Source organism: Streptomyces sp. NPDC019443 (assembly GCF_044389785.1).
Classification (GTDB): Bacteria; Actinomycetota; Actinomycetes; order Streptomycetales; family Streptomycetaceae; genus Streptomyces.
Window position 1 is genome coordinate 400862 of record NZ_JBIRYJ010000004.1, and the last position, 111576, is coordinate 512437.

The 111576-nt window shown below is 70.7% G+C and carries 106 protein-coding genes and 2 pseudogenes (2 of these 108 only partly in view); 55 read left to right on the forward strand and 53 right to left on the reverse strand.

The features are described 5' to 3' along the window. The 3 genes from ACH492_RS15970 to ACH492_RS15980 all read right to left on the reverse strand — a co-directional run. Nucleotides 1-276: the 5' end (the start) of a PQQ-binding-like beta-propeller repeat protein gene (locus tag ACH492_RS15970; protein ID WP_398986847.1), read on the reverse strand. The gene continues 2169 nt to the left of window position 1, outside the view; 276 of the gene's 2445 nt are visible here — the first part of the coding sequence; the start codon lies at nucleotides 274-276; the stop codon falls past the left edge of the window. A gap of 192 nt (nucleotides 277-468) precedes the next feature. After that, nucleotides 469-783, reverse strand: a complete 315-nt coding sequence (locus ACH492_RS15975) for a hypothetical protein (RefSeq protein ID WP_398986849.1) — start codon at nucleotides 781-783, stop codon at nucleotides 469-471. 120 nt (nucleotides 784-903) lie between these two features. Further along, nucleotides 904-1677, reverse strand: a complete 774-nt coding sequence (locus ACH492_RS15980; protein ID WP_398986851.1) for a VOC family protein — start codon at nucleotides 1675-1677, stop codon at nucleotides 904-906. 299 nt (nucleotides 1678-1976) lie between these two features. Between ACH492_RS15980 and ACH492_RS15985 the strand changes: the two genes are divergently transcribed. Continuing rightward, entirely contained in the window at nucleotides 1977-2624 is a 648-nt protein-coding gene (locus tag ACH492_RS15985) for a TetR family transcriptional regulator (RefSeq protein ID WP_398986852.1), read from the forward strand. A gap of 130 nt (nucleotides 2625-2754) precedes the next feature. On the opposite strand, the pseudogene ACH492_RS15990 reads toward ACH492_RS15985, so the two are convergent. Then, nucleotides 2755-2844 (reverse strand): annotated as a pseudogene (locus ACH492_RS15990) (nitroreductase family deazaflavin-dependent oxidoreductase); the annotation flags it as partial. Beyond that, entirely contained in the window at nucleotides 2844-4028 is a 1185-nt protein-coding gene (locus tag ACH492_RS15995; protein WP_398986854.1) for an acyl-CoA dehydrogenase family protein, read from the reverse strand. The gene ACH492_RS15995 and the pseudogene ACH492_RS15990, both read right to left, overlap by 1 nt. Before the next feature lie 142 nt (nucleotides 4029-4170). Between ACH492_RS15995 and ACH492_RS16000 the strand changes: the two genes are divergently transcribed. Further along, nucleotides 4171-5340 carry a thiolase C-terminal domain-containing protein gene (locus tag ACH492_RS16000; RefSeq protein ID WP_398986856.1) on the forward strand — a complete coding sequence of 390 codons (1170 nt, stop codon included), beginning with the start codon at nucleotides 4171-4173 and terminating at the stop codon, nucleotides 5338-5340. Nucleotides 5341-5492: 152 nt separating this feature from the next. Next, on the forward strand, nucleotides 5493-6752 hold the full coding sequence (locus ACH492_RS16005; RefSeq protein WP_398986858.1) for an FAD-dependent monooxygenase: 1260 nt from the start codon (nucleotides 5493-5495) through the stop codon (nucleotides 6750-6752). Nucleotides 6753-6864: 112 nt separating this feature from the next. Here the strand turns inward: ACH492_RS16005 and ACH492_RS16010 are convergent, their stop codons facing one another. Beyond that, complete coding sequence (locus ACH492_RS16010) at nucleotides 6865-7437, reverse strand: TetR/AcrR family transcriptional regulator (RefSeq protein WP_398986860.1); 573 nt, start codon at nucleotides 7435-7437, stop codon at nucleotides 6865-6867. 51 nt (nucleotides 7438-7488) lie between these two features. Between ACH492_RS16010 and ACH492_RS16015 the strand changes: the two genes are divergently transcribed. Further along, nucleotides 7489-8157, forward strand: coding sequence for a pyridoxal 5'-phosphate synthase (locus ACH492_RS16015; RefSeq protein ID WP_398986862.1), 669 nt, complete (start codon nucleotides 7489-7491; stop codon nucleotides 8155-8157). On the opposite strand, the gene ACH492_RS16020 is transcribed toward ACH492_RS16015, so the two are convergent. Together ACH492_RS16020 and ACH492_RS16025 are read right to left on the reverse strand one after the other, a co-directional pair. Further along, complete coding sequence (locus ACH492_RS16020; protein WP_398986864.1) at nucleotides 8158-8568, reverse strand: Zn-ribbon domain-containing OB-fold protein; 411 nt, start codon at nucleotides 8566-8568, stop codon at nucleotides 8158-8160. Beyond that, nucleotides 8568-9017 carry a DoxX family protein gene (locus ACH492_RS16025; RefSeq protein ID WP_398986866.1) on the reverse strand — a complete coding sequence of 150 codons (450 nt, stop codon included), beginning with the start codon at nucleotides 9015-9017 and terminating at the stop codon, nucleotides 8568-8570. Before ACH492_RS16025 ends, ACH492_RS16020 begins: the two co-directional genes overlap by 1 nt. 172 nt (nucleotides 9018-9189) lie before the next feature. On the opposite strand from ACH492_RS16025, the gene ACH492_RS16030 reads away from it, so the two are divergent. The 4 genes from ACH492_RS16030 (at nucleotide 9190) to ACH492_RS16045 (ending at nucleotide 14059) form a co-directional block, all read left to right on the forward strand. Then, complete coding sequence (locus tag ACH492_RS16030) at nucleotides 9190-10338, forward strand: flavin-containing monooxygenase (RefSeq protein WP_398986868.1); 1149 nt, start codon at nucleotides 9190-9192, stop codon at nucleotides 10336-10338. Between the two features lie 274 nt (nucleotides 10339-10612). Further along, a complete protein-coding gene (locus tag ACH492_RS16035) occupies nucleotides 10613-12832 on the forward strand; it encodes an acetate--CoA ligase family protein (protein ID WP_398986870.1) in 2220 nt (739 codons plus the stop codon). A 37-nt stretch (nucleotides 12833-12869) separates the two neighbouring features. Further along, nucleotides 12870-13694 carry an enoyl-CoA hydratase/isomerase family protein gene (locus ACH492_RS16040; protein ID WP_398986872.1) on the forward strand — a complete coding sequence of 275 codons (825 nt, stop codon included), beginning with the start codon at nucleotides 12870-12872 and terminating at the stop codon, nucleotides 13692-13694. Nucleotides 13695-13756: 62 nt separating this feature from the next. Then, nucleotides 13757-14059, forward strand: coding sequence for a DUF3103 family protein (locus ACH492_RS16045; RefSeq protein WP_398986875.1), 303 nt, complete (start codon nucleotides 13757-13759; stop codon nucleotides 14057-14059). A 179-nt stretch (nucleotides 14060-14238) separates the two neighbouring features. Here ACH492_RS16045 and ACH492_RS16050 read toward each other — a convergent pair whose 3' ends face one another. Next, a complete protein-coding gene (locus ACH492_RS16050) occupies nucleotides 14239-15129 on the reverse strand; it encodes a sigma-70 family RNA polymerase sigma factor (RefSeq protein WP_398986877.1) in 891 nt (296 codons plus the stop codon). Between the two features lie 163 nt (nucleotides 15130-15292). Between ACH492_RS16050 and ACH492_RS16055 the strand changes: the two genes are divergently transcribed. Beyond that, nucleotides 15293-15907, forward strand: coding sequence for a flavin reductase family protein (locus tag ACH492_RS16055; RefSeq protein ID WP_398987349.1), 615 nt, complete (start codon nucleotides 15293-15295; stop codon nucleotides 15905-15907). On the opposite strand, the gene ACH492_RS16060 is transcribed toward ACH492_RS16055, so the two are convergent. After that, entirely contained in the window at nucleotides 15897-17249 is a 1353-nt protein-coding gene (locus tag ACH492_RS16060; RefSeq protein WP_398986879.1) for an MFS transporter, read from the reverse strand. The genes ACH492_RS16055 and ACH492_RS16060 overlap by 11 nt on opposite strands. A gap of 59 nt (nucleotides 17250-17308) precedes the next feature. Here ACH492_RS16060 and ACH492_RS16065 point away from each other — a divergent pair, with 59 nt between their 5' ends. Further along, the gene (locus ACH492_RS16065) at nucleotides 17309-18301 is read left to right on the forward strand and encodes a GlxA family transcriptional regulator (protein ID WP_398986881.1); all 993 of its coding nucleotides are present in this window, start codon (nucleotides 17309-17311) and stop codon (nucleotides 18299-18301) included. 47 nt (nucleotides 18302-18348) lie between these two features. Here ACH492_RS16065 and ACH492_RS16070 read toward each other — a convergent pair whose 3' ends face one another. The 3 genes from ACH492_RS16070 to ACH492_RS16080 all read right to left on the reverse strand — a co-directional run bounded on the left by ACH492_RS16070 (nucleotide 18349) and on the right by ACH492_RS16080 (nucleotide 21835). Next, nucleotides 18349-19398: a Zn-dependent alcohol dehydrogenase gene (locus ACH492_RS16070; RefSeq protein ID WP_398986883.1), complete on the reverse strand. Its 1050-nt coding sequence runs from the start codon at nucleotides 19396-19398 to the stop codon at nucleotides 18349-18351. Next, nucleotides 19395-20603 carry an acyl-CoA dehydrogenase family protein gene (locus ACH492_RS16075; RefSeq protein WP_398986885.1) on the reverse strand — a complete coding sequence of 403 codons (1209 nt, stop codon included), beginning with the start codon at nucleotides 20601-20603 and terminating at the stop codon, nucleotides 19395-19397. Before ACH492_RS16075 ends, ACH492_RS16070 begins: the two co-directional genes overlap by 4 nt. 320 nt (nucleotides 20604-20923) lie before the next feature. Then, a complete protein-coding gene (locus ACH492_RS16080; RefSeq protein ID WP_398986887.1) occupies nucleotides 20924-21835 on the reverse strand; it encodes an SDR family NAD(P)-dependent oxidoreductase in 912 nt (303 codons plus the stop codon). An 83-nt stretch (nucleotides 21836-21918) separates the two neighbouring features. Between ACH492_RS16080 and ACH492_RS16085 the strand changes: the two genes are divergently transcribed. Beyond that, complete coding sequence (locus ACH492_RS16085) at nucleotides 21919-22845, forward strand: cyclase family protein (RefSeq protein ID WP_398986888.1); 927 nt, start codon at nucleotides 21919-21921, stop codon at nucleotides 22843-22845. A gap of 8 nt (nucleotides 22846-22853) precedes the next feature. On the opposite strand, the gene ACH492_RS16090 is transcribed toward ACH492_RS16085, so the two are convergent. The 4 genes from ACH492_RS16090 to ACH492_RS16105 all read right to left on the reverse strand — a co-directional run bounded on the left by ACH492_RS16090 (nucleotide 22854) and on the right by ACH492_RS16105 (nucleotide 26978). After that, complete coding sequence (locus ACH492_RS16090) at nucleotides 22854-23306, reverse strand: ATP-binding protein (RefSeq protein ID WP_398986889.1); 453 nt, start codon at nucleotides 23304-23306, stop codon at nucleotides 22854-22856. Between the two features lie 413 nt (nucleotides 23307-23719). Next, entirely contained in the window at nucleotides 23720-24646 is a 927-nt protein-coding gene (locus ACH492_RS16095) for an acyl-CoA dehydrogenase family protein (RefSeq protein ID WP_398986891.1), read from the reverse strand. Then, nucleotides 24646-25779, reverse strand: a complete 1134-nt coding sequence (locus ACH492_RS16100) for an acyl-CoA dehydrogenase family protein (RefSeq protein WP_398986893.1) — start codon at nucleotides 25777-25779, stop codon at nucleotides 24646-24648. Before ACH492_RS16100 ends, ACH492_RS16095 begins: the two co-directional genes overlap by 1 nt. Further along, complete coding sequence (locus ACH492_RS16105; RefSeq protein ID WP_398986895.1) at nucleotides 25779-26978, reverse strand: amidohydrolase family protein; 1200 nt, start codon at nucleotides 26976-26978, stop codon at nucleotides 25779-25781. The genes ACH492_RS16100 and ACH492_RS16105 overlap by 1 nt, the downstream gene beginning before the upstream one ends. 142 nt (nucleotides 26979-27120) lie before the next feature. On the opposite strand from ACH492_RS16105, the gene ACH492_RS16110 reads away from it, so the two are divergent. Then, nucleotides 27121-28635 carry a class I adenylate-forming enzyme family protein gene (locus tag ACH492_RS16110; protein WP_398986897.1) on the forward strand — a complete coding sequence of 505 codons (1515 nt, stop codon included), beginning with the start codon at nucleotides 27121-27123 and terminating at the stop codon, nucleotides 28633-28635. 147 nt (nucleotides 28636-28782) lie between these two features. Here the strand turns inward: ACH492_RS16110 and ACH492_RS16115 are convergent, their stop codons facing one another. Next, entirely contained in the window at nucleotides 28783-29295 is a 513-nt protein-coding gene (locus ACH492_RS16115; RefSeq protein WP_398986899.1) for an EF-hand domain-containing protein, read from the reverse strand. 113 nt (nucleotides 29296-29408) lie between these two features. Continuing rightward, complete coding sequence (locus ACH492_RS16120; protein ID WP_398986901.1) at nucleotides 29409-29783, reverse strand: STAS domain-containing protein; 375 nt, start codon at nucleotides 29781-29783, stop codon at nucleotides 29409-29411. A 199-nt stretch (nucleotides 29784-29982) separates the two neighbouring features. Between ACH492_RS16120 and ACH492_RS16125 the strand changes: the two genes are divergently transcribed. The 3 genes from ACH492_RS16125 (at nucleotide 29983) to ACH492_RS16135 (ending at nucleotide 32903) form a co-directional block, all read left to right on the forward strand. After that, entirely contained in the window at nucleotides 29983-30564 is a 582-nt protein-coding gene (locus tag ACH492_RS16125; RefSeq protein WP_398986903.1) for a sigma-70 family RNA polymerase sigma factor, read from the forward strand. Continuing rightward, nucleotides 30561-31886 (forward strand): maleylpyruvate isomerase N-terminal domain-containing protein, encoded by a 1326-nt coding sequence (locus ACH492_RS16130; protein WP_398986905.1) that lies wholly within the window; start codon nucleotides 30561-30563, stop codon nucleotides 31884-31886. Before ACH492_RS16125 ends, ACH492_RS16130 begins: the two co-directional genes overlap by 4 nt. A gap of 543 nt (nucleotides 31887-32429) precedes the next feature. Continuing rightward, complete coding sequence (locus ACH492_RS16135; RefSeq protein ID WP_398986907.1) at nucleotides 32430-32903, forward strand: carboxymuconolactone decarboxylase family protein; 474 nt, start codon at nucleotides 32430-32432, stop codon at nucleotides 32901-32903. Nucleotides 32904-33164: 261 nt separating this feature from the next. On the opposite strand, the gene ACH492_RS16140 is transcribed toward ACH492_RS16135, so the two are convergent. Further along, entirely contained in the window at nucleotides 33165-33470 is a 306-nt protein-coding gene (locus ACH492_RS16140; RefSeq protein ID WP_398986909.1) for a trypco2 family protein, read from the reverse strand. Nucleotides 33471-33506: 36 nt separating this feature from the next. Here ACH492_RS16140 and ACH492_RS16145 point away from each other — a divergent pair, with 36 nt between their 5' ends. The 3 genes from ACH492_RS16145 to ACH492_RS16155 all read left to right on the forward strand — a co-directional run bounded on the left by ACH492_RS16145 (nucleotide 33507) and on the right by ACH492_RS16155 (nucleotide 39830). Beyond that, a complete protein-coding gene (locus ACH492_RS16145; protein ID WP_398986911.1) occupies nucleotides 33507-37274 on the forward strand; it encodes a tetratricopeptide repeat protein in 3768 nt (1255 codons plus the stop codon). A 61-nt stretch (nucleotides 37275-37335) separates the two neighbouring features. Further along, complete coding sequence (locus tag ACH492_RS16150; RefSeq protein WP_398986913.1) at nucleotides 37336-38499, forward strand: hypothetical protein; 1164 nt, start codon at nucleotides 37336-37338, stop codon at nucleotides 38497-38499. Continuing rightward, nucleotides 38496-39830: an extracellular solute-binding protein gene (locus ACH492_RS16155; RefSeq protein ID WP_398986915.1), complete on the forward strand. Its 1335-nt coding sequence runs from the start codon at nucleotides 38496-38498 to the stop codon at nucleotides 39828-39830. Before ACH492_RS16150 ends, ACH492_RS16155 begins: the two co-directional genes overlap by 4 nt. Nucleotides 39831-39843: 13 nt before the next feature. Here the strand turns inward: ACH492_RS16155 and purU are convergent, their stop codons facing one another. Further along, on the reverse strand, nucleotides 39844-40695 hold the full coding sequence (gene purU, locus ACH492_RS16160; protein ID WP_398986917.1) for a formyltetrahydrofolate deformylase: 852 nt from the start codon (nucleotides 40693-40695) through the stop codon (nucleotides 39844-39846). A gap of 71 nt (nucleotides 40696-40766) precedes the next feature. Beyond that, nucleotides 40767-41213 (reverse strand): hypothetical protein, encoded by a 447-nt coding sequence (locus ACH492_RS16165; RefSeq protein WP_398987351.1) that lies wholly within the window; start codon nucleotides 41211-41213, stop codon nucleotides 40767-40769. 173 nt (nucleotides 41214-41386) lie between these two features. On the opposite strand from ACH492_RS16165, the gene ACH492_RS16170 reads away from it, so the two are divergent. Beyond that, the gene (locus tag ACH492_RS16170; RefSeq protein ID WP_398986919.1) at nucleotides 41387-42775 is read left to right on the forward strand and encodes an ABC transporter substrate-binding protein; all 1389 of its coding nucleotides are present in this window, start codon (nucleotides 41387-41389) and stop codon (nucleotides 42773-42775) included. A gap of 27 nt (nucleotides 42776-42802) precedes the next feature. On the opposite strand, the gene ACH492_RS16175 is transcribed toward ACH492_RS16170, so the two are convergent. Next, nucleotides 42803-44440 (reverse strand): hypothetical protein, encoded by a 1638-nt coding sequence (locus ACH492_RS16175; protein WP_398986921.1) that lies wholly within the window; start codon nucleotides 44438-44440, stop codon nucleotides 42803-42805. Nucleotides 44441-44807: 367 nt separating this feature from the next. After that, a complete protein-coding gene (locus ACH492_RS16180) occupies nucleotides 44808-46190 on the reverse strand; it encodes a transcriptional regulator (protein WP_398986923.1) in 1383 nt (460 codons plus the stop codon). Nucleotides 46191-46468: 278 nt separating this feature from the next. Here ACH492_RS16180 and ACH492_RS16185 point away from each other — a divergent pair, with 278 nt between their 5' ends. The 6 genes from ACH492_RS16185 to ACH492_RS16210 all read left to right on the forward strand — a co-directional run bounded on the left by ACH492_RS16185 (nucleotide 46469) and on the right by ACH492_RS16210 (nucleotide 51470). Beyond that, on the forward strand, nucleotides 46469-47125 hold the full coding sequence (locus ACH492_RS16185; protein ID WP_398987353.1) for a bifunctional DNA primase/polymerase: 657 nt from the start codon (nucleotides 46469-46471) through the stop codon (nucleotides 47123-47125). Between the two features lie 58 nt (nucleotides 47126-47183). After that, a complete protein-coding gene (locus ACH492_RS16190; protein WP_398986925.1) occupies nucleotides 47184-48005 on the forward strand; it encodes an ABC transporter ATP-binding protein in 822 nt (273 codons plus the stop codon). After that, entirely contained in the window at nucleotides 48002-49597 is a 1596-nt protein-coding gene (locus ACH492_RS16195; protein WP_398986927.1) for a transporter, read from the forward strand. Before ACH492_RS16190 ends, ACH492_RS16195 begins: the two co-directional genes overlap by 4 nt. 69 nt (nucleotides 49598-49666) lie before the next feature. After that, nucleotides 49667-50482: a hypothetical protein gene (locus ACH492_RS16200; RefSeq protein ID WP_398986929.1), complete on the forward strand. Its 816-nt coding sequence runs from the start codon at nucleotides 49667-49669 to the stop codon at nucleotides 50480-50482. 44 nt (nucleotides 50483-50526) lie between these two features. Further along, entirely contained in the window at nucleotides 50527-50679 is a 153-nt protein-coding gene (locus ACH492_RS16205) for a hypothetical protein (protein WP_398986931.1), read from the forward strand. A gap of 326 nt (nucleotides 50680-51005) precedes the next feature. Beyond that, complete coding sequence (locus ACH492_RS16210; RefSeq protein ID WP_398986933.1) at nucleotides 51006-51470, forward strand: subtilase-type protease inhibitor; 465 nt, start codon at nucleotides 51006-51008, stop codon at nucleotides 51468-51470. Between the two features lie 326 nt (nucleotides 51471-51796). Here ACH492_RS16210 and ACH492_RS16215 read toward each other — a convergent pair whose 3' ends face one another. Next, entirely contained in the window at nucleotides 51797-52666 is an 870-nt protein-coding gene (locus tag ACH492_RS16215; RefSeq protein ID WP_398986935.1) for an alpha/beta fold hydrolase, read from the reverse strand. Nucleotides 52667-53266: 600 nt separating this feature from the next. Continuing rightward, complete coding sequence (locus ACH492_RS16220; protein WP_398986937.1) at nucleotides 53267-53959, reverse strand: metal-dependent transcriptional regulator; 693 nt, start codon at nucleotides 53957-53959, stop codon at nucleotides 53267-53269. A gap of 246 nt (nucleotides 53960-54205) precedes the next feature. Here ACH492_RS16220 and ACH492_RS16225 point away from each other — a divergent pair, with 246 nt between their 5' ends. Beyond that, the gene (locus ACH492_RS16225; RefSeq protein WP_398986939.1) at nucleotides 54206-54961 is read left to right on the forward strand and encodes an SIS domain-containing protein; all 756 of its coding nucleotides are present in this window, start codon (nucleotides 54206-54208) and stop codon (nucleotides 54959-54961) included. 310 nt (nucleotides 54962-55271) lie between these two features. On the opposite strand, the gene ACH492_RS16230 is transcribed toward ACH492_RS16225, so the two are convergent. After that, nucleotides 55272-56654: a PAS domain-containing protein gene (locus tag ACH492_RS16230; RefSeq protein WP_398986941.1), complete on the reverse strand. Its 1383-nt coding sequence runs from the start codon at nucleotides 56652-56654 to the stop codon at nucleotides 55272-55274. Nucleotides 56655-57137: 483 nt separating this feature from the next. Here ACH492_RS16230 and ACH492_RS16235 point away from each other — a divergent pair, with 483 nt between their 5' ends. Beyond that, nucleotides 57138-58016, forward strand: coding sequence for a winged helix-turn-helix transcriptional regulator (locus ACH492_RS16235; RefSeq protein WP_398986943.1), 879 nt, complete (start codon nucleotides 57138-57140; stop codon nucleotides 58014-58016). Here ACH492_RS16235 and pdxH read toward each other — a convergent pair. Next, on the reverse strand, nucleotides 58008-58631 hold the full coding sequence (pdxH, locus tag ACH492_RS16240) for a pyridoxamine 5'-phosphate oxidase (RefSeq protein ID WP_398987356.1): 624 nt from the start codon (nucleotides 58629-58631) through the stop codon (nucleotides 58008-58010). The two genes, ACH492_RS16235 and pdxH, sit on opposite strands and share 9 nt — an antisense overlap. Before the next feature lie 447 nt (nucleotides 58632-59078). Here pdxH and ACH492_RS16245 point away from each other — a divergent pair, with 447 nt between their 5' ends. Beyond that, on the forward strand, nucleotides 59079-60179 hold the full coding sequence (locus ACH492_RS16245; protein ID WP_398986945.1) for a citrate synthase 2: 1101 nt from the start codon (nucleotides 59079-59081) through the stop codon (nucleotides 60177-60179). Between the two features lie 61 nt (nucleotides 60180-60240). Here ACH492_RS16245 and ACH492_RS16250 read toward each other — a convergent pair. The 10 genes and pseudogenes from ACH492_RS16250 to ACH492_RS16295 form a co-directional block, all read right to left on the reverse strand. Continuing rightward, nucleotides 60241-60497, reverse strand: a pseudogene (locus ACH492_RS16250) (isopenicillin N synthase family oxygenase); the annotation flags it as partial. Between the two features lie 24 nt (nucleotides 60498-60521). Beyond that, complete coding sequence (locus ACH492_RS16255) at nucleotides 60522-61109, reverse strand: TetR/AcrR family transcriptional regulator (RefSeq protein ID WP_398986947.1); 588 nt, start codon at nucleotides 61107-61109, stop codon at nucleotides 60522-60524. Beyond that, on the reverse strand, nucleotides 61097-61828 hold the full coding sequence (locus ACH492_RS16260; protein WP_398987358.1) for an enoyl-CoA hydratase family protein: 732 nt from the start codon (nucleotides 61826-61828) through the stop codon (nucleotides 61097-61099). The genes ACH492_RS16255 and ACH492_RS16260 overlap by 13 nt, the downstream gene beginning before the upstream one ends. Before the next feature lie 11 nt (nucleotides 61829-61839). Then, nucleotides 61840-63435 carry a 4-coumarate--CoA ligase family protein gene (locus ACH492_RS16265; RefSeq protein WP_398986949.1) on the reverse strand — a complete coding sequence of 532 codons (1596 nt, stop codon included), beginning with the start codon at nucleotides 63433-63435 and terminating at the stop codon, nucleotides 61840-61842. A gap of 40 nt (nucleotides 63436-63475) precedes the next feature. Continuing rightward, nucleotides 63476-64606 carry an acyl-CoA dehydrogenase family protein gene (locus tag ACH492_RS16270; RefSeq protein ID WP_398986951.1) on the reverse strand — a complete coding sequence of 377 codons (1131 nt, stop codon included), beginning with the start codon at nucleotides 64604-64606 and terminating at the stop codon, nucleotides 63476-63478. Beyond that, nucleotides 64603-66909 carry an acetyl/propionyl/methylcrotonyl-CoA carboxylase subunit alpha gene (locus ACH492_RS16275; RefSeq protein ID WP_398986953.1) on the reverse strand — a complete coding sequence of 769 codons (2307 nt, stop codon included), beginning with the start codon at nucleotides 66907-66909 and terminating at the stop codon, nucleotides 64603-64605. Before ACH492_RS16275 ends, ACH492_RS16270 begins: the two co-directional genes overlap by 4 nt. Nucleotides 66910-66919: 10 nt before the next feature. Then, nucleotides 66920-68518: an acyl-CoA carboxylase subunit beta gene (locus ACH492_RS16280; RefSeq protein ID WP_398986955.1), complete on the reverse strand. Its 1599-nt coding sequence runs from the start codon at nucleotides 68516-68518 to the stop codon at nucleotides 66920-66922. Further along, nucleotides 68515-70236 (reverse strand): acyclic terpene utilization AtuA family protein, encoded by a 1722-nt coding sequence (locus ACH492_RS16285; protein ID WP_398986957.1) that lies wholly within the window; start codon nucleotides 70234-70236, stop codon nucleotides 68515-68517. Before ACH492_RS16285 ends, ACH492_RS16280 begins: the two co-directional genes overlap by 4 nt. Further along, nucleotides 70233-71051: a TIGR03084 family metal-binding protein gene (locus tag ACH492_RS16290; RefSeq protein ID WP_398986959.1), complete on the reverse strand. Its 819-nt coding sequence runs from the start codon at nucleotides 71049-71051 to the stop codon at nucleotides 70233-70235. Before ACH492_RS16290 ends, ACH492_RS16285 begins: the two co-directional genes overlap by 4 nt. A 77-nt stretch (nucleotides 71052-71128) precedes the next feature. After that, nucleotides 71129-72091: an EamA family transporter gene (locus ACH492_RS16295; protein ID WP_398986961.1), complete on the reverse strand. Its 963-nt coding sequence runs from the start codon at nucleotides 72089-72091 to the stop codon at nucleotides 71129-71131. A 110-nt stretch (nucleotides 72092-72201) separates the two neighbouring features. Between ACH492_RS16295 and ACH492_RS16300 the strand changes: the two genes are divergently transcribed. From ACH492_RS16300 to ACH492_RS16335, 8 genes are all read left to right on the forward strand, one after another. After that, on the forward strand, nucleotides 72202-73062 hold the full coding sequence (locus ACH492_RS16300; protein WP_398986963.1) for a LysR family transcriptional regulator: 861 nt from the start codon (nucleotides 72202-72204) through the stop codon (nucleotides 73060-73062). A 114-nt stretch (nucleotides 73063-73176) separates the two neighbouring features. Then, nucleotides 73177-73392: a hypothetical protein gene (locus ACH492_RS16305; RefSeq protein ID WP_398986965.1), complete on the forward strand. Its 216-nt coding sequence runs from the start codon at nucleotides 73177-73179 to the stop codon at nucleotides 73390-73392. Further along, on the forward strand, nucleotides 73373-73906 hold the full coding sequence (locus ACH492_RS16310; RefSeq protein ID WP_398986967.1) for a DUF6879 family protein: 534 nt from the start codon (nucleotides 73373-73375) through the stop codon (nucleotides 73904-73906). Before ACH492_RS16305 ends, ACH492_RS16310 begins: the two co-directional genes overlap by 20 nt. Next, on the forward strand, nucleotides 73890-74747 hold the full coding sequence (locus ACH492_RS16315) for a helix-turn-helix domain-containing protein (protein ID WP_398986969.1): 858 nt from the start codon (nucleotides 73890-73892) through the stop codon (nucleotides 74745-74747). The genes ACH492_RS16310 and ACH492_RS16315 overlap by 17 nt, the downstream gene beginning before the upstream one ends. Nucleotides 74748-74785: 38 nt before the next feature. Further along, nucleotides 74786-75097, forward strand: a complete 312-nt coding sequence (locus ACH492_RS16320; RefSeq protein WP_398986971.1) for a hypothetical protein — start codon at nucleotides 74786-74788, stop codon at nucleotides 75095-75097. 81 nt (nucleotides 75098-75178) lie between these two features. Continuing rightward, nucleotides 75179-75412, forward strand: coding sequence for a DUF397 domain-containing protein (locus ACH492_RS16325; protein WP_398986973.1), 234 nt, complete (start codon nucleotides 75179-75181; stop codon nucleotides 75410-75412). 74 nt (nucleotides 75413-75486) lie between these two features. Then, nucleotides 75487-75981 (forward strand): hypothetical protein, encoded by a 495-nt coding sequence (locus tag ACH492_RS16330; RefSeq protein ID WP_398986975.1) that lies wholly within the window; start codon nucleotides 75487-75489, stop codon nucleotides 75979-75981. Then, nucleotides 75978-76397, forward strand: coding sequence for a pyridoxamine 5'-phosphate oxidase family protein (locus ACH492_RS16335; RefSeq protein ID WP_398986977.1), 420 nt, complete (start codon nucleotides 75978-75980; stop codon nucleotides 76395-76397). Before ACH492_RS16330 ends, ACH492_RS16335 begins: the two co-directional genes overlap by 4 nt. A gap of 5 nt (nucleotides 76398-76402) precedes the next feature. Here ACH492_RS16335 and ACH492_RS16340 read toward each other — a convergent pair whose 3' ends face one another. After that, nucleotides 76403-79246, reverse strand: coding sequence for an FAD-binding and (Fe-S)-binding domain-containing protein (locus tag ACH492_RS16340; RefSeq protein WP_398986979.1), 2844 nt, complete (start codon nucleotides 79244-79246; stop codon nucleotides 76403-76405). A gap of 218 nt (nucleotides 79247-79464) precedes the next feature. On the opposite strand from ACH492_RS16340, the gene ACH492_RS16345 reads away from it, so the two are divergent. Together ACH492_RS16345 and serC are read left to right on the forward strand one after the other, a co-directional pair. Then, nucleotides 79465-80136: a GTP-binding protein gene (locus ACH492_RS16345; protein ID WP_398986981.1), complete on the forward strand. Its 672-nt coding sequence runs from the start codon at nucleotides 79465-79467 to the stop codon at nucleotides 80134-80136. Between the two features lie 82 nt (nucleotides 80137-80218). After that, nucleotides 80219-81337, forward strand: coding sequence for a phosphoserine transaminase (gene serC / locus ACH492_RS16350; RefSeq protein ID WP_398986983.1), 1119 nt, complete (start codon nucleotides 80219-80221; stop codon nucleotides 81335-81337). Between the two features lie 431 nt (nucleotides 81338-81768). Here the strand turns inward: serC and ACH492_RS16355 are convergent, their stop codons facing one another. After that, entirely contained in the window at nucleotides 81769-82746 is a 978-nt protein-coding gene (locus ACH492_RS16355) for a WD40 repeat domain-containing protein (RefSeq protein ID WP_398986985.1), read from the reverse strand. Between the two features lie 124 nt (nucleotides 82747-82870). Between ACH492_RS16355 and ACH492_RS16360 the strand changes: the two genes are divergently transcribed. Next, complete coding sequence (locus ACH492_RS16360; RefSeq protein ID WP_398986987.1) at nucleotides 82871-83554, forward strand: GDSL-type esterase/lipase family protein; 684 nt, start codon at nucleotides 82871-82873, stop codon at nucleotides 83552-83554. 169 nt (nucleotides 83555-83723) lie between these two features. On the opposite strand, the gene ACH492_RS16365 is transcribed toward ACH492_RS16360, so the two are convergent. Beyond that, nucleotides 83724-84191, reverse strand: a complete 468-nt coding sequence (locus ACH492_RS16365) for a hypothetical protein (RefSeq protein ID WP_398986989.1) — start codon at nucleotides 84189-84191, stop codon at nucleotides 83724-83726. 230 nt (nucleotides 84192-84421) lie between these two features. Continuing rightward, nucleotides 84422-84934, reverse strand: a complete 513-nt coding sequence (locus ACH492_RS16370) for a carboxymuconolactone decarboxylase family protein (protein WP_398986991.1) — start codon at nucleotides 84932-84934, stop codon at nucleotides 84422-84424. Nucleotides 84935-84958: 24 nt separating this feature from the next. Between ACH492_RS16370 and ACH492_RS16375 the strand changes: the two genes are divergently transcribed. The 3 genes from ACH492_RS16375 to ACH492_RS16385 all read left to right on the forward strand — a co-directional run bounded on the left by ACH492_RS16375 (nucleotide 84959) and on the right by ACH492_RS16385 (nucleotide 87197). Beyond that, nucleotides 84959-85474 carry a MarR family winged helix-turn-helix transcriptional regulator gene (locus ACH492_RS16375; RefSeq protein WP_398986993.1) on the forward strand — a complete coding sequence of 172 codons (516 nt, stop codon included), beginning with the start codon at nucleotides 84959-84961 and terminating at the stop codon, nucleotides 85472-85474. Between the two features lie 91 nt (nucleotides 85475-85565). Next, nucleotides 85566-86156, forward strand: a complete 591-nt coding sequence (locus ACH492_RS16380; RefSeq protein WP_398986995.1) for a Uma2 family endonuclease — start codon at nucleotides 85566-85568, stop codon at nucleotides 86154-86156. Nucleotides 86157-86207: 51 nt separating this feature from the next. Next, nucleotides 86208-87197, forward strand: coding sequence for an aldo/keto reductase (locus ACH492_RS16385; protein ID WP_398986997.1), 990 nt, complete (start codon nucleotides 86208-86210; stop codon nucleotides 87195-87197). A gap of 139 nt (nucleotides 87198-87336) precedes the next feature. Here ACH492_RS16385 and thpR read toward each other — a convergent pair whose 3' ends face one another. The 3 genes from thpR to ACH492_RS16400 all read right to left on the reverse strand — a co-directional run bounded on the left by thpR (nucleotide 87337) and on the right by ACH492_RS16400 (nucleotide 89840). After that, nucleotides 87337-87906: an RNA 2',3'-cyclic phosphodiesterase gene (gene thpR, locus ACH492_RS16390; RefSeq protein WP_398986999.1), complete on the reverse strand. Its 570-nt coding sequence runs from the start codon at nucleotides 87904-87906 to the stop codon at nucleotides 87337-87339. 139 nt (nucleotides 87907-88045) lie between these two features. Then, nucleotides 88046-89368, reverse strand: a complete 1323-nt coding sequence (locus tag ACH492_RS16395; protein ID WP_398987001.1) for an MFS transporter — start codon at nucleotides 89366-89368, stop codon at nucleotides 88046-88048. Nucleotides 89369-89396: 28 nt separating this feature from the next. Beyond that, nucleotides 89397-89840 (reverse strand): MarR family winged helix-turn-helix transcriptional regulator, encoded by a 444-nt coding sequence (locus ACH492_RS16400; protein WP_398987003.1) that lies wholly within the window; start codon nucleotides 89838-89840, stop codon nucleotides 89397-89399. 140 nt (nucleotides 89841-89980) lie between these two features. Between ACH492_RS16400 and ACH492_RS16405 the strand changes: the two genes are divergently transcribed. Further along, on the forward strand, nucleotides 89981-90163 hold the full coding sequence (locus tag ACH492_RS16405) for a ribbon-helix-helix protein, CopG family (RefSeq protein ID WP_307662705.1): 183 nt from the start codon (nucleotides 89981-89983) through the stop codon (nucleotides 90161-90163). Nucleotides 90164-90187: 24 nt separating this feature from the next. On the opposite strand, the gene ACH492_RS16410 is transcribed toward ACH492_RS16405, so the two are convergent. Next, nucleotides 90188-91645: an NCS2 family permease gene (locus tag ACH492_RS16410; RefSeq protein WP_398987006.1), complete on the reverse strand. Its 1458-nt coding sequence runs from the start codon at nucleotides 91643-91645 to the stop codon at nucleotides 90188-90190. Between the two features lie 174 nt (nucleotides 91646-91819). Between ACH492_RS16410 and ACH492_RS16415 the strand changes: the two genes are divergently transcribed. Both ACH492_RS16415 and ACH492_RS16420 read left to right on the forward strand, forming a co-directional pair. After that, nucleotides 91820-92167, forward strand: coding sequence for a DUF2530 domain-containing protein (locus ACH492_RS16415; RefSeq protein WP_398987008.1), 348 nt, complete (start codon nucleotides 91820-91822; stop codon nucleotides 92165-92167). Nucleotides 92168-92284: 117 nt separating this feature from the next. Then, on the forward strand, nucleotides 92285-94744 hold the full coding sequence (locus ACH492_RS16420) for an HAD-IC family P-type ATPase (RefSeq protein WP_398987010.1): 2460 nt from the start codon (nucleotides 92285-92287) through the stop codon (nucleotides 94742-94744). A gap of 9 nt (nucleotides 94745-94753) precedes the next feature. Here ACH492_RS16420 and ACH492_RS16425 read toward each other — a convergent pair whose 3' ends face one another. After that, a complete protein-coding gene (locus tag ACH492_RS16425; protein ID WP_398987012.1) occupies nucleotides 94754-95677 on the reverse strand; it encodes a LysR substrate-binding domain-containing protein in 924 nt (307 codons plus the stop codon). 81 nt (nucleotides 95678-95758) lie between these two features. Between ACH492_RS16425 and ACH492_RS16430 the strand changes: the two genes are divergently transcribed. Next, nucleotides 95759-96760, forward strand: a complete 1002-nt coding sequence (locus ACH492_RS16430) for a DMT family transporter (protein ID WP_398987014.1) — start codon at nucleotides 95759-95761, stop codon at nucleotides 96758-96760. 97 nt (nucleotides 96761-96857) lie between these two features. Here ACH492_RS16430 and ACH492_RS16435 read toward each other — a convergent pair whose 3' ends face one another. The 3 genes from ACH492_RS16435 to ACH492_RS16445 form a co-directional block, all read right to left on the reverse strand. Continuing rightward, entirely contained in the window at nucleotides 96858-97532 is a 675-nt protein-coding gene (locus tag ACH492_RS16435; RefSeq protein ID WP_398987016.1) for a formylglycine-generating enzyme family protein, read from the reverse strand. Between the two features lie 74 nt (nucleotides 97533-97606). After that, complete coding sequence (locus ACH492_RS16440) at nucleotides 97607-100765, reverse strand: sacsin N-terminal ATP-binding-like domain-containing protein (protein ID WP_398987018.1); 3159 nt, start codon at nucleotides 100763-100765, stop codon at nucleotides 97607-97609. Nucleotides 100766-100978: 213 nt separating this feature from the next. Beyond that, nucleotides 100979-101914: a DUF3027 domain-containing protein gene (locus tag ACH492_RS16445; RefSeq protein ID WP_398987020.1), complete on the reverse strand. Its 936-nt coding sequence runs from the start codon at nucleotides 101912-101914 to the stop codon at nucleotides 100979-100981. Between the two features lie 302 nt (nucleotides 101915-102216). Between ACH492_RS16445 and ACH492_RS16450 the strand changes: the two genes are divergently transcribed. From ACH492_RS16450 to ACH492_RS16465, 4 genes are all read left to right on the forward strand, one after another. Next, nucleotides 102217-103566, forward strand: coding sequence for an MFS transporter (locus tag ACH492_RS16450; RefSeq protein ID WP_398987022.1), 1350 nt, complete (start codon nucleotides 102217-102219; stop codon nucleotides 103564-103566). Nucleotides 103567-103733: 167 nt separating this feature from the next. Then, nucleotides 103734-104213, forward strand: a complete 480-nt coding sequence (locus ACH492_RS16455) for a DUF2771 domain-containing protein (protein WP_398987024.1) — start codon at nucleotides 103734-103736, stop codon at nucleotides 104211-104213. 16 nt (nucleotides 104214-104229) lie between these two features. After that, nucleotides 104230-104922 (forward strand): futalosine hydrolase, encoded by a 693-nt coding sequence (locus ACH492_RS16460; protein ID WP_398987026.1) that lies wholly within the window; start codon nucleotides 104230-104232, stop codon nucleotides 104920-104922. Beyond that, entirely contained in the window at nucleotides 104915-105760 is an 846-nt protein-coding gene (locus tag ACH492_RS16465) for a 1,4-dihydroxy-6-naphthoate synthase (RefSeq protein ID WP_398987028.1), read from the forward strand. Before ACH492_RS16460 ends, ACH492_RS16465 begins: the two co-directional genes overlap by 8 nt. A 3-nt stretch (nucleotides 105761-105763) precedes the next feature. On the opposite strand, the gene ACH492_RS16470 is transcribed toward ACH492_RS16465, so the two are convergent. Then, nucleotides 105764-106147, reverse strand: coding sequence for a cold-shock protein (locus ACH492_RS16470; protein ID WP_307662694.1), 384 nt, complete (start codon nucleotides 106145-106147; stop codon nucleotides 105764-105766). A 180-nt stretch (nucleotides 106148-106327) separates the two neighbouring features. Here ACH492_RS16470 and ACH492_RS16475 point away from each other — a divergent pair, with 180 nt between their 5' ends. Beyond that, nucleotides 106328-106564, forward strand: coding sequence for a hypothetical protein (locus ACH492_RS16475; RefSeq protein WP_307662693.1), 237 nt, complete (start codon nucleotides 106328-106330; stop codon nucleotides 106562-106564). Here the strand turns inward: ACH492_RS16475 and ACH492_RS16480 are convergent. Continuing rightward, nucleotides 106543-107175, reverse strand: coding sequence for an HAD family hydrolase (locus tag ACH492_RS16480; RefSeq protein WP_398987030.1), 633 nt, complete (start codon nucleotides 107173-107175; stop codon nucleotides 106543-106545). The two genes, ACH492_RS16475 and ACH492_RS16480, sit on opposite strands and share 22 nt — an antisense overlap. A gap of 106 nt (nucleotides 107176-107281) precedes the next feature. Between ACH492_RS16480 and ACH492_RS16485 the strand changes: the two genes are divergently transcribed. The 4 genes from ACH492_RS16485 to ACH492_RS16500 all read left to right on the forward strand — a co-directional run bounded on the left by ACH492_RS16485 (nucleotide 107282) and on the right by ACH492_RS16500 (nucleotide 111459). After that, complete coding sequence (locus ACH492_RS16485) at nucleotides 107282-108289, forward strand: FecCD family ABC transporter permease (RefSeq protein ID WP_398987032.1); 1008 nt, start codon at nucleotides 107282-107284, stop codon at nucleotides 108287-108289. Between the two features lie 273 nt (nucleotides 108290-108562). After that, the gene (locus ACH492_RS16490) at nucleotides 108563-109624 is read left to right on the forward strand and encodes a FecCD family ABC transporter permease (RefSeq protein WP_398987034.1); all 1062 of its coding nucleotides are present in this window, start codon (nucleotides 108563-108565) and stop codon (nucleotides 109622-109624) included. Continuing rightward, entirely contained in the window at nucleotides 109621-110463 is an 843-nt protein-coding gene (locus tag ACH492_RS16495; protein ID WP_398987036.1) for an ABC transporter ATP-binding protein, read from the forward strand. The genes ACH492_RS16490 and ACH492_RS16495 overlap by 4 nt, the downstream gene beginning before the upstream one ends. 15 nt (nucleotides 110464-110478) lie before the next feature. Continuing rightward, the gene (locus ACH492_RS16500) at nucleotides 110479-111459 is read left to right on the forward strand and encodes an ABC transporter substrate-binding protein (RefSeq protein WP_398987038.1); all 981 of its coding nucleotides are present in this window, start codon (nucleotides 110479-110481) and stop codon (nucleotides 111457-111459) included. A gap of 7 nt (nucleotides 111460-111466) precedes the next feature. On the opposite strand, the gene ACH492_RS16505 is transcribed toward ACH492_RS16500, so the two are convergent. Beyond that, nucleotides 111467-111576 carry the end of a hypothetical protein gene (locus ACH492_RS16505; protein ID WP_398987360.1) on the reverse strand. The gene runs 904 nt beyond the window's last position, so 110 of the gene's 1014 nt are visible here — the last part of the coding sequence; the start codon falls outside the window, past its right edge; its stop codon occupies nucleotides 111467-111469.

The following is a 111576-nucleotide window of genomic DNA, read 5'->3' on the forward strand; positions in this document are numbered from 1 at the left end:
GGTGGCAAGCCACGGCACGGCCGCCCGCGGATCGGCGTCGACCACGGCCGCCGTGTAGAAACCGCTGACTGCCCGGGCGGCTTCCACCTCACGGGTGAAGCGGACGCGGAAGAGCTGGTCCTCGGCGAGCTCGGTACGCACCGTCTTGATCGCCACCCGGCGGCCGGACGCCGACCGGGCGAGATAGACCAGCCCCATGCCGCCGGCACCGAGCCGGCCCAGTACCTCGAACGGACCGATCCGTCTCGGGTCATGCTGCGTCAGCTGCTCGATCACTTGCCTGCCACCTCCCCGTACGGGCCCCAGAAAATATGGAGCCCGTCAATTCCAGCCCCGTGCAGCGTCCCACCACCGAGACCCTCAGCGGTGCGCACCCTGATTCTTCCTGTCGGAGGCGGCGGTTGCGAACCCGGGGGCGGATCGGGGTGTCTCACCCGGTTTCGGACACGGATCGGGAGGCCTGATGGTTCAGCCGCGCGCCTCCAGGCGTCCGGTGGCGCGCAAGGGCCCACCACAGGAGATCGAGTCGCTGCCGTCCCCGGTGTGCCAGGCCCCGTAAACGGTCTTGACGCGGACCGGCCACTTCGGGTTGCTCACGTCGTCGCAGTCGACGACGAGCCGCCAGGTGTAGGAGGAGCCGCTGTAGCAATTGGCGGACGCGGTGTCACCGCTGCCGGCGAGGTTGCACGGGAGGCGGGCGGCGGAGGCGGGGGTCGCGGTGAGGAGTCCGGCGGCGACGGCGGCGCAGGCCGCGAGTCCCAGGGCGGTACGGGCACGGAGCACGGGAGGTCCTTTCGTGGAGGGGAAGGCCCCCACTATGGATCAGAAACCCGTCCTAGGTCTAGACCATTCCTCCCTTCAACTCCCTTTGATCTCAGGTTCGTTGAGGCCGCCAGGCTCCCCTCAGGCCGCCTTCGGTTCGGCGAGCACGGCGAACGAAGCGCCCTGATTGTCGGCGAGCACGGCGATGCGCCCGTACGGAATATCGAAGGGCAACGCCTGGATGCGTCCGCCGAGACGGGTCGCGGCCGCGGCCGTCTCGTCGCAGTCGTCGACGCAGAAGTAGATGAGGAAGTGGCCGGGCATCTCGGCCGGGAAGGCGTCGGTGATTACGCTGCGGCCGCCGATGGCGGTGTCCTCCCCCGGTTCCGTACCGGCCGGGGACCACATCCGGAAGTCGATGGAGTCGTCGGGCAGATCCGTGCCCTGGAAGCCGAAAACCAGTTCGTAGAAGGCGTCCGCCCGCTCCTTGTCCCGTGTGTACACCTCGGTCCAGCAGAAGGAGCCCGGCTCACCCTGCTTCTCGAAGCCGACCCTGTCGCCCGCCTGCCAGAGCCCGAAGACCGCGCCGCCGGGATCTGTGGCGAGCGCCATCGCCCCGGCCGCGCCGACTTGCACCGGGGCCGTGATCACCTGACCGCCGGCGTCCCTGATCTCCCTGCTCAGCGCGGCGGCGTCGGCGGTGGCGAAGTAGACGCCCCAGACGGTGGGCATCCGGCCGTCGCGCTTGTGCACGAGGGCGGCGACCAGCTTTCCGTCACTGAAGGCGTCGACGTACGACCCTTCGCCCTCGCCGAATGTCCAGCCGAACAGCTCACCGTAGAAGCGCTTGCCCGCCTCGACATCGGGGAGCGCCGCGTCCACCCAGCACGGCGCGCCCTGTGGGAATACGGCCATGGACCTGGTTCCTTCCCTGATGCGGGATGTGGCGGGTGTGGTGCCCGTCACACTCAAGCTAGCGGCGTGGCCCGCGTGACGCAGGGGATCAAATCGAACATTTGGTCAATTATCAGGACATAGAAGTCCGGGCGAGGCCGAGGATTGTTGAGTTGTCCACGGAAGTTGTCCACAGGCTGTTGATAACACTAATGGCGTATAGGGACCGCACCCCTGCCGCGCCCCGCCCGCCAGGGTCGCCGCACCCCATTTGCACTCGGCCGAATCGCGCGCCGATCACCCCTCGGTAAGCTGACGGCATGACAGGACAAGTACGCACCGTCGACGGCCGAGTGGCCGGACGACGCGGACAGGCGACGCGGCAGAAGCTGCTCGACTGCCTCAGCGAGATGCTCAGCTCCTCGCCGTACCGGGACGTCAAAGTCATCGACGTGGCCCGGAAGGCGGGCACTTCACCCGCGACCTTCTACCAGTACTTCCCGGACGTCGAGGGCGCGGTCCTCGAGATCGCGGAGGAAATGGCCAAGGAGGGCGCGGGGTTGACCGAACTGGTCTCCGGCCGCTCCTGGGTCGGCAAGGCCGGCTGGCAGACGTCGGAGGCACTGGTCGAGGGCTTCCTCGATTTCTGGCGGCGCCACGACGCGATTCTGCGAGTGGTGGATCTTGGGGCCGCGGAGGGGGACAAACGGTTCTACAAGATCCGCATGAAGATCCTGAACTCGGTCACCAACTCCCTTACGGACTCGGTGAAGGACTTGCAGTCCAAGGGGAAGGTCGACAAGGACGTCAGCCCGGCGGCGATGGCAGGCTCGCTGGTGGCGATGCTGGCGGCGGTGGCATCGCATCAGAAGGGGTTCACCACCTGGGGTGTGAAACAGGCGGAACTGAAGCCGAATCTGGCGCTGTTGGTGCACTTGGGCATCACGGGCAAGAAGCCGACGAAGTAGGCGGCTGCGGCTCACCTTTTTCAAGTCCTGTCAGGCCGACGGCGGTCCCTTTCCGGGTGACCGCCGTCGGCTTTGGTCATCCTGGTCCGTGGTGAACGTGGGCCAGGGGGCGTTGGTGGTTGCTGTCCGTGCGGTCCATCGCCGGGATGAAGTGGGGCGCGATCTTTGCGAAGGCGCGGGTCGACGAGACCTTCTGGATCAGTCGCACTCCGGGAGGCATCAGACCGCCACCGCCGACCGCGCGGCGAAGAGTCCCGCCCGTTCGGCCGCATGCGCGCGCAGCCGGTGGACCGGGCCGAACAGCAGCTCGTCCGCCGTCGCCCGTTTGAAGTAAAGGTGCGCCTCGTGTTCCCAGGTGAAGCCGATCCCGCCGTGCAGCTGGACGGCCTCCCCGGTGGCCACCCGCAGGGCCTCCAGGCACTGGGCCAGGGCCAGACCGCCCTCCGCCGGGTCCCACGCCGCGTAGTACGCCGCCGAGCGGGCCGCCTGGACCCGTACGTACAGATCCGCCAGCCTGTGCTTCACCGCTTGGAAGGAGCCGATCGCCCGGCCGAACTGCTCGCGGGCGCGGACGTACTCCACCGTCCGGTCCAGCGCGCTCGCCGCCGCGCCGACCGCCTCCGCCGCCAGCAGGGCCGCCGCCCGCGCCCCCGCCCCCGCCAGCGCCCCCGGCACATCCGCGGCGTCGTCCGCGCCCAGCAACTCCGCCGCGCAGTCACGTAGTTCGATACGGGCCTGCGGCCGCGTCTCGTCCAGTGACGTCTGCCGGACCCGGGTAAGACCCGCCGCATCCGCCCGTACCAGGTACAGGAGCGTACGGCTGCGGGCGAAGCCGCCCGTGTGCGCCGCGACCAGCAGCAGTCCCGCGCTGTGTCCGTCGAGGACCTGCCCGGCCTCTCCGTAGAGCAGCCACTCCCCGCCGTCGCCGGGCCGTGCCTGTACGCCGCCGGCCCGGCCGCCGCCGGCCCACTCCCCCGACGCGTTGTCAGCGGTCAGCCCGAGAGCCGACGCCAGAGCGCCGCCCGGCACGGCGAGTGCGCAGGTCAGCGAGCCGATCGCGATACGCGGCAGCAGTTCGTCGCGCTGCCCGGGCGTCCCGAGCGCGGTGATCAGCGGCGCCGCGAGTCCCGCGGTGGCCAGCAGCGGCGAGGGCAGCAGAGCCCGCCCGGTCTCCTCGCAGGCGAGCGCGAGCTCCGCGAGGCCGCACCCCACGCCGCCGTACGACTGGGGCAGCGCGAGACCCGGCAGGCCCAGCTGCTCGGACAGCTGCGCCCACAGCTGCGGGTCGTACCCGGCGGCGGTGCGGACGGCGGCCCTGACCTCTTCCGGGCCGGACCGTTTGGTCAGCAGTTCGCGCAGGGTGCGGCGGATCTCGTCCTGCTCCGCGGTGAAGGCGGTGTCCATGGGATCCCTCCGTAACTGACGGGCCGTCATGCTAGAGGCGGCGGACCCAGATTCACAGAGGCGTGCGTGCGAGATGGGCATCGCTGTCTCCGGCATTGCTTCCAGCCGTACGCCCCAAGCTATCTGATGTACCGTCAGATTCATGGCCACCCCACAGCGCAGAGTCGCCATCGTCGGCATATCCCTCTCGGACTGCGGCCGCGTCGACGGTCCCACGCCCTACGCCCTCCACGCCCAGGCCGCCCGCCGCGCACTCGCGGACAGCGGCCTCGACAGGTCCGTCATCGACGGATTCGGCTCGGCCGGTCTCGGCACGCTCGCCCCGGCCGAGGTCGCCGAGTATCTGGGCCTGAGGCCGCGCTGGGTGGACTCGACCGCCGTCGGCGGCGCCACCTGGGAGGTCATGGCGGCGCATGCGGCAGACGCGATCGCCGCCGGTCACGCCAATGCCGTACTACTCGTCTACGGATCGACCGCCCGCGCCGACATCAAGGCGCGGCGGCGCACCTCCAACCTCTCCTTCGGCGGCCGCGGGCCGCTCCAGTTCGAGGTCCCGTACGGCCACACCCTCGTCGCCAAGTACGCGATGGCCGCCCGCCGCCATATGCACGAGTACGGCACGACGCTGGAGCAGCTCGCCTCGGTGGCGGTCCAGGCGCGGGCGAACGCCGCCGCCAACCCGGACGCGATGTTCCGTGATCCGATCACCGTCGACGAGGTGCTGGACGGGCCGGTGATCGCGGACCCGTTCACCAAGCTGCACTGCTGTATCCGCAGCGACGGCGGCTGCGCGGTGCTGATCGCCGCGGAGGAGTACGTACGCGACTGCGCGAAGGACCCGGTGTGGATTCTGGGCACCGGCGAGTACGTCTCCCACACCACGATGTCCGAGTGGGAGGACTTCACCGTCTCCCCGGCGGCGGTGAGCGGCCGGCTCGCCTTCGAGCGCGCGGGCGTCACCCCCGCCGACATCGACATCGCCGAGATCTATGACGCCTTCACCTATATGACGCTGGTGACGCTGGAGGACCTGGGCTTCTGCGCCAAGGGCGAGGGCGGGCCCTTCGTCGAGAAGGGGCGACTGAGGCTCGACGGCGAGCTGCCGGTGAACACCGACGGCGGCGGCCTTTCCGCCTGTCATCCCGGGATGCGCGGGCTGTTTCTGCTGGTCGAGGCGGTACGGCAGCTGCGCGGCGAGGCGGACGGCCACCAGGTGCGCAGGGCGGACGGCGGGCCGCCGCGGCTGGCGGTGGCATCCGGTACGGGCGGCTGGTTCTGCTCGTCCGGGACGGTGGTGCTGGGCCGGGACTGAGAAGCCGGGAAGGAATCTCCACGGGAAGGAATCTCCACCGGAAAGGAATCTATACGACCGTCATAGACAAGCGTATGGGACATCCGTATAGTTCGGGTCATCGGCTGGCGCGCAGGCGCAGGCGCCGCACATCACTCGACCCGGGAGTCCCGATGACGAAGCACGCCGGCACCAGCCACAAGCTCGCCAACAAGACCGTTCTGATCTCCGGTGCCTCGATCGCGGGCCCTGCCCTCGCTCTCTGGCTGCACCGCTACGGCTTCACCCCGACCGTCGTCGAGCGCGCCCCTCAGCTGCGGCCCGGCGGCTACAAGGTCGACCTGCGCGGCGTCTCCATCGACGTCTGCGAGCGGATGGGGATCCTGGACGACGTGCGCCGCGCCTCCACGGACATGCAGGGCGGTTCATACGTCGACGACGCCGGCGGCACCATCGCCGAGATGCCCGCCGACTTCTTCGGCGGACGGGTGGACGGCGACGACGAGATCATGCGCGGCGAGCTGGCCCGCATCATGTACGAGCACACGCGCGACGACGTCGAGTACATCTTCGGCGACTCGATCGCGGCCCTGAACGAGGATGCGGACGGCGTCACCGTCACCTTCGAGAACGGTGAGCCACGCCGCTTCGACCTGGTCGTGGGCGCGGACGGGCTGCACTCCAACACGCGTCGGCTGGTGTTCGGCGACGAGAGGCAGTTCAAGCGGCACCTGGGCGCGTACATCTCCATCTTCACCGCGCCCAACCACCTGCGCCTGGACCGCTGGGAGACGTACCACGCGCTGCCCAACAAGCTGGTGTGCGCCTACAGTTCGGGCGGCGAGAGCACCGCCAAGAACCTGTTCATCTTCGGCTCGCCCGAGCTGTCGTACGACTACCGGGACATGGACCGGCAGAAGAAGATCCTCGCCGACGCCTTCGCGGGCGACGGCTGGGAGATCCCGACGATGCTGGAGAACGCCGCGGCCGCCAGCGACTTCTACTTCGACTCCATCACCCTGATCGAGATGGACCGCTGGTCTAAGGGGCGGGTCGTGCTGCTGGGCGACGCGGCCCACTGTGCATCCCCGGCCTCCGGCCAGGGCACCGGCCTCGCGCTGATCGGCGCGTACATCCTGGCGGGCGAGCTTGCGGCGGCGAACGGCGATCACACGGTGGCGTACGAGCGATACGAGAGCGGGATGCGGCCGGGCGTGGAGCTCAACCAGAAGTTCGCCGAGCGCTTCGCGAAGGAGATGACGGTCCCCTCAAAGGGAAAGATCCGTCTGCGGATGGCGATGTTGCGGATGCTGCCGTACATGCCCTGGAAGAACCTGATCGCAAGGAAGATCACCGAGAGTGTGCAGGAGGCGGCGCATGCCATCGGGATCAAGGACTACGCGAGCCGCGAGGCACTGGCCGCGACGCGGTGAGGCCCGGCGCGGTGAGGCCCCCCGGGGCAGTGAGGCACGACGCGGTGAGGCCCGGGGCAGTGAGGCACGGCTCGGTGACGGCGCAGGGAGGCACGGCTCGGCACGGACGGGGCTACTCCGGGAGCAGCCGCTCGACCAGCGCCGCGATGAGGTCGCCGGCCTCCTCCCTGGGGAAGACGTCGGGAAGCGTGAGGCGCTCCACCACGAGCCAATTGGCGGCGAGGTAAATCATCCTGACCGCGTCGGCGTCGCCGGGCAGACCGGCGGCCAGGTGACTGGTGACATTGTTCTCGACGTCTGCCCTGACGCGCTCGGTGAGCACCGCACGCAGGGCGGGGCGGCGGGTGGCCTCCAGACGCAGTTCCAGAAGCGCGAGATAGCCGGTGCGGAACGCGGTGACGCGCTCCACCACTTCGCGCACCAGCTCGGCGGTCCGCGCGCGAGTGGCCGGCCCTTGAAGCATGGCCTCCATGGTCGGCTCGTCCGGTTGCATCCGCTCGTAGATCCGGCCGCCGGCCTGGGTGAGCAGATCGTCGCGGCTGGCGAAGTAGTTGGACGCGGTGCCCTTGGGCACCACCGCCTCGGCGTCGACGGCCCGGAATGTCAGGCCGCGCGCACCCTCGCGGGCGAGCACCTTGATGGCCGCGTCGATCAGCGCGGCGCGCCGGGCCAGGTTCTGCCTCATGTGTGTTCCTCTCACTGCCCCCTGACACCACTGCGAGTGTAGTAATAACGCATGGACAACGATCAGCAGGAAACGTTCCGCAGACTCCTGCGCGCACAGCGGGTCTGGGACACCACGCTCCCCGGCTTCGACCCTGCCGCGGCGCCCGGCGCGCCACTGCCCCTGTTCCACCGGTGGTTCGCGGAGGCCGTGGCGGCCGGTCAGCGAGAGCCGCACACCATGACCCTGGCCACCGTGGACGAGCAGGGGCGTCCTGACGTACGAACGCTGATGCTGCACGACGCGGACGAGCGGGGCTGGCACTTCGCCTCGCACGCCACCAGCGCGAAGGGCCGCCAGCTGGCCGCCCACCCCGATGCCGCGCTGGGCTTCTACTGGGCCGCGCAGGGCCGCCAGATCCGGATCCGGGGCAAGGTGAGCGCGGGAGGCTCCACCGAGAGCCAGGCCGATCTGCACGCGCGCTCGACGGGCGCGCTGGCCGCGGCGCTCACCGGCCGCCAGAGTGAAATCCTGGGCTCCCAGAGTGAGTTGGCTGACGCCTCGCACGCGGCGTGGGAGCGGGCGCAGGCCGAGCCCGACGCGCCCGTGCCGACCTGGACGCGCTACGTGCTCGATCCGTACGAGGTGGAGTTCTTCCAGGGCGACGAGCAGCGGCGGCACGTGCGGCTGCGCTACCGCCGCGAGGACGGCGGCTGGATGACGGAGCTGCTCTGGCCGTGATCACGCCGGCCGGAAGACGGGGACTGCTTGCTCGCCGTCCTCCTGGCGGAAGGTGACCTCCAGCGCCATGCCGATGCTCGGCCCGCCCTCCGGGCACTGGACGATCTCGGTCATCATGCGCGGGCCCTCGACGAGATCGACGACCCCGGCGGTGTACGGAACGCGGGCGCCGAAGGGCGGCAGGTCGTTGCGGTGCACGACGGACCAGGTGTAGAGCGTCGCGCGGCCGCTCGCCCGCTCCCAGTCGACGTCCTCGCTCCAGCAGTACGGGCAGAACTCGCGCGGATAGTGGTGAGCTCGCGCGCACGCGCGGCAACGGCGGATCAGCAGCCGCCCGTCGGTGGCGGCGTCCCAGAAGGGGCGGGTGAAGTCGTCGATCTCGGGCAGATCGAACCGCGGCGCCGTCGCCATCAGAAGAGTCCGATCGCACTGTCGAGGGACCAGGTCTGCCAGGACATGGCGAAGAGCGCGACGAAGGATATGAGCGCCATCATGGCGTTCTGCCCCTGTTCCGCCCAGTCGTGGATCATCAGGACGAGATAGAGCAGATTGAGGAGCAGGCCGCCGACGAGGGCGATCGGGGTCAGGAAGCCGACGACCAGACCGAGCCCGAGGGCGAGTTCGGCGTAGACGACGATGTACGCCATCGCCTTGGGGCGGGGCTGGACCACCGTCTCGAAGCCGGTCTTCACCAAGGGCCACTTGTGCTTGCCCGCGACGTCGGCGGCCCAGGCGATGCCGGTGCCGCGCTCGAACCAGCCCTTCTTGTCCTTGTGGCGCCAGCTCTCCAGCCACCAGAGGCCGAGACCGATACGAAGGACGGCGAGCCATTCGGCACCGGTGAGCCAGACGGTCTCCATCCGGACCCCCTTTCCACATTTCTGACGGTACGTCAGTTCAGCGGATGGGGCGGCTCGCGGGCAAGGGATGCGGAGGCTTGTGAACAAGTGGTGTGCGCGCGTGACCGATTCGCAACCGATTCCCGTCTTGACTGAGACCCATCGAGTAATCGTGCGGTTACGCTCACGATTCATGCCCGACGAAAAGGACATCGACCTCACGAACGACCGGCCCGTCTACGTCATCGGCGGCGGCCCGGGCGGTCTCGCGGTTGCCGCCGCGCTGCGGGAGCAGGGCGTACGGGCCGTGGTGCTGGAGAAGTCCGAATCCGTGGGCGCGTCCTGGCGCCGCCACTACGACCGGCTGCATCTGCACACCACCCGGCGGCTGTCCGGCCTGCCCGGCCTCGCGATGCCCCGGTCCTTCGGACGCTGGGTCTCCCGCGACAACGTGATCCGCTACCTGGAGAAGTACGCGGAGTTCCACGAGCTGGAGATCGTGACGGGGGTCGAGGTCTCCCGGATCGAGCCGTCGGGCCCCGACTGGCTGCTGCACGCGACGGGCGGCCGTGAGCTGACGGGGCGGGCGGTCGTGGTGGCCACCGGCTACAACCACACCCCGCGCCTGCCCGACTGGCCGGGCCGCGATTCGTACACCGGAGAACTGCTGCACGCGGGCGAGTACCGCAACGCCACCCGGTACGCGGGCAAGGACGTACTGGTCGTCGGCGTCGGCAACACCGGCGCCGAGATAGCCGTCGACCTGGTGGAGGGCGGCGCCGCCCGGGTCCGCCTCGCCGTGCGGACGACCCCGCACATAGTCCGCCGCTCGACGGCGGGCTGGCCGGCCCAGCGCACCGGCATCCTGGTCCGCCGCCTCCCGGTCCGCCTCGTGGACCGGGCGGGCGGGATCATGGGCAAGATCTCCGTCCCCGACCTCGCCGAACAGGGCCTGCCCCGCCCGGACACGGGCTTGTACTCCCGGGTGCGCGAGGGCGCGATCCCGGTCCAGGACGTCGGTCTGATCGCCGCGGTCCGCTCCGGCAGGGTCGAACCGGTCGCGGCTCTGGACTCCTTCGAGGACAGCAAGGCGGTCCTGGCGGACGGCACCCGCATCACACCGGACACGGTGATCGCGGCGACGGGCTACGAGCGGGCACTGGAGAACCTGGTGGGCCACCTCGGCGTACTGGACGAGCGGGGTCGCCCGGTGGCGCACGGCGGCCACGCCGCCGCGCAGGCGCCGGGGCTGTACTTCACCGGGTTCACCAACCCGATCAGCGGGATGTTCCGCGAGATGGCGATCGACGCACACAAGATCGCGAAGGCGCTGGTGCGCTAGCGGGCCGCCCGACCACCCCGCCGGAGAACAGGGTCGCGCCCCCACTCCCGCCCGGCGTGGGGGGTGCGGGCTCACACACATGGGTACGTGTGGGACAGCGGCCGTCCACGGGCGGGCGGCGCACCCGCGAGAACCGAGCGTGGCCTTCCACGGAACCCGCAGATCGGTGTCCGCCGCCAGCATTTGCCCGCAGGACTGTTCCTGACAGGCCGTCAGGTCTGTAATCTGACTATGCGTCAGTTAACTGTCCAACGAGCAGGAGCGGGGCTCGGCGATGCTTGGATCGACTCACGGCACCCTCACCACCGACCTCCGCGCCCGCGTTGTGGCCTGCGGCGAATCACCGCACACCGTTGTGCACGGCACCGCCACCGACGGTGATCTGGATGTCAGCGGGCGACCGCTGTACGCGCCCGTGCCCGATCTGGACCGGTTCTTCCGGCCCTCGTCCGTCGCCGTCGTCGGGGCGTCCGACGGCGACGGACGGCCCAATACCGGGATCACCCGGCAGCTCGTCGACTGGGCCGAGCGCGTGCGGGCGCGGCTGTATCCCGTGCATCCGACCCGGGAGAGCGTCTTCGGGCTGCGCTGCGCGCCGTCCGTCGGTGAGCTGCCCGAACAGATCGACCTCGCCGTGCTGCTGGTCGGCGACCCGCTGCCGGTGATCGAGGAACTCGCCGAGGCCAAGGTGAAGTTCGCCGTGGCCTTCGCCTCCGGGTACGCCGAGACCGGCGAGCAGGGCGCGGCCGCCCAGACGCGACTGGGCGCCGCGGTGGAGCGCTCGGGACTGCGGCTTCTTGGCCCCAACACCAATCTGAACGCCTTCGAGAAGTTCCGGGACGACCTGGACGGGCCGGCGATCGCGCTGATCACCCAGTCCGGACACCAGGGACGGCCCGTCTTCACCATGCAGGAACTCGGCGTACGGCTCTCCCACTGGGCGCCCACGGGGAACGAGGCCGACCTGGAGACCGCCGACTTCATCTCGTACTTCGCCGAGCGGCCCGAGGTCGGGGCCATCGCCTGTTACGTCGAGGGACTCAAGGACGGACGCTCCTTCCTGCTCGCCGCCGACCGGGCCGCGCGGCGCGGGGTACCGGTGGTCGCGGTCAAGGTCGGGCGGACCGAGACCGGGGCGCGGACGGCCGCCTCGCACACCGGCAAACTGACCGGCGCGGACCATGTGGTGGACGCGGCGATGCGGCAGTTCGGCGTGATCCGGGTGGACGGGCTCGACGAACTCCAGGACACCTCAGCGCTGTTGGCACGGGCGCGCAGGCCCGTGGCCGACGGCGTCGTCGTCTATTCGATCTCGGGCGGCACGGGCGCGCATTTCTCGGACCTGGCGACCGCGGCGGGGCTGCGGCTGCCGCGGCTCTCCGAGGCCAAGCAGGCCGAGCTGCACGCGTGGATACCGCCGTATCTGAGCGTCGCGAACCCCGTCGACAACGGCGGGCATCCCGTGGGCGACTGGCGCGGGCGCAAGATCATCGACGCGATCCTGGCCGACCCGGGTGTCGGGGTGCTGATCTGCCCGATCACCGGCCCCTTCCCGCCGATGAGCGACAAGCTGGCGCAGGACCTGGTGGACGCGGCGGAGGCCACGGACAAGCTGGTGTGCGTGGTGTGGGGATCGCCGGTGGGCACAGAGGCGGCGTACCGCGAGACGCTGCTCGGGTCCTCGCGGGTCGCCACCTTCCGCACCTTTGCCAACTGCATCACCGCCGTCCGCGCCTACCTGGACCACCACCGCTTCAGGGCCGGCTACCGCTCCCCCTTCGACGAGGCGCCGCGCACCCCGTCCCCCTCCTTCCGCAAGGCGCAGGCACTGATGCGCCCGGGCAAGCAGCTGAGCGAGCACGCGGCGAAGCAGCTCCTTCGGGCGTACGGCATCCGAGTGCCGCGCGAGCAGCTGGTGACCAGCGCGGCGGCGGCGGTCCGGGCCGCGGGACTGGTCGGCTACCCGGTCGTCATGAAGGCCTCCGGGACGCAGCTCGCCCACAAGACCGAACTGGGCCTGGTCAAGGTCGGACTGACCTCGGCCAGCCAGGTCCGCGACGCCTATCGCGAACTGACCGACATCGCCCGCTACGAGGGCGTCGACCTCGACGGCATCCTGGTCTGCCAGATGGTCGAGCGGGGCGTCGAGATGGTCGTCGGAGTCACCCAGGACGCGCTGTTCGGTCCGACGGTGACGGTCGGCCTCGGCGGGGTGCTGGTGGAGGTGCTGCACGACGCGGCCGTATGCGTACCGCCCTTCGGCGAGGACCAGGCGCGCGCGATGCTCGGCGAACTGCGCGGCCGCGCGCTGCTGGACGGTGTCAGGGGCGGCCCGCCGGTGGATGTGGACGCGCTGGTGGAGGTGGTGCTGCGGGTCGAGCGGATGGCGCTGGAGCTGGGCGACGAGCTGTCGGAGCTGGACATCAACCCGCTGATGGTGCTGCCGCGGGGGCAGGGCGCGGTGGCGCTGGACGCGTTGGCTGTGTGCCGGTAAGTCAACCGCCCGCCTCACGGATCGGAGCCGTACCCCCATGACTTCCTCCCCCGAAGAACCCGTTGATCACGTTGAGTCATTGGTACAGCACGCCACTGACAACGGCGTCTCGTGGATCACGCTCAACCGCCCCGAGGCCATGAACGCGGTCACCTGGGACCAGCGGGAGAGGATCATCGCGCTGCTCGCCGCCGCCTCCGCCGACTCAGCGATCCGCGCCGTCGTCATCACCGCCACCGGCAAGGGCTTCTGCGCCGGCGCGGACCTGCGCGGGACACCGCCGGCCGGCCGGGAGCGGATCGCCGGGGACGTGGCGCGGACGATCCGGCTCGGCGCGCAGCGCCTCGTAGGGGCCGTGCTGGACTGCGAGAAGCCCGTGATCGCGGCCGTGAACGGCACCGCCGCAGGCATCGGCGCGCATCTCGCCTTCGCCTGTGATCTCGTACTGGCCGCGGAAGAGGCCAAGTTCATCGAGGTGTTCGTACGGCGCGGGCTCGTCCCGGACGGGGGCGGGGCGTATCTGCTGCCGCGGCTGGTCGGGCCGCAAAGGGCCAAGGAGCTCATGTTCTTCGGCGACTCGCTGCCCGCAGCGGAGGCCGAGAGGATCGGGCTGGTCAACCGCGTCGTGGCGGCGCACGAGTTGGAGAAGACCGCGCGCGAGTGGGCGGAGCGGCTGGCGGCCGGGCCGACGAGGGCGATCGCGCTCACCAAGCAGCTGGTGAACGCCTCGCTCGACGCCGACCGGGCCGCAGCCTTCGCCGCGGAGGCTGCCGCGCAGGAGGTCAATATGACGACGCGGGACGCGAACGAGGGCGTGGCGAGCTTCGTGGAGCGCCGCACGCCTCAGTACCGCGGGCTCTAGCCACAGCGAGTTCCCCGAACGTCACTCACAACGCGCCGCAGCCGGGCCGGAGTTGGATCCTGGTGAACTGGTCCAACTACAAGTACAACCTCGCCGACGCCGTGATGATGGAGCAGGACGGCAGCACCAACTACCGCGACCTCGCCAAGGCCATCGCCGGCATCCTGCTCACCATCGCCGACCAGGGCGCCTACGTCCCGTTGGTCAACGCGGTCCTGGACGCCATTCCCGACGACTGGTGGACCGACGACCCGGACTACGTCGACTCCTGGTACACCCTGGCCAAGAACGACACCGGCCGCCGCGACGGCGCCCGCGCGAACGGCTGGGTGACGGTCGAGCCGTACTACGTCCAGGGGTTCTGACACCTCGTCCGACCCACCACTCGCAGCCCTTCTTCTGAAGCGCTCACGGAGCCGTTGAAGCACACACTGAGCCGCTTGAGGCGCCAGCTGAGCCGCTGAGGCGCTTGCTGCGACGGCCCCTGCGGCCGGGCTGAATGCCTGGCCACAGGGGCCCCGGTGGCTCCGGCTCACCAGACCCCTCAGCTCCAGTCGTCGACTACCGCCAGGTCGAGCTCGCCGATGAGCTCGGGGTCGGCGAGGATGTCGATCCCGACGATCTTCCCGTCCCTGATCGTGAAGTCGAAGACGATCCGCGGCTCTCCGCCCGGAGCCCACAGAGCACCCGCCGCCCCGTCCACCAGCGCCGGCCGTGCCATCCGGGCCCGCCCCGAGAAGGTGTCGGCCACCGCCTGCGCACCACGGACCTGCTCCGCCGCGCCCGCGGAAACGGCGGCGCGGTCGGCCCGGAGCACGACGTCCGGATCGAGCACGGCGAGCAGCGCGTCGAAGTCACCGCCGCGCGAGGCGGCGAGGAAGGCGTCGACGACCTCGCGCTTGCGACCGACGTCGACCTCGGGAACCGGGGTCGACCCCTGCACCCGGCGGCGTGCGCGGCTGGCGAGCTGCCGTGCCGCGGCCGGAGAGCGCTCCACGATGTTGGCGATCTCGTCGAAGGGCACGGCGAACATGTCATGCAGTACGAAGGCGAGCCGCTCCGCCGGTGCCAGCGTGTCGAGTACGACGAGCAGCGCGAGCCCTACCGAGTCGGCCAGCACCGCCTCCTGCTCGGGGTCGATCCCCTCGGCCCCTTCCGCACGGCTCACGACCGGCTCGGGCGCATGCGTGTCCAGCGGGTCCTCACGCCGTGAGGTGCGCGAACGCAGCATGTTCAGCGACACCCGGCCGACCACTGTCGTCAGCCAGCCGCCCAGGTTCTCGACCCCGCCGGTGTCGGATCGGCTGATGCGCAGCCAGGCTTCCTGAAGGGCGTCGTCCGCCTCACTCGCCGAGCCGAGCATGCGGTAGGCCACGGCCCGCAGATGGCTCCGGTGCGCCTCGAACCGCTCAGCCAGCCGCTCGTGCTCGTCCATCGGTCACATACCTCCGTCACGTCGTGTCACAGCAATGACCGACGAAACCCATCCGATGTGACAGGGGGACGCAATGCAAGCACCGATGCGTACGGGCTGCACGGGCACTCTTCCAATCTGACACACCGTCAGGTTCAATGGAGATGTGATGGGACACGCAGGGATGGCGGCCACCGCCGTCCGATACCTCAGGTCCGTGGGGGCTCCCACGGCCACGGACCCGGCCAACGACCCGGTCGGCGAGCCGTTCGACGTACTCCCGCGCCCCGATCTGCGGGCCGTCGGCGATGACGAGCGGCTGCCCGTCGAACCGGCCGAATTCCGGCGCGTGCTGGGGCACTTCGCGACCGGCGTCACCGTCGTCACGGCGCACGACGAGGACGGTCCCGCCGGGTTCGCCTGTCAGTCCTTCGCGTCCCTGTCGCTCGATCCGCCGCTGATCGCCTTCATGATCGCCCGTACGTCGACGACCTGGCCGCGCATCGCCCGCGCCGGGGCCTTCTGCGTCAACGTCCTTGGCGCGCACCAGGACGAGCTGTGCCGGGGGTTCGCCGTCAGCGGCGCGGACAAGTTCGCCGGGGTCGTCCACACCGCATCACCCGCGACCGGGGCGCCGCTCCTCGACTCCGTACCGGCCTGGATCGACTGCACTATCCAGGCCGTGCACACCGGGGGCGACCATCTGATCGTCGTCGGCCGCGTGGCGGCGCTCGGTGCGCAGGACGAGGCAGCACCGCTGCTCTTCCACCGGGGGAAGTTCGGGCGATTCAGCCCCTGACCGGATCTTCTGACCCCTTCTGCAACGACACCGGCGGCAGCGCGGCCAGTGGCCTGCGCCGGATCACCAGCGCCATCAGCGCCGCCGCCGCGCACAGCGCGCCCGAGGCGTACCAGACCACGTCGTACGAGCCGAAGACGTCCCGCGCCGCACCGCCCGCGAAGGCGATGACCGCCGCGCCCACCTGGTGCGATGCCAGCACCCAGCCGAAGACGATCGCACTGTCCTCGCCGTAGTACTCGCGGCACAGGGCGATCGTCGGCGGCACGGTCGCCACCCAGTCCAGGCCGTAGAAGACGATGAAGAAGATCATCGGCGGGTGGACGGACGGGGCGAGCAGCATCGGCAGGAAGAGCAGTGAGATCCCGCGCAGCGCGTAATACACCGCCAGCAGCCGCCGCGCCTCGAAGCGGTCCGTGAACCACCCCGACGCGATCGTGCCGACGACATCGAAGACACCTATCACCGCGAGCAGCGACGCGGCCGCCGTGATCGGCATGCCGTGGTCGTGGGCGGCGGGTACGAAGTAGGTTTTGACCAGGCCGTTCGTCGACGCTCCGCATATCGCGAAGGTGCCCGCCAGCAGCCAGAACGGCCCGGTGCGGGCCGCCTTGAACAGCACCGTGACCGCGCGGCGGGCCGCGCCCGGCACCGGGTCCGGCTTCGGGGTGAAGCCCTCCGCGCCGTACGCGGCGATCCCCACGTCCGCCGGGTGGTCCCGCAGCAGCAGCCAGACGAAGGGGACGACGGCCAGCGCCGAGAGAGCGACCGTGATCGAGGCCGGGCGCCAGCCGTGGTTCTCGACCAGCCAGGAGAGGAATGGGAGAAAGATGAGCTGGCCGGAGGCGCCGGCCGCGGTGAGGATGCCGGTGACCAGGCCGCGCCGCTGCACGAACCAGCGGTTGGTGACCGTCGCGGCGAACGCCAGCGCCATCGAGCCGCTGCCCAGGCCGACGAGGACGCCCCAGTAGAGGACGAGCTGCCAGGACGTCGTCATGAAGACGGTGAGCCCGGAGCCGAGCGCGATGACCGTGAGGGCTACGGCGACCACCCAGCGGATACCGAAGCGGTCCATCAGCGCCGCGGCGAACGGTGCGGTGAGCCCGTACAGCGCGAGATTGACCGAGACCGCGAAGCCGATCGTGCCGCGCGACCAGTCGAACTTCTCGTGCAGCGGCTCGATCAGCAGACCGGGCAGCGAGGCGAAGGCGGCGGCGCCGATGATCGTCACAAAGGTGACGACAGCGACGAACCACGCACGGTGGACACGGATACGCGGAGGGCGGCGAAGACGCGGTATGCCGTGCTGCGGCTCGGTTGTCTGGGTCACGTCACCCAGCATCCGGGGAGCGATCAACCGCAACGAGTGGCCCGGAGGACAGCGTTCGATAGGATCGGGCCATGGGTGATGTAAAGGGCATCAAGAGGCATCGGGTCGTCGTGCTGGCCCTGACCGGGCTGCTCCCCTTCGAGCTGGGCATTCCGCACCGGATCTTCGGCCGTGCCAAGGACGCGGACGGCCACCCCCTGTACGAGGTGGTCACCTGCTCGGTCCGGCCCGGCCCCGTCCGCACGGACGCCGACTTCGACATTCACGTCGAGCACGGCCCCGAAGCGCTGGCCACCGCCGACACCGTCGTCGTCCCCGCCTCGTACGAACTGGGGCCGGTCTACGAGGAGGGCCGGCTCACCGAAGAGCTGGCGGCCGCCCTCGCGCACATCCGGCCCGGCACCCGCATGGTCTCGATCTGCACCGGCGGTTATGTCCTCGCCGCAGCCGGGTTCCTCGACGGCCGGCCCGCCACCACCCACTGGTCCTCGGCCGAGCACTTCCAGCGGCTCTTCCCGTCCGTCAGGGTCGACGCGGACGTCCTCTTCATCGACGACGGTGACGTGCTCACCTCGGCGGGAGTCGCGGCCGGAATCGACCTGTGCCTGCACATCGTGCGGCGTGACCACGGCACGGCCGTCGCCAATGAGGTCGCGCGCCGTACGGTCGTTCCGCCGCACCGGGACGGCGGTCAGGCCCAGTACATCCACCGGCCCGTCCCCGAACCGCAGTTGGCGACCACCACCAGCGCGCGGGCCTGGGCGCTGAGCCGCCTCCACGAGCCGATCCAGCTGCGCGACATGGCTGACCAGGAGTCCATGTCGGTACGGACGTTCACGCGCCGCTTCCGCGAGGAGGCAGGCATCAGCCCCGGCCAGTGGCTGACGCGGCAGCGCGTGGAGCGGGCCCGGCATCTGCTCGAATCCACGGATCTCTCCGTCGATCAGGTGGCACGGGACGCGGGCTTCGGCACGGCGCAGTCGATGCGCCAGCACCTGCAGGCGGCGCTGGGCGTCCCGCCGACCGCGTACCGGCGCGCTTTCCGCGCCTCTGCTGGAGGGTGAGGCACTGGGGGTGCGGCACTGGGGGGTGCGGCACTGGGGCCCAGGGCTCAGAACGTCAGCACGCCGCGCGCCACCCGCCCGTGATGCGCGTCGTCCGCCGCCTTCGCGAAGTGCTCGATCGGGTAGATCTCGGTGACCAGTTCGTCCAGCAGTAGCCTGCCCTGCCGGTACAACTCGGCGTACAGGGCGATGTCGTGCTGCGGGCGCGAGGAGCCGTAACGGCAGCCCAGGATGGACTTGTCCAGGAACATCGCCGCCGGCACGAAGCTCGCTTCCGCCGTCGCCGCCGGCATGCCGAGGAGGATCGCCTGGCCGTGCCGGTCGAGCAGCTCGATCGCCTGCCGGATGAGCCCCACATGCCCGACGCACTCGAAGACATGGTCGGCGCCGGCCGGCAGGATCTCCCGTACGCCCTGTGCCGACGCGAGGAAGTCCGTCGCCCCGAACTGCCGGGCCACTGCCTCCTTCGCCGGGTTCGAGTCGACGGCGACGATCGCGGACGCGCCCGCGATCCGGGCGCCCTGTATGACGTTCAGGCCGATGCCGCCGGTGCCGATGACGACGACGGTGTCACCGCGGTCGACCATCGCGCGATTCAGTACGGCGCCCACCCCCGTCAACACCCCGCAGCCGATCAGCGCGGCCGAGGTGAGGGGCAGGTCGGCGGGGATCTTCACGGCCTGGACGGCCTTGACGATCGTGCGTTCCGCGAAGGCGGAGTTGGAGGCGAACTGGAAGAGCGGCTCACCGCCGCGGGAGAAGGGCCGACTGGGACGGCCGATCGCCTTGCGGCACATCGTGGGGCGGCCGCGGTCGCAGTCCGCGCACGCGCCGCAGTTGGCGAGGGTCGACAGCGAGACATGGTCGCCGGGCGCGACATGGCCGACGCCCGCGCCGACCGCCTCGACGACGCCCGCGCCCTCGTGCCCGAGCACGACCGGCACGGGGAAGGGAATCGTGCCGTCGATCACGGACAGGTCGCTGTGGCACAGCCCGGCGGCGGCGACGGCGACCAGCACCTCGCCGGGGCCCGGCTCCCGTATCTCCAGATCGTCGACGACCTGGGGCTGCGTGCCGTCGAAGACGACGCCTCTCATCGGGGCTCCCTCGGTAGGCCGAGCACCCGCTCGGCGATGATGTTGCGCTGGATTTCGTCCGAGCCGCCGTAGATGGTGTCGGCGCGGGTGAAGAGGAACAGGCTCTGGATGGCGTCGAGTTCGTACGGCCTCTCGCTGCTCCAGTCGTACGGGCCTGCGGCCGCGCTGGTGCCCTGTACGGCCATGGCGAGCTCGCCGAGCCGCTGGTGCCAGCCGCCCCAGAGCAGTTTGGCGACGCTGGGGGCGCCGGGGTCACTGGGGGCGCCTCGGTCGCCCGAACTGCCCAGGGTCCGCAGGGCGTTCCACCGCATGGTGCGCAGCTCGGCCCACTGCCGTACGAGCCGGTCGCGCAGCACAGGATCGCTGACCGCACCGCTGTCGACAGCCAGCCGCACGACCCGCGTCAACTCCTCGGCAAAGCCGATCTGTTGGACGAGAGTGGAGACCCCACGCTCGAATTCGAGCAGGCCCATGGCGACGCGCCAGCCGTTGCCCTCGCCGCCGACGACATGCTCGGCGCGGCCCTCGGCGCCGTCGAAGAAAACCTCGTTGAACTCGCTGGTTCCGGTCATCTGCCGGATCGGCCGTACGTCGATACGGCCCGGCTGGTCCATCGGGACGAGCAGGAACGACAGCCCGTGATGCCGCTGGGATCCCTCTTCGGTCCGTGCCAGTACGAAGCACCAGTCGGCGTCCTGCGCGAGGGAGGTCCAGATCTTCTGCCCGCTGATCCGGTAGACGTCCCCGTCGCGTACGGCCGCCGTCCGCACTCCGGCGAGGTCGGACCCTGCGTTCGGCTCGCTGTACCCCTGGCACCAGAGCTCGTCGCCGCGCGCGACGGCCGGCAGGAAGCGGTCCTGCTGCGCCTGGCTGCCGTACGCGATCACGGTGGGCGCGAGGAGGTTCTCCCCGATGTGCCCGAGGCGGCCGGGGGCGCCGGCGCGGGCGTACTCCTCGGCCCAGACGACCTGCTGGGTGAGGGTGGCCTGGCGGTTCCCGTACGCCCCGGTGTCCCAGCCGAGCCCGATCCATCCGTCGCGGCCGAGCTCCCGCTCCCAGGCGCGGCGCGCGTGGACTCGCTCGTGCTCGCTCCCGGGGCCTGCGAGGGGGGTGGCGGCGGCGAACTGACCGGTCATGTGGTCTCCGAGCCACGCGCGTGAGGCTTTGCGGAAGGCGTCGTCTGCGGGCCCGAACGCGAAGTCCACGTCTCCTCCAAGGAATTGAAGTTTCGCTACCCTCCCCCTACGCCCTGGCGGGCGTGGGGGGGGACCCCACTTCCCGAACTGGGGGCAAGCCCCCAGACCCGCCCCCTACGCCCTGCGGGCGTGGGGGGACCCCCAGTACGCCCTTCGGGCGTTGTCCTCAATCTCCCCCAGACTTCGTCCGGGGGGACCCCCAATGGGCTTGAACTTCCGCCGGGGCGAAATTCAAGCCCCGCCGGCGATTGAGGCGCGGGGCGCCGGCGCGGAGCCCCGAATCCAGCCCCGCCGGCGATTGAAGCGCGGGGTCCGGGGCCGGGCCCCGGCTAGCCGTTCGGGCGGTCCCTCCTCGCCGCCGCTCGCGCCATCTCCTCCAGGTGCGCCAGCATCGGCATCGGGTCCACCCCCACCGTTCCCGGCAGGAAGTCCGCGATCTTCTCCGGGGTCCATGCGCCCTCCGTGTAGCCCGCCCGGAGTTCCCTCGGCTGGGCCCACACCGCGATCTTCGGGCCGGCGATCGTGTAGACCTGGCCCGTGATCCGCTCCTCCCGGGCCCGTTCGGAGAGCAGGTACACCACCAGCGCCGCCACATCCTCCGGCTCGCCGATCTCCTTCAGCTCCATCGGGACGTTCGCGGACATGCGCGTACGGGCCACAGGGGCGATCGCGTTCGCCGTCACCCCGTACTTGTTCAGGCCCAGCGCCGCGCTCCGGACCAGGGAGATGATTCCGCCCTTCGCGGCGGAGTAGTTCGCCTGCGCCACACTGCCCTGGTGGTTGCCGCTGGTGAAGCCGATCAGCGTGCCCGTGCCCTGTTTGCGCATCACCGCGGACGCCGCGCGGAAGACCGTGAAGGTGCCCTTCAGGTGGGTGGCCACGACCGGGTCCCACTCCTCCTCCGACATGTTGAAGAGCATCCGCTCCCGCAGGATCCCGGCCACGCATACGACCCCGTCGATACGGCCGTACTCCGCGAGCGCGACGTCGATCAGTCGCTGCCCCCCGGTCATCGTCGCGATGTCGTCGGCCACCGCGACCGCCTCGCCGCCGGCCGCGACGATCTCCTTGACGACCGCCGACGCGACCTCCGACGTCGGCTCGCCGCCCTCGATCGAGACGCCGTAGTCGTTGACGACGACCCGCGCCCCCGCCGCCGCAGCGGCCAATGCCACCGCCCGGCCGATGCCGCGCCCGGCACCCGTCACGGCGACGACCTTGCCTGCCAAGAAGTTCCCCACGTCCGGCCCCTTCCCGCGGTTTCTGACGGACCGTTAGATTCTACGGTCAGTCAGATACCCGAGCACAAGCCCCAGGAGGCCCGATGTCACTCCCGGCCGAGTTCCACGAGATCGCCAAGCGCGTGAACAACTGGGGGCGTTGGGGCGCCGACGACGAGATGGGAACCCTGAACCTGATCACCGACGAGGTGGTGCGGGAAGCAGCCACGGCCGTCCGCGGCGGACGGAGAATCCCCCTCGCGCTGCCGCTCCACCAGGACGGTATCCAGACCGGCATGATTCCGGGGCGAGTCAACCCCCTCCACACCATGGTCCAGATCAACCAGGAGCTCTTCGGCCCCGGGACGGTCGCCACCAGCGACGACGCCGTGACCATGGGACTCCAGGCCGCCACCCACTGGGACGCCCTGACCCATGTCTCCCACTCGGGGAAGATCTACAACGGCCGCCCCGCCGACACCATCACGCCCCACACCCGGGCCCAGTACAGCGGCATCGACAAGGCCCCGCACATCGTCTCGCGTGGCGTGCTCCTCGACGTCGCGCGCGCCAAGGGTCTCGACCGGCTGCCCGGCAATCACGCCGTCACGCCCGAGGACCTGGACGAGGCCGCCGAGTTCGCCGGCCTGACAGTCGAACCCGGTGACATCGTTCTCGTACGGACCGGACAGCTGCAGGTCGCTCTCGTCGGCGACAAGCACGGCTACGGATATCCGTCCCCGGGCCTGTCCGTACGCACCCCCGAGTGGTTCCACGCCCACGACGTCGCCGCCGTCGCGAACGACACCCTCACCTTCGAGATCTTCCCGCCGGAGATCGAAAGCCTCTGGCTGCCCGTGCACGCCCTCGACCTCGTCGAGATGGGCATGCTCCAGGGACAGAACTGGAATCTGGAGGACCTGTCCACAGCCTGTGCGGAGGAGAGGCGGTACACGTTCCTGCTCTCCGCAATGCCCGAGCCCTTCGTCGGCGGTACCGGAACCCCCGTCGCCCCGGTCGCGATCCTGTGAGGCCCGCCCTACGGCGCGGTGACGAAGCCCCGCACCACCGGCTCGTACGCGATCTCCGGCGCACCCCTGTCCACCTCGCACCAGATGGACTTGCCCGCGCCCTCCGGCTGCCAGCCCCACCGGTCGGCAAGGCCGTCGACCAGCTCGAGCCCGCGGCCGTTGGTGTCATCACCCTCGGCGTGGCGCGGCTTCGGCGGGCAGGCGCTGATGTCGGCGACCTCCACCCGTACGGTCCCGGCCTCCGCCGCACCCGCGCCGAAGAGCATCCGCAGCACCGCTGGACAGCCGGTGTGCACGACCGCGTTGGTGACCAGCTCCGAGATCAGCAGGATCAGCGTGTCGGCCAGTGGCTCGTCGTCCCCTATGCCTGACCCGGCGAGCCGCGAACGGGCCCACCTCCGGGCGCGTCCCACCTCCGCGGGGTCGGGCCCGACTTCCAACTGAACCAGAAGCACCTGCACCGCTCACACCATCCGAACCGGCGGACACATCGCCTCGCGCCTCGACAAGGTCCTCAACCAGGTCACCGAACGTGACTCCCTTGCAAGACAGCATGGTTGACGTACAGTCACCGCAACAAGCGCTTCGGGCATATTCCAGCGCGAAGGAGTACCCGTGGTGCATACTGTGCGACGCACGTTGCGGGGAGTCGAACAGAGGCTCGCAGCACGCGCGCGCACCGGGTGAACGGCGCGCATTCCCGGGCCCGGAGTCGCCGCACCGGCAACACCGTGACAACCCTGCCTCGGAACCACTCGCATCCCACGGAGGGTACCGGAGCAGGTCCCCGACTCCGGGCCGTGACGAGTCGCTCGAAGGACACAACCCGGTATCGACGCCCGTACCCGACAAACGGTCAACGCTCGGTGACGCTTCAGAGTGCTGAGGCCAATGCATCCGCCTGGATCGCCTCCGCCTCCGCCCCCGTGAGCCACATCTGCGCGCGCAGCCAGGCCCGCTTGAGGTGCAGATGCACGTCCGCCTCCCAGGTGAAGCCCATTCCGCCGTACACCTGGAGGCAGTCTCGTGCGCCCTGGACCGCGGCCTCGTCGGCGAGCAGTTTGGCGCCGGCGATCTCGGTGAAGTCCTCGGTGACGGCCGCCGCGTAGACGGCGGCACGGGCCACCTCCGTGCGTACGAGCATCTGGGCACACAGGTGCTTGACTGCCTGGAAGCCACCGATGGGCTGCCCGAACTGTTCGCGGTCCTTGGCGTATTGCACGGCCGTCTCGGTGGTGCGGGCCGCGCTGCCGAGCTGCTCCGCCGCGGTGAGGAGCACGGCGTCCGGACGCGGCGGGGCCTTCGGGGTCCCGCCCGGGATCCGGTGCAGCGGAGTGAGCGGGTCCATGGACCGTACGGGCCGGGCCGACGGCAGGTCCTTCGGGTACCCGGCCCGCATCGAGGTGCCATGGATGACGACGACGGCGTCCGCGTCGGCGAAGTGCGGGACCAGGGCGCGCAGTTGGGTGGCACAGGTGATCACACGCGTGCCGTCCGCGGCGCCCGGCAGGCCGCCGCACGCGGCCAGATGGGTCGCCACGAGCGGCCCGTTCAGCAGCGCCCGGCCCGCCTCCTCGAAGATCAGGACCGCCTCGGGCAGGCCGAGCCCCACCCCGCCCTCCTGCTCCGGCAGCCGCAGCGAGAAGAACCCGGCCGCGCCGAGCTCCCGCCACAGCTTCCGGTCGACCGTGCCCTCGTGGTCCACGGCGGCCCTGAGGGCATCACGCCCGAAGCGGCCGGCCAGCAGCTCCCGTACACCTCTTCGCAGCGCGCGCTGGTCGTCCGTCAACTGGAAGTCCATCAGCGCCCCTTCGGGAGGCCGAGGATCCGCTCGGCGACGATGTTCCGCTGGATCTGAGAGGTGCCCGCCGCGATGGTGTACGAGAGGGAGGAGAGCCGGTCCGCGGTCCACTCCCGGTCGAGGTCGAAGGCGTCGGGTCCGAGTACCTCGGCGGCCGTGTCGTACAGCTCCTGGCGTGCGTGCGAGTAGCGGAGCTTGAAGACCGAGCCGCCGATGCCGGGTACGCCGCCCGTCCTCTGGGACTCGCTGACGTTCCACTGGGTGAGCCGCCACAAGGCGCGGAACTCGGCATTCAGGCGGCCAAGCCTGCGGCGCAGCACCAGGTCGTCCCAGGTGCCGTTCGCGCGGGCGGCGGCGGCCAGTTCGCCCAGTGTGCGGCGGCAGGCGACGACCTCGCCGACGAAGGCGGTGCCGCGCTCGAAGGAGAGGGTGACCATGGTGACGCGCCAGCCGTCGTTCTCCCTGCCGACCCGGTCCGCGACCGGCACCCGGACCTCGTCGAGGAACATCTCCGCGAACTCCGCCGACCCGGCCAGCGTCCGCAGCGGTCGTACGGTGATCCCGGGCGCGTCCATCGGCATGGCGAGCCAGGTGATGCCGCGGTGCTTGGGCGCCTCGGGATCGGTCCGTACGAGCAGCTCGCACCAGTCGGCGACCTCGGCGTGCGAGGTCCAGATCTTGGAGCCGGTGACGACGTACGAGTCGCCGTCCCGGACAGCCCTTGTACGCAGCGACGCCAGATCGGAGCCCGCGTCGGGCTCGCTGAAGCCCTGGCACCACACCTCGTCGCCGCGCAAGACGGGCGGCAGCCAGCGGGCGCGCTGCTCGGCCGTGCCCTCCGCGGCGATGGTGGGGCCCGCGTGCAGCAGCCCGACGAAGTTCGCGCCGACGTAGGGCGCGCCGGCCAGCTCCGTCTCCTCCAGGAAGATCAGCCGCTGGGTCGGGGGCGCGTCCCAGTGCACTTCGCCGTACCCGGCGTCGTACAGCATCCGCTGCCAGGTGGTGTCGTACGCACGCCGCCCGGGCCAGTCCAGCGGGCCGGGCTTCGCGGGCAGCTTCGGCAGCGACACGGCCAGCCATTCGCGCAGCCGTGCCCGGAAGTCCTCTTCCTCGACGGTGTACGTGAGGTCCACTACCGGTCCAGGTCCAGGTCCAGGTCGAGCATGCGGATCGCGTTGCCGCGCATCAGCTTGTAGACCGTCTCGTCGTCCAGGCCCTTCATGTGGTCGAGGGCGACTTCCTTGGTGTGCGGGAAGGTCGAGTCGACATGCGGGTAGTCGGTCTCGAAGGTGGCGTTGTCGCGGCCGACGACGTCCAGCGAGGCGACCCCGTGCTTGTCGCGGAAGAAGCAGCAGAACATCTGCCGGTAGTAGTACGTGGAGGGCGGCTCGGGTATGAGGTCGCGCACCCCGCCCCACGCCCGGTGTTCCTCCCACACATCGTCGGCGCGCTCCAGGGCGTACGGAATCCAGCCCATCTGGCCCTCGCTGTACGCCAGCTTCAGCCGCGGGAACTTCACCAGCACGCCGCTGAAGAGGAAGTCCATCATCGAGGCCATGGCGTTGTTGAAGCTGAGGGACGCCTGCACGGCGGGCGGCGCGTCCGGCGACGCGGCAGGCATCTGGGAGGACGACCCGATGTGCATGTTCACGACCGTGCCGGTCTCCTGGCAGATCGCGAAGAACGGGTCCCAGTAGCCGGAGTGGATCGACGGCAGCCCGAGATGGGTCGGGATCTCGGAGAAGGTCACGGCCTTCACACCGCGCGCGGCGTTGCGCCTGATCTCCGCCACCGCCAGGTCGATGTTCCACAGCGGGATGATGCACAGCGGAATGAGCCGGCCGCCGCTGTCCCCGCACCACTCCTCGACCATCCAGTCGTTGTAGGCGCGTACGCAGGCGAGCGCGACCTCCTTGTCGTGCGCCTCCGCGAAGGTCTGCCCGCAGAAGCGCGGGAAGGTCGGGAAGCAGAGCGAGGCTTCGACATGGTTGAGGTCCATGTCCTTGAGGCGTTCCTTGGGGTCCCAGCAGCCGGGCCGCATCTGCGCGCGGGTGATGCCTTCGAGGGTCATGTCGTCGCGGTCGAACCCGACGGCGGCGATATTGCGCTTGTACGGGAACTTGAGGTCCTCGTAGATCCACCAGTCGGTCGGCGGGCCATCGGGATCCATCGTGATCTGGTACTTGCCCGCGATGTACGCGAGCTCGCCGATGCCCGCGGTCAGCGGCCTGGGCCCGCGGTCCTGGTACTTGGCGGGCAGCCAGGTCTCGAAGAGGTGGGCCGGCTCGATCACATGGTCGTCGACGCTGATGATCCGAGGCAGTTCGGTCATGGTGTCCCCTACGAGAGTTTCTGATGGCCCGTCAGAAATCAGGCTAGCCCCGCACCCCTGGACCGACAAGGCGGTGAGCCCTACGCTCTCCGCACGATCTGACTACCCGTCAGAAATGCGTCGGCCATGGAGGGATACGGGCATGACCGAGACCCCACACGCACTGGGCGAATCGCGCACACTCTGGGAACTCGTCCAGCGCAGGGCGGCCCTCACCCCGGACCGGCCCGTGCTCCTCCAGGACGACCGCGCCCTCACGTTCGGCGCCCTGCGGGACCGCTCCGAGCGGGTCGCAGCCGGGCTGTGGGAGCTGGGCGTACGACCCGGCAGCGTGGTCGCCTGGCAGCTGCCCACGCGGATCGAGACGGCGCTGCTCTCCTTCGCGCTGGCCCGCATCGGAGCCGTACAGTCGCCGGTCATCCCCTTCTACCGGGACCGCGAGGTCGGCTTCGCGCTACGGGAGTCGAAGGCCGCCTTCTTCGCCGTGCCGGGCACCTGGCGCGGCTTCGACCACACCGGCATGGCACGCCGCCTCGCGCTGGAACTCCCCGAACCGCCGCTGGTCTTCGATACGTACGACACCCTGCCCGACGCCGACCCCGCGGTGCTGCCGCCGCCGCCCGCCTCCGGGACGGACGTACGGTGGATCTACTGGACCTCCGGCACCACATCGGACCCCAAGGGCGTGCTGCACACCGACCGATCGCTGATCGCGGGCGGCTCCTGCCTCGCGCACGCGCTGCACCTGTCGTCCGACGACGTCGGCTCGATGGCCTTCCCCTTCGCGCACATCGCCGGGCCCGACTACACGGTGATGCTGCTGCTGTACGGCTTCCCCGCGGTGATGTTCGAGCACTTCGCGCTGCCCGAAGCGCTGGAGGGCTACCGCAGACACGGCGTCACGGTCGCGGGCGGCTCCACCGCGTTCTACTCGATGTTCCTCGCCGAGCAGCGTAAACAGCCGGAGCGCAAGCTGATCCCCGGTCTGCGGCTGCTGGCCGGGGGCGGGGCGCCCAAGCCGCCGGAGATCTACCATGCCGTCGTACGCGAGATGGGCTGCCAACTCACCCACGGCTACGGCATGACCGAAGTCCCCATGATCACCATGGGCGCGCCCGACGACACCGCGCACAACCTCGCCACGACGGAGGGGCGGCCGCCGGCGGGCATGGAGATACGGATCGTCGACGGCGAGGTGCGGCTGCGCGGCGAGGCGGTCTGCCGGGGCTATCTGGATCCGGCGCAGAGCGCCGCGGCCTTCGACGGCGAGGGGTTCTTCATCACCGGCGACCTGGGGCACCTCACCGATTCCGGGCATCTGGTCCTCACCGGCCGGCTCAAGGACGTCATCATCCGCAAGGGCGAGAACATCTCCGCGAAGGAGATCGAGGACCTGCTGCACGAACACCCGGCGATCGCGGACGTGGCGGTGATCGGGCTGCCGGACTCGGAGCGCGGCGAGCGGGTGTGCGCGGTGGTGGTTGAAGAGGGGGACGGCGCCGGGGGGTTGAGCCTCGGCGCGGTCACGGAGTATCTGCGGGGGCGGGGGCTTTCGGTGCACAAGCTGCCTGAACAGCTGGAGATCACGGATGCGTTGCCGCGGAACGAGACGCTGCGGAAGGTACTGAAGTACAAGCTGCGGGAGCGGTACGCCTGAGGTACGCCTTGTCCTCAATCTCCCCCAGACTTCGTCCGGGGGACCCCCGACGGGCTTGAAAATCAAGCCCGTCCGGCGATTGAGGACAAAACCCGGCCTGTCCGGCGATTGAGGACCGGGGTCCGGGGCGGAGCCCCGGCGGGCGGCCTACGGTTCGGGCGTGACGTAGTACGACGCGAAGGCGGAGAGGATCTCCTCCTCGCTGATCCGGCCGTCGCCGTCCGCATCCAGCGCCGCCGCCACCTTCACCGCGACGTCGGCCTGCACGCCGAGCACCCGCAGCACCCGCTCGGCGGCCGACGGGATCACGCCGCCGCCGTCCTCGTCGGCGATGGCGATCACGGCATGAAGGAAGGGGCGGGCGATCTCGGCGAACCGCTGGGGGTTGTCGCGCAGTCTCTTCACCGCACCCGTGATGAACTCCTGGCGGGTGACCCGCTGGTCGCCGTCCACATCCGCGATCCCGGCCATGCCCTGCCAGAACGCCTCCGCACCGCTGTACAGGGCCTGGCCCTTGTCGCAACGTGCGGTCGTGTCGAACTCGGCGAGCAGGGCCGCGGCGGCCCCGCTGAAGTCCTCACGGTCGATATAGCCATTGCCGTCCTGGTCGAAGGCGGCGAAGCGGGAAGCGATCTTGCGCTCGTACTCTGCGCTGTCCATGCGGCGAGGGTACGGCCCCGGACGCTGACGCGTGCAAGTACCCAGCCAATTACGTGACGGAGACATCCGGGCGACGGCCTGGTGACGGACAGACAGTCACCCGGCGACTACGGTCAGGCGGAGAGGGGCTCGGCCTTCTCGTCGGTGGCCGAGCCGGCGTCCGCGTACACCTCGAAGAGACGGCGCACCCCGAGGGCCGCCAGCACCCGGTTGACGTGCGATCCTTCCTCGGCGCCGCGGGCGGGCAGGATCAGCCGGAGCCTGCCCTGGCAGGAGCGCAGCAGGCGGCGGGCGGCGATCAGCTGGCCGACGCCGCTGGAGTCGCAGAAGAGCACCTCGGAGAGGTCGAGCACCAGATCCCGGCGGCCGACGGCGACCGCGTCATGGACATGCTGGCGGATCGCCGGCGAGGAGACGAGATCGAGCTCGCCGCAGACGTGCAGCACCGTCCATGCGCCCTGCCGGGTCTCGTCCACCTTGAGCATCACGACCCGACCTTTCCTCGTACCGGAATCCGTGCTTCCTGTCGCAACTGCCCAGCCGTCCTCGCGCGAAACACAGACCGTGAGGCTCCTACCATCCCGGGGCGCCTCGGGAGGCGCTCTTGCCGCAAAGGGTCGTGCGTTCGCGGCCGCGCGCATTACATTCGAAGAGGCGACAGGCACAGGGGCAAGGCTTGGGGGCCGCATGGCAAAGGACGCACCACCGCGCTGGGACCGCAAAATGCAGCAGCGGCTCTCGCGCGGAGAGGCCGCCGCGCTCGGGGAGCTGTACGACAGGTTCGCGTCGCTCGTGCACATGCTCGCCCACCGGGTTCTCGACGACGACGAGGCCGCCGACCAGGTCACCCGCGAGGTCTTCGGCTACATCTGGGAGAACCCCGACGCGTACGACCCCAAGCAGGGGTCGATGCGCTCCTGGGTGGCGAAGATCACAAACAGCCAGGCGGTGTACCGGCTGCGGAAGACCGAGGCCGCCGCGCTGGCGGAAAGCGGCGAGGGCACGACGGAGGAGCTGGAGCAGAAGGTGCGCAGGGCGGCGGTCGCGGCCCGCGCCGATTACATCGTGACCTCCATGCCGGCGCCGCTGCGTGCCGCGCTGGAACTCGCGTACTTCCAGCGCAGGGACTACCGCCAGACCGCGGCCGACCTCGGGGTCACCGAGGACGAGGCCAGGCGCCGGCTGCGGCTCGGCCTCCAACTGCTGTCCACCGCCAACACACGCCCGCTGGAGGGCTCGTCCCCGCCCGGATACGGACGCTCCTTGTGAACGGCCCGCTGGACGGCGGCCACGACGACGGCCGCGACGGGATGCGGGGCGCGCCGCGTATACCGGGGCCGCGGTCGGCGGCGGACAATCTGGACGCGCTTGACGTGCCCGCGCGCCTGCTGCCCGAAGCGGCTGCCCCGGAGCCCGAATTGCCGCCCGAGACAGGCGGCGGAACGGTCGGCCGAACTGGCGATGGGACGGGCGATGGACCGCGCAAGGGCGAACGCCGGTCCCACAGCGTGCTGAAGTCCCTGCTCGGCGCATGGGCGCTGTCCGCCTGCTCAGCCGAGGAGACCGCGGCCGTCGAGGAGCACCTCGGCGACTGCGCGCCCTGCGCGGAAGAGGCCCTGCGGCTGCGTGACGCCGTCGCGCTGCTGCACACCGACCGGGACCTGGACCTCGACCCGCTGCTGCGGTTCCGCGTCCTTGAGAACTGCCTGGTTCGCAGGCCCGCCCGTATCCCGGTGCCCACCTGGGCGAATCCGTACGACGCCGAGACCGCGCGGCTCGACGCGCTGCTGCGGGACATCGGCGAGTCGGAGTGGCATGCGCCTGTGCGCCTCAAGTGGTTCGAGGGCGAGCGGCAGGTGAGCCGCCGGACGACCGTGGCCGGGGTGATCGCGCATCTGATGACCGTCGACGGTCTGGTCGCGGGCACCCTGGGTCTGGACGATCCGCTCGGACCGAACGCGCCGAGAGTGCCGACCGAGCGCACCGAAGCTTTCTGGAGCACGGCCGACCGGCCGCCCACCCGCACCATCCGCGAGCCGTGGCGCGACCAGAGCCACACGCTCATCCGCACGGTGTCCTTCGCGGGCCGCGGAGTCGCCGAACTGTCCGTCTCGTACGGCGACTTCGCCCTGCCACTGCAGGACTCCCTGCTGGACCGGGCCTTCGAGTGCTGGATGCACGCGGGCGACATCGCGAACGCGGTGGACTATCCGTACGAGCCGCCGAGCGGCTCCCATCTGCACCGGATGATCGACCTGGCGGCGCGGCTGCTGCCCGCGGCACTCGCCGACCGCAGACGCGCCGGCCTCGCCGGACCCGCGAAACATCTGGTCGCGGCGGGTGCGCCGGGCCGTTCGCTGCATCTGGAGGTCGAGGGCTCGGGCGGCGGGAACTGGTACATCGCGCTGGACTCCCCGGCGGCCGTCGGCTCCGCGGAACAGACGGTGGCCCAAGTGGCCCTGGACGGCGTGGAGTTCTGTCGCCTGCTGGCGGGCCATATCTCGCCGGAGGAGGCCGCGGCGGGCCAGGACGGGGACCGCGAGGCGATCCGGGACGTGCTGTTCGCGGCGGCGTCGCTGAGCAGGCTCTGACCTCCGTGCGTCAGCTGAGATCGCCTGACCTGGGTTGATGTTGTCGACGGCGGACAAACGCTCACAATGCGCGTGCAGACGTGCACTGAACTGGACGTCGCGCGACAGCTGGTCTTCTTGCCCCTCCTGAGCAGGGACACGATGGCGGCCGTGGTGCAGTCGGCCGGGCCCGGACGCACGGTATTTCCTGCGGGTAGTCGTCGGCGTTCCGAGGCATGACTGTGCCCTTCTCTTGGCGATGGGTTTGGGTGTGCATGCGAGCCGGTCAGCGGCCGGCTCAGGCGGGCCCGCCGACCGGCGACCCAGGCAGTTTCGTTTGGATCACCGGCGGATCAGAGGCAGATGCCCGCGCGTGGAGTCCGGGCCAGAAGGGGCGTCGGGGATCGTGGTGAGCGCGGCGACGCCTCGGCAGCGGTACGGAACGTCGTCGTGGGGCTGCGCCGCGGCGCGACAGTGAGACGCGCGTCACATGCGTCCATGTCACATCTCGCCGAGCTGTCCCGTCCAAGGGGTTAACCAGCAACAACGACACAGGAGTGCACCATGAATGCTCGGTTGAACCTCATGGCCAGCCCGGTCGCAGCCAAGGCCATGAAGCACATCATCTCTGCGAGCAAGGCGCTCGCGGACTCGACGCTGCCGTTCCTGACGCAGGAACTGGTGAAGCTCCGTGCCAGCCAGATCAACGGCTGCGCCGGCTGCATCGACATGCACACCAAGGACGCCGCCGCCGGCGGGGAGACCTCGGTGCGCCTCAACCTGGTCGCGGCCTGGCGGGAGGCCACGGTGTTCACCGATGCCGAGCGCGCCGCCCTGGAGCTGACGGAGCAGGGCACCCGCATCGCCGACGCGGCCGGTGGCGTCACGGACGAGGTCTGGGCGAATGCCGCCAAGCACTACGACGAGGACCAGCTCGCCGCCCTGGTGTGCGCCATCGCCCTCATCAACGCCTTCAACCGCGGGAACGTCATGGTCCAGCAGCCCGCCGGCGACTACCGGCCCGGCCAGTTCGCATAACGAGGGCGACCTCAACCGGTCAACGCATCACCCAGGTGTGGGTGGTGCGGGCCGGAGGTCGGTGTGGGGTTCTCGGACGAGCAGCTCACGGAGTTGTGGGAGCGGTGGCGGCGGGGTGAGCCGCGTCGGCGGAGGTGCTCCCCGCAGCGTCGAGCGCCGTGAGTGTGCGAAGGCCGCGGATGCCAAGACAGCGCGGGCACTTGCACGGACGGGCTCGTGCAGCCACCGGCCACAGGATCCCGTGCCGCGCGAGCCGCAGGTCTACTCCCCGCCCACCCGCACGTTCGGGTCCCCGTCGCGCCCCTGTGGCTTCAGCTCGATCTGGATCGTGTGCGTCGTGTCCCGCGCCGCCGTCCCGCCGGCGCCCGCCGTGACCACCCCGATCCGCAGCTCGGCCCTGCCGCTGCCCTCCCGCCTGACCTGCACCGCGAACTCCAGATTCACCCTCTCCACGCTGAATTTGAGATCGCGTCCCTCCCCGGCCCGCTGCGCCCGCTCCAGCTCGTCCCGGACCTGTCCGATCACCTCGGCGAGCCCGGCCACCGTGGCATCGTCACGCACAGCCATCGCGTCCCCCGTCTCCTGTAGTTATCGTTGAGCAGTATGAGGGAGCCGTTGCGTGCGTCCAACTCCTCTTCGCATGAGGAGAGTTGGCGGGTCTGTCTGCTGCGTACGCAAGACCGGGCGGGCCGTCCGCTGGGCGCCGGGGTGCTGCTTCCCGGGGGTCTGGTGCTCACCTGCGCCCATACGGTGCTGTCGCGCCCCGGCCAGGACGGTGCCCGCACCCCCTTCGACACCGTGTACGTGGACGGTCCCGGCGCCGCCCTGTCCGGTGACGGGCCGGGCCCCCTGCGCGCCCGGCTGCTGCGGGAGTATCTGGTCCTGCCCACCCCGCACTTCAGCGGCGACCTCGCCCTGCTCAAGCTGGATCACGAGCCGTCCGTGCCGCATGCCGTGCTGCACCGCCAGATCCCGGCGCGCAATGAGCCGGTGCACTTCACCGGCTACCCGGAGGACCTGCCGGGAGGCGAACATCTCGACGCCCGGCTGATGGGGCGCGGCGGGCCCGCACCCAAGCCCGAGTGGGTGCAGCTCGACACGGAGGGCTCCTCGTACGTCGTCCGGCACGGCTACAGCGGCAGCGGGGTCGTCCACAGCCGCTCACGCCGGCTCATCGGCATCGTGGCCCACCAGTTCGGCACTCCGCAGGCGCCCGTACGCCGTGAGCACGCGTACATGATCCCGACCGAGACCGTGCTGAAGTATCTGCCGCTGGAACGGCTCGGACTGACGGTCAACGGACCCCGTGCCGTCTCCCGCGAGGTGGCCGTCGCCCCCGACAGGACCGCCTCCGGCCGGGTCCCCGGCCTGCATCGCAGGCTGACCCGCTGGCTGGACGGCGCTTCGGACACCGACCCCGTCGAGCTGGCCTTCGCCGGTGAGGGGGAGCACGCGCTGCTGCACACCGTCCGCTCCGCCCTCACCCTCGCCGACCGGGAGCAGAGCCCGCCGTCCGCGTCCGCGAGTTCGGCGGGCGAACCGCAGGTGGGCAGCATCGACATCGCCGTCGACGCCACCAACCGCACCGCAGAGGAGCTCGCCGTCCACGCCGCCGACCGGATCGGCCTGGACGACCCGCCCCCGTCCCGTACACCCCACACCGAGCTGCTCGACCAGATCGCCGACGCGAGCCCGCCGCTGATCGCCGCCTTCCTCGCCGTCGACCGGTCCGCGTCGCCGGACGCGGAGATCGTGGCGCTGCTGCGCGCGCTGCTCGCCCGCGGCGACAGCCGGCTGCTGCTCGTCTTCAGCGACCCGCGCTCGCCGCTGCTCGCCCGGGTACGCACAGAGCTCCTGGAACCCGAGTGGCCCGACCGCCGCGCCGACCGGCTCGCCGCGCGTATCACCCGGCTCGCCGAGACGGAACAGCGCTTACGGCAGCTGCCCGGGCATCCGGCCACGGCGGGCCGGCCGGCACCGCGCCGCCCCGACGACCGGTCCCCACGGCTGCGCGGGCGGCTCCAACAGCTGTGCCGCGGCGGCCTCTTGTACGACTCGCCCGCCCTGCCGCACGAGCTGTTCCGGCTCGCCGTCGACATCGAGACGGCGCTGCTGGATGCCGAGGCGGCCGAGCTGGCCCTGGCCGGGCCGCTGGGCCCGCACGAGTTCGTCGTGGACCCGCCCGGAGACGGGCTCACCGATCTGCCGGTCGTCGCCGTGCGCGACCCGGACGCGCTCGTCACCGCACCGGCCGGGCCCCATCTGACGGGAGGCGACCGTCTGCACCAGCAGTACGAGGTCGTGGGCCCGATCGGCCAGGGCAGCCACGGGCAGGTGTATCTCGCCCGCGATCTGCTGCTCGACAACCGTCCGGTGGCGCTCAAGGGGATCCTCGACCCGGGAAACCCCGCGGCCGTTCTTCAGGCGCACCAGGAGCGGCTGCGGCTGGTCAGCCTCAACCATCCGTCCGTGATCCGGGTGGTCAACTACGCGCGTCATCCGTCGACTTCGGCGGAGTTCATCGTGATGGAGTTCGCCGACGGGGCGCCGCTGGAGTGGGTCGCGGCCCGGATCGCCCAGCACCGTCCGCCGTTCTCGGGGCCCCGGGTACGGGAGTTCATCGTCGTGTACGGGCTGCTCATCCTGGACGCGCTCAGCTATCTGCACGACCAGGAGGGCCTCGTCTACGGCGATCTGTCCCTCACCAACGTCCTGCACTGCGGCAACGGCATCAAACTCATCGACGTCGCGGGCGTCCGCAGGCCCGGCACGCCAGGACCGGTCAGCCACCGGCCGCCGGAGACCGGCCCCGCGGGCGAGATGACGACCGCGGGCGACCTCTACAGCGTCGGCGCGGTCCTCGGCTCGCTGCTCGCCAAGGCCCCCGCGCCGCCCGCCGACCTCGGCACCGGGTCGCTGGAGCGTGCGCTGCGGCGCGCCATGGCAAGCGATCCCAAGCGGCGTTACGCGTCCGCCCAGGAGATGGCCCTCCAACTGCGCGGTGTGTTGCGCGAACTGCGTTCCCTGCGGCTCGGCGAGGAGACCTTCGAGCCGTCCCCGCTCTTCGACCGGGCCGCGACCGCCCTGGACGGCCAGCTCGGCAAGGCCCCGCCGCTGAGCCGCTGGCGGGCAGGCGGCGCCGGCGGCCACCTCCTCGGCGCGGGGGTGCCCGACCCGGCCGAGGTGGCGGTGGCCCTGCCCATGCCCAAGCCGGACCAGCAGGACCCCAACTGGAAGGAGCTGCAGCGCACTTCGTACGCCGACCCGGCAGGTCTGCTCCAGCTCAGCGACGAGTGGCTGGCCTCCCCCGAGCTGCATCTGCTGCGCTGCCGTCTCCACCTGGAGCTCGCCCGCGACCAGATGCGCCTGGGGGCACCCCCAGCGGCAGCCGGGGCGGGTAGCCGGAGGAGGGACCAGCAACTGGTCGCCGCCGCCATGGAACTCGACCGGGCCCGCCGGCTGCTCGGCGAACGCGCGGAGTACGACTGGCGGCTCGACTGGCACCGGGGGCTCACCGAACTTGCCCACGGCCGACTGCACCGAGCCCTGACCTGCTTCGACGAGGTGTACTACGCCATCCCGGGCGAGTACGCGCCGAAGCTCGCCCTCGGCTACTGCCACGAGAGGCTGGCGGACGAAAGGCGCGGCGCGGATTACGACGGCGCTCCCGGGGCCTCTGCCCGGGAGGACCACGAGCAGCAGGCCATGCAGTTCTACGACGCGGTGTGGCGGCGCAACCACGCGCTCGGCAGCGCCGCCTTCGGACTCGCCCGCATTCATCTCGCCCGGCGCAGCCCGGATCTGGCCCTCGCATACCTGGACGGTGTGCCCCCCGACTCCCGGCACCGCACCGCGGCGCGCACGGCGATGGTCCGCATCCACGCCAGCCCGCCCGCGGACGGGAGCGCACCGACGGTGGCGTCGGCGGTGCGCGCGTACGCCGCGCTGCGCCGGCTGGTCAGCCATGAAGGGCTCACCGACCGACAGGCGTACGAACGGCTCACCACGGAGCTCCTGGAACTGCTCCTCGAACTGGTCGGCGCCGCACGGGAGAAGGCCGACCCGCTGACCGAGCTGCGCGCCTCGCTGCCGCCCGGGATGCCCGTCCCGGCCACCGAGCGGGTGCTGCGCGAGCAACTCTCCGCCAGCTACCGAAAGCTGGCCAAGCAGGTGCCGCGCACCGACCGCGCGGAGGACGCGACGCTCGCGGAGGCGCTGCTCGACAGCGCGTACCGGACCCGTCCGCTGGGTCTGAAGCACTACCGGGACCGGAACCCGGACCGGGATCCCGACCGGGACCGGGCGCCGCGGCCGCTGACCGCGTGGCTGCCCCGCCGCCCGCGGCTGCGCGGGCAGGGCGATGACGCATGAACGACCCGATTCGGCGGCTCCGTCCCGCGCCGGCGCGGCACCACGGCCCCCGGGAGAGCGCATGACCAGCCGCAAGCTGTTCCGCCCGGGCCTCGACCGGCTCCGCCCTGCCCTCGCGCGGCTGCGCCCCGCCGCCACCCGCGTCCTCCCTGCCCTGCGCGGGCTCTTCCCCGCACTGTGGCTGCGCGCCGCGGGCCGAACCCCCGAGGGGAGCCGCCCCACCGCCGCGTTCCTGCGCCGCCGGATGCTGGTGCTGCCCGCGCTCGCCGTGGTCGCCCTCGCCCTCTCCGCGGCCGCCTACGGCGACGTGCACGGCCGTACGGAGCGGCTGCGGGATCGTTGCGCGCCCGCGCTCGTGGATCTGGCGCGGGCCCGGGTCTCCCTCGAACTCGCCCAGGTCCAGGCCGAGTTACGCCTCAAAACCGCCGAGCAGGCCGGCTCTGTCGAGCTCGGCGAGACCTACCGCTCGCTGCTCACCGAGGCCTCGCAGAGCCTCAACCGGGTCGCGCAGTCCAGGGCTCTGCACAAGGCGCAGCAGCAGGAGCTGCGGGTCGTCTCCGGCCTGGTCGTCGCATACGGCGACAAGATCGCGTGGGCCGACCGGAACCGTCTGAGCGAAGTGCTGCGCGAAGCCGGGGTCGACTACGCCGACGACATGCTGCGCGGCAAGCATCTGACCGTCGCCCAGGCCACCCCCCAGGAGCCCATCTCCATCCTCGACCGCATCGCGGAGCTGGAGCGCCAACTCCACGAGGAGAACCGCGACCTGGCGGCCTGGAGCCCGCTCACTCTGGCCGCGGCGGCCGCCGCGGCACTCTCCGCCGCCCTCTTCGCCTTCGTCCTCGTCGGCACCTCGGTCTTCCTGCGGGACCGGCTGCGGCTGATCAGCGTGCAGCTGGCGGTGGCCGCGGTACCGGTGCTTCTCACGCCCGTTCTGCTGGCCGTCGGCGGTGCCGAGGAGCACGCCGCGCAGGAGCGGGTGCGTACGACCGTCGGCGCCCTGGAGCAGCTGGGCGCGGAACGCACGGCACCCCGAAGGATCGAGTCCACAGCACGCGAGGCGGCCACGGTGATGCGCGAGGCCCACCCCGACGCCTGGTCGGTGACCGCGGGCGTCGTCGTTCCCGCGGCCGGGGTGGGCGCGCTCGCCTGCGGCGCCACGCTCTTCCTCTACGGCCGGCCCTATCCGGCCGTTCGCCCCCGACGGAAGTACACAGACGTATGAAGCGATTGAGGGCACTGCTGGCCTGCTGTCTGCTCACCGCTGCCGCGGTGACGGCCGGCGGCTGCTCGGACGTGGCCGAGGAGCGGACCCTGGTCGTCCTCGGCCCGTGGACCGACGGCGAGGAGAGACCGTTCGTGGCGGCGCTGCGGCGCATCGGTGAGCGGACCGGACGCAGTTACGTCTACAAGGGCACCCGCTCCCTGCGCGAGACGCTGGTGGCTCAGCTCCAGGCGGGCGCGCCGCCGGACCTGGCGATCCTGAGCAGCCCCGGTGAGCTCGCCGAGTACGCCAGGGCCTCAGACGCGTATCCGCTCCCTCAGCGGGTGGCCGGGGCCGCGGTCCCGCCGTGGGCGCCCTTGGTGACCGTCGAGAACGAGCAGGGCGAGGTCCGTACGCACGCCTACTGGGCACCGGTGCGGGTCGACCTGAAGTCGCTGGTCTTCAGCCGCGCAAAGAGCACCGGGAAGAAGCCGGACTGGTGCCTGGGCGTGGGCTCCGGCGCCACCTCCGGCTGGCCGGGCACGGACTGGGTGGAGGACCTGCTGCTGCAACGGCAGGGACCCGCCGCGTACGAGAGGTGGGCGACCGGCAAGACGCCGTGGCAGCAGACAAGGGCGGCCTGGAAGGAGTGGGCCGCGCTGCTCGCCGCGAACGACGGGAAACTCGCGTGGGAGGGGCTCAACATGTCCTTCGAGCGGCTCGACAACGGCCGGTACGGGCTCCTGAACGGCGGTCACTGCACCCATGAACACCAGGGGTCGTTCATCCGCCGCCACTACGGCGACGACGTGCAGCCCACGTCCACCGCCGCCTTCTTCGGCGCGGGGAGGACCGGTGGGCAGAGCTACGGTCAGCGCGACGGGCGGGGCGACGGGCGGGGCGAGGCGCGGAGCGAGGACAACGCCTTCGAGGTCTCCGGCGACATGGCCGCGGTCTTCAAGCCCAGCGCCGCTGCCTGGGACCTGCTCGACCGGCTGACCTCCCGCCAGGCCCGCGAGGACTGGGCGAAGGCGGCGCGGCCCGGGGAGCGGCCGTACTTTCCCGGCGGCGCGTTCGGCACCGTACCTCTGTCGCAGAACACCCGTGCCGTGCAGGGCCTGTTCGACGGGGCGAGCCAGATCTGCCTGGACGCCTCGGACGCCATGCCGCCGACGCTGCGGGACGCCTTCTACCGCGCCGTACTGGAATTCCTGGGCAATCCGCAGGACGCGAGTCTGCTGGACCGGCTGCTCAAACAGTTGGAGGCGGAACGGATCCTGCAAGTGCAGGAGCGGGCGTTCGTACTGGATGACCTGTGCGAGAACGTGCCCGGACCGTCCGGCAGCCGGTGAGGACAGCGCGCGGTTACGCGAACACAACCGTACGGCGGCCGTTGAGCAGGATCCGGTGCTCCGCGTGCCACTTCACCGCACGCGCCAGCGCCTGGCACTCCACATCACGGCCGATCGCCACCAGCTGCTCGGGGGTGACCCCGTGGCCGACCCGCTCGACCTCCTGCTCGATGATCGGGCCCTCGTCGAGGTCGGCCGTCACATAGTGCGCGGTCGCGCCGATCAGCTTCACGCCGCGCTCGTGCGCCTGGTGGTACGGCTTCGCGCCCTTGAAGCTCGGCAGGAAGGAGTGGTGGATGTTGATGATCCGGCCGCTCAGCTGCTTGCACAGATCGTTCGAGAGCACCTGCATATAGCGGGCGAGCACCACCAGCTCGACGTTCTCACCGCGCACCAGCTCCAGCAACTGCGCCTCGGCCTCGGCCTTGTTGTCCTTGGTGACCGGAATGTGATGGAACGGGACGTCGTACGAGGCGACCAGCTCGGCGAAGTCCGTGTGATTGGAGACGACCGCCGCGATCTCGACCGGCAGCGCGCCGGTCCTGGAGCGGAAGAGCAGGTCGTTGAGGCAGTGACCGAACTTGCTGACCATCAGCACGATCCGCATCCGCTCGTCGGCGAGATGGATCTGCCAGTCCATCTGGAACGAGTCCCCGACGGCGGCGAAGCTGGCCCGCAGCTTGCCCACGGTCACCGGCGCCTCGGCCGAGAAGTGGACCCGCATGAAGAACAGTCCCGTGTCCCGGTCTCCGAACTGCTGACTGTCCTCGATGTTGCAGCCGGTGATGAAGAGATAGCTCGACACGGCGTGCACAATGCCCTGTTTGTCCGGGCAGGAGAGCGTCAGGACGTACTGGTCGGTCATCCTCGTAGGGTGCCATATCCGCCGGTCCCGAACGATCCCGGCCCGTCAGGCGGACCCTCGGGGGCGGAGCCTCAGGCGGACCGCGTCATGATTCGCAGCACATCGAGCGAGCGCGGCGGCGCGTCCGGATCCTCACCGTCGCTCGCGGAGAGGCGTACGTGTGCCTCGCGGGCGGCCCGTACGGCTTCCGGCCAGCCATGGTGTTCCAGATAGGCCGATACGGGAGCGTCCGCACCGACTTGGTGCATGATCCGCAGCACCCGCAGGACGGCGACATCGACGAGGGCGGCCTCGCCCGAGTCGCGGAAGATCGTCCCGACGTACTTCTCGGCGGACCAGTTGTCCAGCCAGGTGTCCTCGACCAGGCGGTACACGGCGTCGGTGACGTCGCCGTATCCCTCTCGGCCGGCCAGCCAGCACTCCTGATGGAAGACGGGGTCGGAAAGCATGTGCAGCGCCGAGCGCACATTGCTGCGCCAGCGCCACCAGGGCATGTCGTTGAGCGGCATGCCGCCCATGGTGGAGGAGCGACGGCCGCGACGGGAAGAGGTGTCCGAACCTTGCTGCACGCCGTCGATCGTACGTTCCCCTCTCGCTCGACCGAACACCCCCCTGTAATTCACCTTCCCGTCACCCTTCGTTGAAGAATGCTCACTACTCCGTTACCCGGGAAGCGGAAATGTGGCGGAGCATGACCGGTTGGCGACGCTCCTCCTCCCCCCGCCCCTCCAGGACCGCTCGAGTTCGCGCCGTGTGTATGACCACGGCTGCCGTGGCGGCCGGTGCGTCGCTGGTCACCGGCTGTGGCGTCTTCCCTGGAGGCTCGGGGGGCTCCAGGGAGCCCGTCAAGGTGATGACCTTCGCCCCCGAGGAGACACGGGCGACGAACATGCCCGGTATGCCGGCGATGGCGAAGGCGTACGCCCGCTGGGCCAAGACGCACGGCGGGCTCGACGGACACGAGCTGCGCATCATCTCCTGCAACGAGCAGAACACCTCGACCGGCGCCGCCGCCTGCGCCCGGCGGGCGGTCAAGGAGGGCGTGGTCGCGGTCGTCGGCTCCTACAGCCAGCACGGCGAAGCCTTCATGGCCCCGCTGGAGGCCGCGGGCATCCCCTTCATCGGCGGCTACGGGATATCCGAGGAGGAGTTCACCAGCTACCTCTCCTACCCGGTCAACGGCGGCCAGGCGGCCCTCCTGGCCGGCAACGGCCAGCAGCTCGCGGACACCTGCGACCGGGTCTCGCTGGTGCGGCCCAACACCCTGGCGGGCGACGAACTGCCCGGGCTGCTCAATGCCGGCCTCGCGGAGGGCAGTCGGCGCAAGTCGGTGGACATCCTGGCGGCGGAGGACGCGACGGACTACACGGCGCAGGCGGAGCAGGCCCGCAGGAAGGCGGGGGCCAGGTCCGGGTCGGGGTTCGGATCCAGCTCGGGGTCCGGGTCGGGGTCCGCGTCGCAGGCCGGATCGGGGTCCGGAACCGGGTCGGAAGACCGCCCGGGGTGCGTCACCGCCGCGCTCGGCGACCGTACCGAGACCTTCTTCGACTCCTTCCGGCGGCTGCCGGAGGACGACCGGAAGATCCGGGTTTCCTCCGTCATGGGCTCCGTCGGCCAGCCCCTCATCGACCGCACGGGCGGCCGCAATGGCCCGTTCGAAGGCGCCTACATCACGGGCTGGTATCCGGACGCCGGCGACACGCGCTGGGGCGAGATGGAGCGGGTGATCCGCGCCCACGCGTTCGGCGACAACCGCATCGACCCGGCCGACGCGGGCGTGCAGACCACCTGGATCGCGTACACCGTGCTGCGGACGGTCATCCAGTCGCTCGACTCGGACGACATCACGGCGGGGAAGATCGCGCACGCTCTGGACAGCGGGGTACAGGTGACGACCGGCGGACTGACTCCCACCCTGCGCTGGGACTACGAGGACATGCTCGGTACGCCCGGCTTCCCGCGGATCGTGAACCGAAGCGTGACGTTCCAAGTGGTACGCGACGGGCGGCTGGTGGCCCAGAAGCAGGGCTTCGTGGACGTCAGCAAGACGCTGTCGGCTTCCGCCGTCACGTCTGGCTGACGCCGCGCGTCTGTCTCCTGCCGTCCCCTACAGCTGGTCGCTGCGCCGCTCGGTGAGGCCGTACTTTCCGGCGATGGCGTTCCACAGCGCGGAGGCTTCCTTCTTGGCCTTGGTCGCATCACCGCTGGCGCGGTTTGCCTGGGCGGTCTGTCCCGTATTGCGCGCCCGGCCGTCCTTGCAGCCCTTCTTGCCCTCGACCTGCTCGGCCCAGGCCGCGTAGTGGTCGTCCGCCGATGCGGACGCCTGCCAGGCCTTGGTGAGCGACGCGGTCAGCTGGGCGTGGCTGGGCAGCTTGTCCACGGTGAGCCCCTCCAGGCGGGTCACCAGACCGCGGCGCTGCTCCGCGGCCCCGCTCAGATCACTGGCCGCCTGGTCCAGGTTCTTGCACTGCTTGATGTTCTCCACCGAGCGGATGACTGCGGCACGGCTGTTGTTGCTGTCGGCGAGGAGCTTGTCGAGCGCCTCGGCCTGCGGCTTGGCGGGGTCGTCAGCGGCCTTGGGGCTGCCGCTGGGGGCGTCGGAGGTGGCGGCGACGTTCTTGCCGGCGCCGGGGTCGTTCTTCTCGTCCCCGCCACCGCCGAACATGACGGCGCTGACGCCGAGCCCGAGGACGGCACAGCCGACGACGACAGCGGCAATGACGGGCACGTGCGAGGACTTACGCCGCCGGGGCTCGTGCTCGGGATCCTGCGGCTCGTACGGCGCCTGCGGCTGCGGGTACTGCGGCTGCTGGTACTGCTGCTGACGCGGCGGCCGGCCGACCCCGCGCGGGGCCTCGAACCGGGGCAACTGCTGTGTGGCGTCCGGGGTTTGGCCGTCGGGCGCGTCCGTGCGGAAGAGGCTGTCGAACTCCGCGGGCGGCTGCCGGTCACCGGGAGTCCCCGGCCGGATCCCAAAGGGCGCGGCGGAGGGCGCGGCCGGCACGGGCGGGATGTACTGCGTGGCATCGGCGTCGGCCCCCGGGACGGGCGCCTGCGCGGGCCCGGTCCCCAGGAACTGCGTCGACTCGGCAGGAGCCTCGGGCGGCAGCGCCCCGGGCGCGACGGGAGGGATGTACTGCGTGGCGTCGGAGTCCCCCATGGGGACGGCCTGCGGGGGCAGGGCCTGCGGCAGCGGCTGCGCACCGTGCCCGGCCTGCGGGGCCTGTCCGTACCCCGCCTGTGCGGGCGGCAGCGCGTCGTACCCGCCCTGTGCGGGCGGCAGCGCGTCATACCCGCCCTGTGCGGGCGGCAGCGCGTCATACCCGCCCTGAGCGGGCGGCAGCGCGTCATACCCGCCCTGAGCGGGCGGCAGCGCGTCATACCCGCCCTGAGCGGGCGGCAGCGCGTCATACCCGCCCTGAGCGGGCGGCAGCGCGTCATACCCCGCCTCCGGCGGCTGTCCCTGTGGCGGCAGCTGCTGCGCGCCGTACCCCGCCTCCGCCTGCGGGGCCTCGCCCCAGCCGGGCTGCGCGACCGGGCCACCGTCAGTCGGCGGCCCGGGCTGCCCCGGCTGCTGCTGCGGCCCCCACGGCTCACCCCACGGCTGTCCGCCCGCCGGAGCCACCTGGGCGTCGGAGACGCCCGGAATCCAGGGCTCACTTCCGTCGGCGGGCAGCACGACGCCTTCGTACGCGGGCTGTGCAGCAGGCAGCTGCTGCTCGTCACCCTGTCCGTTTTGCGTCACCGGGACTCCTACGTGTGGACCTACGGAATCGTCGGCTCACGCTACCGGGTACGTCAGCTGCTCCGCACACACGTGTGGAAGCCGTAACAAGAAGCCTCCCTAAGACGCTGTTAAAAGTCGGCCGACGATGAGCGGCGGAAGGGGTCCGGGGGCGCAGCCCCCAGGGCGTGTTTTGGAAGTAGCGCCGTCCGCCCGCAGGGCGGGCCCTGCGGCGTCTGGTGCGTGCAATCGCAAGGCGGTGGGGGCACCCCCGGACGAAGTCTGGGGGAGATCGCCCTCGTACTCGTCGTACTTGGGCGACTCCGACAACATCGCGTGGGGGCACCTCCCAGGCGAAGCTCCGGGGGAGGGACTTCAAAAACACGCCCTAGGCTGCCTGGAGCTCCAGCCGCGCCCCGAACTCCCGCACCGCCGACTCGTCCCCGTACGGCTCGAGCCGCTGCTGAAGGTCTTCCAGATACTCCGCGCCCCGGCTCGAGCGCAGTGTTCCCAGCAGTTCCACCGCGCGCGTGCCCGTGTGGCAGGCCTGTTCCACCTCGCGCTGCTGCACCTGGGCCGTGGCCAGCAGGACGAGGCCGATCGCCCGGCGCCTGGCCCTCGACTCCGGGTGGCCGTCCAGCGCGTGGGACGCGTGGTGCGCGGCCGCCTCCGCGTGGCCCAGGTCGCGGTAGCAGTGCGCCAGCTCGTCCCCGAGATAGGCGTGGTCGAAGTGGGCGATCCATACCGGATCGTCCCCCGCCGACGGCTCGGCCCGCTCCAGTGCGGCGAGCGCCTTGCCTGCCACCTCGTGGCAGGTGCGGGCGTCGCCGAGCAGGGCGTGCCCGCGCGCCTCTGCCGCGAAGAACATCGCCTCGGCCCTCGGGGTGACGTGGCCCCGCGCGCCTTCCTGCGCGGCCCGCGCCAGCTGGGCGATCTCCCGGGGGTTCCCCAGCTGCGCCGCGAGGTGGCTCATGGAGGCCGCCAGCACATACCCGCCGTAACCGCGGTCGCCCGCCGCCTGGGCGAGACGCAGCGCCTGGATGTAGTACCGCTGGGCGAGCCCGGGCTGGCCGGTGTCGACGGCCATGTAGCCGGCGAGCTCCGTCAACCGGGCGACCGCCGCGAACAGTTCGCGGCCGACCGATTCGCGGTACGACCCCGAAAGGAGACCGGAGACCACGCTGTTCAGGTAGTGCACGAGGACCGGACGGACGTGCCCGCTGCCGAAGCGGTGGTCCAGCTCGGTCAGGGCTGTCGTCATCGCCCGTACCGCTTCGACGTCAGAGACCCCGACCCGCGCCCCCACCGTACGCGCCACCTGCGTGTCCGCGCCGGTGATCAGCCAGTCGCGGCTCGGCTCGACCAGTGCGGACGCGGCGACCGCCGCCCCGGACAGGAAGTCGCGGCGGCCGACGTCGCTGCGCCACAGCTCGCAGACCTGCTCGATCGCGCCGAGCACCGTCGGCGAGAACTGCAGGCCCACGCCCGACGCCAGGTTCTTGCCGTTCGCCATGCCGATTTCGTCGATCGTGACCGTCCGGCCGAGTTTGCGGCCGAGCGCCTCCGCGATGATTCCCGGCGCCCGGCCGCGCGGCTGCTGCCCGCGCAGCCAGCGCGCCACCGATGTTTTGTCGTAGCGCAGGTCCAACCCCCGCTCCGCGCCGACCATGTTGACTCGGCGGGCGAGGCCGGCGTTGGAGCATCCGGCTTCCTGAATGAGCGCCTGCAACCGTTCGTTCGGTTGTCGGGCGACGAGAGGTCTGGCTGCCATGACTACCCCCTGAGGCCGCGGTGATCAATGAAGTGATCACTGCCCGGCTGATATACGGAGAATGCAGACTTGGAGCGAGTTCGTCGGTTTTTCCCGGGAATCGGCGTGACCCCCTGCGAGTGGCTACCCGCCCGCCGCCGTCCGGCCTCATGCGCGCCCCCACCCGTGCACCCGTGCGCCCCGCGTGCAGGATCGATGCTTCGCGCCCCGCTACGGCACGCCCGTAACCCAAGGTGACGGCGGTAGTTGAGTCTGTCGTGGAAGAGACCATCGGAGTCATGGAAGCCGCGCAGATCCCCCAGCAGCGAGGTGAGCAGCAGCTGGACCATGCCGTGCGGTACGCGGAAGAGCGGCATTGGGATGTGTTCCCCGGCACCTGGCTCGAGGCGGTGGACGGCAGAGAACACTGCTCGTGCGGCGACGTCGCCTGCGCCTCGCCCGGCGCTCACCCAGCGAGGCCGGACTGGGCAAACCAGGCGACCGGGAGCGCGACCGCGGCCCGCCGGCTGTGGTCGAAGCAGCCGAAGGCGTCGATCCTGCTGCCGACGGGCCGCACCTTCGACGCCATCGACGTCCCCGAGTCCGCGGGCTTCCTGGCGCTGGCGCGGTTGGAGCGGATGGGCCTCCCTCTCGGTCCGGTGACCTGCACCCCCAACCGCCGGATGCTGTTCTTCGTACTGCCCGGAGCCGCCCTCAAGGTCCCCGATCTGATCCGCACCCTGGGCTGGGCGCCGAGCTCCATCGATCTGATCGCGCGCGGCCAGGGCCACTATGTCGCGGCCCCGCCGACCCGCATCGGCGGCCATGGCGCGGTGCAGTGGGCGCGCCGCCCCACCTCCGCCAACCGGTGGCTGCCGGACGCGGACGAGTTGATCAGCCCGCTGGCGTACGCCTGCGGGCGGGAGGCTGCCGCTGAACGAGCACGCCGTAGATAGACGTGCCGTACATAAGGTGGACCCGTACAGACACGGGGACATCGAAAGGCAGGGCACCATGCCGGACCAGGCAATTGGAGCCACAAAGGCGGGCGGAGCGCACACAGCGCCGCCCGCCGTTCGCGTTGAGGGGCTGTGGAAGCGGTTCGGCGAGCAGATCGCGGTCGCCGGCATCGATCTGACGCTCCCCGCCGGCAAGTTCATCGGCCTGGTCGGACCGAACGGCGCGGGCAAGACGACGACTCTGTCGATGCTGACGGGCCTGCTCCGCCCGGATCAGGGGCGGGTGGAGGTGTCGGGCCACGATGTGTGGCGCGATCCGGTCGAGGTGAAGTCCCGGATAGGCGTGCTGCCGGAGGGTCTGCGCCTCTTCGAGCGCCTCTCGGGCCGCGAGTTGCTCGCATACAGCGGGCGGCTGCGGGGCCTTCCGGGCGCCGAGGTCGACAAGCGCACCACGCAGCTTCTGGACGTACTGGACCTGGCGGGCGCGCAGCACAAGCTGGTCGTCGACTACTCGACGGGCATGCGGAAGAAGATCGGTCTTGCGACCGCTCTGCTCCACAACCCCGAAGTGCTGTTCCTGGACGAGCCGTTCGAGGGCGTCGACCCGGTGTCGGCGCAGACGATCCGCGGCGTCCTCGAGCGGTACACCGCATCTGGCGCGACGGTCGTCTTCTCCAGCCATGTGATGGAACTGGTGGAGTCGCTGTGCGACTGGGTGGCGGTGATGGCCGCGGGCCGCATCCGCGTACAGGGCCCGCTGGCGGAGGTACGGGGCGATGCGCCGTCGCTGCAGAGCGCGTTCCTGGAGCTGGTGGGGGCGAACGGCCGCGATGCCGGTCAGTCACTGGACTGGCTCGGCGGCGGTGGGTCACGGTGAACACCGCTTCCCTGGCCCCCATTTTCGTACGGCTGAAGCTGTCACTGCTGCGCAACGGTCTGCGGCAGTCCTCCGGCCGCAGGGCCGCGTACATCTCGTCCATCGTCGTCACGCTGCTCTTCGCGGCGCTCCAGCTCATCGGTCTGATCGCGCTGCGCGGAAACGATCACGCGGCGTCGGTGGCGGTGCTGCTGACGGCGGTGCTGGCACTCGGCTGGGCGGTGATGCCGCTGTTCTTCCCCAGCGGTGACGAGACACTGGACCCGACCCGTCTGGTGATGCTGCCGCTGCGTCCCCAGCCTCTTGTACGGGCGCTGCTCGTCGCATCGCTCGTGGGCATCGGCCCGCTGTTCACGCTGTGCCTGGCGGTGGGCTCGGCGATCGCCCTCGCGCACGGGGCGGCCGGGGTCCTGGTCTCCGTCCTCGCCATTGTGCTCACCCTGCTGGTGTGCGTGGCGCTGGCGCGGGCGGTCGCGGCGGCGAACATCCGCCTGCTGACCTCGCGCAAGGGCCGCGACCTCGCGGTGCTCAGCGGTTTGGTGGTCGCGGTGGGCATCCAGGTCGTCAACTTCGGCGCACAGAGGATCGGGGACGCGGGGGGCCTCTCGGCGCTGGACCCGGTGGCGGGAATCGTACGGTGGCTGCCGCCGGCGTCCGCGATCGGCGCGGTGGATTCGGTGAGCGAGGGCTCGTACGCGGTCGCGGCGGGGCAGTTGGCCCTGTCGGCCGTGGCTCTGTTCGCTCTGCTGTGGTCCTGGCAGCGCAGCCTGACGAAGCTGATGACGACCCCGGACGGCTCTACCCTGGCCGCGGCTTCGGAGCCGACCCGCAAGGAGGCTGCCTCCAGCTTCCATCAGCTGCTGCCCGAGGGACGTACGGGCACGGTGATGCAGCGGAGCCTGCGCTATGTGTGGCGCGACCCGAAGACGAAGGCGGCGTGGGTGACGGCGCTGGCGATCGGCCTGATCGTGCCGCTGTTCAACGCGCTGCAGGGCACGGGCTCGGTCTACTTCGCCTGCTTCGCGGCGGGGATGCTCGGCATCCAGATGTACAACCAGTTCGGCCAGGACACGTCCGCGTTCTGGATGGTGGCGCTGACGATCTCGTCCACGAAGGACGCGTACACGGAACTGCGCGCCCGCGCCCTGGCGTTGCTGGTGATCACCCTTCCGTATACGGCCCTGGTCGCGTCCCTCACCGCCGCGGTGCTCGGCGACTGGAAGGCCCTGCCGGAGGTGCTCGGCCTCTCCTTCGCGCTGCTGGGCGCGATGCTGGCGACGGGGGCGGTGGCGTCGGCCCGTTTCCCGTACTCGATCCCGCAGGACAGCGCGTACAAGAACGTCGCCCCGGGGCAGGGCGGGCTCGCCTGGATCTCGATCTTCGGCGGCATGATCTCGGCGGCGGTGCTGTGCGCCCCGGTGATCGCACTGACGATCTGGCTGCATGCCTCCAACTCCCAGTCGGCGCTGTGGCTGCTGCTGCCGTTGGGCACGGCGTACGGCGTGCTGATCGGATGGGCGGGGGTGCGGGTGGCGGCGCCGCAGACGGCGAGGAGGCTGCCGGAGATTCTGACGGCGGTCAGCAAGGGGTAAGGGGTGAAGGCACAGAGGTGAGGGACCTGTTGGTGGGGCGCTACGCACCCGTCAAGTAGCGTGACGGCCATGTCGACGCCGCCGCCCCCGAACCCGTATACGCAGCCTCAGTATCCGCAACGTCCTCAGTACCCGCAGTATCCGCAGCAGGGGTACGCGCCTCAGCCGCAGTACCAGCCGCCGTACCCGGGGACGGGTGGCCCGGCGTACGGCTGGGGCGCGCCGCCGCCCCCGCCGCCGAAGAAGAACCAGGGCCCGAAGATCGCGCTCATCACGATGGCGTCCATCGCGGGTCTGTTCGCCGTCTCCTGGTTCGGGAACAACGTCGTCGGTGGTGGCAGCAGCAGTGGGAGTGGGAGCTTCCCGCAGGCGGAGTACCAACTGACGCTCCCCGAGACGCTGCTGGACGGAAAGTACAAGCTGGCCGACGACCAGTCCGACAAGGGCCAGGCCGGGCTGGCCGGCACGAGCGAGGCCAACATCCGCGATGCCAAGGCCACCGTGGGGCAGTACCTCTCGACGTCGGAGTCCGGAGTCCTGGTCATCTCGGGCGGGTACGGCCGCATCAAGGACCCTGACGAGGCCCGCACCAAGATTCTGAAGGGCGCCGGGGATTCGGACGGATCCACCATCGCCGTACCCGCCAAGGACTTCACTCCGGCCGGCTCCGAAGTGACCATCACCTGCCAGGTGCTGACGACGGAACAGACCGGTGGCGGAACGTCCACGCTCCCGATGTGCGCCTGGGCCGACGACAACACCAGTGCGGCAGTCGCCCTGACCAACGTCCAGATCGCGAAGCAGACCCCGGAGGAGGTCGACCTCAAGGCGGTGGCGGAGGCGACGCTGAAGGTGCGCGAGGCGGCGCGGAAGCCGATCGGCTGACGACCTGCGTCAGGTCAGGGCATGGTGACGGACCATACGTCCCCATGCCCTGGCCGGTAGTCGCGCTCGTCGTCCGGACTGTCCACCACGAGTGCCGAGGCCTTCGCGAGAGCGCCGCGTCCGCAGAGATCGTCACCACCACCCCCACACAACTCCGCGGCCTCACCGCGGCCATCAGGGCGACACCCGGCGATTAGCACGCGTATACGTTCCGCCCCCGCAGGCGGACCCACACCGCGACGGCCGCGCCCCTCACCGAGCGACGCTTTCCAGTCGAAGCGGCTCGACCGAACAAAGGGCCGCCCGGGCATTCATGCAGCTCAGAGGGTAGTTTTCCGCTGCACCACCAGTAATCGTCCACATGCTGGACACACTCCCGCACCCGCTCCGAGCTGCCCGAACGACCATTCGGTAGCCCCCCTTGCAACATACGCGGCCGGAAAGTGGCGATGAATGTGCACTCACTGTCCGCATGCGCAAGACTCCCGACCGCAATCGCCCCCCGAGCGAAGGAGTTTCACACATGCGTTACATCCTCAACACAGTCGCCGCGACCGCCACGGCAACCGCCCTCCTGCTGACCGGCACCGCTGCCGCGAGCGCCGCACAGTCGCAGCCCACGCAAACTGCCCAGCCCGCCCAGGCGAAGAGCCTGTACTCCCCCTCCGCCCTCGTACTCACCATCGGCAAGGGCGAGGACGCGGTGACCGCCACCGTCGAGCGCGCCGTAACCCTGAACTGCGCCCCGCGCCCCGAGGGCACCCACCCGATGCCCGCGGCCGCTTGTATGGAACTGCGGGACGTCGAGGGCGAGTTCGGCGCGCTGACCGAAGCCCCGTCGACGAAGAGGTGCACGCGCCAGTGGGCCCCGGTCGTGGTCACCGCCCAGGGCGTGTGGCAGGGCAAGCGTGTCGCGTGGTCGGCCACGTTCGGCAACGAGTGCGAGATGGAAGGCAGCCTGGCCGAGGGCGCGGTCTTCGCCTTCTAACCCCGCGCGGCGTTCCACGAGGCCGGTAACTCACCCCCGCAGAAGACGCACACGAAGTCGCCCTCCCGCACGACGCTGACCTCCCCGCACCCAGCGCAACGCCGGAAGACGACCTCGTACGCGCAACCATCAGGACGACCGAGCCCCACCCGATCCAGCGCACCGGCGACAGCCGGCCAGGAGTCGAGGTCCGGGCAATAGCCGGTCGACTGGTTGCCGACCTCGCTGATCGCCCAGCCGTTGCCGCCGCGGCTGAAGGCGATCTCTCCCGCTCAAAGCACGAAACCACCCGGGGCACAGGCGACATGTTCATCGCGCGCCACGCTTCAGGGCGTCAGCACCCCGTCCAAGAATGGCTCGATCGCCGTCCGCCACCCCTCCGGCTGGTCGTAATGCACCAGGTGGCCCGCGTCCGCCACCTCCGCGTACTCGCCCCGCGGCAGGACCCTGACCATCTCCTGGGCCTCCGCGCGGCCCAACTCCCCGTCCAGGCCGCGCACCACCAAGGTCGGGCACTGGACCTGGGCAAGCTCCTCCCAGTGGGGGTCGTGGACCCACGTCGCGCGCGAGGTCAGCATCTGGCGGCGGGAGAACACCGGGCGCCAGCCGTCGGCCCGTTCCGACATTACTTCCGCGAAGAATTCGCCGCGGGACGGGTTGGGGCGCTCGACCCACGGATCGTCCTCGCCGAACCACTTCCGTACGTCCGCCAGCGTCGCGAAGGGGACGGGCCAGGAGTGGAACCAGTCGCCCCACTCGCGCTGCGAGGCCGCGCCCAGTGCCGAGGCGCGCATGTCGCAGATGATCAGGGCCTGGACCAGGTCCGGGCGTTTGGCGGCCAGTTGCCAGGCGGTGAGCGCGCCCATCGAGTGTCCGATCAGGGTCACCGGGGCGAGGCTCAGCTGTTCGATCGCGGCCTCGGCGTCGGATACATAGGCCTCGCGGGTGAACGGGCCCTCGGCCGGCTTGTCGCTTCGGCCATGACCGCGCTGGTCGAGGGCGACCGCGCGATGACGCTCCGCCAGCCAGCGGGCCGTGGAAGCCCAGTGCGAGGCGCGGCCCATCAGGCCGTGGAGCAGTAAGACTCCGGACGCGGGGGCGTGCACGGCCTCGCCCGGCCCCTTGGGTGGATCTGCGAACTCCCAGGCAGCCAGGCCTACGCCGTCGGCTCCGGTTACGTCGATGCGCCGCACCATGTGGCCTGGCACCCCCTTCTCTCCCCCGGTGATCAAGACCGCGCCGAGCCCCTGTCGAGCTCGTGTCGAGTACCGCCAGACTATCGAACCTTTATTCGAAAACGTGCTTCTGGCGCGCAACACCCCTCGTTCGAGTGACCGCGTTCAAGGATTGACGCCCGTGGCCGAGGGGAGATTTTCAGCGGGAGGCGGGCCGGTCGGGGAAGACGGTCCGAGGGGATTGACCCTGAGAGCTCGGGGCTCCGGGTCAGCACAGGGGAGGACAGGCCCCGGCGCCGATGGGCGCCGGGGCCCTCCTGTGCGTACGGGGCGCAGGGCATGCGCTGGGCGTACGGAGCCGTCTCCGTGTACGCAGCCCGCTCGGCGTGTGGAGCGTGCTGGGCGTGCGGGGCCCAGCGGGTGCAGGCAACGCGCTGGGCGTACGAAATGTGCTGGGCGCGGTTTTGTGCGTGCGGGGCGTACGACGGGCGCATCACCCTGATCCCTCCCCAGCCGTCGGGTCATGCCTAGCCACAGCGTGGCACGCGATTCGCCCGGGCGCTGCCATTCCGGACAGAAATCGGTTACTGGCTGACGGAAAGCGAGGTGACGGTTACGCAGCTACTGCTTGGCCACGAAGACGTGCGACGCCACATCCGCCTCCAGCTCCGCCGCCTCGCCGCTGCTGCCCACCAGCACCCCGCCCGCGGACTCCGTCACGCTCACCACGGAGCCGGGCTGCACGCCCGCCCGCCGCAGCGTGTACATCAGCTGGGCGTCGGTCTGGATCGGCTCGCCGATACGCCGTACGACCACGGTCTTGCCTTCCGCACCCGGGTCCAGGTCCGCCAGCGAGACCATGCCGTCGTCCAGGAACGGGTCGGCCTCCGCCTTCTCGCCCAGCTCCTCCAGGCCCGGGATCGGGTTGCCGTACGGCGACTCCGTGGGGTGGCGCAGCAGCTCAAGCACGCGCCGCTCCACCGCCTCGCTCATCACGTGCTCCCAGCGACACGCCTCCGCGTGGACCTGCTCCCACTCGAGGCCGATCACGTCGACGAGCAGACATTCGGCGAGGCGGTGCTTGCGCATCACGCGCGTCGCCAGCCGTCGGCCCTCGTCGGTGAGCTCCAGGTGGCGGTCGCCTGCGACCGTCACCAGGCCGTCCCGTTCCATACGCGCCACGGTCTGGCTGACCGTGGGACCGCTCTGGTCGAGTCGCTCGGCGATACGGGCGCGCATGGGCACCACACCTTCCTCTTCCAGCTCGAGGATGGTGCGGAGATACATCTCCGTCGTGTCGATCAGTCCGGACATACGTGCCCCTCGATGGAATCGTGCGCTGCGGCCCCGACTCAATTCTGACGCATCCCACTGACAAGCGTGCCGTGCCGGGGAAAGCCTGTCGGGGAGCCCGTATTGACAGGCCAATGGTCCAGACCGCAACGTGATCGGCGACACGGTTATTCCCGCCGGGTGCCCTGTGGTCGTTCCCGCTGCGTTACCTGCCTCACCTGCGTTACCTGCGTACGCATCCATCCATCCTCCGGAAAGGGCTCGGCGATGAGCGAGAGCAAGCTGGCCGGTCAGTTCTTCGACGCCGCGATCGGTCTGCTGCAGCGCGTACGGGACGAGGAGGCGGCGAAGATCGCGGCCGCCGGCGTCGCGATCGCCGACACCGTCGCGGCGGGCGGACGGCTCTTCGCCTTCGGCGCCGGGCACTCCTCCCTCGCCGCGCAGGACGTCGTCTACCGGGCCGGCGGCCTCGCCCTGATGAACCTGCTCGCCGTCCCCGGCGTCGTCGGCGTCGACGTCATGCCGGCGACGCTCGGCTCCGCGCTGGAGCGGGTGGACGGGCTCGCTGGGGCGGTGCTCGACTCCAGCCCTGCGAGGTCCGGCGACGTACTCCTGATCATCTCCCTGTCCGGGCGGAACGCGTTGCCGGTGGAGATGGCGATGAACGCGAGGGCGCTCGGGCTCAAGGTCATCGGCGTGACGTCGGTGGCGTACACGCGGGAGACGAAGTCCCGGCATGCGTCCGGCACGTTCCTCAAGGACCACTGCGACATCGTGCTCGACTCGAAGATCGCGGTGGGGGACGCGGAGCTGACGCACGAGGGGATCGAGGCGCCGTTCGCGCCGGCGTCGACGGTCGTGACGAGCGCGCTGATGCAGGCGACGATGGCGGCGGCGGCGGAGAGCCTGGTGGAGCGGGGGATCGAGCCGCCGCTGCTGAGGTCGGGGAATGTGGATGGGGGGCACGAGTGGAATGGGCATGTGATGAGTGAGTACGGAGACCGGATCTTCTTCCGCCACTAGGCGGGGCTTCGCCCGGGCGGGACCGCACCGGGGTACCTCCCGGTGGGGAGGGGCCGTGCAGGGTCTTCCCGGCAGGGGATCGGCGGCCGGACCCGGCGATCAACACGAACCCCTTCACGCCGCCGACCCCGAGGAGTCGAGCCCGGAGGGGCACCGGAACCCGCACCCCACGACACCAGGCAACGCCGGCGTCGAGGGCGCGGTCCCGGACGCGAAATCCAGCCCCGTGGGGTTCCCCCCGGACGAAGTCTGGGGGAGATCGAGGCGCGGGGCCCGGGGCGGGGCCCCGGTGCAGGCACAGGCCGCCGGCTCAGTCGGCCGTCAGTCGCGTCAGGTCAAGCGCCGACGCCGTCAGTACCGCCATGCTCTCCGCGTACATCGCGTCCGGGCGTTCGAACGGAGGGCGGCTCGCTCCGCGCAGGAACGTCACCACACCCAGCGTCCGGCCCCGGCTCCGCAGCACCGTGCACAGCGCATGCACCGCGTCCCGGGGCCACTGGCGCTCCGCCGCCCAGTCGTCGGCCGGCTTACCCGTGGGCGCGCTCGCGCGCACCGAGCCGTTGCGGTCGGCCGCCTGGAGCGCCGGGTGGCCCGGTGGGTAGCGCACCGGGATGCGGCCGCCCGCCACCGGGACGCACGGGCCCGGCGCGCCCGACGGTGTCGCCGCCGCGCGGATCAGGCGTACGCCGTCCGGTTCCGCCAGGTCGATCAGCGCATGGTCCGCGAAGCCCGCCAGTGCGAAGTCCAGATACGCCGTCGCCGCCTCCATCGGGTCCTCGCACTCCGCGGCGGCCCGCCCCGCCCGGTGCAGCTGGCTCGACCGGAAGCGCAGCCGGTCCGCCTCCTGCTCGGCCAGCTTCGACTCGGTCACGTCGTGGAACAGCCACCCCACGCCGAGCGGCACCGGCTCCTCCGCCAGCGGTGAGGCCAGCCGCAGGAACCCGCTGCGCCAGCACCGCCGCCGCTCCCCATCGCCCGTGCCCAGCGTCACCCACAACTCCACGAGCCCCCGCGGCGCACCCTCCGCCAGCACATGGTGCAGCGCGCCCTCCAGCTCCTCCACGCCCTGGACGACCAGCTCACCCAGCGGCCGCCCGAGCGGAGACGTACGCCCCGCGCCGAGCGCGCGCGACGCATAGCCGTTGACGACGGTCGGCCGCAGGTCCACGTCGACCAGGACGACACCCCAGGACGCGTCCTCGAACAGCGCCTCACTGAGCGCGATCGACCGCTCCAGGTCGATCTGCGCATGCACCTCGCTGAAGGCGCAGTACACCCCTGCCGGTTTGCCGTCCGCGCCGAGCACCCGCGCCGACTGGGTCCGTACGAGAACCCGCCCGCCGTCCTTGCGCAGCAGCGCGAACTCGTGGACCTGCCGCCCGGGCCCGTCCATCGCGGCCATCAGCCGCCCCTGCACCTCCTCGGCGTCGGCGGTCCGCACCGCCCACCCGGCGAACCCGCGGCGCCCCACGGCCTCCTCGGACGACCACCCGAGGATTCGCTCGGCCTCGCGGTTCCAGTGCGTGATCGTGCCGTCGGCATCGAACGCACAGAGCGCGGCGTCCATCCCGTCGAGCAACGCTGCAAGCAGCTCCGACCCCGGCACCGTCGCGGGCTCCGCCGAGCCCTCGCCCTCGGGCACCGGCTCGTCAGGCCCGAGAGCGTTGGTGGTCTCACTCCTGGAAGCACTCATCCCGGACCCCCTGCAGGACGCCTCCGCGCATGCTGATGCACGTCAGATCATTCAACTGGAACGTGACGCAGGACACATAAGGTTCCCCAAATCTTTGTACCCCCGATTAATTGGGTTGATCCTCGATCCGCCGGTTCCTAAGGTGTGGGCCACACGGTGAAAGGAGGTGATCCGGAAGTGAAGTCGTTTCGGATGCGTGAGGTGACTGCGGGCTGACGGCCCGTCGTCGCACTCTGTGTGCAGCCGACTGACCGTCGGCCGAAATTCCAAGCAGTCACCGACCCGCGGGCTCGCCGGCACATCCGGCCGGCTCCTCTCCGGAGGAACCAGAGCCCGCGGGTTTCTGCATTTCCGGGCCCTGAGTTCCCCGGCCCGGGTCTCCCCCGCCCGAGCCTCCCCGTCCGGGTCTCCCCCGCCCGGAGCCCCCGGCCCAAAGCCCCCCGGCCTAGAGTTTCTATCGGGAACCCACGGAGGTGCCGGACCATGGCCAGATCAGTACCCGAGCGCGACGCCGCATGCGCCGTCGCGCAGGCCGCCGCCGTGATCGGCGACTGGTGGAGCCTTCTCCTCGTACGGGAGACAGCGCGCGGCCGGTACCGCTTCGACGAGCTCCAGCACGAGCTGGACATCTCCCGGAAGGTCCTCACCGAGCGGCTGAACCACCTGGTCGACAGCGGCGTCCTGGAGAAGGTCCCGTACCAGCAGGGACCCGTCCGATACGAGTACCGGCTCACCGACACCGGACGCGCGCTGCTCCCGGTGCTCGTGTCCATGCAGGACTGGGCCGACCGCTGGCTGCTCGGCGACGGCACACTCACCGCGTCCGCCGACGAGCACAGCGCCGAGGCGCACCGGGTCCTCGGGCTGCCCGGCACGCGGCTGCCGCGGCTCGTGCTGCCCGCGCACACCGGCGGCGAGCTGGATCCGGTGGACGCGCAGGCCGCGGCCACCGTGCTGTTCTGCTATCCGGCCACCGGGCGGCCGAGCCCTCTGCCGGACGGCTGGGCCGACATCCCGGGGACGGTCGGCTGCACCCTGGAGAACCGGCTGTTCCGCGACGCGTACGGCGATTTCACCGCGGCGGGCGTCGCGGTACGGGGGGTGAGCACCCAGCGGCCCGACGAGCAGCGCGCCTTCGCCGGCTCCGAAGGCATTCCCTTCCCGCTGCTCTCCGACATGGACACCCGGCTGTCGGCGGCGCTGCGGCTGCCGACCTTCCGGGCCGGGCAAGGGCTGCGCCTGAAGCGGGCGGTGCTGGTGCTGGACCGGGAGCGCGCCGTCCGGCATGTGCAGTTCCCGGTGACCGACATCCCGGCGGCGGTGCGCACCGCGCTGCGGCAAGGCCGGCAGCTCTCAGGGTGACAGGCGCTCGACCTTCCAGCCCGAATCCGTACGGACATACCGCAGCCGGTCGTGCAGCCGGTTCTCGTGGCCCTGCCAGAACTCCACCGTCTGCGGATCGATCCGGTAGCCGCCCCACTCCGGCGGTGCGGGGACCTGCTCTCCCTCCGGGTAGCGGGTCGCCAGCTCCTCGTATCTGCGCAGCAGTTCGTCGCGCGAGCCGATCACCGACGACTGCTCGCTCGCCCATGCGCCGAGCTGCGATCCGTGCGGACGGCTGCGGAAGTACGCGGCGGTCTCGTCCCGTCCGATACGGGCCGCGACGCCCGTGACGATGACCTGGCGGGCCAGCGGATGCCAGGGGAAGAGCAGCGAGACGTACGGATTGGCGGCCATCTCGCGGCCCTTGCGGGAGTCGTAGTTGGTGTAGAAGACGAAGCCGTGCGCGTCGTACTGCTTCAGCAGCACGGTGCGGGAGGACGGGCGGCCGTCGGGGGTGGCGGTGGAGACGATCATGGCGTTCGGCTCGTGCAGACCGCCGGACGCGGCGTCCTTGAACCAGCGGGCGAACTGGTCCATGGGGTCGTCGGCCAGATCCGTCTCCAGGAGCGGGGTGGAGCGGTACTGCTCCCGCATGACGGCAGGGTCGTGCGAGGCGGCTTCCGGGTCCGGGGCGGCTTCCGGATCAGGGACGACGGGTCCAGAGCCGGCGGCTCCGGAGGCAGCGGGATCCGGGACGGCGGCGGGGTCCGGGACGACGCGTCCCAGCGCGGCGAGATCGTGGTCGGTCACGGGTGCCATCCTGCCGCAGGGGCGGAGTTTGCCCGGCACGGAGTGCCGTTAATCCTCCCCGCCCGAAATGGGGCAGTGTGCCGGATGTCACGCTTCCCCGCATCAGCCGGACCCGCCAAAATCTTGGGTCGGGCCTCTGTGGCCTCCATACAGCAGGGGATATCGTGCCTGCCTCCCGGCGGTTGGGTGACCACCAATCGCACGGGGCATCACCGGGGTGACAGATCCACACCGCCCATGCCGACCCACGGCGACCCACACCCGTCGCACACATCTTTGAGGAGCCGCCTGATGTCCGACTTCGTACCTGGACTCGAAGGAGTCGTCGCGTTCGAAACGGAGATCGCCGAACCCGACAAGGAAGGCGGGGCGCTCCGTTACCGAGGCGTCGACATCGAGGATCTGGTGGGGCACGTCTCGTTCGGAAACGTATGGGGGCTGCTGGTCGACGGCGCCTTCAATCCCGGCCTGCCGGCCGCCGAGCCCTTCCCGATCCCCGTGCACTCCGGCGACATCCGTGTCGACGTGCAGTCCGCTCTGGCGATGCTCGCGCCGGTGTGGGGCCTGAAACCGCTGCTGGACATCGACGAGGCGCAGGCCCGCGACGATCTTGCGCGAGCCGCCGTCATGGCGCTTTCGTACGTGGCACAGAGTGCGCGCGGCCAGGGGCTGCCGATGGTGCCGCAGAAGGAGATCGACAAGGCGCAGTCCGTCGTCGAGCGGTTCATGATCCGCTGGCGCGGGGAGCCGGACCCGCGGCACGTCAAGGCCGTCGACGCGTACTGGACCTCGGCCGCCGAGCACGGCATGAACGCCTCCACCTTCACCGCCCGCGTCATCGCCTCGACCGGCGCCGATGTGGCGGCCGCGCTGTCCGGTGCGGTCGGCGCGATGTCGGGGCCGCTGCACGGCGGGGCGCCCTCCCGCGTCCTCGGCATGATCGAGGAGATCGAGCGGACCGGGGACGCGACGGCGTACGTCAAGCGTGCCCTCGACAAGGGCGAGCGGCTGATGGGCTTCGGGCACCGGGTCTACCGCGCGGAGGACCCGCGGGCGCGCGTCCTTCGGCGTACGGCCAAGGAGCTCGACGCGCCGCGCTTCGAGGTCGCGGAGGCGCTGGAGAGGGCCGCGCTGGAGGAACTGCACAACCGCCGCCCGGACCGGGTGCTGGCGACGAACGTGGAGTTCTGGGCGGCGATCATGCTGGACTTCGCCGAGGTCCCGGCGCACATGTTCACCTCGATGTTCACCTGCGCCCGGACGGCGGGCTGGTCGGCGCACATCCTGGAGCAGAAGCGGACGGGCCGACTGGTGCGGCCGTCCGCGCGGTACGTCGGTCCCGGTACGCGGAACCCGCGCGAGATCGTCGGCTACGAGGACATCGCGGGCTGAGTCGTTCGATGCGTACGGCGCCGTGCCCCTGGTCAGGCGGGGGTGCGGCGCCGTATGCGTGTCACGCGGGGACGAGCAGGTCCTGGTGGTGCGCGCGGCGACCTGGGGGTGGGCCCGCAGCCAGCCCCTGAGCTCGTTGCGGCCGTACTCGGCGAAGAGCGGGTTGGCCAGGTCGGTGGTGACACCTGGGGCGTCCGCCGCGTGCGGGAAGGGCAGTGGGGCTATCCGGGCGTCCAGGCGCGGGTTGTAGAAGAACGCCACGGAGTAGCGCTCGGTGGCCCCGGGCGGGCTGACCACGCGGTGGTTGGTGGCCAGCAAGGTCACAGCGGGGAGGGCCACGGGTCACCCGTGGCCCTTCAGCGCCTCCTCGACAAGTGCCGCCCACTGTGACACGACCCTCCGGCGCCGCGCCGCGTCATCCGTGAGGAGGTTGGCGAGGCCGAGGCCGCGGGCCATGTCCAGCAGGCCCTGGACCGTTTCCCGTACGCCCGGACGGGACTCGTCCGCGTTCAGCAGGTGGACCGCGATCCGGTGGGTCTCGCGGCCCACCTTCGCCTCAAGTTCCGTTACCCGCGAGCGCAGTTGCTCCTCGTTGGACGCGGCCACCCACAAATGCAGCGCCGCCCGGAACAGCGGCCCCGTATAGAGGTCGACCAGCGCCGCCACGACCGCCGTGCGGTCCTGCGTCGGGAGCGCGCGCAGCGCCTGTGAGCGCTCTTCCGCGACGTACTCGACGGCCGCCGTGAACAGGTCCTCCCGCGTCGGGAAGTGGTGCTGCGCCGCACCACGCGAGACTCCGGCCCGCTCGGCGACCGCCGAGACGGTCGAGCCCGCCCAGCCGTGCTCGGCGAGGCAGGACACCGCGGCTTCCAGCAGCCGCTGCCGGGTCGCCCGGCTGCGGTCCTGCTTCGGAGGGGTCACAACGCCCATGCGGGGTCCCGCCGTTCGAGGAAGGCCGTCATCCCCTCGCGCGCCTCCGCGGACGCGAAGAGCGACGCCGAACGCTGCACCAGGTCCTCGGCGTCCCGGTCGAAGGCATCGAGGACCCTGGCCGCGAGCAGCTCCTTCGACGCGGCCAGCCCCTGCGGCGACGCCCCCCGCAGCCCGTCGAGCACCGGGGCGAGCGCCTCGTCCACATCATCCGCGGCGAGCGTAAGCAGCCCGGCCCGTACCGCCTCGGCCGCGTCGAAGCGCTCCCCGGTGAGGTAGTAGCGCTCGGCCGCGCGCGGGTCCATCCGCGGCAGCAGGGGCAGCGAGATGACGGCCGGCGCGACCCCGATGCGTACCTCCGTGAACGCGAAGTCGGCCCCCGTGGACGCGGCCGCGATGTCGCAGGCGCCGAGCAGGCCGAGGCCCCCGGCCCGTACATGCCCGGTGACGCGGGCCACCACCGGTTTGGGCAGCGTGACGATCTGCCGCAGCAGACCGACGAAGGTGTACGGATTGGGCGGGGCCTTCAGATCCGCGCCCGCGCTGAACGTGGACCCGGTGTGGGTGAGGACGACGGCCCGTACGGACTCGTCCTTGGCGCAGTCCGCCAGGGCCTCGCCGAGCTCGCCGACGAGCCGCGCCGACAGGGCGTTGCGGTTCGCCGGCGAGTCCAGCGTCAGAGTGGTGATGCCGCGCTCGTGTGCGGTGACGAGCTGCATCAGGCGTTGTGTCACGTGTTCTCCCTGTCCCGGTTCCTCAGTTCACGCCTGAGGATCTTCCCCGAGGCGGCACGCGGCACCCCGCCGATGAACTCGACGCGCCGGATCTTCTTGTACGGCGCCACGCGCCCGGCGACAAAGGCTATGACGTCGTCCTCGGTGAGGTCTTCGGCGGTCCGCTGCCGTACGACGTACGCCTTCGGGATCTCGTTCCCGTCCGCGTCGTACACACCGATCACCGCCGCGTCCGCGATGCCTTCGTGCGTGAGCAGGAGCGCTTCCAGCTCGGCCGGGGCGACCTGGAAACCCTTGTACTTGATCAGCTCCTTGACCCGGTCGACGACGAAGAGCCAGCCGTCGGCGTCGACGCGCCCGATGTCGCCGGTGTGCACCCATCCGTCGGCGTCGATCATCTCGGCGGTTGCGTCGGGCCGGCCGAGGTAGCCCTTCATCACCTGCGGGCCGCGGATCGCGATCTCGCCGGCCTCGCCGACCCCGACGTCCTTGCCGGGTTCGTCGAAGGAGACGAGCCGCATCTCGGTCGAGGCGATGAGCTTGCCCACGGTGCCGGGCGGCGGGTTCTGGGCGCCCAGCGGCACGACATGGGTCCCGGGCGAGAGTTCGGTCATGCCGTACGCCTGGCCTATGGGCGGGAGCCCCAGCCGATGGGAGCAGGCCGCGGCCAGTTCGGCGTCCAGAGGGGCGGCCGAGCAGATGATGTACTCCAGCGAGGACAGGTCGTACTGCGCGACGGCCGGGTGCTTGGCCAGGGCGAGGACGATCGGCGGCGCGACGTACAGGCCGTTGATGCGGTGCTTCTCGATCGCCGCGAGGAAGGTGTCGAGCTCGAAGCGGGGCAGCACGACGACGGTGGCGCCGTTGCGCAGCGGGGCGTTCATCAGGGCGGTGAGGCCATAGATGTGGAAGAACGGCAGCACCGCCAGGATGCGGTCGCCCGGGCCCATCGGCATCAGCGGGTAGAGCTGGGCGAGGTTGGTGGCGATGGAGCGGTGCGTGAGCATCACGCCCTTGGGGACGCCGGTGGTGCCGGAGGAGTACGGCAGAGCCGCGATGTCCTCGGACGGGTCGATGGCGACGTCCGGCTCGGGTGCGGTCGAGCCGAGCATGTCGAGGATGCTCACATGCCCGTCGGCGCGGTCGCAGACGAAGATCTCCTCGATGCCCGCGACCAACTCGGCGGCCCTGCGGGCGATTTCGAGCAGCGGTGAGACGGTGACGATCCAGCGGGCGGAGGAGTCGCGGAGCTGCTTGGCGAACTCCTCCGCGGTGGCGAGCGGATGGACGGTGGTGACGGAGGCGCCGGCGCGGGTGGCCCCGTAGAAGACGGAGGGGTACGCCACGGTGTTGGGGCTGTGCAGGGCGAGGACGTCGCCCTTGCGCAGGCCCGCGTCGGCGAGCGAGGCGGCGATCCGCCGGTGGAACAGGTCGAGCTGCGCATACGTGACGGTGGTGCCGTTCACGCCGTCGACCAGGGCGATCGTGTCGCCGAACTCGGCGGCGGCCCGGCCGAGCACCGCGTCGTGGATCGGCTCGACGACGGCCGGGACATCCGCGTACTCGCTGTGAAACACGCTCTGAAACACCATGACGGCCCCCTCGCTGTGTGGACGGCCAGAATCGCCTGTGTCAGTACGACTTGGGGAGACCCAGGGACTGGTGGGATACGTAATTGAGGATCATCTCGCGGCTGACCGGCGCGATCCTGGCGACGCGGGCGGCGGTGATGAGCTGGGCGAGGCCGTACTCGCGGGTGAGACCGTTGCCACCGAGGGTGTGGACGGCCTGGTCGACGGCCCTGACACAGGCCTCGCCGGCGGCGTACTTGGCCATGTTGGCGGCCTCGCCTGCGCCGATGTCGTCGCCGGCGTCGTAGAGGGCGGCGGCCTTCTGCATCATCAGGCGGGCGAGTTCGAGCTCGATGTGAGCCTGGGCGAGGGGGTGGGCGATGGCCTGGTGCGCGCCGATGGGGTCCTTCCAGACCTGGCGGGTCCGCGCGTACTCGACAGCTTTCGCCAGCGCGTAACGGCCCATGCCGATGGCAAAGGCGGCGGTCATGATGCGCTCGGGGTTGAGCCCGGCGAAGAGCTGGAGAAGGCCGGCGTCCTCGTCCCCGACGAGAGCGTCATCGGGAAGGCGGACGTCGTCGATCACGAGCTCGAACTGCTTCTCCTGGGCGGCCAGTTCCATGTCGATCTTCGAGCGCTGGAAGCCGTCGGCGTCACGCGGGACGATGAAGAGGCAGGGCTTGAGCTTGCCGGACTTGGCATCCTCCGTCCGTCCGACGATGAGGGTGGCGTCGGCGATGTCGACGCCGGAGATGAAGACCTTGCGCCCGTTGAGTGTCCAGCCGTCGTCGGTCCGGCGGGCGGTCGTGGTGATCCGGTGGGAGTTCGACCCGGCGTCGGGCTCGGTGATGCCGAAGGCCATGGTGAGGCTGCCGTCGGCGAGGCCGGGCAGCCACTGCCGCTTCTGCGCTTCGGTGCCGAAGCGGGCAATGACGGTGCCGCAGATGGCGGGCGAGACGACCATCATGAGGAGGGGGCAGCCGGCCGCCCCCAACTCCTCCAGCACGATGGACAGTTCCTGCATCCCACCGCCTCCGCCGCCGTGCTCCTCGGGAAGGTTCACGCCCAGGTAGCCGAGCTTGGCGGCCTCGGTCCACAGGTCTTCGCGCACGTATCCGCGCCCGTGCCGCTGCCCGAGCGCGGCGACGGCGGCGCGCAGTGCGGTGTGCTCCTGGCTCTCTACGGTGCTCATGCTTCCTGTTCCTCCTGTACGTCTGCGTCCTGTACGACGGCGAGCAGGGCGCCGACCTCGACCTGACGGCCGGGCTCGGCGTGGAGTGCGGTGAGGGTGCCGGAGACGGGCGAGAGGATGCGGTGCTCCATCTTCATGGCCTCCAGCCATACGAGCGGCTGTCCCTGGGTGACCTGGACCCCTTCGGCCAGCCCTTCCCCGACCCGTACGACGGTCCCCGGCATGGGCGCGAGCAGCGACCCGGGCCGGGTCCTTTCCCGGGGTTCGGTGAACCGCGGCCGCACGGGCAGGGCGTACGCGCCGGCGGGGCTGTCGACGTGGACGAACCCGTCGCCGTGATCGGTGACGTCGAAGGGCCGCACGACGCCGTCGATCTCGAGCCGGACGCGGTGGGGGGTGACGTGGACGACGCGCACGCCGGGGTCGTCGACGAGGAGGAAGCCGTCCCGGGTGAAGCGGTACCGGACTTCGTGCGGGCCGTAGGTCTTGACCTGCGGCTGGGAATGGAGGTTCCGCCACCCGCCGACCCGTGACGCGACGGTCCCGGCGGGGGCTTTCCCCACCCGCCCGCTCGTCTCTGCGGGGGGCGATGCCCCCCACGCCCCCGGCGCGAGGCGTCCGGTTGCGTCGGCGAGCGCGGCGGCGATTGCGGCGTACCGCTCTCCGTCACCGGGTGCGGTGAGCGCGTCCAGGTTCCGCTCGTAGAAGCCGGTGTCCAGCTGCGCGCCGGTGAACTCGGGGTGCTCCAGGGACCGTACGAGCAACGCCCGATTGGTGACCGGCCCGTGCACCCGGGCCCGCCGCAACGCGTGGGCGAGCCGCCGCACGGCTTGGTCCCGGGTGGGAGCCCAGGCGATGACCTTGGCGATCATGGGGTCGTAGTGCACGCCGATGGAGTCGCCCGCGGCGTAACCGGTGTCGACGCGCACCCAGGGGGCGGCATGAGCACCCTCCCCGCCCGCGCGCAGCGCAGGGCCCTGCGAGTCACCCGCCTCCCCACCCGCGAAAAGCGCCGGGCCGACGACATCGTCACGGGACACCGGCCCGACGGCCGACGGACCGCCCGGGCCATGGGCCACCAGGCCAAGAGCTCCCGGGCCCCCGCCCGCGCGAAGCGCCGGGCCCTGCGAGTCACCCGCCACACCGCCCGCGCGAAGCGCCGGGCCCTGCGGGCCATCCCACACACCCCCGCCCGCGCGCAGCGCTGGGCGGAGGGGGGCGTGGGGGGTCCCACCCCCCACATTCAGGGGCGGGTGGGTGGGAAAGAACCCCCGCACCTCAAGCGCATGCAGCACCCCCGTCTGCGGCGTCCACCCCTTCGCCGGATCCTCCGCGTACAGCCTCGCCTCCACCGCGTGCCCCCGCCCCACCGGCCGCCCCGGCGGCAACGCGTCGCCCTCCGCCACCCGCAACTGCAGCGCCACCAGGTCGATGCCGAACACCGCCTCCGTGACCGGGTGTTCCACCTGGAGGCGGGTGTTCATCTCGAGGAAGTGGGCCCGGCCCTCCGGGGAGATCAGGAACTCCACCGTTCCCGCGCCCCGGTAGCCCACCGCCCGCGCCGCCGTCACCGCCGACTCGTGCAGCGTCGCGACCAGCGCGTCGGGCAGGCCCGGGGCCGGGGACTCCTCGATCACCTTCTGGTGGCGGCGCTGGAGCGAGCAGTCGCGGGTGCCCAGCGCCCACACCGTGCCGTACGCGTCCGCCAGCACCTGCACTTCCACATGGCGGCCACGCTCGATGTACGGCTCCAGGAAGACCTCACCGTCGCCGAAAGCCGACGCCGCCTCCGACCGGGCCGCCTCCAACTCGCCGGACAGCGACGCCAGTTCGCGAACGACACGCATGCCACGGCCGCCACCCCCCGCCGCCGCCTTCACCAGCAGTGGCAGGTCCGCATCCGTCACCGCCGACGGGTCCAGCGGCGCGCCGCCCATCAGTTGCTTCGCCCGCGTCTTGGACGCCATCGCCTCGATCGCCTCCGGCGGCGGGCCGACCCACACCAGCCCCGCGTCCGTCACCGCCCGCGCGAACTCCGCGTTCTCCGACAGGAAGCCGTACCCCGGATGCACCGCGTCCGCGCCCGCCGCGAGCGCCGCCTTCACGATCAGGTCGCCGCGCAGATACGTGTCCGCCGGCGCCGCCCCCGGCAGCCGTACCGCCGCGTCCGCCTCCCGGACGTGCAGTGCCGACGCGTCCGCGTCGGAGTACACCGCGACCGTCGAGATACCCAGCTCACGGCAGGTACGAAAGACCCGGCACGCGATCTCGCCCCGGTTCGCGACAAGGACAGAAGTGATCATCGTCAAGCCCTCACATCCGGAAGACGCCGAAGCCGCCGCGCGCGCCCTCGACCGGTGCCGTATGGATCGCGGACAGGCACAGCCCCAGCACCGTCCGCGTATCGCGCGGGTCGATGACCCCGTCGTCGTACAGCCGCCCCGAGAGGAACATGGGCAGGGATTCGGACTCGATCTGCTGCTCGACCATGGCGCGCAGCCCCGCGTCCGCCTCATCGTCGTACGGCTGCCCCTTCGCCGCCGCCGAAGCCCGGGCGACGATCGAGAGCACGCCCGCCAGCTGCTGCGGGCCCATCACCGCCGACTTCGCGCTCGGCCACGCGAAGAGGAACCTCGGGTCGTACGCCCGACCGCACATCCCGTAGTGCCCCGCTCCGTACGACGCCCCCATCAGCACCGACAGATGCGGGACCTTCGAGTTCGACACCGCGTTAATCATCATCGCGCCGTGCTTGATGATGCCGCCCTGCTCGTACTCCTTGCCGACCATGTAGCCGGTGGTGTTGTGCAGGAAGACCAGCGGCACATCCCGCTGATTGGCGAGCTGGATGAACTGCGCCGCCTTCTGGGACTCCTCGCTGAACAGCACGCCCTGCGCGTTGGCCAGCACCCCCACCGGGTAGCCGTGCAGCCGCGCCCACCCGGTCACCAGGCTCGGCCCGTAAAGCGGCTTGAACTCGTCGAAGTCCGAGCCGTCGACGATCCGCGCCACGACCTCGCGCGGGTCGAAGGGGGTGCGCAGATCCTCGGGCACGATCCCGAGGAGTTCTTCCTCGTCGTACTTGGGCGGCTCACCGGGCGATGGATCGGCGTGCGCCTTGCGCCAGTTGAGGCGCGCGACCACCCGCCGCGCCTGCCGCAGCGCGTCCGCCTCGTCGAGAGCGAAGTAGTCGGCGAGGCCCGACGTACGCGCGTGCATCTCCGCGCCGCCGAGCGACTCGTCGTCGCTCTCCTCACCCGTCGCCATCTTCACCAGCGGCGGTCCGCCGAGGAAAACCTTCGACCGTTCCTTGATCATGATGGTGTGGTCGGACATCCCGGGTACGTATGCCCCACCCGCCGTCGAGTTCCCGAAGACGACCGCGATCGTCGGAATCCCGGCCGCCGACAACCGGGTGAGGTCCCGGAAGAGCGCCCCGCCGGGGATGAAGATCTCCTTCTGGGACGGCAGATCCGCGCCGCCGGACTCGACAAGTGAGATGCAGGGCAGCCGGTTGGCGTACGCGATCTCATTGGCGCGCAGGGCCTTCTTCAGCGTCCAGGGGTTGGACGCACCGCCCCGCACGGTCGGATCGTTGGCCGTGATCAGGCACTCGACGCCCTCCACTACGCCGATGCCGGTGACCATCGACGCGCCGATCGGATAGTCGCTGCCCCACGCGGCGAGCGGGGACAGCTCCAGAAAGGGCGTGTCGGGGTCGAGCAGCAGCTCGACCCGCTCCCGGGCGAGCAGCTTTCCGCGCCCCCGGTGCCGCGCGACGTATTTCTCGCCGCCGCCCGCGAGCGCCTTGGCGTGCCCGGCGTCCAGCTCGGCGAGCCTGCCGAGCATGGCATCGCGACGAGCGGCGAATTCGGGACCGGCGGGGTCGACGGCCGAGGCGAACACGGTCACAGCAGAACCTCCGGAATGTCGACGTAGCGCGAACGGAGCCACTCGCCGAGCGCCTTGGCCTGCGGGTCGAACCGGGCCTGCGCGGCGACACCTTCGCCGAGGATGCCTTCGACGACGAAGTTCAGGGCGCGCAGATTCGGCAGGACATGGCGTGTGACTCTCAGCCCGGCAGTCTCCGGGAGCAGCGCGCGGAAGCGGTCCACGGACAGCTCGTGGGCGAGCCAGCGCCAGGCGTCCTCGGAACGCGCCCACACCCCGACGTTGGCGTCACCGCCCTTGTCGCCGCTGCGGGCGCCGGCGACCAGACCGAGGGGCGCGGCGCGACGAGGCCCGTCCGGCAGCGCATCCGGCAGCCCGGACCCGCTGTCGACCGGTTCGACTTCCTTCGTACGTACGGAAGTCGGCACCGCGATCTTCCCCCAGCCTTCGGCCGGGGGGACCCCCATCTCCCTTCGCTCGCCGTCGGGCAGTACGGCCGTGTGTGGAACCTCGGCCGCGTCGACGTGCTCGGCCTCGAAGATCCCGTACGGCGCGCCCTTGCCCGGCGGAGCCGTCACATGGAAGCCCGGGTAGCTCCCGAGCGCCAGCTCGATCGCCGCGCCGCTCACCGCACGCCCGACCCTGTCCGGGTCGCTGTCGCGCACGACGAGGCGCAGATACGCGCTCGCCTGCTCCTCGGTGTCGCCGTCGGGCCGCTCGGTGCGTGCCAGTTCCCACCGCACGTCGGCCGGACGGCGCTTGCCGAGGGTGTCCTCCAACTGGTCCCGCACCAGGCGCGCCTTGGCCTCGATGTCGAGTCCGGTCAGCACGAACACGACCTCGTTGCGCCAGCCGCCGATCCGGTTGAGGCCGACTTTCAGGGTGGGCGGCGGGGCTTCACCGCGTACGCCGGAGATCCGCACCCGGTCGTGGCCGTCCTGCGCCAGCCGTACGGTGTCGAGGCGCGCGGTGACGTCGGGTCCCGCGTACCGCGCGCCCCCGGTCTCGTACAGCAGCTGTGCGGTGACCGTGCCGACGTCGACCAGGCCGCCGGTGCCGTCGTGCTTGGTGATGACGGACGTGCCGTCGGCGTGGATCTCGGCGAGGGGGAAACCGGGACGGCGTACGTCGTGCCCACTGAAGAACGCGTAGTTGCCGCCGGTGGCCTGCGTGCCGCACTCCAGCACGTGCCCGGCGACGACCGCGCCGGCGAGCGCGTCATAGTCCTCGGGGCTCCACCCGAAGTGCGCGGCCGCGGGGCCGGTGACCAGGGCCGCGTCGGTGACCCGGCCGGTGACGACGACATCGGCGCCGGCGCGCAGGCACTCGGCGATGCCGGCGCCGCCGAGGTAGGCGTTGGCGGTGAGGGCGTCCGGGAAGCGGGCGGCGAGGTCGTCGCCCTCGACGTGGGCGACCTTGACGGGTACGCCGACGCGGTCGGCGAGGGCGCGGACGGCGTAGGCGAGGCCCGCCGGGTTGAGCCCGCCGGCGTTGGTGACGATCTTCACGCCGCGTTCGTGGGCGAGCCCGAGGGAGTCCTCCAGCTGCCGCAGGAAGGTCTTGGCGTAGCCGAGGCGGGGGTCCTTCTGCCGGTCGCGGCCGAGGATGAGCATGGTCAGTTCGGCGAGATAGTCCCCGGTCAGAACATCCAGCGGCCCGCCGGTGAGCATTTCCCTGACGGCGTCGAAGCGGTCGCCGTAGAAGCCGGACGCGTTGCCGATACGCAGCGGCTCTTTCACGAGCGGGCTCCCTTCGGCGCGCGCCCGGGTCCCGCGGGGCCCGCGAAGGCCTGCGCGATGTCCAGCCACCGGTCGGCGTCCTCCCCCTCGGCCCGTAGGGCGAGGTCGGCGCGGTGCGCCCGCTGGGTCACCAGCAGGCAGAAGTCCAGAGCGGGTCCGGTGACCTTCCCCTGGCCTTCGGCATGGGGGACCCCAGCGGCGTCCTCGGGTCCGTACGCCCACAGATCGCCGTCCGGCGCGGTCAGTTCGACCCGGAAGGGCGCGGCGGGCGGCGTCAGTCCTCGTACTCCGAAGGCGTAGTCCCGCGCCCGGACGCCGATGTACGCGACGTGCCGCAGCCGCGCGGTCGGTTCGCGTACGACGCCGAGCGCGTCCGCGATGTCCTGCCCGTGCGCCCAGGTCTCCATCAGCCGCCCGGTCGCCATGGACGCGGCGCTCATCGGAGGCCCGTACCAGGGGAAACGGGCCCCGGCCGGGGCGGCACGCAGGGCCAGCTGGAGGCGCTCGCGGCCGTCGCGCCAGCGGGCGAGAAGCCGGTCGGGCGGCAGCGCGGCCCCTTCGTCCGCGCCGTCGTCGACGAAGGAGTCGGGCGCGGCGAGGGCCGTTTCCACCTGGGCGGCGAAGGCGCCGGGGTCGGTGACGGCCAGGAGGGCGGCGGAGTCGGTCCACGTGAGGTGGGCGATCTGGTGCGCGATGCTCCAGCGCTCGGCGGGAGTGGGGCGTGCCCATGCCGTCGGCGCCAACTCGCTCACCAGTCGGTCGAGTTGGTCGCTCTCGCTGAGCAGGTCGTCGAGTACGACGGTGGGGTCGGACACGGTGCGCTCCCTCAGGACACGACGTTGTGTGTCCTGGAGCATGGCAGCGCTCCGGAAAACAAGCAAGCATGCTTGCTTTAGCTCTGGAGCCTTTCCGGCGAATTTCTGGCCACCTGGGTCCGTACCGCACCCATGCTCGCCGCGATGACCAGCGTGATCGCCAACGCGTCCGGCACGGAAAGGGCTTGATGCAGTACGAGGAACCCGGCCGTCGCCGCGATCGCCGGCTCCAGGCTCATCAGCACCGCGAAGGTCGGGGCGGGCAGCCGGCGCAGCGCGAGCAGCTCCAGGGTGTACGGGAGGACGGACGACATCAGCGCGACGGCGAGGCCGAGCCCGAGGGTGGAGGGCACGATCAGCTTCGACCCGGCCTCGGCGATCCCGAGCGGCAGGCTCAGCACGGCCCCGACACCCATGGCCAGCGCGAGCCCGTCGGCCTGCGGGAACCGCCGCCCGGTGCGGGCGCTGAAGACGATGTACGCGGCCCACATCGCGCCCGCGGAGAGAGCGAAGAGAGCGCCCACGGGGTCGAGCCGGTCGAAGCCGCCGCCGCTGAGCAGGACCACGCCGACGAGCGCGAGGCCCGCCCAGACGAGGTTGATCAGCCGCCGGGACACGATGACCGAGAGCGCGAGCGGCCCGAGGACCTCGAGGGTGACGGCGACGCCGAGCGGGATGCGGTCGACGGCCTGGTAGAAGAGGACGTTCATGGCGGCCATGACGGCGCCGAAGGCGACGACGGTGCTCCAGTCGGCGCGCGAGTGCCCGCGGAGTTTGGGCCGGCAGACGACGAGCAGGACGAGCGCGGCGAGGGCGAGCCGGAGGGTGACGACGCCGAGGGCTCCGGCGCGCGGCATGAGCAGTACGGCGACGGCCGCGCCGAACTGGACGGAGAGCGCACCGGCGACGACGAGCGCGACGGGCCCGAGGCTGCCGCGGGAGCCGGGTGTACGGGCGGCACTCTCCAGAGCGACGGCACCCTCCAGGGCGACGGCGGCTTCCGGCTCGTTGGCGACGACGGTCTTGCGAGCCTCGTCCACCGGAAACCTCCCTCGATGCCTCTCGGCGCCTTTCGGCCGACGCCCTCCACGCTACGGGTCTTCGCGCACTGCCTGAAATGCCGACTGTGCTGTCGTTATGCTCCACGTGCATGAGCATCGAGATACGCCATCTCCGCTGCTTCCTGGCCATCGCGGAGGAGTCCAGCGTGACCAGGGCGGCTGCCCGGCTGCATCTCACCCAGCCTGCGGTCTCCCGGTCGCTGGCCGCGCTGGAAAAACACCTCGGCACCCGGCTGGTGGACCGCTCCACCCATCATCTCGCCCTCACCGCAGAGGGCCTGGCCTTCCGCGACAGGGCGGCGGCAGCGGTCGCCGCGTTCGACGAGGCCCTGGACGCGGGCCGACTGCGCCGCCGGCCGCTGCGGCTCGGCCACGCCTGGTCCGCGCTCGGTCCGTACACAACCCCGCTGCTGCGCCGCTGGCAGCAGGAGCACCCGGACACCCCGCTGGAACTCCTCCGCATCGACGACCGCACGGCAGGCCTCGCCCGCGGCGAGGTCGACGCGGCGGTCCTGCGCGGCCCGGTGGACACCCCCGGCCTCATCACCGAGCTCCTCTTCACGGAACCCCGGGTGGCGGCGGTGACGTCGGACGGCCCCCTGGCGGCGCGCGCCTCTTTGGCACTCGCGGACCTGGCGGCGGGACCGGTGATCCTGAACACGGTCTCGGGCCTGACGACGCTGGACCTCTGGCCACCGGCGTCCCGCCCCACGAGGGTGCTCACGGTGGCGAACACGGACGACTGGCTGACGGCGATCGCGGCGGGCCGGGGCGCGGGCGCGTCGGTGGCCTCCACGGCGGAGATGCACCCGCACCCGGGCGTCACGTACCGCCCCCTGTCGGACGCGCCACCGGCGCCGGTGCTGCTGGCGTGGCGCGAGTCGGCGGGGGATCCGGCGATCCCTCAACTGGCGGCGCTGGCACGGGAGGTGGCCGGGCCGAGCGAATGACACCGGGCCGGTGGGCCACGTATCTATGCGAGAACGCGACTGAAGGGCTGACCACCCTTGCCACGGGCAATCACTCTCCGTAGCTTGCTAACGACCGCTCAGGGAAGGGATCGCATGGAATTAACCATGATCGCCGGCGGACCGTGCAGTACGGGTGACGACGACAAGTGCAACGCCGGTGACTGCCCCACGGTCTTCGCCACTGACCAGCCGGACATGCTCGCGGTACAGGGCTACAACGTGGCCCGCCGCACGCCCGATGGCGAGTCTGTTGTTCTACTCCCCGAGGAAGTACTGAAGGAGGCCGCACGTGCCCGTGGATGGCTCTAGCCCTGTACTGCTGGACGGCGACGACTGGAAGGCGCATTTTCGGAACTTCAAGCGTTCGGCATTCCGGCTTGAAGTGCACCAGGTGTACACGATGCCGAACGAGGCCGAGACGCTCAGCGGCTTCCTCGCCGGTGACCCCATCCCGGAAGGCTTCAATGCCGCCTGGCACCAGACGATCCGGGGGCACGTGGCAGCGGGCCGGACCATGACCCGCGCCAAGCTGGTTCGCAGGCCATTGACGGACTACAGCCGCTATCTGTTCGAGTGGGGCATCTCGGGAAACGTCGCGGCCGGGGAAGACTACCGGATCGTGGACGTGACGGAACGGGAAGTCGACCTGCCGAATCAGGACTTCTGGATGTTCGACGAGACGACCGTGGTTCACCTGAACTACCGGCCGGACGGGACACAGATCAACCGGGAGTTGATCGAATCCCCTGACATCAACCGGTATCTCGCATGGCGCGACCTGGCCCTAGAGAGTTCCATTCCCTTCAGTGACTATCGAACCTGATCACCAAGCAAGAGAGCGGAAAGACTTGGCGGGGGCCCTGAAGGGTCTCCGCCTTGCCGCTGGGCTGAGCGGTGAGCGCCTGGCAGTTCGCTGCAGCATGAGCCAGACGAAGATCAGCCGCATCGAGACCGGCCGCACCCTGCCAAGCGTGATCGACGTCGAGCGGATTCTGGCGGCTCTTGAAACACCTCAGGAAGTAACGCGAGAGCTGCTGGTGCTGGCCCGCAGGGCGAACGTTGACTACGCGTCCTGGCGGGCCTACGCGCGTGTCGGCCTGTACCACAAGCAGGCTGAGCTACGAGCCCTGGAGCAGTCATCCCGGGTGATGCGCCATTTCCTGCCGGCTGCCCCAACTGGCCTGCTACATATCCGCGATTATGCCGAACAGACTCTCTCTCCGACAGTTGCCAGCGAGCCGTCCAGGGATGTCAGCCGGGCCGTTGAGGCGCGCATAGAGCGTCAAGCCGTCCTGGATGACGCTTCTCGCAGTTTCACATTCCTGCTGACCGAGCAGGCCGTCAGGTGGCGGAGGGCAAGCTCACAGGTAATGGCGGCCCAGTGCGCACACATGGCCGACGTTTCCCTGAAACCGAACGTAGAGATCGCGATCATTTCGCAGGCTGCACAGGTCCCGGCGATCCCGTTGAACATCTTTGTGATCTACGACGACCATCTGGTGACCGTCGAGCTGTTCTCCGGAGAAGTGGTGCTGCGTGACCCCCGGGACATATCTCAACACCTGGATCTGTTCGATCTGTTCCTCAGCCATGCTCTGACGGGGTCGGCGGCGACGGCATTCCTAAGATTTGCCGCCGACGACTTCATGCAACAACGTAACTGAGACCACCACGCAGCGAGTATCGGTACAACAATGGCTTCATGCCGACCGACCAGACGAATCCCCGTGCGCAGCCCAACGCCAAGGGCTGGCGAATGGACCCCATTCCAAGTCGTCCCGCTTACAAAGACGAAGACGGGAACGTCCGCATTCCCATCTGGCTGACGAAGAACGGTCGGCACACGGCGGACACGGAAATGGTCCTGCTTCCCTCGGAAGCCGAATTGCTGAACGAGCGGCTGACCGACGCCATCGGAGGCTCGCCGTCGAGCGTGCAGGCGCTGCTCCATGCCCCTGTCATTGCCCGCGGCCCAGGCGTCACCGTCGTGTCCAAGCACCCCCACTCCGCCTGAGGCGGGGCCCATGACTTCCGCCCGGCACGGGCGGGGGACGGCCACGCCCTGTGGTCGCCAGACGATCAGGAAGGCAGACCCATGCAGAACGGAACCGACCTCTACGCACTCGCCATCGACGGCACCGCATTCACCAAGGCGTGCGGCGGCAACACCCACCCCGACGGCGAGTCCTGCGTGACCCTCGCCCGCATCGGCGAGGACGCCTGGGCTCTGGGTGACAGCAAGCAACCGGGCATGGAGCCGCTCCGGTTCACCACGGCCGAGCTGGACGCGGCCGGGATCGACCCCGAGCGGTTCGGTCTCTCCGCCTAGCAGGCCGACCCAGTCGGCCCCGGCCCCCTTCCCCCAGGGGCCGGGGCCTCCAACCACGTTGAACAGGGCGGCAGTTGCACCATCACGGCTATCTGTGGACCGGCCCGAAACAGCGGTTCGACCAGGAAGGCCTGCGCCGTCCCCCACACCCCGAACCGCCCCCCGCCGGCAGCAAACCCGAGCTGATCCAGCGGTATCGCGACGTCATCGCGGAGTTCCCCGTCTCCGATCTGCCACCGCTCGAGACCGCTCACTGGCTCATGAAGCCTGGAGCCCTGGTCCAAGGAACATGGGAGGAGCCGAAGGAGGCTGCGGCCTGGCTCGGCGAGCAACTGGCCGAGTACGCGCCCCGCTTCGGCTCCGACTCGGACCGGGACAGCGCTCGCCTGGCCGCGCTCGTCAACTCCACCGCCGGGACACTCTGCTGGGGTGGCGACGTATCCCTCGGCTTCTATCTCGAACGCCCGGCGTTCCTCTCCCTCGCCCTGGTGACGTGCTCACCGAACCGCACCGCGACCGATCCGGGCTGCCCGCTGCGTCGTCCCGCCCGTGGTAGAGAGGGCCCATGAAGCGCGACGAGCTGATGTGGTTCCTTCGCCGGTACAAGCTCGCCGTCCAGGCGTCCGTCGCCCCGGACGGAGCACCCCAGGCCGCCGTCGTCGGATACGCGGTCAGCGACGACCTCGAGATCGTGTTCGACACCGTCGAGACCACGCGCAAGTGCCTCAACCTGCACGCCGACCCCCGCATCGCGCTCGTGATCGGCTGGGACGACGCGATCACCGCGCAGATCGAGGGCGTCGCGGACTTCCCCACCGGCTCCGAGCTCGAGCGCATTCAGGCGTGCTATTTCACCGCTTACCCGGACGGCCGGGACCGGCTCGCCTGGCCGGGCATCACGCATGTGCGGGTCCGGCCGACCTGGGTGCGCTACAGCGACTTCACGCAGGACCCGCCGCTGATCGAAGAGTTCAGAATCGGCTGACTCTCTCACCCCTCCACCCCCTCCGCCAGCACCTCCGCCAGGTGCCTCGCCCGCCTCCCCTCCAGTTGCTCCAGCTGCGTACGGCACGAGAACCCGTCCGCCAGCAGCTCCACCCCCTCCCCCGCCGCCCGCACCGCCGGCAGCAGCTGGTCCTCCGCGCACGCCACCGACACCCCGTAGTGACCCTTCTCGAAGCCGAAGTTCCCCGCCAGGCCGCAGCAGCCCCCGCTCAACTCCCCTACCAGCCCGGTCCGTTCACGCAGACGGCGCTCCGCCGCGTCCCCCAGCACCGCATGCTGGTGGCAGTGCGTCTGGCCGGCCACCTGCCGGTCCAGGCGCGGCGGGGCCCAGTCCGGTGCGCACTCCTCCAGCGCCTGGGCGAAGGTCCGGACCGATGCCGCCAAGCGCGCCGCCCGGGGGTCCTCTGCCAGCAGTTCCGGCAGGTCCGTCTTGAGCGCGGCCGCGCAGCTCGGCTCCAGGACCACCACCGGGACGGCCAGGTCCAGCAGCGGCTCCACCGTGTCCAGCGTCCGGCGCATCACGGCACGCGCGCGGTCGAGCTGGCCCGTCGAAACGTACGTCAGACCGCAGCAGACCCGGGCCGGTGGCAGCACGATGCCGATGCCCGCCGTCTCCATGACCTTCACCGCCGCCCGGCCGACGGACGGGGACAGGTGGTCGGTGAAGGTGTCCGGCCACAGCACCGCCGTGCGGTTCTTCGCCAGGACCTCCGTCCGGTCACCCATGTGCTCCCGCAGCCAGCGCCGGAAGGTCACCGGTGCGAGCGTGGGAAGTGAACGCTCCGGGGCGATTCCGCCCAAACGCTTCGCGAGCGCCGCCAGCGGGCGGATCCGGGCCGCCGCGTTGGCCATCCGGGCAAAGGGAGCAGCCGCCCGCAGCCAGACGGGCAGGAGGCCCATCGCATAGTGCGACGCGGGCCGCACCCGGCCCGCGTAGTGGTGGTGCAGGAACTCCGCCTTGTACGTGGCCATGTCGACGCCCACCGGACAGTCGCTGCGGCACCCCTTGCAGGACAGGCACAGGTCGAGCGCGTCCAGCACCTCCGTCGAGTGCCAGCCGTCGCGTACGACCTCGCCCGCCAGCATCTCGTGCAGCAGCCGTGCCCGCCCGCGCGTGGAGTGCTGCTCCTCGCCCGTCGCCCGGAAGGACGGGCACATCACACCGCCGCCAGAACCCGCTTCAGTCGTACGGCATTTGGCCACGCCGACACACCTGCGTACCGCCGTCGCGAAGTCCCCGCCGTCGTGCGGATAGCCGAACGCCACCTCCACCGGCTCCTTCGGCAGGACGGAGAAGCGGAGATTGGAGTCGAGCCGGTCGGGGCGGGCGAGTATCCCCGGGTTCATGCCGCCCGCCGGGTCCCACACGTCCTTGAACCGGCCGAAGAGGGCGACCAGTTCGTCGCCGTACATCTTCGGCAGCAGCTCCGCGCGCGCCTGCCCGTCGCCGTGCTCGCCCGACAGCGAGCCGCCGTGCGCGACGACGAGTTCCGCGACCTCGACCGAGAACGTCCGGAAGCGGGCCACGCCCTCCTCGCTCATCAGGTCGAAATCGATACGGACATGGATGCAGCCGTCCCCGAAGTGTCCGTACGGCGTGCCGGTCAGACCGTGCTCGGCGAGCAACGCCCGGAAGTCGCGCAGATACGCCCCCAGCCGGGCCGGCGGCACCGCGCAGTCCTCCCACCCCGGCCACGCCTCGCCGCCTTCGGCGGTCCGCGTCGCCGTCCCCGCCGCGTCCTCCCGTACCCGCCACAGCGCCCGCATGGCCGCCGGGTCGTCCACCACCGTGCCGTCCAGCGCGTCCGCCGCCCTGACGATGGCGGCCGCGGCGGCCCGCGCCTCGGCCGCCGTGTCGCCGCCCGTCTCCACGAACAGCCAGGCCCCGCCGCGCGGCAGCCCACGCGCGTCCGGCACCAGGTCCTCGGCCATGCCCTCGACGGTCAGCGGCCGGTGCGCCAGCAGCCCGGGCGCCGCGTCGGCCGCCGCGCTCTCGTCGGGGTAACCGACGACGGCGAGCGCCCGCGCACGGGGCGCGTCGACCAGGCGTACGGCCGCTTCCGTCACCACCCCCAGCGTGCCCTCACTGCCGCAGAACGCCCGCGCCAGGTCGACGCCCCTCTCGGGCAGCAGGGCGTCCAGCGCGTAACCGGAGATACGGCGCGGCAGCCCGTCCGGAAACCCTGTCCGCAGCAGCGCCAGATTCCGGCCGACGAGCTCCCGCAGGCCGGTCGGCGCACCGCCCTCCCAGCCCTGGCCGAGGCGGATTTCGTCCCCGCCGTACGTCACGACCGACAGGCCGCGGACGTTGTCGGCGGTCGTCCCCCACGCCACCGAGTGCGCACCGCAGGAGTTGTTGCCGATCATCCCGCCGAGCGTGCAGCGGTTGTGTGTGGACGGATCGGGCCCGAACGTCAGCCCGTCGGGCCGTACGGCGTCGCGCAGCGTGTCCAGTACGACGCCAGGCTGCACCACCGCCGTACGAGCGTCCGTGTCCAGCTCCACCAGCGCGTTCATATGGCGGGTGAAGTCCAGCACCACACCGATGCCGGTGGCCTGCCCGGCGATCGACGTACCGCCGCCGCGCGGCACCACCGGCACCCCGTGCCGCCTGCACGCCTCCAGGGCGGCGGCCACATCCTCCGCGTCGCGCGGCGTCACGACGCCGACCGGGACGCGCCGGTAGTTGGACGCGTCCATGGTCATCAGGGCCCGGGCGGCCGCGGTGAAGTCCACCTCGCCGCGCACCGCCTTCGTGAGTTCCCGCGCCAGCTCGCCCGTCTCGCCCCGGCTCGCCCCGCCTCGCCCCGCCTGTCGCTGTTCAGCCATGTGTCTCAATATGCCCCTGTCACTCACATCACACCGGCAGGAAACGTGCCGCTTGCGCCCGTTGCGCCGCAGCGCCCGCGGAAATGCCCACAAGAACTCCCCAATTGTGATCGCCAACTCTCCTATAGTGACGACCACTTGATCAGGAACAAACGGCTCCAGTTACGCCCTCGCCACCCCGGAAGGCAACACTCGATGACCGGCACTGCCCAGAACCCATGACCCGCGTCACGCGGACGGTCCCCCCGGCGCAGCCCCACCCCGCGCTCCCCGGGACGACCCTCGACGCCCTGAAGATCGTCGTCGTGGGCGGCTTCGGAGTCGGCAAGACGACGATGGTCCGCTCCGTCAGCGAGATCCGCCCGCTGCACACGGAGGAGGTGGTGAGCAGCGCGGGCCGCACGCTCGACGGCACCAGCCGCGTACGTGCCAAGGGCTCCACCACCGTCGCCTTCGACTTCGGCCGGATCACGATCGACGAGCGCAGCGTCCTGTACCTGTTCGGCGCCCCCGGCCAGGAACGTTTCTGGTTCCTGTGGGACCGCATCTTCGCCGGCACGCTCGGCGCGGTCGTCCTGGTCGACACCCGCTCGCTCCCCGACGCCTGGTACGCGCTCGACCGCCTGGAACACCACGGCATGCCCTTCATCGTCGCCGTCAACGACTTCGGCGGCCCGCTGCACAGCGGGGAGCAGATCCGCGAGGCGCTGGCGCTGGGGCCGGAGGTGCCGCTGGTGGAGTTCGACGCCCGCGATCACTCCTCCAGCAAGTTCGTACTGATCGCGCTGGTCGAGTATGTGCACGCGCTGTCGCTGGGCAAGGAAGACCGCGAGGAAGACCGCGAGGAGGGCCGTAAGGAGGACCACGGTCAGGACCACACGGGCGACTGACGCGCAGGTCAGGACCCGGAGTGCCGTCTCATCGGCCGGACCGCGTATCCGCCGCGTCCCTCGACCGGATACGCTCCGGAACGTGGCTGAGATCCAGATTCCCGCTGACATCAAGCCCGCCGACGGCCGTTTCGGCGCGGGCCCCTCCAAGGTGCGTACGGAGGCGCTGGACGCCCTGGCCGCGACCGGCACATCCCTCCTCGGCACGTCCCACCGCCAGGCCCCGGTCAAGAACCTGGTCGGCGCGGTGCGCGACGGCGTACGCGACCTCTTCCAGCTCCCCGAGGGCTACGAGGTGATCCTGGGCAACGGCGGCTCCACCGCCTTCTGGGACATCGCGACGCACGGCCTGATCGACAACAAGTCCCAGCACCTGTCCTTCGGCGAGTTCTCGTCCAAGTTCGCGAAGGCGTCGAAGCTCGCGCCGTGGCTGGCCGAGCCGACGGTCATCGCCTCGGACCCGGGCACGCACCCGGACCCCGAGGCCGAGGCGGGTATCGACGTCTACGCCTTCACCCACAACGAGACCTCCACGGGCGTCGCGGCCCCGATCAAGCGGGTCGCGGGCGCGGACGAGGGCGCGCTGGTCCTGGTCGACGCCACGTCGGGCGCGGGCGGGCTGCCGGTCGACATCGCCGAGACGGACGTCTACTACTTCGCCCCGCAGAAGTCCTTCGCCTCGGACGGCGGCCTGTGGATCGGCGTCTTCTCGCCGGCCGCGCTGGAGCGCGCCGCGCGTATCCACGGCTCGGGCCGCCACGTACCGGAGTTCTTCTCGCTGCCGACGGCGATCGACAACTCGCTCAAGAACCAGACGTACAACACTCCGGCGCTGGCCACGCTCTTCCTCCTGAACGAGCAGCTGACCTGGCTGAACACCCAAGGCGGCCTGGACTGGTCGGTCCGCCGCACGGCGACGTCGTCGCGGAACCTGTACGGATGGGCCGAGGCGTCCAAGTACGCGACGCCGTTCGTGGTGGACCCGGCGAAGCGCTCGCAGGTCATCGGCACGATCGACTTCGCGGACGAGATCGACGCGGCGGCGGTGGCGAAGGTGCTGCGCGCGAACGGCATCGTCGACACGGAGCCGTACCGCAAGCTGGGCCGTAACCAGCTGCGGGTGGCGATGTTCCCGGCGATCGACCCGGCGGACGTGCAGGCGCTGACGGCGTGCATCGACTACGTGATCGAGAAGCTCTGAGGGCTTGAGCCCACGAGCGAGGGGTCCGGCGGCATGACGCTGCCGGGCCCCCTCGCCGCGTACGGGGACGTGCTGGGCGGGATGGAGCACCGGCGCGAGCCGGGACAGCAAGCCTGCGCTGCCGGCCACGGTCAGGTACGTCCAGGAGGACTTCGTCTGCGGCGTACTGCGTAGGCCGACGGGGCCGACGATCAAGGCGCGGGTGCGGCTGCTCGACCAGGACAGCGAGGAGTACCGGCACGCGGCGAAGCTGCTGTCGCGGAAGTACCCGTTCATGCATGGGGCGCTGGTCCCGTTCGCGCACAAGGTGAGGCGGGACAGGACGCTGCAGTACGAAGTGCGGCCGGTGTGGCCGACCGCGTCGCCCGCGCGAGTGGCCGCATCCGGGGGCGCCCGCCCGTGTCGGGTCGCGTCGGTCGCGCCAGGTCGCCTCAGTCGCGGCGCAGCAGCCGCTTCCCCCCGAAGACGAGCGCGGCGGCGCCGACCAGGACGATGAGCCCATACGTAAAGCTGCTCTTGTCGCCGCCGCCGTCGTCGGCGGCCGAACTCCCGCCCTCGGACGGTGACTTGCTTCCCCCGTCCGAGACGGATTCCTTGCCGAGCGGGACCCGCTCCACCTCGCTCTGCTCCCCCTCCGTCCCGAACATCAGCGCCGTGCCGTCAGCGGTGTACGTCACGGACTCGGCCTGCCCCTGAATCGGCGCCGGCACCCGGTGGTCGGCCCCGAGACCGCCGTCCTTCCACTCGTACCCGCGCGCGCTGAAGTACGAGCGCAGCACCAGCTCCTTCCCGTCCGGCGAAAAGGCCCCGTCCGTCACCCACGGCACCTCCCCCATCCGCCGGAAGACATTGGTCCGCGTGGGGCTGAGGGTCGCGGGCCCTTCGTACAGCCCGCCGCCGTCCTCGTTCTTCGACGCGATGTAGACGCGGCCGGTCTTGGGATGGACCATCAGCGCCTCGGCGTTCCGCGCGCCGTCCGCGTACTTCACGGTGTACTGCGTCGCACGGACGGTCATGTCCTTGAGCGCCTTCGGCTCCGTGAAGCGGTAGATCCAGACGTGGTCCCAGCCGCCGTCGAGGTTGTCGCCGATGTCCCCGACGTAGACGTTCCCGTCCGTGCCGACCGAGATCGCCTCCATGTCCCGGGGCTTCCCGACCCCGCTGAGGGTGATCGTCGCAACGGTCTCGCCGGTCTTGGAGTCGATGGCGAAGACGCGCGGCTCGTCCTGGTCGTTGTGCGACCAGTAGATCCCTGGGTGCACGCGGCTGGCGGCGAGCCCACTGGACTCCGTCATCCGCGGGTCCTGGATCGTGAACCCGGAGTCGTCGGCGGCGGCGACGGGGGCGGCGGCGAGCACCACGACGGCGGCAGCGGCGGCGGCCCCGGTGACGTACGGAAGCGAACGCATGGCCCCAGCCTGCCACGACGCGATCAGCCGACACCGTCGACGGCCCGGCCGACCCGGCCGTCCGAGCCGCCCGTGTCCAGCCTCACATCGCAGGTGCGCGGCTTGATCGGCCATGATGGCGCCCATGCGTTTCATGTTCGTCGGCGACTCCATGACCATCGGACGCGCCGGCGACTACACCTGGCGCTACCGCATGTGGCAGCACCTGGCCACGTCCTTCGACGGCCCGTACGAGATCGTCGGCCCGCGCACCGAGCTGTACGACACCGTCGCCAACGCCCCCGTCGGCACCTCGTACGCGGACCCCGCCTTCCCCGCCGACGCCCGCAGGCACCTCGCGGGCTGGGGAGAGGGCTGGCTGCACATGGCCCCGATCGTCCAGGAGACGCTCGCCGCGGAGCAGGCCGACACACTGCTGGTCTCGCTCGGCCTGATAGACCTCGGCTTCTACACGGACAGTGCCCAAACCGCCCTGAACGCCCGCCATTTCATCGCCGAGGCCCGCGCGGCCAACCCGCACATCCGGATGGTTCTGCTCCCGGTCATCCCGAACATCCGCGCCCGCACGGACGCGCCCTTCGCGGCGGAGTGCGACCGCTTCAACGAACTGCTGGCGAAGTCGGTCGCGGACCTGGACTCGTCGACCTCGCCGATCCTGCTGGCGTCGCGTCCGGAGTCGTACGCCATCGACAGGGACACGTACGACGGGACGCACCCGGGCCCGTCGGGCGAACACAAACTGGCGGCGGCGTTCGCGGGGGCGATGCACCAGGCCTGGGGCCTGGGCGGGCCGTACAGGACGCCCTAGCCGGCGGTAGGCGGGAGGTCAGTGGTCGTCGCGGATGGTGGTGGCGATGCCGTTGACGATGACGACCTCGGCGGACACGCCGGTGGCCTTGGTGGCCGCCTCCAGTTGGGCGGCGCCACGCGAGTGTGCGTGACGCCGCCCCTTGGGTTCCGTTGCTCCTGCCCGGCTGTCAGAACACGAACGGGCCGGGAGACTGCGCGGAAGTCGCGGTGCAGTTCGCGGTGATGCCGAAGACGACAACCTCCAGCGACTTCGCCTCCAGGCTGTCGCCCGCGGCGACCGTGCCGTTCAGCGGTCCGGTGGAGACCGCGCCCCCGGCAGGGATCGCCGGGTTGGCGTTGCCGGTGAACGTCGTGGTGCCGGAGCCGTTCTTGGTCAGGGTCAGGGTCGACTTGACCGAGTTCGCCGAGATGGCGATGGGAGACGTAATGGCCGATGTGGACACGCTGATGGTCGCGGCCGTCCCGTCCTGGGTGGCCGTGAGCGTCGCCGTGCCCGAACCGAACGAACCGCAGTCGAAGGAGATGGTGGCTGTCTCCGGCGTCACCGCGTTCGCGATGGGCGCCATGGCGAGCGAACCTGCGGCCATCACGCCGATGCCCAGTAGTGCGCCGATTCCGAGTCTGCCGTGCCTCATGGGGGTCCCGCCTTCATGTGGGGGGTTACGGGCTGGCGTCGCCGACTGCCACTGCGCGGGCTCGCGGGATCTGTGCGGTGGGGGTGTTGGGGTTGCCCCGGGGCTCGATTCCCGCGCTGACCGCTCTGGGGCTGATGGGCAGTCAGTGACAATTGCATTGGGGCACGGGCGCCTCGAGAAGGCAAGGACGTTCGCACTGAATTTTGACATGCACCGACCAAATCCGGCCGCTACTGAAGCGGCGCGCGTGTAAGCCGGTTCGCCAGCGTCGACATCGTGTACGTCCCGATGCCCATCACCACCTCCAGAGCGTTCTGCTCCGTGTAGCCCCGCGCCAGGAACGCCCCCAGCTCCTCGTCGCCCACCTCCCCTGCCGTACGCAGCACCTCCAGCGTGAACTGCCTTACCGCTTCGAGGCGTTCGTCGGCCAGCGGCTTCTGCTCGCACAGCGCGGCGATCAGCCCCTCCTCCGCGCCCAGCGCGCGCAGCTTGCCGGTGTGCATCGCCACGCACACATGGCACTCGTTCCGCGCCGCGACCGTCATGACGACCACCTCGCGGGCGACCGGGTCGAGGGTCGTCTGCTCGAACATCGCACTGAGCTTGAGGAAGCCGTCCAGCAGGTGGGGTGAGGAGGCGAGTCTGGCGACAGCCGGTGGTAGGTGGCCCAGGCGCTTCATCGTCGACTCCATGGCGCGGCGCGAGGCGGCCGGCGCCGATTCCAGAGTGTGTTCAGCGAACATGCGGCGGCTCCTATAATCGACAACATGGTTGACGACAAAAAGGTAAACCAGGTTGTCGAAGTGCGCAACACCATTGCCGACGTGCCCGGTTACGAGCTGCCCCTGCTGCTCTTCGCCGGGTTCCGCTCCCTCATCGACCGGCTCCACGCGGAACTGGCCGCGCAGGGCCACCCGGACGTACGGCCCGCGCACGGCTTCGCCATGCAGGCCATCGGCGCGCACGGCGCGACCGCCAGCGAGACCGGGCGGCGGCTCGGGGTCTCCAAACAGGCCGCCGGCAAGACGGTCGACCGCCTCGTCGCGCTGGGCTATGCCGAGCGCACCGACGACCCGGCCGACGCGCGCCGCAAGCTGATCCGGCTGACCGCGCACGGAATGGACGCCCTCGCCCGCTCGGCCGCGATCTTCGACCAGCTGCGCGCGGAGTGGGCGGACGCGCTCGGCGCGCAGCGCGTGGCCGATATCGAGGACGCGCTGCGTACGGTCGTCCCGGCCGAGGCCTTCCGGCTCGACGCAGCGGGCTGGTTCGGCGGCGCGTGACGAGTTTTCGCCACGGCGTGTCATGTCACCGTGCGTATCGTTGTACTGCGCGGCTGCATGCGATCGAGCGGCAGCGGGGAGGAGCGCCACGATGACCGTCGTAGACACCGACAGGATCGACATGGCCGACGACAACGCCGAGCGCTTGGACGAGTGGTTCGAGAGGCTTGCGCAGATGCCCGTCCCCGAGGGAATGAAGGTTGAGATCGTCGGGGGAAGCGTCTTCATGTCGCCACAGCGGACCGTCCATTGGCAGATCATCCGCAGGATCGTCAGAGCACTGGAGGACAAGTTCGGCATGGATGTCGAGGTGCTGTCGGACGTGCGCATCGACTTCCCCGGCCCGGAGAACGGCTTCTGCCCGGACGTGGCCAAGCTCCGCGACGGAGCGGTGCAGGACAGCCGGGGCCGTTGGCGCTTCGAGGACGTGGAGTTCATCGCCGAGGTGATTTCCAAGGGCACCGCACTCAACGACTACGGCCCGAAGAAGATCGCCTACGCCGTCGCCGAAGTCCCGGTCTTCTTGATCGTCGACCCGTACACCGGTAAGTGCCTCCTCCACACCCAACCAAAGGACGGGGACTACACGACCGAGACGAAGGTCGCCTTCGGGCAGCCCCTCGACCTCACCAGCACGCCCCTCGGCCTCACCCTCACCACCGGTGAATTCCCCCGCGACTGACCCCCGTCCGCCCTTGCCTCGAGCGCGCTCGAAGGCGTTGGCTTGGTACTCATGAAGTACACGCAGCTCGGACGCACCGGACTCAAGGTCAGCCGACTCGTCCTCGGGACGATGAACTTCGGGCCTCTCACCGAAGAGGCCGACAGCCACACCATCATGGACGCCGCGCTCGGCGCGGGGATCAACTTCTTCGACACCGCCAATGTCTACGGCTGGGGCGAGAACAAGGGCCGCACCGAGGAGATCATCGGCAGCTGGTTCGCCAAGGGCGGCGACCGCCGCGACAAGGTCGTGCTCGCCACCAAGGTGTACGCGAACATGGCCGCCGACGGCGACGCCTGGCCCAACCACGACAAGCTGTCCGCACTGAACATCCGCCGCGCCGTCGATGCCAGTCTCAAGCGGCTGCGGACCGACTACATCGACCTCTACCAGTTCCACCACATCGACCGGGACACGCCCGTCGAGGAGATCTGGCAGGCGATCGACGTCCTCATCAAGCAGGGCAAGATCCTTTACGCGGGCTCCAGCAACTTCCCCGGCTGGAAGATCGCGCAGACCAACGAGACCGCCCGCCGCCTCGGCTCGTTCGGCCTGGTCAGCGAGCAGTGTCTGTACAACCTCGCCGAGCGCCGCGCCGAGATGGAGGTCATCCCGGCCGCGCAGGAGTACGGCCTCGGCGTGATTCCGTGGTCGCCGCTGCAGGGCGGGCTGCTCGGCGGAGTGATCAAGAAGGAGACCGAAGGCGGACGGCGTGCCTCCGGGCGGGCCGCGGAAGCCCTCGCCGACGCCGAGACCCGTGCGCAGATCCAGGCGTACGAGGACCTGCTCGACAAGCACGGCCTGGAGCCGGGCGAGACCGCGCTGGCCTGGCTGCTCACCCGGCCGGGGGTCACCGGGCCCATCGTCGGGCCGCGTACGGCGGACCAGTTCGCCTCCGCGCTGCGCGCCGTCGAACTGAAGCTGAGCGACGAGGTGCTGTCCGCGCTGGACGAGATCTTCCCGGGGCCGGGACCCTCGCCGGAGGCCTTCGCCTGGTAGGGCCTGACAGGCCCGGGACACGGCCGTGGGGCGGTCAGGGTTACTGACCGACCACGGCCGCCACGGCAACGATCACGAAAATCAGCACGAGCACGCCGGCCATGATCTGGTTTCTGGTCTTGGGGTTCACGCAATGAGGTTAACTCGCCCGTTCGAGCGGCCAGGACCCGACCGTCTCATACCGCGGCTGCTCGCCAGGTACCCCGCTCACCGGCAGGTTGCTGCGTACGAGCGCGAGCTCGGCCACTTCCCAGGGCGTGCCCTCGAAAGTGTCGAGCGCCTCGACGTACGGGCGCAGATCCGCGTCGTCGCGGCTGCGGGCGATCGTGAGATGCGGGTGGTACCGGCGGTGCTCCTCCATGCCGACCCCGGACCGCCGGGCCGCCGCGTCCGCGCGCTCCGCGAGCATGCGCATCTCCTCCAGGCCGCCCGCCACGCCCACCCACAGCGCCCGCCGGCCGAACCGTCCGCCGCGGTGGAGGCGCAGCCGGAAGGACGCGGTCCTGTGGGCGGCCCGCCCGAGCCGCTCGTGCAGCTCGGGGAGCAGGGCGTCGTCGACCTCGCCCATGAAGGCGAGCGTGAAGTGCCAGCCGTCCCGGCCGGTCCAGCGCAGGGCGTCCGCACCGGGCAGGGTCCTCAACCGGTCGACGGCAAGGGCGAGTTCACCGATGGCCGGGGCCGGCGGCAGTACGGCAGCGAAAAGTCTCATGATCCGAGTCTGGCCCAAACGGGGGCGGTACGGGACGGGTGGGACCATGTCCTACGGACCGGGGGCCAGAGCCGTACGGACCGCGGGGCCCGACCCCGTACAGACCGCAGGGCCAGGCCCCTACCGACCGGCGGCCCGCTCACGCCGCCGTCGCGAGCTCGTCGCTCGCCTTCGGGACGAACTCCACATGCCTGCGTCCCCGCCGCAGATCTATTTTGAGGCGCAGCCCGCCCACACGGGCGAGCATCACGCCGACTCCGATCGCCGCGACCAGCGCCACCGTGCCACCCGCCGCGAAGCCGATCCGCGGTCCGTACGTGTCGGTGATCCAGCCGACGAGGGGCGCGCCCAGTGGCGTACCGCCCACGAAGACCATCATGAACAGGCTCATCACGCGGCCCCGCATGGCCGGTTCCGTCGCCATCTGAATGCTGGAGTTGGCCGTGACGTTGACCGTCAGGCCGAACATCCCGATCGGCACCATCAGCACCGCGAAGATCCAGAACTGCGGCACGAACGCGGTCACGATCTCCAGGCCGCCGAACAGCACCGCCGCGCCCACCAGCACCCGCAGTCGCGAGGTGCCGCGCCGGGCGGCGAGCAGGGCGCCCGCCAGGGAGCCGGCCGCCATCAGGGTGTTGAGCAGGCCGTACGTACTCGCGCCGGAGTGGTAGACGTCGTCCACGAAGGCCGAGAGCCAGATCGGGAAGTTGAAGCCGAAGGTGCCGATGAAGCCGACGAGGACGATCGGCCAGATCAGCTCGGGCCGGCCCGCGACGTACTTCAGTCCTTCCCGCAGCTGCCCCTTGGAGCGCGGTGCGCGCTGGAGCTTGTGCAGCTCGCTGCTGCGCATCAGCAGCAGGCCCGCGACGGGCGCGAGGAAGGACAGTCCGTTCAGCAGGAAGGCATAGCCGCTGCCGACGGCCGTGATCAGCACACCGGCGACGGCCGGGCCGACCAGCCGCGCGGACTGGAAGTTGGCGGAGTTGAGGCTGACCGCGTTGCCCAGCTGCTCGGGACCGACCATCTCGGCGACGAACGACTGGCGCGCCGGGTTGTCGACGACCGTGACGAGGCCGAGCAGAAAGGCCGTGAGGTAGACGTGCCACACCTGGACATGGCCGCTGAGCGTGAGCACGGCGAGCGCCAGGCCGGTGAGGCCCATCGCGACCTGGGTGGCCAGCAACAGCGGCCGCTTGGGCAGACGGTCCGCGAGCACGCCGCCGTACAGGCCGAACAGAAGCATGGGCAGGAACTGCAGCGCGATGGTGATGCCGACGGCGGACGCGGATCCGGTCAGCGTCAGTACCAGCCAGTCCTGGGCGATGCGCTGCATCCAGGTGCCGGTGTTGGAGACCACTTGCCCGGTGGCGAAGAGCCGGTAGTTACGGATCTTCAGCGAGCTGAACATGGTTGTAGGGGCGGGTGCGGGTGCGGAGTCTGCTCCGGGTCCCGTACTCAAAAGGGTTCGCCTCCTCAAAGGTGCTTGGTTACAGGTGTGCGAGCTTCTCCAGTACGGGGGCGGCTGCGCGCAGCTTCGCCCATTCGTCCTCGTCCAGACCCTCTGCGAGCGAGGCCAGCCAGGCGTTCCGCTTGCGGCGGCTCTCCTCGAGCATGGCTTCCGCCCGCTCAGTTGGACTGACCACCTTCTGCCGGCGGTCATCGGGGTGCGGCTCGAGCCGGACCAGTCCCTTGGCCTCGAGCAACGCCACTATCCGGGTCATGGACGGCGGCTGGACATGTTCCTTGCGGGCCAGCTCGCCGGGGGTGGCGGAGCCGCAGAGGGCGAGGGTGCCGAGCACCGACATTTCGGTGGGGCTCAGCGATTCGTCGACGCGCTGATGCTTCAGGCGTCGGCCCAGCCGCATCACGGCCGAGCGGAGAGCGTTCACGGCGGCGACGTCGGCGTCGCTGCCGGGGGACAGGTCAGACATGTTCGTTAGCATAACTCATTACCCTGCCTAAATACCAGTCGATACCGCGGTCGGCCAGGAGATAGCTGTGTCACCCATATGAGTGAGACGGATCCGGAAAGTGACACACCGGCCACGGCGGTACGGCAACCCTGGCTGACATGGGATCGACAGTGCTCAGTCTCCGGATAGACGGTGAGCTGCTCGACCGTCTCAGGCACCATGCCGCCAGACGCGGAATGAGCGTCCAGGACTATGTGGTCCGGACGCTCATCCGGGACGACTTCGACGAACGCTTCAAGGCGGCGGTCGACGAGACGGAGAAGTTCTACGGGCGTACGTGAGGCTACGGGCGTACGTGAAGCGCCTTACGTAAGGCCCAGCGCCGGCATCGCGTAGTAGAAGACGAAGACCGCAGACACCACGTACATGGCGACGGGCACCTCGCGGCCCCTTCCGGCCGCCAGCCGCAGCACGCTGAAGGCGATGAATCCGATGCCGATGCCGTTGGTGATGGAGTACGTGAACGGCATCATCACCATCGCCAGGAACGCCGGGACGGCGACGGTGAAGTCGTCCCAGTCGATGTCCCGTACCGACCCCGCCAGGATCAGGAAGCCCACCGCCAGCAGCGCGGGCGTCGCCGCCTGGGACGGGACCATCGTGGCGAGCGGCGTGAGGAACAGCGCCACCGAGAACAGCGCACCCGTGACGACGGACGCGAGGCCGGTACGGGCCCCCTCGCCGACGCCCGCCGTGGACTCCACGAAGCATGTCGCGGCGGATGACGAGGTCGCGCCGCCCGAGGCGACCGCGATCCCGTCGATGAACAGCACCTTGTTGATTCCGGGGAAGTTGCCGTCCTTGTCCATCAGCCTGGCCTCGTCACCGACGCCGAGGATCGTGCCCATCGCGTCGAAGAAGCAGGACAGCAGCACGGTGAAGACGAACAGCACGCCCGTCAGATAGCCGACCTTCCCGAAGCCGCCGAACAGGCTGACCTCGCCCACCAGTCCGAAGTCCGGCGACGCGACCGGATTGCCGGGCCACTTCGGCGTGGTCAGGCCCCAGGACGGGACCGTCGCCACCGCGTTGATGACCATCGCGACGATCGTCATCACGACGATCGAGATGAGGATCGCGCCCGGCACCCTACGGATGATCAGCGCGAGCGTGAACAGCGCCCCCAGGGCGAAGACGAGGACCGGCCAGCCGTCCAGGTGGCCGGTCGCGCCCAGCTGGAGCGGGACGGTGGTCATGGCGGCGTCCGGGATACGGGAGACGAAACCCGCATCCACCAGGCCGATCAGCATGATGAAGAGGCCGATGCCGATCGCGATGCCCTTGCGCAGGCTGCGCGGCACGGCGTTCATCACGCGCTCGCGCAGACCGGTGGCGACCAGCAGCATCACGACGAAGCCGGCGAGTACGACCATGCCCATCGCGTCCGGCCAGGACATCCGGGGCGCGAGCTGGAGGGCGACGACGGTGTTCACACCGAGGCCGGCCGCGAGAGCGATCGGGACATTGCCGATGACGCCCATGAGCAGCGTGGAGAAGGCCGCCGTGAGCACGGTGGCGGTGACCAGCTGGCCGCCGTCGAGCTGGTGCCCGTACATGTCCTTCGCGCTGCCGAGGATGATCGGGTTCAGCACGATGATGTAGGCCATCGCGAAGAAGGTGGCGAATCCGCCGCGTACCTCGCGGGCGACCGTGGAACCGCGCTCCGAGATCCTGAAGAAGCGGTCCAGGTGGTTCTGCGGCTGCTGACCGGGGGTCGGCGGCTGCGGGGCGCCGCCGACCGAGACGGTAGCCATGGGGGACATGCGGAACCTCAGTCGTACCGGGGCGAGGGGCGCTTGGATGTTTGCACGAATAATTCAGGCCAATGGCAAACCGTTTCAGTATGAATACAGATGGCAAAGATCGCTATCTCCGCGCGTAGATCGTTGGCCGACCGTCCCCCGAACCACTGGTCGGGTGCCGCCTACACTGTGCGCATGGCGAAGTGGACCCCCAAGCACGAGGCACCCGAGCCCCTGGAGGGGCCCGTCGTCGCCACCATCATCGGCGGCACGATCCTCTGGTTCGTCCTCTTCCTCGTACAGATCCCCTTCTACAGCTGGTTCGACGAGCGCGACCTCATGTGGTGGGTGTGGACATGCCTGGCCGGCGCCGGTCTCGGGCTGATCGGCATCTGGTACGTGCGGGGGCGGGAGGCGGCACTCAAGCGCTCACAGGCCGCAGAGGCGGCGGAGGCGGCCAAGGCAGCAGAGGCGGCCGAGGCAGCAGAGGCGGCCGAGGCAGCGGATGACGGTGCGGCTTCCGCAACCGAGGAAGGCAAGTGACGAAGGCGGGTGACCCTACGGCGCTTGTAGTGCCAGGGGACCATTCGCGTCCTACCCGGGTCTGACTTCGGCGCACTCGGCGGGTGAACCGGTCCTTCCGCCCGTACCGTCGAAACCATGACGCAGCGGGCGAGGATCGACACGAACGGCCCCGAGCCGGGCCAACCCGTCATCGACGCGGGAGCCGAACTCGACCCCGTACACCCGATGAAGCCACCCCCATCAGCGGTTGTGCGGCGCTCTTCCGGGCTGACGGCCGCGGAGGTCGCCGAGCGGGTCGCGCGGGGCGAGGTCAACGACGTACCCGTCCGCTCCTCGCGCTCCACGACCGACATCATCCGCGGCAATGTGTTCACCCGCTTCAACGCCATCATCGGCGTGCTGTGGGTGATCATGTTCTTCGTCGCGCCGATCCAGGACAGCCTCTTCGGCTTTGTGATCATCGCCAACACCGGCATCGGCATCATCCAGGAGCTGCGCGCCAAGAAGACGCTGGACGGGCTCGCGGTCATCGGCGAGGCCAGACCGACGGTGCGACGCGACGGCGTGGCCGCGGAAGTCTCCACCTCCGAGATCGTCCTCGGCGATCTCGTCGAACTCGGGCCCGGCGACAAGGTCGTCGTGGACGGCGAGGTGTCGGAGGCGGACAGCCTGGAGATCGACGAGTCGCTGCTGACGGGTGAGGCCGACCCGGTCGTCAAACAGCCGGGCGAGAAGGTGATGTCGGGGAGCTTCGTGGTCGCGGGCGGCGGGGCGTTCACGGCGACGAAGGTGGGGCGCGAGGCGTACGCGGCACAGCTCGCGGAGGAGGCGTCCCGGTTCACGCTCGTCCACTCCGAGCTGCGCAGCGGCATCTCGACGATCCTCAAGTACGTGACCTGGATGATGGTCCCGACCGCGATCGGGCTCGTCATCAGCCAGCTGGTCGTCAAGGAGAACGACTTCAAGGACTCGGTGGCCAGGACCGTCGGCGGCATCGTGCCGATGATCCCCGAGGGGCTTGTGCTGCTGACGTCGGTCGCCTTCGCGATCGGCGTCATCCGGCTCGGCCGCAAGCAGTGCCTGGTGCAGGAACTGCCCGCGATCGAGGGGCTCGCGCGGGTCGACGTCGTCTGCCTCGACAAGACGGGCACGCTGACGGAAGGCGGCATGGACGTCACCGAGCTGCGGCCGCTGGGCGACTCGGACGAGACGTACATACGTAAGGTCCTGGGCGCGCTCGGCGAGTCCGACCCCCGGCCCAACGCCTCCCTCCAGGCGATCATCAACGCGTATCCGGACAGCGAGGACTGGCGCTGCACCGAGTCGCTGCCCTTCTCGTCGGCGCGCAAGTACAGCGGCGCCAGCTTCAGCGAAGGCAACGGCGAGAGCTCCACATGGCTGCTGGGCGCGCCCGATGTGCTGCTGTCGACGGGCGATCCGGCCCTGGCCGAGATCGAGCAGCTCAACGAGCAGGGCCTGCGGGTGCTGCTGCTCGCCCGGGCAGCGGGCGAACTGGACGCCCCGGCCGTCGCGGCCGGGGCCGAGTCGGCGGCGCTGGTCGTGCTCGAGCAGCGGCTGCGGCCCGACGCCTCCGACACGCTGCGGTACTTCGCCGACCAGAACGTCGCGGCGAAGGTCATCTCCGGCGACAACGCGGTGTCGGTGAGCGCGGTGGCCGGAAAGCTCGGTCTGCCGGGCGCACAGAACACGGTGGACGCGCGCCGGCTCCCCACGGAGCAGGCAGAGATGGCCACGGCCCTGGACTCCAGCTCGGTCTTCGGCCGGGTCACCCCGCGGCAGAAGCGCGACATGGTGGGCGCGCTGCAGTCCCACGGCCACACCGTCGCGATGACGGGCGACGGCGTCAACGACGTCCTGGCCCTGAAGGACGCGGACATCGGCGTCTCGATGGGCTCGGGCTCGGAGGCGACGCGCGCGGTGGCCCAGATCGTGCTGCTCAACAACAGCTTCGCGACGCTGCCTTCGGTGGTGGCGGAGGGGCGCCGGGTCATCGGCAACATCACCCGAGTCGCCACGCTCTTCCTGACCAAGACGGTGTACTCCGTGCTGCTGGCGATCCTGGTGGTCTGCAGCCAGGTCGAATACCCCTTCCTGCCACGGCACTTGACACTGCTGTCGACGCTGACCATCGGCGTACCGGCGTTCTTCCTGGCGCTGGCCCCGAACAAGGAGCGCGCGAAGCCGCACTTCGTACGCAGGGTGATGCGGTACGCGATCCCGGCGGGCGTGATCGCGGCGGCGGCCACCTTTTCCACGTATCTGCTGGCCCGCTCGCACTACAGCGGCCCGGGCGCGCTGGACGCGGAAACGAGCGCGGCGACACTGACGCTGTTCCTGGTCTCGATGTGGGTCCTGGCGATCATCGCCCGCCCGTACACATGGTGGCGGGTGTGCCTGGTGGCGGCGATGGGGGCGTGCTTCCTGATCGTGCTGATCGTGCCGTGGCTGCAGGACTTCTTCGCGCTGAAGCTGGTGGGGACGACGATGCCGTGGGGGGCGGTGGGGATCGCGGCGACGGGGGCGGTGCTGCTGGAGGTGGCGTGGCGGGTGGTGGACAGGAAGTACCCGGCTTAGCCGGCGTCCTCAGCGGGCGGGGGCTGCGTCTCTCTCCCCACCCCGAATCGTTGCGGCATCGCGCCGCAGCTGGGTGAGGACAGTCCGGACAGCTCTTCGCGCGGTGCGCTCGGGGCGATGGAGCACGTCGACATGACGTCGAGCATGTACGCCGCTGAGCGGCCTGAGGACCACCGCGGGGTGAGGACGCGCGGTCCAGCGTGGCATCAGGGCGAGTCCCCCACCGGCAGCGACGACCTCGGCGACCACTGCGAATTCGTTGATGCGGTGACGGATGTCGAGTCGGCGGTTCGCGGCGGCAGCGAGGGCCTCGATGGTGGCCATCAGCGGAAAGCCGTCATGGACGGTGATCCAGGGCTGGTCGGCGACGTCGCGAGGAGTGAGGCGCCGCTTACCGGCCAGCGGGTGATCCTCCGGCATGGCGACGTCGAGCGGTTCGTGCAGCAACGCTGTGACGGCCACCGTCTGGGGCCATGGCGGAGCGTGGTCGAGGCGGTGAGCCAGGACCAGGTCGTACTCCCGGGTCAGCGGCGGGAAGTCTTCCTGTGCGACGTCCTCGTCGGCGAGAGTGAGCTGCGGGCACCCCGGCCCGGCGAGGCCGCGTAGCAGGAGCGGCAGGAACGCCGCGGCCGCACTGTGGAATGCCGCCACCGACACACTGCCATCCGGTTCGTCGACGAACGCGTCAACGGTGCGCCGCGCTCGGGCCAGGGCGGTCTCCACTTCGATCGCCGCGCCGGCCAGGGCTTGCCCGGCAGCGGTAAGTACCAGTCGTCGTCCATCGCGCTCGGTCAACGGGACGGGCATCGAACGTTGCAGCAGCCGTAGCTGCTGGGAGATCGCCGAGGGCGTCACCAACAGCGCCTCGGCGACCGCGGTGACACTTCCCAGCTCGCCGAGTTCACGCAGAACCCGCAACTGTCGCTCATCCATGTCGTCAGTGTAGAGATGCTAAAGATTTACTTGAGGAACTCGTTCTTGGCTTCAGTGTCCGCACCGCGCAGCGTAGAGGCCATGCCCGATTCCCGCCGTACCGACCTGATACTGCTGCTCGTCGCCATCGTCTGGGGTTCCAGCTATCTGTCGGCGAAGACAGCCACCGTAGCCATCCCGGTCCTGGCGATCCTGTTCGCGCGGTACGTGATCTCCGCCCTTGCCTGTGTCGCCCTCGTCGCCGCCCGTCGGGGGCCCCGCCACTACACCCGTGACGAGATCAGGTTCGGATCGCTGCTGGGGGTCACGCAGGCGGCCGTCCTGGTGTTGGAGACATACGGCGTTGCGCACACGAGTGCGGCCAACGCCGGTCTGATCATCAGCCTGACCATTGTGCTCACCCCGCTGCTGGACCGTACGGGCCGCCGAGGCGGACTGCCGCCACGGTTCTTCGCCGCCACAGGCGTGTGCGTACTGGCTGTCGGACTCCTCATGTCCGGCAGCGGCCTCCGCACTCCCGGAGCCGGCGAGCTGCTGATGCTCGCCGCCGCAGCGGTGCGGGCGGTGCACGTGGTGCTCGTCGGACGGCTCACCACAGGCCGCGACCTGCGTCCGCTGCACCTGACAGCCGTGCAGACCGTCGTCGGTTCGGCGCTGTTCGTGTTGCCGGCCGCCGGCCGTCTCCCGGTCCTGATGCACGCCGATGCCATGACGTGGACCCAGCTGGTCTACCTCGCCCTGTTCTGCAGCGTGTTCGCCTTCCTCGCCCAGACCTGGGCAGTACAACGCACCTCTGCCAGTCGGGCCAGCCTTCTCCTCGGCACCGAACCCGTCTGGGCCGTCGTGATCGGCATCGGCCTCGGCGGCGAGCGGCTCACCGTCCTCGCCGCCCTCGGCGCAGTGCTCATGGTCGCCGGGACCTACTGGGGCCAAGCCATCGAACGCGCCCACCGCACCGCCACCATGAAGGGGAGCCCAGGAAGCCATCGCCACCACCGCTCACACGGTCTTGCCGATGGGGACGCGGGGCGTCGCACCCCAGCGAATGGCCAAGGCGTCCACGAGGAGCAGACCGCGACCTGACTCGTCGTCGACGGCCGCTGACTACGTCGAACGTCCGGATGCGGCACGACACCGCCTTCGAGAGACCATCAGGCGGCTCCGGGTGGCCTGACGCGGATCAGCGCACGATGGAACGCGCGATGCGGAACCCTACGTCGTCGACCTGGAAGCTCGGGTGGCTGCGGCGCCGCGCGGAGGCCCGGCAGCTCCAGTGCTCGTCGAACCAGCCACCGCCACGTAGCACCCGGTAAGTGCCGTAGACCTCGGCGTCGTAGATGTCCCAGCACCAGTCCCAGACGTTGCCGAGCATGTCGTAAAGGCCCCACGGGTTGGGCTGCTTGCCGCCCACGTCGTGGATTCGCTCGTGCGAGTTGCCGCGGTACCAAGCGATCTCGTCGAGCGGCCCGTAGCGCGGTCCGGTCGTCCCGGCGCGGCAGGCGTGCTCCCACTCGGCTTCGGTCGGCAGCCGGTACCCGTCGGCGGATGCGTCCCACTCGATGCCTTCGCCGTTGGCATGGAGGTGGTAGGCGGGCGCGAAGCCGTCGCGTTGGGACAGGTCGTTGCAGAACCGGACCGCGTCCCACCAGGAAACGCCCTCGACGGGCAACTGGTCCCCATGGGCGGTGCTTGGCCGCCGGCCGGTGATCTGTGCGTACAGCGCCTGGGTGACCGGGAACGCCGCGAGCTGGTAGGGCGCAAGCTCGACCGACCAGTTGCGCTGCGTCCGCCGGTCCGACAGCGTTACCTGCCCCGGCGGGACAGCGATCATCTCGTTTCCTGCGCTCGCTCCCATGATCAGGAGATCCTACGGGCACCTGTCCCGGACGACCGCGCGGCCGGCCTTCCGCGCCGCTCACAGCGACCCCGCTACGACATCGCGTCGAACCAGCGTGCCGTAGCCAGTTCATCCGTGCGCGACGGGTCCTCCAGCAGCGCCGCCACCTCGAAGCGGCGTGGCCACTGGCCCGCCGACCAGGCCAGGCCCGCCGCCACGCCCTCCACCGTCGACGCGTGGATCACGCCGTCCGGGGTGCGGCGCCACTCCAGTTCCGTGCCGCCGGCGATCAGTTCCTCGTGTTCGACGTACGTCGCCGGCGTCGCCGGGCCGAGCAGGACGTGAACCGATTCGGGGACCTCGTGCTCCTCGCCCTGTGTCGTCACCTCCGCCGGGACCGTCTCGCTCAGGCGGCGGACCTGGAACAGTTCCGCCAGTTCCGCCGCCCGCGCGGGGCTCACCGGAAGCAGCGGCATGCCCGTCGTCAGCGGGAGCAGGTCCGGCGCGTCCGCGACCACCGCGTCCGCCGCGTCGACCACGCGGACCTTGCCGTCCACGACCACGCGCAGCTCGTCCGGGAGCGTGACCTGTTCCGGGTCGAGGTCGGCCAGGGCCGTGTACAGCGCGTGGAGTTGGGCCGGGCGCACCGGGCGGTCCGGGTCCGCGAGGCGGCCGAGCAGCTCCGCCGCGCCGCCCGGCTCGTCGAGGAGAGCGGTGACCGAGGTACGTACACCCAGCGCCCGCAGCACCTGCGTGTCGTCGAAGCCCGTCGCGTCCACGGCCTCGTAAAGCCCGGCCAGCAGCGGGTCGCCGCCCGCCGCCCGCAGGCCCGCCGGGCGTCGGCCGTCCAGGACCGGATGGTCCCGCAGCCACCACGCCGTGTACGGGCGCACCGTCTCCGTCGTACCGTCCGGCAGCAGGATCCGTACGGACTGGGTCAGCGCGTCCCGCAGCGGCGGCTGCGCCAGCAGGGCCAGCGCCTGCGGCCAGCAGTCGTCGTCCACCAGGTCCAGGTCGCGGACCGCGACGAGCTCCGTGGCGACCGGCGGCACCGGCGTGTCCGGCAGCCGGTCGAGCACGTCCTCGCACCAGACGTCGACCGCGTCCAGCAGACCCGGGTCGTCGGGCTCGGCGAAGTCCCCGTCGCGGGGCTCCAGTTCGTCGGGGTCGAGAACGACGTCCGTGGCCCGTACGAGCGCGAAGTTCGCCAGCACACCGCACGCGGCGAGCGGCTGCTCACCCCACCGCTCGGCCAGTTCGGCGTCGCACAGCGCCAGTTCGTCCGCGCGCATCACGGAGGCGAACGGGCTGCCGGGGAGGACCAGTTCACCTGCCGGCGCGAGTTCGCCGTCCTCGTCGGGCAGCGCAAGCGCGCCCAGCCACGGCTCGTCGCCGGGCTCGATGCCCGCGTCCCGTACCAGCGTAAGGACCGTCTCCGCGAGCTCGTCCGCGTCCAGCGCGGCACCGTCCCCGACTCCGTCGTACCAAACCTCGCCCGCGTCCAGCGAGCCCGCGACCGCCATCCGCACCTGCGGCGTCGTCAGCACGGCGCGCGGCGTCGCGGGCAGCGCGCCCAGCTTCTCGAGCAAAGGGTGCGCCGCGTCGGGGTGGACGACCTTCAGGCCGAGGCGGGCCAGCTGCGGCGGAGTCTCGGCAAGCGGCAGCAGCGTCTGGCGCGGCCCGATCGTGGTACGGCCGTCCGCGAGCGGGACGGGAAGCCCGGACAGCCGGTCGGGGTCGACCCCGGCGAGGCTGTCGTACAGCCGCTGCCACCAGCGGGGCTCGCGCTCAAGACCCGCCAGCCGGTCGATCGCCTCGGTCAGCGGCACCCGCGCGACGCCGAGCGTACGCAGCTCGACCCGGCGCTCGAGTCCCGCGGGCAGCAGGCTCGGCATCACCTCGGCCAGCACCTGTACGGTTTCCGCGCCCGCGCCCTCCAGGACCTCCGCCTCGATCGGCCGCAGTCCGGCGGAGATCTCGCGGTCGGGCAGACCGGTGTCCTCGCCGGACGCATCGCGCGGCGCGGCCGCCTCCAGGAACGCCGTGCGCGGCAGCAGCCCCAGGATCGCCGCCCGAAGCGCGCCGTCCAGCTCGCCCTTGCCGAGCGGCCCCGGCACGAGGTCGATGGTGCCGACGCTCACCGGCTGCCAGTTGCCGAGCAGTTCGGCGTACGCGTCCGCCGCCCGCCGCACCAGGAAGTCGGTGAGCGGCCCGGGCGCGGGATGCCGACGGGTGGGGTCCAGCGGCAGCGAGGCGATCAACAGCGCGGGCACGCCGAGGGGTTCGTCGGTGGGCGTCGGCGCGTGCACCACCGGGGCGGTACGCGGCCGGGCGGGCGCGCCCTCGTTGTCCACGGGCACGGCCCAGGTGACGGTCCAGTACGGCCGCAGCCGCTCCTCGACGGGCCGGTCGGCGAGCAGCGCGGGCTCCAGGGAGCCGCCGTGGCTGACGACCCGCCAGCGCCGGTCGCCCTGCGTGCTGTCCTCGATGTGTACGTACGCCCCGTGCACGGAGCGCCTCAACTCCCGTACGCCGGACGGGGTTTCGATCACGATCTCGGCGAGCCCGGGCAGCGTGAGCAGCAGCGCGTCGTCGACCCCGGCGAGCAGCCGTTCCACCAGGTCGACCGCGGCGCCGTCCCGCAGCGGCAGGACGACCACGGTGTCGTACCCCTCGGGAGCCGTGCCCTCGGCGGGCAGCGGCAGCCGCAGCAGCGGTACGTGCCCGTCGCGGCGGCGCAGTTCGTCGCCGAGTCCCGGGCTTGCCTGGGCGGCCCGCTGGGTCAGCTCCCTGGCCTCGGCGAGCGACCAGCGCACACCGCCGTGCCGGCCGACGACGGCGGGCTCGTCGCTCACCGCGAGTACGGCCGCGAAGCCGACGCCGAAGCGGCCGACGGCGGACTCGTGGCCCTCGCGCTTGGCCGAAGCGCGCAGGGTGCTCAGGGATTCGACGCCGGTCGCGTCCAGGGGGGCGCCGGTGTTCGCTGCGGCGAGTACGGCCGGCTGATCGCCCGTGGCCGGCCGCAGGGTCAGCCGAAGCCCGCCCGGTACGCCCGCCCGCGCGGCGGCGTCGGCGGCGTTCTGCGCCAGCTCCACGACGAGGCGGTCCCGGTAGCCGCCGAGCGCCAGGTCCTCCTCGGCGTTGGCGTCCTCCCGGAAGCGGGCGGGACTGGCCCCCCACGCGTCGAGCACCCCGCGCCGCAGCCGCGCCGTCCCGAACGGGTCGGCCCACTCGGTCGTCCTGACGCTCACGCTGTGACTCCGCTCTCTCCGGTTGACCCGCGTATGTACCTGTGCGGCCGAAGGTACCCCTGTGCGGGGGGTCGTGGTGAACGCGGGCCGGGGGACGTTGGCAGGACCTGTGCCTCAAACGCCGGACGGGCTTGAATTCAAGCCCGTCCGGCTTTGGGAACAGATCTCAGAACGGATCTGAGAACTCAGAACAGATCTGAGAGCAGAGAAGACCTAGGAGTGACCGAGATCCTCGGTGCCGTCCGGCTCCGGGGAGACCGAGCCGCCGTCGCGGACCGGGTGCAGCGGGAACTCGTCCGCGCCCATCGAGTCGAACACCGGCGGCGGGGGCGTGGGCGGCTTCGGCATCACGGCCGCCTCGGAGTGGCCTCCGCAGCCGTACGTCAGGGACACGACGTGCCCGTCGGCCGGGGAGAACTCGTTCGCGCAGACGCCGAAGGCCTGCCGCAGCGAGCCTGCCATCGGGACCAGGAAACCGCAGGTCACACAGGCCGCGGGGGCCGCCTGTGCCATCGGGGTCTTCGCGCCGTGGGACTCCTCCCAGCGGTCGGCCGCGATATGCAGCCCGTACCGGGACAGGACCCTGGCCCGGCGCATGCCGAGCTCCTCGGCGAGCGCCGCGATCGCGCCGCGGCCGTTGCCGACGGTGGCGTCGACGGGCCTGCGGTCGGTGAGCTCGGCGTCCTCCGCCTCGACGCGCTCGGCGAGGTCGTGCGACGGCACGGACTCGGCCACCACGGAATTCGGCGGGGGCGCGTCCTCGCCCGTGAAGCCGGGCTCCAGACGCAGATCCTCCGCCTCGGTGGGCAGCAGATCGCCAGGGCCCAGGTCACCGGGCCGCAGCCGCTCGCTCCACGGCACCCACTCGGGCGCGAGCAGCGCGTCGGGTCCGGGCAGCAGGACGGTTTCGTCGAGGGTGACGACCTTGGCGCGGGAGGCCCGGGCAACGGTCACCGCCCAGCGCCAGCCCCGGTAGGCGAGTTCCGTGCACTCGAAGAAGTGCGTGACGACGCGGTCTCCCTCCGCGACGAGGGACACATGGTCGCCGACCACTCCCGGGGCCGCGGCCTCCTCGGCCGCCGACCGGGCGAGGTCTACCGCCTCGGCGCACAGGCGGTCAGGGGTACGGCTTCGCGTCGCAGCACTCACAGGTCTCGCTTCTCTCCTACGCCGTCTCACGGGTGCGCCGGCCGATTCACGAGGTACGGGCCGCAGGCGGAGCGGACCAGAGGGCCGCATCGACGTCCGCGCCCAGACCAACCTGTCTCGGGCACACCTACCGTCATCCATTCTGCGGGATGCCGAGAAGGCGCGCGGCCGAGAACAACCGCCGGTGGCGCGCTACGCACGCTACCCCCTCTGTCGCTCCCCGCCCACCTGCCCGCCCCAACAAGGGGCGAACAACCCGGCACCTCGGTTCGGCTCGGCGGGGCTTGGGGCACTATGACGGGGTGACAGCCGTGAGGTCGTCAGAGGGAACCGGCCGGCTCGGAAGAGCAGGCCGGGCGGTCGGCCGTGCCCTGCATCTTCCGTTCACCGGCACGGCTCGCGGCATCCGCAAGGCGACGCATGCGCACGGCGCGGGCGAGTCGGGCCTGGGCAAACTGATCGAGCTCCACGCGGTGAACGGCGCGGGCGATGTCATGATCACCGTCGCGCTCGCGTCGACGGTTTTCTTCTCCGTGCCGACGGACGAGGCGCGCGGCCGGGTCGCGCTCTATCTCGCCGTCACGATGGCGCCCTTCATTCTGCTGGCCCCGGTCATCGGCCCGCTTCTGGACCGCATCCCGCACGGCCGCCGAGCGGCCATGGCGGGCGCGATGCTCACCCGCGCGCTGCTCGCGCTGACGATGTCGGGCGCGGTGGCGACGGGCGGGCTCGAGCTGTACCCGGCGGCGCTGGGCGTGCTCGTCGCGTCGAAGGCGTACGGAGTGGTGCGCAGCGCGGTCGTGCCGCGGCTGCTGCCGCCGGGCTTCTCGCTGGTCAAGGCGAACTCGCGGGTGACGCTGGCGGGGCTGCTGGCGACGGGCATCGCGGCGCCGATCGGGATCGGGCTGCAGCAGATCGGGCCTCAGTGGCCGCTGTACGGGGCGTGCGTGCTGTTCATCCTCGGCGGGTACTGGGCGTTCACGATGCCGCACAAAGTCGACTCGGCGAAGGGCGAGCGCAAGGCACACATGCTCACGCACGGAGAGAAGAAGCCCAGTTTGCGTACGGTCGGGCCGTCCGTACTGCACGGGCTGCAGGCGAACGCGGCGCTGCGTGCACTGTCCGGGTTCCTGATCTTCTTCCTGGCCTTCCTGCTGCGGGAGCATCCGCTGGCAGGGCAGAGTGCGGCGGTCTCGCTGGGGATAGTGGGCGTCGCGGCGGGCGTGGGCAACGCGCTCGGCACGACGGTGGGGGCGTGGCTGAAGGCCCGTGGCCCGGAGGTGATCATCGCGACGGTGCAGGCGGTGGTGCTGACCGCGGCGATCACGACGGCGGCGTTCTTCGGCGCGGGCATGGTGGCGGTCCTGGGTGCGACGGCGGGCCTGTGCCAGGCCCTGGGGAAGCTGTCCCTGGACGCGCTGATCCAGCGGGACGTCCCGGAAGAGGTCCGCACGTCGGCGTTCGCGCGCTCGGAGACGCTGCTCCAGATGGCCTGGGTGGCGGGTGGCGCGATCGGCATCGCACTGCCGCTGAACGGCACGCTGGGCATGTCGGTGGCGGCGGGAATCGTGGCACTGGGATTCCTGACGACGATCCGCGGCCTGCTGGTGGCGGCCCGCCACGGCACCCACCCGCGCCCGCGGATCGCCTAGGGCGGGTCGCCGGGTCTTCGCCTTGGATTTCCGCCGGACGGGCAGCAGATCAAGCCCGCCCGGCGATTGCGGACAGACCCGCACGCCGGGAAGGCCCGCCCCGGCGTGACGCGCGGGACGGTGACCCCCGCGTGGCGGGAGCCGGTGCGACCGATAGCCTTCGCGCCATGACCGTTGCGTTCTTCCCGGGCAAGCGCCGCCGGGCCGCTGCCGCTCTCGGCGCCGTCTCCGCCGGGCTCCTCGTCCTTTCCGCCTGCGACAAGCCGACCCCGCTCGCGACCGTGACGGTCGGGACGGAATCGGTCCACACCGAGGCGGCCTGCTACAACGACGGCAAGCCGATCAAGGAATCGCTGCTCCAGCGCTGCCTGACCCAGAAGCCCGCGAAGACCGTCAAGGTCGCTTTCGACGACAAGGTCCGCATGGGCGTCGACCCGGAGATCGCGGACAACGGCTGGACCCTGCTCTTCGGTGGCCAGCCCGTCGAGCAGGAGCCGTACAAGAACTCGTACCGGACCATCCCCGGCAACGCCTTCTTCTCCTCGCAGACCGGCGAGCCCACCAGCAAGACCGCGGTGAGCATCATGGAGACCAAGGGCAAGAAGGTCATCGGCATCTGGCACTTCCAGTTCGAGAAGGCCTCCTGACCCGGAGGGTCGTGCCGTGCGCGTACTGGTGGTGACCGCAGTGGCGGCGGAGGCCGACTCTGTCGCCGCGGGGCTCACCGGTCCCGTACGTGATGCCCGGCAGCTGCCCGGCGGGTACCCGCTCTCCCGCCACGCCGGCGTCGATGTGCTCATCGCCGGCGTAGGACCCGCGGCCGCCGCCGCGGGCACCGCAACCGCCCTCGCCACCGGTGCGTACGACCTCGTCGTCTCCGCCGGGATCGGCGGTGGCTTCCCGGCCCACGCCGCCGTCGGCGCCCTCGTCGTCGCCGACGCGATCATCGCCGCCGACCTCGGCGCCGAGACGCCCGACGGCTATCTCCCCGTCGACGAACTCGGCTTCGGCCGCTCCGCGCACCTCCCGCCCGCCGAGCTCGCCGCCCGCATCGCCAAGACCCTCGACGCCGTACACGCGCCCGTCCTCACCGTCTCCACCGTCACCGGCACCGCCGCCCGCGCCGCCGAGCTGACTCACCGTCATCCGCGCGCCGCCGCCGAGGCTATGGAAGGCTTCGGCGTCGCGGAGGCCGCTGCCGCGCATGCCGTGCCGGTCGTCGAGATCCGCGCGATCTCCAACCCCGTCGGCCCGCGCGACCGTGCCGCCTGGCGTATCGGCCAGGCGCTGGACTCGCTGCGGTACGCCTTCCAGCAGCTCGCCCCCGTCCTCAATGAGGAGCCGACCCATGAGTGACGCCTTGCAGATCGCGTACTCGCCCTGCCCGAACGACACCTTCGTCTTCGACGCGTGGGCGCACGGCCGGGTGCCCGGCGCGCCCGCCATCGATGTGACGTTCGCGGACATCGACATCACCAACGGCATGGCGGAACGCGGCGAGTTCGATGTGCTGAAGGTGTCGTACGCCGTACTGCCCTGGGTCCTCGACGAGTACACGCTGCTGCCCTGCGGCGGCGCGCTCGGCCGCGGCTGCGGTCCGCTCGTACTGACGAAGGAGCCAGGAGCTGATCTCACTGGGCAGACCGTCGCCGTGCCGAGTGAGCGCTCGACGGCGTATCTGCTGTTCCGGCTCTGGGCCGCGGACGTCGTCGCGGGTGGTGTCGGCGAGGTCGTCGTGATGCCGTTCCACGAGATCATGCCGGCCGTGCGGGACGGCAAGGTCGACGCCGGACTCGTCATCCACGAGGCGCGGTTCACCTATCAGCAGTACGGGCTGCACTGCCTCGCCGACATGGGCGAGCACTGGGAGTCGACGACCGGGCTCCCGATCCCGCTCGGCGCGATCATCGCGAAGCGGTCGCTGGGCTCCGAGACGCTCAAGCTGCTGGCCGAATCCGCTCGCACGTCGGTGCGCATGGCGTGGGACGACCCGGAGGCCTCCCGTCCGTACGTACTCGAGCACGCCCAGGAAATGGACCCGGCCGTGGCCGACCAGCACATCGGGCTCTACGTCAATGAGTTCACCGCGGACCTCGGCGATGACGGGCTTGCGGCGGTAAGGGGACTGCTGAGCCGCGCCGCGGCCGAGGGGCTCGTACCGCCCCTCGGCCGCGATGCGCTCAGTTTCGGTTAGCTGCTAGACGTCCAGCTGGTCCGCCACCGCCCGCAGCAGGCCCGCGATCTTCTTGCCCTGCACCTTGTCGGGGTACCGGCCGCGCTCCAGCATCGGCGTGATGTTCTCAAGCAGGGTCGTCAGGTCCTGCACGATGGACGCCAGCTCGTCCGGCTTACGCCGCTGGGCCGCCGCCACCGAGGGTGTCGGGTCGAGAACCGTCACCGAAAGCGCCTGGTCACCGCGCTGGCCCGCTACCACGCCGAACTCGACGCGCTGGCCGGGCTTTAGCGACTCGACCCCTTCGGGGAGCACCGACGAGTGAACGAAGACGTCGCCGCCGTCGTCTCGGGAGAGAAAGCCGAAGCCCTTCTCGCTGTTGAACCATTTGACCTTGCCGGTAGGCACGTCTGTCCTCGTCCTCGTACTCGTTGGGGCGCTGGGGCACCGGAACTTGGGCACCGAAAAACGGTCCTGGATAGCACTACAGCGGGTCGCCTGACCCGCCACCCCCAAGGCTAATGGTCCCGGGGCTGGTGACAAGACGTCGCCGAACGGTTCCTACGCGCAAGGAACTACCCTGGCCGAATGACTGCTACTCCTCCCGCCCCTGGTGACGGGCTGGTGCGCGTCGGCGTGATCGTCTTCATCGTCGGCGCCGTGGCCACTCTGGTCACCGTGGCCCCGCTGTTCCTGGGGACCGAGCCGTTCCCGTCAGTCGCGTACGCGGTGTGCATGCTGATGGGCGTCGGATTCCTGATCGCCGCGGCGGGCGTACTGCGCTCGATCGCGGCGCAGCGCCGTCAGGCCAAATCCGCACTGTAGGCGCGTAGCCAGGCGGGGAACGCGGTCAGGTCGTCAATGATCACGTCCGCGCCGGCCGCGCGCAGTTCGGCCGCGTCGCAAGGCCCGGTCGGCACCGCGACGGAGAGTGCTTCGGCCGTGTGCGCGCCCCGTACGTCTCCGGTGTGGTCACCGACGTACACACTCGCGCCGTGCTCACGCAGGGCCTCCGCCTTGGCCTCCGCCCACAGCCAGCCGATGACCTCGTCCGGGGCTATCCCGAGATGGGCCAGGTGGAGCTTGGCGTTCGGCTCGTGCTTTGCGGTGACGACGATCGCGCGGCCGCCGAGCTCCTGTACGGCGGTCACGGCCTCGCGGGCACCGGGCAGGGCGAGGGCCGGCCCGATCGCGTATGTGGGATAGATCTCGCGGTACCGGTCACCCATCTCCTGGACCCGCTCATCGGGGAACCAGTGCGCCAACTCCTGCTCCAGGGGCGGCCCGAGCCTCGTCACAGCCAGATCGGCATCGATCCAGACACCGGTCTCGGCGGCGAGCGCCCGGTAGGCGGCGTGGATGCCGGGCCGGGAGTCGATGAGCGTCATGTCGAGGTCGAAGCCGATGGTGAGCGGGTGCGTAGCCATAGGGGCCATTGTGCCCATCCGGGCTCTAAGACCCGCCGTTTAGACTTAGCCAGCCCTTACCAACCGTGGGTCTTTTTTGTCCTTCTTGTTCTACTTGTTCTTCTGATTGGTCTTCATGTCAGCCAGACGCGCGCTCGTGGTCCGCCGCATCGGCTGGACGGCGGCAGCCGTCGTGGCCCTGCTGCTCGCGGTGCTGCTCAGCCTCGCGGTCGGAGCTCGCGCCATCGCGCCGTCCGCCGTCTTCGACGCCCTGCTGCACGGGGGGCACGGTGACGCCGAAGTCGTACGGCAGTTGCGGGTGCCGCGCACGCTGATCGGCGTGATGGTCGGAGCGGCGCTGGCCCTCGCCGGCACGGTCCTGCAGGGCATCACCCGCAACCCGATCGCAGATCCCGGGATCCTCGGCATCAGCCAGGGCGCTTCGGTGGGTGTGGTGCTCGCCATCGCCTTCGCCGGGATCCACACTCTGACGGGGTACGTGTGGTTCGCCTTCGCCGGCGCGGCTTTCGCGTCGGTGGCGGTGTACGCGATCGCGTCGAGCGGCCGCGGCGGCGCGACCCCGGTGAAGCTGGCGCTGGGCGGCGCAGCGATCAACGCACTGCTGGTGTCGGTGACGATGGCGGTGCTGACGACGAAGGCCGCGGCGCTGGATGAGTTCCGCTTCTGGCAGGTCGGCTCGGTGGCCGGGCGCGACGCTGAGGTGGTCGGCCAGATCTGGCCGTTCCTGCTGGTGGGCGCGGTGCTGGTGGTGTCGGTCGCGCGCGGCCTGGACGCGCTGGCGCTGGGCGAGGACGTGGCGAAGGGGCTGGGCCAGAAGGTCGCGACGGTACGGATCGTGGGCGGCGTGGGGGCGACGGTACTGACGGGCGCGGGCGTGGCGGCCGCGGGCCCGATCGCCTTCATCGGCCTGGCGGTCCCCCACATCGCCCGCGCGATCGTGGGCGGCGACCACCGCTGGATGCTGCCGATGGCGGCGCTCATCGGCCCGGTGATGCTGCTGGTGTCGGATGTGATCGGCCGGGTGATCTTCCCGCCGAGCGAGATCCCGGCGGGCGTGATGACGGCGCTGATCGGGGTGCCGTTCCTGGTCACGCTGGTCCGCCGGAAGGCGGTTCCGGCATGAGGATCGGTGAGTGCGGGGGCCGGGGCGCCGGTGCGGAGGTGCGGGTTCCGCTGCGCGGAGCGGTTCCCCTGCCTGCCCCTTCCCGAACCGGGACTCCGCCCCGGACCCCGTACGGCCTTCGGCCGTGTCCTCAATCGCCGGGCGGGCTCATCAGCCTCACCGGGCACAATCCAGCCCCCGTGGGGGTCCCCCCGGACAAAGTCTGGGGGAGATTGAGGCGCGGGGTCTGGGGCAGCGCCCCAGCAAGGGCCCGCGCCCGGTCAGGAGAGCCGCATGAGCGGTGAGACCGTGACCGTCCGGCCCGCCGGGTACGGTCTCGTACGGGCCGGGAGGGGAAGCTTCCTCGTGCATCGGCGGGCCGCCGTCGGCGCCGGGATCCTCGGCGTCGTGCTGGCCGCCGTCTGCGTCGCGTACCTCTGCGTCGGCGAGAGCTTCGTCGCGCCCGGGGAGGTGCTGAAGGTCCTCGCCGGGCAGGACTCGCCCGACGAGCTCGTCGTCGGCACCCTGCGGCTGCCCCGCATGGTCACCGGGCTCCTGGTCGGCGCCGCCTTCGGTGTCGCGGGGGCGCTCATCCAGACCGTCGCGCGCAATCCCCTCGCCAGCCCCGACATCATCGGGATCAGCCAGGGCGCGAGCGCCGTCACCGTCGGGGCGATGACCTTCGGGGTCACTTCGTACACCGTGCTGCCGTACCTCTCCGTCGCGGGCGGCATCGTCGCCGCCGCGCTCGTGTACGTCTTCGCCTGGCGCGGCGGGCTGCACGCCACCCGGTTCGTGCTCATCGGCATCGGCTTCGCGATCGCGCTCCGGTCGGTCACCACCCTCTTCATGACCAAGGGCGACTATCTCGTCGCCCAGCAGGCCCAGATCTGGATGACCGGCTCGCTCAACGGCCGCGGCTGGGAGGAGGCGGCCCCGCTCGGCTGGACGCTGCTCGTGCTCGGGCCCGCGGTGCTGTGGGCCGCCCGCGCGCAGCGGACCGTGAGCATGGACGACGACACGGCGACCGCGCTCGGCGTGCGGCTCGGGCGCGTACGGCTCGGGCTCGTGGTCCTCGGAGTCGTCCTGGCGTCCGTGGCGACCGGCGCGGCCGGACCTGTCGACTTCGTGGCGCTGCTCGCTCCGCAGATCGCCCGCCGGATGACCCGGACCGCGCAGATCCCGCTGCTCTGCTCCGCGCTGATGGGCGCCGTCATCGTCGTACTCGCCGACCTGCTTGCGCGAAAGCTCCTGGCGCCCACCGAGCTGCCGGTGGGCGTGCTGACGGCCGCCGTCGGCGCCCCGTATCTGATCTGGCTGATCGTCCGTAGTCGTACCGCTGGAGGCAAGGCGTGAGCAGGCTCACCGCGCGCGAGCTGACGCTCGCCTACGAGGACCACACAGTCGTGCACGAGCTCGACCTGGCCGTCCCTGACGGACAGGTGACGGTGATCGTCGGCCCGAACGCCTGCGGGAAGTCGACGACCCTGCGCGCCCTCGGGCGACTGCTGAAGCCCCGGGGCGGGGCCGTGCTGCTGGACGGCCAGGAGCTGTCGAAGATCCCCACGAAGAGGATCGCGCAGTCGATCGGGCTGCTGCCGCAGTCCCCCGTCGCCCCCGAGGCGATCACCGTCGCCGACCTCGTCTCCCGCGGCCGCCAGCCCCACCAGCACTGGTGGCAGCAGTGGTCGCAGGAGGACGAGCGCGCGGTCACCGACGCCATGGAGCGTACGGACGTCCATGCGCTCGCCGAGCGGTCGGTGGACGAGCTGTCCGGCGGGCAGCGGCAGCGCGTCTGGATCGCGATGGCGCTCGCGCAGGAGACGGATCTGCTGCTCCTGGACGAGCCGACGACGTATCTCGACATCGCCCACCAGGTCGAAGTGCTGGATCTCGTACGGCAGTTGGCGCATCCGACTCCTACTGGCTCGCGCGGGCGCACCGTCGTCGCCGTGCTGCACGACCTCAACCAGGCCTCGCGGTACGCCGACCACCTGGTCGCCATGAAGTCGGGCCGGATCGTCGCGGAGGGCCACCCGAAGGAGATAGTCACCGCGGATCTCGTACGCGAGGTCTTCGGCCTCGAATCGGTGGTGGTCCCGGACCCGGTGACGGGGTCGCCGCTGGTCGTGCCGGGCGCGCCGTACTCGCCCTCCCGCGTCGCCGATGTCCCCGCCCCTGCCACCTCCCGCTGAAAGGCTCCGTCACCCATGACCGGAAACCTCCGCCGCCGCACCCTCGCCGCCGGCTCCGTCGTCCTCGCGGGGGCGCTCGCCCTGACCGCGTGCGGCTCCGGCAACGACAGCAAGGACAGCAAGGACACGTCGCCGGGCGCAGGCGGAACCCACACCGTCAAGACGGCCATGGGCGACGTCCAGGTCCCCGACGCGCCGCAGCGGGTCGTCGTGCTCGACACCGCCGAGCTGGACTCCGCGATCACGCTGGGCGTGAAGCCGGTCGGCGCCGCGCACGCCGACGTCGAGTCGGGCTTCCTCAACTACCTGCCCAAGGACCAGGTCGCGGGGATCAAGGACGTCGGCGCGATCACCCAGCCGAATCTGGAGGCCGTCGCCGCGCTCAAGCCGGACCTCATCCTCACCAGCAAGGTCCGCGACGGCGACAAGTACGACAAGCTCAGGGCGATCGCTCCGACCGTCATGACCGAGAGCACCGGCCATCCCTGGAAGGAGAACTTCCAGGTGCACGCAGACGCGCTCGGCAAGAAGGACGAGGCCGCGAAGGCCGTCTCCGCGTACGCCGCCCACGCGAAGAAGGTCACCGAGGCCCTCGGCGGCAAAGAGAAGGCCGCGGCCACCGAGATCAACGTGGTGCGCTTCGTCGAGGGCGCGGACATCCGCATCTACGGCAAGCAGAACTACATCGCGACGATCCTCGCCGACGTGGGCCTCGGCCGCCCCGCCATCACCGACGAGGCCAAGGACGGCTTCTCGTACGACGTGAGCCCGGAGAAGATCGACCTCGCGGCGGCGGACGTCATCTTCCACTCCACGTACGGCGACCCGAAGAAGGCCAAGCGGACGCAGACCCTCGGCAGCGGTCTGTGGAGGAACCTGCCGGCCGTCAAGAACGGCACGGTCTTCCAGGTCGACGACCAGCTGTGGATCCAGGGCATCGGCTACACCGCGGCCGGCAAGATCCTCGACGAGCTGCGGGCCGACCTCACGAAGTAGGCGCGCCCTAGCGCCTCCGCGCCCGCCACACCAGATAGAGCGCGGATGCGACGGCCGCCCCCTTCACCACCCACGGCCAGGTGCCGGCGAGCGCGTCGCGCATCCCGTCCTGCGGGA

What these genes read in the sequence shown, in the direction of transcription:
- ACH492_RS15980 (WP_398986851.1), bottom strand. Translation starts at nt 1,677, where the DNA reads ATGGCCGTATTCCCACAGGGCGCGCCGTGCTGGGTGGACGCGGCGCTC.
- ACH492_RS15985 (WP_398986852.1), top strand. Translation starts at nt 1,977, where the DNA reads ATGACAGGACAAGTACGCACCGTCGACGGCCGAGTGGCCGGACGACGC.
- ACH492_RS15995 (WP_398986854.1), bottom strand. Translation starts at nt 4,028, where the DNA reads ATGGACACCGCCTTCACCGCGGAGCAGGACGAGATCCGCCGCACCCTG.
- ACH492_RS16000 (WP_398986856.1), top strand. Translation starts at nt 4,171, where the DNA reads ATGGCCACCCCACAGCGCAGAGTCGCCATCGTCGGCATATCCCTCTCG.
- ACH492_RS16005 (WP_398986858.1), top strand. Translation starts at nt 5,493, where the DNA reads ATGACGAAGCACGCCGGCACCAGCCACAAGCTCGCCAACAAGACCGTT.
- ACH492_RS16010 (WP_398986860.1), bottom strand. Translation starts at nt 7,437, where the DNA reads ATGAGGCAGAACCTGGCCCGGCGCGCCGCGCTGATCGACGCGGCCATC.
- ACH492_RS16015 (WP_398986862.1), top strand. Translation starts at nt 7,489, where the DNA reads ATGGACAACGATCAGCAGGAAACGTTCCGCAGACTCCTGCGCGCACAG.
- ACH492_RS16020 (WP_398986864.1), bottom strand. Translation starts at nt 8,568, where the DNA reads ATGGCGACGGCGCCGCGGTTCGATCTGCCCGAGATCGACGACTTCACC.
- ACH492_RS16025 (WP_398986866.1), bottom strand. Translation starts at nt 9,017, where the DNA reads ATGGAGACCGTCTGGCTCACCGGTGCCGAATGGCTCGCCGTCCTTCGT.
- ACH492_RS16030 (WP_398986868.1), top strand. Translation starts at nt 9,190, where the DNA reads ATGCCCGACGAAAAGGACATCGACCTCACGAACGACCGGCCCGTCTAC.
- ACH492_RS16035 (WP_398986870.1), top strand. Translation starts at nt 10,613, where the DNA reads ATGCTTGGATCGACTCACGGCACCCTCACCACCGACCTCCGCGCCCGC.
- ACH492_RS16040 (WP_398986872.1), top strand. Translation starts at nt 12,870, where the DNA reads ATGACTTCCTCCCCCGAAGAACCCGTTGATCACGTTGAGTCATTGGTA.
- ACH492_RS16050 (WP_398986877.1), bottom strand. Translation starts at nt 15,129, where the DNA reads ATGGACGAGCACGAGCGGCTGGCTGAGCGGTTCGAGGCGCACCGGAGC.
- ACH492_RS16055 (WP_398987349.1), top strand. Translation starts at nt 15,293, where the DNA reads ATGGCGGCCACCGCCGTCCGATACCTCAGGTCCGTGGGGGCTCCCACG.
- ACH492_RS16060 (WP_398986879.1), bottom strand. Translation starts at nt 17,249, where the DNA reads ATGCTGGGTGACGTGACCCAGACAACCGAGCCGCAGCACGGCATACCG.
- ACH492_RS16065 (WP_398986881.1), top strand. Translation starts at nt 17,309, where the DNA reads ATGGGTGATGTAAAGGGCATCAAGAGGCATCGGGTCGTCGTGCTGGCC.
- ACH492_RS16070 (WP_398986883.1), bottom strand. Translation starts at nt 19,398, where the DNA reads ATGAGAGGCGTCGTCTTCGACGGCACGCAGCCCCAGGTCGTCGACGAT.
- ACH492_RS16085 (WP_398986888.1), top strand. Translation starts at nt 21,919, where the DNA reads ATGTCACTCCCGGCCGAGTTCCACGAGATCGCCAAGCGCGTGAACAAC.
- ACH492_RS16095 (WP_398986891.1), bottom strand. Translation starts at nt 24,646, where the DNA reads ATGGACTTCCAGTTGACGGACGACCAGCGCGCGCTGCGAAGAGGTGTA.
- ACH492_RS16105 (WP_398986895.1), bottom strand. Translation starts at nt 26,978, where the DNA reads ATGACCGAACTGCCTCGGATCATCAGCGTCGACGACCATGTGATCGAG.
- ACH492_RS16110 (WP_398986897.1), top strand. Translation starts at nt 27,121, where the DNA reads ATGACCGAGACCCCACACGCACTGGGCGAATCGCGCACACTCTGGGAA.
- ACH492_RS16115 (WP_398986899.1), bottom strand. Translation starts at nt 29,295, where the DNA reads ATGGACAGCGCAGAGTACGAGCGCAAGATCGCTTCCCGCTTCGCCGCC.
- ACH492_RS16125 (WP_398986903.1), top strand. Translation starts at nt 29,983, where the DNA reads ATGGCAAAGGACGCACCACCGCGCTGGGACCGCAAAATGCAGCAGCGG.
- ACH492_RS16135 (WP_398986907.1), top strand. Translation starts at nt 32,430, where the DNA reads ATGAATGCTCGGTTGAACCTCATGGCCAGCCCGGTCGCAGCCAAGGCC.
- ACH492_RS16140 (WP_398986909.1), bottom strand. Translation starts at nt 33,470, where the DNA reads ATGGCTGTGCGTGACGATGCCACGGTGGCCGGGCTCGCCGAGGTGATC.
- ACH492_RS16145 (WP_398986911.1), top strand. Translation starts at nt 33,507, where the DNA reads ATGAGGGAGCCGTTGCGTGCGTCCAACTCCTCTTCGCATGAGGAGAGT.
- ACH492_RS16150 (WP_398986913.1), top strand. Translation starts at nt 37,336, where the DNA reads ATGACCAGCCGCAAGCTGTTCCGCCCGGGCCTCGACCGGCTCCGCCCT.
- ACH492_RS16155 (WP_398986915.1), top strand. Translation starts at nt 38,496, where the DNA reads ATGAAGCGATTGAGGGCACTGCTGGCCTGCTGTCTGCTCACCGCTGCC.
- purU (WP_398986917.1), bottom strand. Translation starts at nt 40,695, where the DNA reads ATGACCGACCAGTACGTCCTGACGCTCTCCTGCCCGGACAAACAGGGC.
- ACH492_RS16165 (WP_398987351.1), bottom strand. Translation starts at nt 41,213, where the DNA reads ATGGGCGGCATGCCGCTCAACGACATGCCCTGGTGGCGCTGGCGCAGC.
- ACH492_RS16170 (WP_398986919.1), top strand. Translation starts at nt 41,387, where the DNA reads ATGACCGGTTGGCGACGCTCCTCCTCCCCCCGCCCCTCCAGGACCGCT.
- ACH492_RS16180 (WP_398986923.1), bottom strand. Translation starts at nt 46,190, where the DNA reads ATGGCAGCCAGACCTCTCGTCGCCCGACAACCGAACGAACGGTTGCAG.
- ACH492_RS16185 (WP_398987353.1), top strand. Translation starts at nt 46,469, where the DNA reads ATGGAAGCCGCGCAGATCCCCCAGCAGCGAGGTGAGCAGCAGCTGGAC.
- ACH492_RS16190 (WP_398986925.1), top strand. Translation starts at nt 47,184, where the DNA reads ATGCCGGACCAGGCAATTGGAGCCACAAAGGCGGGCGGAGCGCACACA.
- ACH492_RS16200 (WP_398986929.1), top strand. Translation starts at nt 49,667, where the DNA reads ATGTCGACGCCGCCGCCCCCGAACCCGTATACGCAGCCTCAGTATCCG.
- ACH492_RS16205 (WP_398986931.1), top strand. Translation starts at nt 50,527, where the DNA reads ATGCCCTGGCCGGTAGTCGCGCTCGTCGTCCGGACTGTCCACCACGAG.
- ACH492_RS16210 (WP_398986933.1), top strand. Translation starts at nt 51,006, where the DNA reads ATGCGTTACATCCTCAACACAGTCGCCGCGACCGCCACGGCAACCGCC.
- ACH492_RS16215 (WP_398986935.1), bottom strand. Translation starts at nt 52,666, where the DNA reads ATGGTGCGGCGCATCGACGTAACCGGAGCCGACGGCGTAGGCCTGGCT.
- ACH492_RS16220 (WP_398986937.1), bottom strand. Translation starts at nt 53,959, where the DNA reads ATGTCCGGACTGATCGACACGACGGAGATGTATCTCCGCACCATCCTC.
- ACH492_RS16225 (WP_398986939.1), top strand. Translation starts at nt 54,206, where the DNA reads ATGAGCGAGAGCAAGCTGGCCGGTCAGTTCTTCGACGCCGCGATCGGT.
- ACH492_RS16230 (WP_398986941.1), bottom strand. Translation starts at nt 56,654, where the DNA reads ATGAGTGCTTCCAGGAGTGAGACCACCAACGCTCTCGGGCCTGACGAG.
- ACH492_RS16235 (WP_398986943.1), top strand. Translation starts at nt 57,138, where the DNA reads ATGGCCAGATCAGTACCCGAGCGCGACGCCGCATGCGCCGTCGCGCAG.
- pdxH (WP_398987356.1), bottom strand. Translation starts at nt 58,631, where the DNA reads ATGCGGGAGCAGTACCGCTCCACCCCGCTCCTGGAGACGGATCTGGCC.
- ACH492_RS16245 (WP_398986945.1), top strand. Translation starts at nt 59,079, where the DNA reads ATGTCCGACTTCGTACCTGGACTCGAAGGAGTCGTCGCGTTCGAAACG.
- ACH492_RS16255 (WP_398986947.1), bottom strand. Translation starts at nt 61,109, where the DNA reads ATGGGCGTTGTGACCCCTCCGAAGCAGGACCGCAGCCGGGCGACCCGG.
- ACH492_RS16260 (WP_398987358.1), bottom strand. Translation starts at nt 61,828, where the DNA reads ATGCAGCTCGTCACCGCACACGAGCGCGGCATCACCACTCTGACGCTG.
- ACH492_RS16265 (WP_398986949.1), bottom strand. Translation starts at nt 63,435, where the DNA reads ATGGTGTTTCAGAGCGTGTTTCACAGCGAGTACGCGGATGTCCCGGCC.
- ACH492_RS16270 (WP_398986951.1), bottom strand. Translation starts at nt 64,606, where the DNA reads ATGAGCACCGTAGAGAGCCAGGAGCACACCGCACTGCGCGCCGCCGTC.
- ACH492_RS16275 (WP_398986953.1), bottom strand. Translation starts at nt 66,909, where the DNA reads ATGATCACTTCTGTCCTTGTCGCGAACCGGGGCGAGATCGCGTGCCGG.
- ACH492_RS16300 (WP_398986963.1), top strand. Translation starts at nt 72,202, where the DNA reads ATGAGCATCGAGATACGCCATCTCCGCTGCTTCCTGGCCATCGCGGAG.
- ACH492_RS16305 (WP_398986965.1), top strand. Translation starts at nt 73,177, where the DNA reads ATGGAATTAACCATGATCGCCGGCGGACCGTGCAGTACGGGTGACGAC.
- ACH492_RS16320 (WP_398986971.1), top strand. Translation starts at nt 74,786, where the DNA reads ATGCCGACCGACCAGACGAATCCCCGTGCGCAGCCCAACGCCAAGGGC.
- ACH492_RS16325 (WP_398986973.1), top strand. Translation starts at nt 75,179, where the DNA reads ATGCAGAACGGAACCGACCTCTACGCACTCGCCATCGACGGCACCGCA.
- ACH492_RS16335 (WP_398986977.1), top strand. Translation starts at nt 75,978, where the DNA reads ATGAAGCGCGACGAGCTGATGTGGTTCCTTCGCCGGTACAAGCTCGCC.
- ACH492_RS16340 (WP_398986979.1), bottom strand. Translation starts at nt 79,246, where the DNA reads ATGGCTGAACAGCGACAGGCGGGGCGAGGCGGGGCGAGCCGGGGCGAG.
- ACH492_RS16345 (WP_398986981.1), top strand. Translation starts at nt 79,465, where the DNA reads ATGACCCGCGTCACGCGGACGGTCCCCCCGGCGCAGCCCCACCCCGCG.
- ACH492_RS16355 (WP_398986985.1), bottom strand. Translation starts at nt 82,746, where the DNA reads ATGCGTTCGCTTCCGTACGTCACCGGGGCCGCCGCCGCTGCCGCCGTC.
- ACH492_RS16360 (WP_398986987.1), top strand. Translation starts at nt 82,871, where the DNA reads ATGCGTTTCATGTTCGTCGGCGACTCCATGACCATCGGACGCGCCGGC.
- ACH492_RS16365 (WP_398986989.1), bottom strand. Translation starts at nt 84,191, where the DNA reads ATGAGGCACGGCAGACTCGGAATCGGCGCACTACTGGGCATCGGCGTG.
- ACH492_RS16370 (WP_398986991.1), bottom strand. Translation starts at nt 84,934, where the DNA reads ATGTTCGCTGAACACACTCTGGAATCGGCGCCGGCCGCCTCGCGCCGC.
- ACH492_RS16375 (WP_398986993.1), top strand. Translation starts at nt 84,959, where the DNA reads ATGGTTGACGACAAAAAGGTAAACCAGGTTGTCGAAGTGCGCAACACC.
- ACH492_RS16380 (WP_398986995.1), top strand. Translation starts at nt 85,566, where the DNA reads ATGACCGTCGTAGACACCGACAGGATCGACATGGCCGACGACAACGCC.
- ACH492_RS16385 (WP_398986997.1), top strand. Translation starts at nt 86,208, where the DNA reads ATGAAGTACACGCAGCTCGGACGCACCGGACTCAAGGTCAGCCGACTC.
- thpR (WP_398986999.1), bottom strand. Translation starts at nt 87,906, where the DNA reads ATGAGACTTTTCGCTGCCGTACTGCCGCCGGCCCCGGCCATCGGTGAA.
- ACH492_RS16400 (WP_398987003.1), bottom strand. Translation starts at nt 89,840, where the DNA reads ATGTCTGACCTGTCCCCCGGCAGCGACGCCGACGTCGCCGCCGTGAAC.
- ACH492_RS16405 (WP_307662705.1), top strand. Translation starts at nt 89,981, where the DNA reads ATGGGATCGACAGTGCTCAGTCTCCGGATAGACGGTGAGCTGCTCGAC.
- ACH492_RS16410 (WP_398987006.1), bottom strand. Translation starts at nt 91,645, where the DNA reads ATGTCCCCCATGGCTACCGTCTCGGTCGGCGGCGCCCCGCAGCCGCCG.
- ACH492_RS16415 (WP_398987008.1), top strand. Translation starts at nt 91,820, where the DNA reads ATGGCGAAGTGGACCCCCAAGCACGAGGCACCCGAGCCCCTGGAGGGG.
- ACH492_RS16420 (WP_398987010.1), top strand. Translation starts at nt 92,285, where the DNA reads ATGACGCAGCGGGCGAGGATCGACACGAACGGCCCCGAGCCGGGCCAA.
- ACH492_RS16425 (WP_398987012.1), bottom strand. Translation starts at nt 95,677, where the DNA reads ATGGATGAGCGACAGTTGCGGGTTCTGCGTGAACTCGGCGAGCTGGGA.
- ACH492_RS16430 (WP_398987014.1), top strand. Translation starts at nt 95,759, where the DNA reads ATGCCCGATTCCCGCCGTACCGACCTGATACTGCTGCTCGTCGCCATC.
- ACH492_RS16435 (WP_398987016.1), bottom strand. Translation starts at nt 97,532, where the DNA reads ATGGGAGCGAGCGCAGGAAACGAGATGATCGCTGTCCCGCCGGGGCAG.
- ACH492_RS16455 (WP_398987024.1), top strand. Translation starts at nt 103,734, where the DNA reads ATGACCGTTGCGTTCTTCCCGGGCAAGCGCCGCCGGGCCGCTGCCGCT.
- ACH492_RS16465 (WP_398987028.1), top strand. Translation starts at nt 104,915, where the DNA reads ATGAGTGACGCCTTGCAGATCGCGTACTCGCCCTGCCCGAACGACACC.
- ACH492_RS16475 (WP_307662693.1), top strand. Translation starts at nt 106,328, where the DNA reads ATGACTGCTACTCCTCCCGCCCCTGGTGACGGGCTGGTGCGCGTCGGC.
- ACH492_RS16480 (WP_398987030.1), bottom strand. Translation starts at nt 107,175, where the DNA reads ATGGCCCCTATGGCTACGCACCCGCTCACCATCGGCTTCGACCTCGAC.
- ACH492_RS16485 (WP_398987032.1), top strand. Translation starts at nt 107,282, where the DNA reads ATGTCAGCCAGACGCGCGCTCGTGGTCCGCCGCATCGGCTGGACGGCG.
- ACH492_RS16490 (WP_398987034.1), top strand. Translation starts at nt 108,563, where the DNA reads ATGAGCGGTGAGACCGTGACCGTCCGGCCCGCCGGGTACGGTCTCGTA.
- ACH492_RS16500 (WP_398987038.1), top strand. Translation starts at nt 110,479, where the DNA reads ATGACCGGAAACCTCCGCCGCCGCACCCTCGCCGCCGGCTCCGTCGTC.